This window comes from Dokdonella sp. (genome assembly GCF_017744955.1).
Lineage (GTDB): Bacteria > Pseudomonadota > Gammaproteobacteria > Xanthomonadales > Rhodanobacteraceae > Dokdonella_A.
The window spans coordinates 115,344-230,686 of the sequence record NZ_JAGIAG010000005.1 but is presented as its reverse complement, the minus strand read 5'-3'; the positions used below and the strand labels follow the sequence as shown (position 1 = coordinate 230,686).

The 115,343-nt window shown below is 68.8% G+C and carries 86 protein-coding genes (2 of these 86 cut by a window edge); 51 read left to right on the top strand and 35 right to left on the bottom strand.

What is annotated here, in order from left to right:
• The 3 genes from ubiH to J7520_RS12945 form a co-directional block, all read left to right on the top strand.
• Positions 1–898: the 3' portion of a 2-octaprenyl-6-methoxyphenyl hydroxylase gene (gene ubiH, locus J7520_RS12955; protein ID WP_291188889.1), read on the top strand. It extends 320 nt beyond the left edge of the window; only the last 898 of its 1,218 coding nucleotides appear in the window; its start codon lies off the left edge, out of view; its stop codon occupies positions 896–898.
• The gene (locus J7520_RS12950; protein ID WP_291188887.1) at positions 895–2,157 is read left to right on the top strand and encodes a UbiH/UbiF/VisC/COQ6 family ubiquinone biosynthesis hydroxylase; all 1,263 of its coding nucleotides are present in this window, start codon (positions 895–897) and stop codon (positions 2,155–2,157) included. The genes ubiH and J7520_RS12950 overlap by 4 nt, the downstream gene beginning before the upstream one ends.
• A 69-nt stretch (positions 2,158–2,226) precedes the next feature.
• Positions 2,227–3,531: a nucleotide disphospho-sugar-binding domain-containing protein gene (locus J7520_RS12945; RefSeq protein WP_291188885.1), complete on the top strand. Its 1,305-nt coding sequence runs from the start codon at positions 2,227–2,229 to the stop codon at positions 3,529–3,531.
• On the opposite strand, the gene J7520_RS12940 is transcribed toward J7520_RS12945, so the two are convergent.
• From J7520_RS12940 to J7520_RS12910, 7 genes are all read right to left on the bottom strand, one after another.
• Positions 3,512–3,871, bottom strand: a complete 360-nt coding sequence (locus J7520_RS12940; RefSeq protein WP_291188883.1) for a hypothetical protein — start codon at positions 3,869–3,871, stop codon at positions 3,512–3,514. The two genes, J7520_RS12945 and J7520_RS12940, sit on opposite strands and share 20 nt — an antisense overlap.
• Before the next feature lie 34 nt (positions 3,872–3,905).
• On the bottom strand, positions 3,906–4,601 hold the full coding sequence (locus J7520_RS12935; protein WP_291188882.1) for a class I SAM-dependent methyltransferase: 696 nt from the start codon (positions 4,599–4,601) through the stop codon (positions 3,906–3,908).
• Positions 4,601–5,287, bottom strand: coding sequence for a hypothetical protein (locus tag J7520_RS12930; protein WP_291188881.1), 687 nt, complete (start codon positions 5,285–5,287; stop codon positions 4,601–4,603). The genes J7520_RS12935 and J7520_RS12930 overlap by 1 nt, the downstream gene beginning before the upstream one ends.
• Positions 5,287–9,108 (bottom strand): translocation/assembly module TamB domain-containing protein, encoded by a 3,822-nt coding sequence (locus J7520_RS12925; protein WP_291188879.1) that lies wholly within the window; start codon positions 9,106–9,108, stop codon positions 5,287–5,289. The genes J7520_RS12930 and J7520_RS12925 overlap by 1 nt, the downstream gene beginning before the upstream one ends.
• 11 nt (positions 9,109–9,119) lie before the next feature.
• Positions 9,120–10,985: an autotransporter assembly complex family protein gene (locus J7520_RS12920; protein ID WP_291188877.1), complete on the bottom strand. Its 1,866-nt coding sequence runs from the start codon at positions 10,983–10,985 to the stop codon at positions 9,120–9,122.
• A 128-nt stretch (positions 10,986–11,113) separates the two neighbouring features.
• A complete protein-coding gene (locus J7520_RS12915) occupies positions 11,114–11,707 on the bottom strand; it encodes a hypothetical protein (protein ID WP_291188875.1) in 594 nt (197 codons plus the stop codon).
• A gap of 358 nt (positions 11,708–12,065) precedes the next feature.
• The gene (locus tag J7520_RS12910) at positions 12,066–13,199 is read right to left on the bottom strand and encodes an AraC family transcriptional regulator (protein WP_291188874.1); all 1,134 of its coding nucleotides are present in this window, start codon (positions 13,197–13,199) and stop codon (positions 12,066–12,068) included.
• Positions 13,200–13,477: 278 nt separating this feature from the next.
• Between J7520_RS12910 and J7520_RS12905 the strand changes: the two genes are divergently transcribed.
• Positions 13,478–16,795 (top strand): S41 family peptidase, encoded by a 3,318-nt coding sequence (locus tag J7520_RS12905; protein ID WP_291188873.1) that lies wholly within the window; start codon positions 13,478–13,480, stop codon positions 16,793–16,795.
• A gap of 52 nt (positions 16,796–16,847) precedes the next feature.
• Here J7520_RS12905 and J7520_RS12900 read toward each other — a convergent pair whose 3' ends face one another.
• The gene (locus J7520_RS12900) at positions 16,848–16,988 is read right to left on the bottom strand and encodes a DUF3096 domain-containing protein (RefSeq protein WP_291188871.1); all 141 of its coding nucleotides are present in this window, start codon (positions 16,986–16,988) and stop codon (positions 16,848–16,850) included.
• 75 nt (positions 16,989–17,063) lie between these two features.
• A complete protein-coding gene (fusA, locus tag J7520_RS12895; protein WP_291188869.1) occupies positions 17,064–19,124 on the bottom strand; it encodes an elongation factor G in 2,061 nt (686 codons plus the stop codon).
• Between the two features lie 483 nt (positions 19,125–19,607).
• Here fusA and J7520_RS12890 point away from each other — a divergent pair, with 483 nt between their 5' ends.
• Genes J7520_RS12890 through J7520_RS12880 form a run of 3 tightly spaced genes read left to right on the top strand, consistent with a single transcriptional unit; the run spans position 19,608 to position 21,974 of the window.
• Positions 19,608–20,351: an alpha/beta fold hydrolase gene (locus J7520_RS12890; protein WP_291188867.1), complete on the top strand. Its 744-nt coding sequence runs from the start codon at positions 19,608–19,610 to the stop codon at positions 20,349–20,351.
• A 55-nt stretch (positions 20,352–20,406) separates the two neighbouring features.
• Positions 20,407–21,168, top strand: a complete 762-nt coding sequence (locus J7520_RS12885; RefSeq protein ID WP_291188865.1) for a hypothetical protein — start codon at positions 20,407–20,409, stop codon at positions 21,166–21,168.
• Positions 21,165–21,974 carry a hypothetical protein gene (locus J7520_RS12880; RefSeq protein ID WP_291188863.1) on the top strand — a complete coding sequence of 270 codons (810 nt, stop codon included), beginning with the start codon at positions 21,165–21,167 and terminating at the stop codon, positions 21,972–21,974. Before J7520_RS12885 ends, J7520_RS12880 begins: the two co-directional genes overlap by 4 nt.
• Before the next feature lie 51 nt (positions 21,975–22,025).
• On the opposite strand, the gene J7520_RS12875 is transcribed toward J7520_RS12880, so the two are convergent.
• From J7520_RS12875 to J7520_RS12860, 4 genes are read right to left on the bottom strand one after another with little or no spacing between them, the layout of a single operon-like run.
• Positions 22,026–24,437: a glycosyltransferase family 2 protein gene (locus J7520_RS12875; RefSeq protein WP_291188861.1), complete on the bottom strand. Its 2,412-nt coding sequence runs from the start codon at positions 24,435–24,437 to the stop codon at positions 22,026–22,028.
• Positions 24,438–24,482: 45 nt separating this feature from the next.
• Positions 24,483–26,225, bottom strand: a complete 1,743-nt coding sequence (locus J7520_RS12870) for a class I SAM-dependent methyltransferase (RefSeq protein ID WP_291188859.1) — start codon at positions 26,223–26,225, stop codon at positions 24,483–24,485.
• Positions 26,215–27,555, bottom strand: coding sequence for an ABC transporter ATP-binding protein (locus tag J7520_RS12865; RefSeq protein WP_291188857.1), 1,341 nt, complete (start codon positions 27,553–27,555; stop codon positions 26,215–26,217). The genes J7520_RS12870 and J7520_RS12865 overlap by 11 nt, the downstream gene beginning before the upstream one ends.
• A gap of 25 nt (positions 27,556–27,580) precedes the next feature.
• Positions 27,581–28,381 (bottom strand): ABC transporter permease, encoded by an 801-nt coding sequence (locus tag J7520_RS12860; RefSeq protein ID WP_291188855.1) that lies wholly within the window; start codon positions 28,379–28,381, stop codon positions 27,581–27,583.
• A gap of 413 nt (positions 28,382–28,794) precedes the next feature.
• Between J7520_RS12860 and J7520_RS12855 the strand changes: the two genes are divergently transcribed.
• From J7520_RS12855 to J7520_RS12830, 6 genes are all read left to right on the top strand, one after another.
• Positions 28,795–30,219: a UbiA family prenyltransferase gene (locus tag J7520_RS12855; protein ID WP_291188853.1), complete on the top strand. Its 1,425-nt coding sequence runs from the start codon at positions 28,795–28,797 to the stop codon at positions 30,217–30,219.
• Positions 30,220–30,388: 169 nt separating this feature from the next.
• The gene (locus J7520_RS12850; protein WP_291188851.1) at positions 30,389–31,330 is read left to right on the top strand and encodes an NAD-dependent epimerase/dehydratase family protein; all 942 of its coding nucleotides are present in this window, start codon (positions 30,389–30,391) and stop codon (positions 31,328–31,330) included.
• 38 nt (positions 31,331–31,368) lie between these two features.
• Positions 31,369–32,577 carry a hypothetical protein gene (locus J7520_RS12845; protein ID WP_291188849.1) on the top strand — a complete coding sequence of 403 codons (1,209 nt, stop codon included), beginning with the start codon at positions 31,369–31,371 and terminating at the stop codon, positions 32,575–32,577.
• Between the two features lie 6 nt (positions 32,578–32,583).
• Complete coding sequence (locus tag J7520_RS12840) at positions 32,584–33,885, top strand: NAD(P)/FAD-dependent oxidoreductase (protein WP_291188847.1); 1,302 nt, start codon at positions 32,584–32,586, stop codon at positions 33,883–33,885.
• Positions 33,886–34,026: 141 nt separating this feature from the next.
• Positions 34,027–34,467 (top strand): GtrA family protein, encoded by a 441-nt coding sequence (locus J7520_RS12835; protein ID WP_291188845.1) that lies wholly within the window; start codon positions 34,027–34,029, stop codon positions 34,465–34,467.
• 68 nt (positions 34,468–34,535) lie between these two features.
• On the top strand, positions 34,536–36,311 hold the full coding sequence (locus J7520_RS12830; RefSeq protein ID WP_291188843.1) for a hypothetical protein: 1,776 nt from the start codon (positions 34,536–34,538) through the stop codon (positions 36,309–36,311).
• 236 nt (positions 36,312–36,547) lie between these two features.
• Here the strand turns inward: J7520_RS12830 and J7520_RS12825 are convergent, their stop codons facing one another.
• The 5 genes from J7520_RS12825 to J7520_RS12805 form a co-directional block, all read right to left on the bottom strand.
• Positions 36,548–38,806, bottom strand: a complete 2,259-nt coding sequence (locus tag J7520_RS12825; RefSeq protein ID WP_291188841.1) for a molybdopterin cofactor-binding domain-containing protein — start codon at positions 38,804–38,806, stop codon at positions 36,548–36,550.
• A complete protein-coding gene (locus J7520_RS12820; RefSeq protein WP_291188839.1) occupies positions 38,803–39,327 on the bottom strand; it encodes a (2Fe-2S)-binding protein in 525 nt (174 codons plus the stop codon). The genes J7520_RS12825 and J7520_RS12820 overlap by 4 nt, the downstream gene beginning before the upstream one ends.
• 300 nt (positions 39,328–39,627) lie before the next feature.
• Positions 39,628–40,467, bottom strand: a complete 840-nt coding sequence (locus J7520_RS12815) for a choice-of-anchor P family protein (protein ID WP_291188837.1) — start codon at positions 40,465–40,467, stop codon at positions 39,628–39,630.
• Positions 40,468–40,818: 351 nt separating this feature from the next.
• The gene (locus tag J7520_RS12810; RefSeq protein ID WP_291188835.1) at positions 40,819–42,150 is read right to left on the bottom strand and encodes an amino acid permease; all 1,332 of its coding nucleotides are present in this window, start codon (positions 42,148–42,150) and stop codon (positions 40,819–40,821) included.
• Between the two features lie 92 nt (positions 42,151–42,242).
• A complete protein-coding gene (locus J7520_RS12805; RefSeq protein ID WP_291188833.1) occupies positions 42,243–43,154 on the bottom strand; it encodes a PhzF family phenazine biosynthesis protein in 912 nt (303 codons plus the stop codon).
• A 161-nt stretch (positions 43,155–43,315) separates the two neighbouring features.
• On the opposite strand from J7520_RS12805, the gene J7520_RS12800 reads away from it, so the two are divergent.
• The 8 genes from J7520_RS12800 to J7520_RS12765 are packed head-to-tail and all read left to right on the top strand — an operon-like array spanning position 43,316 to position 51,425.
• Positions 43,316–45,937, top strand: a complete 2,622-nt coding sequence (locus J7520_RS12800; protein ID WP_291188831.1) for a bifunctional aspartate kinase/diaminopimelate decarboxylase — start codon at positions 43,316–43,318, stop codon at positions 45,935–45,937.
• Complete coding sequence (locus tag J7520_RS12795) at positions 45,934–46,401, top strand: hypothetical protein (RefSeq protein ID WP_291188829.1); 468 nt, start codon at positions 45,934–45,936, stop codon at positions 46,399–46,401. Before J7520_RS12800 ends, J7520_RS12795 begins: the two co-directional genes overlap by 4 nt.
• A complete protein-coding gene (gene murL / locus J7520_RS12790; protein WP_291188827.1) occupies positions 46,388–47,731 on the top strand; it encodes a UDP-N-acetyl-alpha-D-muramoyl-L-alanyl-L-glutamate epimerase in 1,344 nt (447 codons plus the stop codon). The genes J7520_RS12795 and murL overlap by 14 nt, the downstream gene beginning before the upstream one ends.
• Positions 47,718–49,163 carry a UDP-N-acetylmuramoyl-L-alanine--D-glutamate ligase gene (gene murD / locus J7520_RS12785; protein WP_291188825.1) on the top strand — a complete coding sequence of 482 codons (1,446 nt, stop codon included), beginning with the start codon at positions 47,718–47,720 and terminating at the stop codon, positions 49,161–49,163. The genes murL and murD overlap by 14 nt, the downstream gene beginning before the upstream one ends.
• Positions 49,164–49,182: 19 nt before the next feature.
• The gene (locus tag J7520_RS12780) at positions 49,183–49,437 is read left to right on the top strand and encodes a YciI family protein (protein WP_291188823.1); all 255 of its coding nucleotides are present in this window, start codon (positions 49,183–49,185) and stop codon (positions 49,435–49,437) included.
• 25 nt (positions 49,438–49,462) lie between these two features.
• On the top strand, positions 49,463–50,062 hold the full coding sequence (locus J7520_RS12775) for a short chain dehydrogenase (RefSeq protein ID WP_291188821.1): 600 nt from the start codon (positions 49,463–49,465) through the stop codon (positions 50,060–50,062).
• Positions 50,063–50,119: 57 nt separating this feature from the next.
• The gene (locus J7520_RS12770; RefSeq protein WP_291188819.1) at positions 50,120–50,905 is read left to right on the top strand and encodes a dienelactone hydrolase family protein; all 786 of its coding nucleotides are present in this window, start codon (positions 50,120–50,122) and stop codon (positions 50,903–50,905) included.
• A 10-nt stretch (positions 50,906–50,915) separates the two neighbouring features.
• Positions 50,916–51,425 (top strand): low affinity iron permease family protein, encoded by a 510-nt coding sequence (locus tag J7520_RS12765; protein WP_291188817.1) that lies wholly within the window; start codon positions 50,916–50,918, stop codon positions 51,423–51,425.
• Positions 51,426–51,431: 6 nt separating this feature from the next.
• Here J7520_RS12765 and J7520_RS12760 read toward each other — a convergent pair whose 3' ends face one another.
• The gene (locus J7520_RS12760; protein ID WP_291188815.1) at positions 51,432–52,361 is read right to left on the bottom strand and encodes a polyprenyl synthetase family protein; all 930 of its coding nucleotides are present in this window, start codon (positions 52,359–52,361) and stop codon (positions 51,432–51,434) included.
• A 244-nt stretch (positions 52,362–52,605) separates the two neighbouring features.
• On the opposite strand from J7520_RS12760, the gene J7520_RS12755 reads away from it, so the two are divergent.
• Together J7520_RS12755 and ssb are read left to right on the top strand one after the other, a co-directional pair.
• Positions 52,606–54,528 (top strand): CocE/NonD family hydrolase, encoded by a 1,923-nt coding sequence (locus tag J7520_RS12755; protein ID WP_291188813.1) that lies wholly within the window; start codon positions 52,606–52,608, stop codon positions 54,526–54,528.
• A gap of 109 nt (positions 54,529–54,637) precedes the next feature.
• Positions 54,638–55,210: a single-stranded DNA-binding protein gene (ssb, locus tag J7520_RS12750; RefSeq protein ID WP_291188811.1), complete on the top strand. Its 573-nt coding sequence runs from the start codon at positions 54,638–54,640 to the stop codon at positions 55,208–55,210.
• A 269-nt stretch (positions 55,211–55,479) separates the two neighbouring features.
• On the opposite strand, the gene J7520_RS12745 is transcribed toward ssb, so the two are convergent.
• The 6 genes from J7520_RS12745 to J7520_RS12720 all read right to left on the bottom strand — a co-directional run bounded on the left by J7520_RS12745 (position 55,480) and on the right by J7520_RS12720 (position 62,630).
• A complete protein-coding gene (locus tag J7520_RS12745; RefSeq protein WP_291188809.1) occupies positions 55,480–56,748 on the bottom strand; it encodes a cation:dicarboxylase symporter family transporter in 1,269 nt (422 codons plus the stop codon).
• A gap of 420 nt (positions 56,749–57,168) precedes the next feature.
• Positions 57,169–57,927 (bottom strand): L,D-transpeptidase family protein, encoded by a 759-nt coding sequence (locus J7520_RS12740; RefSeq protein ID WP_291188807.1) that lies wholly within the window; start codon positions 57,925–57,927, stop codon positions 57,169–57,171.
• Positions 57,928–57,930: 3 nt separating this feature from the next.
• Complete coding sequence (locus J7520_RS12735; RefSeq protein WP_291188805.1) at positions 57,931–58,770, bottom strand: MurR/RpiR family transcriptional regulator; 840 nt, start codon at positions 58,768–58,770, stop codon at positions 57,931–57,933.
• Positions 58,771–58,923: 153 nt separating this feature from the next.
• Positions 58,924–60,018, bottom strand: coding sequence for a dipeptide epimerase (locus tag J7520_RS12730; RefSeq protein WP_291188803.1), 1,095 nt, complete (start codon positions 60,016–60,018; stop codon positions 58,924–58,926).
• A 24-nt stretch (positions 60,019–60,042) separates the two neighbouring features.
• Positions 60,043–61,473 (bottom strand): SH3 domain-containing protein, encoded by a 1,431-nt coding sequence (locus J7520_RS12725; protein WP_291188801.1) that lies wholly within the window; start codon positions 61,471–61,473, stop codon positions 60,043–60,045.
• Between the two features lie 5 nt (positions 61,474–61,478).
• A complete protein-coding gene (locus tag J7520_RS12720; RefSeq protein WP_291188799.1) occupies positions 61,479–62,630 on the bottom strand; it encodes a DUF819 family protein in 1,152 nt (383 codons plus the stop codon).
• 160 nt (positions 62,631–62,790) lie between these two features.
• Here J7520_RS12720 and J7520_RS12715 point away from each other — a divergent pair, with 160 nt between their 5' ends.
• From J7520_RS12715 to J7520_RS12655, 13 genes are all read left to right on the top strand, one after another.
• Positions 62,791–64,266, top strand: a complete 1,476-nt coding sequence (locus J7520_RS12715) for a transglutaminase domain-containing protein (protein ID WP_291188797.1) — start codon at positions 62,791–62,793, stop codon at positions 64,264–64,266.
• A 35-nt stretch (positions 64,267–64,301) separates the two neighbouring features.
• Positions 64,302–67,286, top strand: a complete 2,985-nt coding sequence (locus J7520_RS12710; protein ID WP_291188795.1) for a TonB-dependent receptor — start codon at positions 64,302–64,304, stop codon at positions 67,284–67,286.
• A 519-nt stretch (positions 67,287–67,805) separates the two neighbouring features.
• Positions 67,806–69,104 (top strand): diaminopimelate decarboxylase, encoded by a 1,299-nt coding sequence (gene lysA / locus J7520_RS12705; RefSeq protein WP_291188793.1) that lies wholly within the window; start codon positions 67,806–67,808, stop codon positions 69,102–69,104.
• Positions 69,101–70,306 carry a dipeptidase gene (locus J7520_RS12700; protein ID WP_291188791.1) on the top strand — a complete coding sequence of 402 codons (1,206 nt, stop codon included), beginning with the start codon at positions 69,101–69,103 and terminating at the stop codon, positions 70,304–70,306. Before lysA ends, J7520_RS12700 begins: the two co-directional genes overlap by 4 nt.
• Positions 70,303–71,850 carry a serine hydrolase domain-containing protein gene (locus J7520_RS12695; protein ID WP_291188789.1) on the top strand — a complete coding sequence of 516 codons (1,548 nt, stop codon included), beginning with the start codon at positions 70,303–70,305 and terminating at the stop codon, positions 71,848–71,850. The genes J7520_RS12700 and J7520_RS12695 overlap by 4 nt, the downstream gene beginning before the upstream one ends.
• A gap of 301 nt (positions 71,851–72,151) precedes the next feature.
• The gene (locus tag J7520_RS12690; RefSeq protein WP_291189082.1) at positions 72,152–73,204 is read left to right on the top strand and encodes a serine hydrolase domain-containing protein; all 1,053 of its coding nucleotides are present in this window, start codon (positions 72,152–72,154) and stop codon (positions 73,202–73,204) included.
• An 84-nt stretch (positions 73,205–73,288) separates the two neighbouring features.
• Positions 73,289–74,347, top strand: a complete 1,059-nt coding sequence (gene rfbB / locus J7520_RS12685; RefSeq protein WP_291188787.1) for a dTDP-glucose 4,6-dehydratase — start codon at positions 73,289–73,291, stop codon at positions 74,345–74,347.
• A gap of 245 nt (positions 74,348–74,592) precedes the next feature.
• Positions 74,593–75,480, top strand: a complete 888-nt coding sequence (gene rfbA / locus J7520_RS12680) for a glucose-1-phosphate thymidylyltransferase RfbA (protein WP_291188785.1) — start codon at positions 74,593–74,595, stop codon at positions 75,478–75,480.
• A complete protein-coding gene (gene rfbC / locus J7520_RS12675) occupies positions 75,477–76,037 on the top strand; it encodes a dTDP-4-dehydrorhamnose 3,5-epimerase (RefSeq protein ID WP_291188784.1) in 561 nt (186 codons plus the stop codon). Before rfbA ends, rfbC begins: the two co-directional genes overlap by 4 nt.
• Positions 76,038–76,065: 28 nt before the next feature.
• On the top strand, positions 76,066–76,749 hold the full coding sequence (locus J7520_RS12670) for a phytanoyl-CoA dioxygenase family protein (protein WP_291188782.1): 684 nt from the start codon (positions 76,066–76,068) through the stop codon (positions 76,747–76,749).
• Between the two features lie 3 nt (positions 76,750–76,752).
• Positions 76,753–77,685 (top strand): dTDP-4-dehydrorhamnose reductase, encoded by a 933-nt coding sequence (rfbD, locus tag J7520_RS12665; protein ID WP_291188780.1) that lies wholly within the window; start codon positions 76,753–76,755, stop codon positions 77,683–77,685.
• A 348-nt stretch (positions 77,686–78,033) separates the two neighbouring features.
• Positions 78,034–79,470, top strand: a complete 1,437-nt coding sequence (locus J7520_RS12660; protein ID WP_291188778.1) for a mannose-1-phosphate guanylyltransferase/mannose-6-phosphate isomerase — start codon at positions 78,034–78,036, stop codon at positions 79,468–79,470.
• 68 nt (positions 79,471–79,538) lie between these two features.
• Positions 79,539–81,545 carry a S9 family peptidase gene (locus J7520_RS12655; protein WP_291188776.1) on the top strand — a complete coding sequence of 669 codons (2,007 nt, stop codon included), beginning with the start codon at positions 79,539–79,541 and terminating at the stop codon, positions 81,543–81,545.
• A 4-nt stretch (positions 81,546–81,549) separates the two neighbouring features.
• Here the strand turns inward: J7520_RS12655 and J7520_RS12650 are convergent, their stop codons facing one another.
• Positions 81,550–83,181 (bottom strand): oligopeptide:H+ symporter, encoded by a 1,632-nt coding sequence (locus J7520_RS12650; RefSeq protein ID WP_291188774.1) that lies wholly within the window; start codon positions 83,179–83,181, stop codon positions 81,550–81,552.
• A gap of 399 nt (positions 83,182–83,580) precedes the next feature.
• On the opposite strand from J7520_RS12650, the gene J7520_RS12645 reads away from it, so the two are divergent.
• The 6 genes from J7520_RS12645 to J7520_RS12620 all read left to right on the top strand — a co-directional run bounded on the left by J7520_RS12645 (position 83,581) and on the right by J7520_RS12620 (position 91,763).
• Positions 83,581–84,369, top strand: coding sequence for a TetR/AcrR family transcriptional regulator (locus tag J7520_RS12645; RefSeq protein WP_291188772.1), 789 nt, complete (start codon positions 83,581–83,583; stop codon positions 84,367–84,369).
• A gap of 179 nt (positions 84,370–84,548) precedes the next feature.
• Positions 84,549–85,151: a hypothetical protein gene (locus tag J7520_RS12640; RefSeq protein WP_291188770.1), complete on the top strand. Its 603-nt coding sequence runs from the start codon at positions 84,549–84,551 to the stop codon at positions 85,149–85,151.
• Between the two features lie 243 nt (positions 85,152–85,394).
• A complete protein-coding gene (locus tag J7520_RS12635; RefSeq protein WP_291188768.1) occupies positions 85,395–88,496 on the top strand; it encodes a TonB-dependent receptor in 3,102 nt (1,033 codons plus the stop codon).
• 200 nt (positions 88,497–88,696) lie between these two features.
• Entirely contained in the window at positions 88,697–89,608 is a 912-nt protein-coding gene (locus J7520_RS12630; protein WP_291188766.1) for a hypothetical protein, read from the top strand.
• A gap of 106 nt (positions 89,609–89,714) precedes the next feature.
• A complete protein-coding gene (locus J7520_RS12625) occupies positions 89,715–90,731 on the top strand; it encodes a hypothetical protein (RefSeq protein ID WP_291188764.1) in 1,017 nt (338 codons plus the stop codon).
• Positions 90,732–90,776: 45 nt separating this feature from the next.
• Entirely contained in the window at positions 90,777–91,763 is a 987-nt protein-coding gene (locus J7520_RS12620) for a hypothetical protein (RefSeq protein ID WP_291188762.1), read from the top strand.
• A gap of 188 nt (positions 91,764–91,951) precedes the next feature.
• On the opposite strand, the gene J7520_RS12615 is transcribed toward J7520_RS12620, so the two are convergent.
• On the bottom strand, positions 91,952–92,752 hold the full coding sequence (locus J7520_RS12615) for a TetR/AcrR family transcriptional regulator (RefSeq protein WP_291188760.1): 801 nt from the start codon (positions 92,750–92,752) through the stop codon (positions 91,952–91,954).
• 291 nt (positions 92,753–93,043) lie between these two features.
• On the opposite strand from J7520_RS12615, the gene J7520_RS12610 reads away from it, so the two are divergent.
• From J7520_RS12610 to J7520_RS12580, 7 genes are all read left to right on the top strand, one after another.
• Positions 93,044–95,029 (top strand): S9 family peptidase, encoded by a 1,986-nt coding sequence (locus J7520_RS12610; protein WP_291189080.1) that lies wholly within the window; start codon positions 93,044–93,046, stop codon positions 95,027–95,029.
• A gap of 229 nt (positions 95,030–95,258) precedes the next feature.
• Positions 95,259–95,837 (top strand): hypothetical protein, encoded by a 579-nt coding sequence (locus J7520_RS12605; protein WP_291188759.1) that lies wholly within the window; start codon positions 95,259–95,261, stop codon positions 95,835–95,837.
• Between the two features lie 380 nt (positions 95,838–96,217).
• Positions 96,218–97,408: a low temperature requirement protein A gene (locus J7520_RS12600; RefSeq protein WP_291188757.1), complete on the top strand. Its 1,191-nt coding sequence runs from the start codon at positions 96,218–96,220 to the stop codon at positions 97,406–97,408.
• Between the two features lie 68 nt (positions 97,409–97,476).
• Entirely contained in the window at positions 97,477–98,325 is an 849-nt protein-coding gene (locus J7520_RS12595) for a cyanophycinase (RefSeq protein WP_291188755.1), read from the top strand.
• 31 nt (positions 98,326–98,356) lie between these two features.
• Positions 98,357–98,734 (top strand): hypothetical protein, encoded by a 378-nt coding sequence (locus tag J7520_RS12590; protein WP_291188753.1) that lies wholly within the window; start codon positions 98,357–98,359, stop codon positions 98,732–98,734.
• 114 nt (positions 98,735–98,848) lie between these two features.
• On the top strand, positions 98,849–101,650 hold the full coding sequence (gene cphA / locus J7520_RS12585) for a cyanophycin synthetase (RefSeq protein WP_291188751.1): 2,802 nt from the start codon (positions 98,849–98,851) through the stop codon (positions 101,648–101,650).
• 80 nt (positions 101,651–101,730) lie between these two features.
• Complete coding sequence (locus tag J7520_RS12580; protein ID WP_291188749.1) at positions 101,731–103,443, top strand: Mur ligase family protein; 1,713 nt, start codon at positions 101,731–101,733, stop codon at positions 103,441–103,443.
• A gap of 34 nt (positions 103,444–103,477) precedes the next feature.
• Here J7520_RS12580 and J7520_RS12575 read toward each other — a convergent pair whose 3' ends face one another.
• Genes J7520_RS12575 through J7520_RS12565 form a run of 3 tightly spaced genes read right to left on the bottom strand, consistent with a single transcriptional unit; the run spans position 103,478 to position 104,705 of the window.
• The gene (locus tag J7520_RS12575; protein WP_291188747.1) at positions 103,478–103,894 is read right to left on the bottom strand and encodes a GFA family protein; all 417 of its coding nucleotides are present in this window, start codon (positions 103,892–103,894) and stop codon (positions 103,478–103,480) included.
• A gap of 14 nt (positions 103,895–103,908) precedes the next feature.
• Positions 103,909–104,373, bottom strand: coding sequence for an SRPBCC family protein (locus tag J7520_RS12570; protein ID WP_291188745.1), 465 nt, complete (start codon positions 104,371–104,373; stop codon positions 103,909–103,911).
• Positions 104,370–104,705: a helix-turn-helix transcriptional regulator gene (locus J7520_RS12565; RefSeq protein ID WP_291188743.1), complete on the bottom strand. Its 336-nt coding sequence runs from the start codon at positions 104,703–104,705 to the stop codon at positions 104,370–104,372. The genes J7520_RS12570 and J7520_RS12565 overlap by 4 nt, the downstream gene beginning before the upstream one ends.
• A 179-nt stretch (positions 104,706–104,884) precedes the next feature.
• On the opposite strand from J7520_RS12565, the gene J7520_RS12560 reads away from it, so the two are divergent.
• Complete coding sequence (locus J7520_RS12560; RefSeq protein WP_291188741.1) at positions 104,885–106,975, top strand: hypothetical protein; 2,091 nt, start codon at positions 104,885–104,887, stop codon at positions 106,973–106,975.
• Positions 106,976–107,030: 55 nt separating this feature from the next.
• Here the strand turns inward: J7520_RS12560 and J7520_RS12555 are convergent, their stop codons facing one another.
• The 3 genes from J7520_RS12555 to J7520_RS12545 all read right to left on the bottom strand — a co-directional run bounded on the left by J7520_RS12555 (position 107,031) and on the right by J7520_RS12545 (position 110,232).
• Complete coding sequence (locus J7520_RS12555) at positions 107,031–107,645, bottom strand: trimeric intracellular cation channel family protein (RefSeq protein WP_291188739.1); 615 nt, start codon at positions 107,643–107,645, stop codon at positions 107,031–107,033.
• A 329-nt stretch (positions 107,646–107,974) separates the two neighbouring features.
• Complete coding sequence (locus tag J7520_RS12550) at positions 107,975–108,163, bottom strand: YbdD/YjiX family protein (RefSeq protein ID WP_291189078.1); 189 nt, start codon at positions 108,161–108,163, stop codon at positions 107,975–107,977.
• Positions 108,164–108,168: 5 nt separating this feature from the next.
• Positions 108,169–110,232, bottom strand: coding sequence for a carbon starvation CstA family protein (locus tag J7520_RS12545; protein ID WP_291188737.1), 2,064 nt, complete (start codon positions 110,230–110,232; stop codon positions 108,169–108,171).
• Positions 110,233–110,587: 355 nt separating this feature from the next.
• Here J7520_RS12545 and J7520_RS12540 point away from each other — a divergent pair, with 355 nt between their 5' ends.
• Positions 110,588–111,961: a hypothetical protein gene (locus tag J7520_RS12540; RefSeq protein ID WP_291188735.1), complete on the top strand. Its 1,374-nt coding sequence runs from the start codon at positions 110,588–110,590 to the stop codon at positions 111,959–111,961.
• 160 nt (positions 111,962–112,121) lie between these two features.
• On the opposite strand, the gene J7520_RS12535 is transcribed toward J7520_RS12540, so the two are convergent.
• On the bottom strand, positions 112,122–113,759 hold the full coding sequence (locus J7520_RS12535; RefSeq protein ID WP_291188734.1) for a right-handed parallel beta-helix repeat-containing protein: 1,638 nt from the start codon (positions 113,757–113,759) through the stop codon (positions 112,122–112,124).
• Positions 113,760–113,924: 165 nt separating this feature from the next.
• A protein-coding gene (locus tag J7520_RS12530; RefSeq protein WP_291188732.1) for a hypothetical protein crosses the window boundary here: on the bottom strand, positions 113,925–115,343 show its 3' portion. It continues 57 nt past the right edge of the window; the window shows 1,419 of its 1,476 coding nt (coding positions 58–1,476); its start codon lies off the right edge, out of view — the gene reads right to left on this strand; it ends in the stop codon at positions 113,925–113,927.

The window sequence follows — 115,343 nt, the reverse complement described above, 5'->3', positions numbered from 1 at the left end:
GCTGCCCGCGCGCGAACTCGGCAACGCGCTGCTGCGGCGGCTCGAGGCATGCAGCGCGCTGGCACGCCTGGCGCCGGCGCAGGCGGTCGGCATCGAGGCCGGCGAGGAATTCGTCACGGTCGAGCTGCGCGTCGGCGAGACGACGCGGCGCCTGCGCACGCGCCTGCTGGTCGGGGCCGACGGCACCGAATCCTTCGTGCGTGGCCGGCTCGGCATCGAGGCCGAGCGCCACGACTACGCGCAGTCCGCCTTCGTGACCACCGTGACGACCGAGCGGCCGCTGGCCGGCACCGCCTACGAGCGCTTCACGGATTCCGGCCCGGTCGCGCTGCTGCCGCTCGGCGAGCGACGCGCCGGACTGGTGCTCAGCGTGCCGTCGGCCGACGCCACGCGCGTGGCCGCGCTCGACGACGACACCTTCCTCGATTTCGTGCACGAGCGCTTCGGCTGGCGCGTCGGCCGCTTCTCGCGGCCCGGCAGGCGCAAGCCGTATCCGCTCGCGCGCCTGCTCGCCGCGCGCACGACGGCGCCGCGCGCGGTGCTGGTCGGCAATGCCGCGCAGACCGTGCATCCGCTCGGCGCGCAGGGCTTCAACCTCGGCCTGCGCGACGCGCTGACCCTGGCCGAGCTGTTGCGCGAGGCGCAGGCAGCGCAGGCCGATCCAGGCAGCGCCGACCTGCTCGCGCGCCACGCCGCGCGGCGTGGCGAGGATCGCACCGCGACGACCTCGTTCAGCGACGATCTGGTGCGTCTGATGGGCAACGATTTCGCGCCGCTGCGCGTGCTGCGCTCGATCGGCTTCCACGCGCTCGACCGCATCGGTCCGCTGAAGCGCCGCTTCGCGCTGCGCGGCATGGGCTATCGCGGCGACACGCCGGCACTGAGTCTGCTGCGATGAGCCGCCGCCAGATCCTCGACGCCGTCGTGGTCGGCGCAGGTCCGGTCGGCGCCGCGCTCGCGCTCGCGCTGGCGCGCGACGGTTTCGAGGTCGCCCTGGTCGAGGCGCGCGCGCCGAAGCCGTGGCGCGCCGAGGACGAGGTCGATCCGCGCGTCGTCGCGCTGGCGCCGGACGCGCGCGACCTGCTCGACGACCTGGACGTCTGGACGTCCATCGCCGAGCGGCGCGCCGGCGCCTATCGGCACATGCGCGTGTGGGACGCGCTGGCACCCGGCGAACTGCACTTCGACGCCGCCGAGCGCGGCGCGGCGGCGCTCGGTTGGATCGTCGAGAATCGCCTGATCCAGGACGCGCTCTGGCGCGCCTGCGCGGCGGGAGCGTCGGCGGTGGCCCTCGATCGCGAAGACCGCGCGGCGACCTACAGCGGCCGCATCTTCGAGAGCCGTCGCGCTGCCGGCGACGTGCGCGTGCACTGCCCGGCCGAAGTGGTGGAGATCGAGAACGGCGACGAGGCCGTCGTCGCGACGCTCGACGACGGCACGCGGCTGCGTGCGGCATTGCTGGTCGCCGCGGAAGGCGCCGAGTCCTCGCTGCGCGGGCGCCTCGGCATCGCCTTCGGCGGGCGCGACTACGGCCAGCGTGCCGTGGTCGCGCACGTCGCCACCGAACGCCCGCACGAATCGACCGCCTGGCAGCGCTTTCAGCCCGGCGGCCCGCTCGCGTTCCTGCCGCTCGCCGACGGGCGCTGCTCGATCGTCTGGTCGCTGCCGGACGCCGAAGCCGCGCGCGTGCTCGCGCTCGACGACGCGGCGTTCCGCGCCGAACTCGGCTGCGCCTTCGATTTCCGCCTCGGTGCGATCACCGCCGCGACGCCGCGCCTCGCATTCCCACTGCGCCTGCGCCTGGCCGAGCGCTACGTCGACGGCCGCTGCGCGCTGGTCGGCGACGCGGCGCACGTCGTGCATCCGCTGGCCGGGCAGGGCATGAACCTCGGCTTCCGCGACGTCGCCTGCCTGCGCCGCGTGCTGCGCGAGGCGCGCGAGCGCGGCGATGACCACGGCGCCGCGCCGATCCTGCGCCGCTACGAGCGCGAGCGGCGCAGCGAGAACACGCTGGCCGCGCGCGGGCTCGATGCGATCGAGCGCGTGTTCGGCACCGACATCGGGCCAGTCGCCGCACTGCGCGGCGCCGCGTTGGCCGCCGTCGATCGCTTCGGCCCGATCAAGCATTGGTTCGCGAATCGCGCCGCCGGTCGCTGACCTCGCGCGCCGACAGCCGCTACACTGCCCCCGCGCCACAGGGGGCGCGTCCTCGCGACGAGAGGGTGCATGCGGATACTTTTCACGCCGTATTCCGGCGGGGCGATCGCGCACGTGGCGCGGCTGCTGCCGATCGCCGACGAACTCGCCGCGCGCGGGCACGCGACGCGGTTCACGACGTCGGTCTCGAAGAAGGCCTTCGTCGAAGCGGCCGGGCATGCGGTGCACGGCGACGGGCACGCCGACGTCAATCTCAACGACGAGCACGACCAGGGCATCACCTATTTCCGCAGCCACCGCGCCGGCTTCCTCGACTGGCTCGGCGACGAGCTGGCCGCGGCGGAGGCGTTCCGGCCGGACGTGATCGTCTCCTCGCCGAGCTTCTTCGGCCCGATCGCGAGCCTGAAGTTCGGCATCCCGCAGGTCTCCATCGTCAACGCGCAGTGGCTGCCGGAGTTCAAGGGGCTGCTCGGCCTCTCGCGCTCGCGCGACACGTTCGCCGACCGCCTGACGCGCACGCTGGCCAAGCCGCTGTTCGAGCGCAAGTTCAGCTCGACGTATCTTGAGGAGATCCGCTCGTTCTATCGCGAACTCGGCGTGCCGGGCGCGCCGATGAGCCGCGGCGAACTCAATCGCAGTACGCAGGTGCTGATTCCGAGCTGCGAGGAGTTCGAGCCGGTCGAGCGCGCCGGCCGGCAGGGCCTGCGCTACGTCGGACCGCTGTTCTGGTCCGGATTCGAGCGCGCCGAGCTGGAGCGCGAGCGCCTGTTCGCCGCCGATCCGTCCAAGCCGCTGATCTACGTCTCGCTCGGCGGCTCGGTCTACCGCCGGCAAAGCTACGAGGAACTGATCGCCGCGCTGGCGCTGCGCACCGACTGGAACGTGCTGCTGACGATCGGCCCGAACTTCCCGCGCGAGCAGTTCGCGCCGGACCACCCCGGCTTCGTCGTGCAGGCCTACACGCCGGGCATGAAGGCCAGCGCGCAGGCCGACGTCGTCATCACGGCCGGCGGCCACGGCACGGTGATGCAGGCGCTGTGGCACGGCAAGCCGGTCGTCGCGCTGCCGCACAACATCGACCAGGCGACGATCGCCTCGCGGCTCGAGGAGCTCGGCGTCGGCGTCAACCTGAATCCGGTCGGCCTGCGCGACTTCGCCGATCGCCAGCGCTATTTCGAGAAGGCGATCTCGACGCCGTGGAGCCACGTCGTCGCGCACACCGAGCGCGTGCTGGCCGACGAGCGCCTGCGCGCCAATGCGCGTGCGTTCGCGGCCATCCTGACGCGTCACGCGGAACCGGCGAAGGCGGCGGCGGACGCAGTCGAGCGGCACGCGAGTTCGCGCGCGGACGGAGTCAAAGAATCGCCCAGGTGATCACGCCGCAGACGGCGGTCATCAGCAGCAGTCCGGCGAGGAAGATCGCGTCGGCGACGCGCTCGATCCGGTGCATGCGGCGCGAGTTGCGCGAGCGCAGCGCCCAGTACGCGAGCAGGCACGAGAGCATGAACAGCGTCGCGTCGGCGGCGAGCAGGTCGTCGCCGATGGTGGCGGCCTTGGTCGCCGCGGTGACGACCTGCAGGAGGCCGATGACGGTCAGGCAGACGCCGACCAGGGCGGCCGAGGCGGTGAAGATGTGGATGCACAGGTCCGCTTCGAGCGTGCGCCGCGGATCGCGCGTGTCGGCGGTCGAGGGATTTTCGCGTGCGGCGGACATGACCGTGAAACGGACCGGCCGCGCCGGCCCGAGTTCACGCCGGCGACGTTCGTTTTTGTAAAGCCGCCTGCAGCAGCAGCGACAGCGGGCGGCCGCTCGCCGCGTCGACGGGCTCGACCACGCGTTCGACGAGGTAGCCGTTCGCGGCGACGGCGGCGAGCCAGGAGGCGAGCGTGCGGAAATACCACGGCATCGGCGCGTCGAATCCCTCGCCGAAACCGGCGAAGGTTTCCAGGCGCCAGCCGTCGATGTACGGCGCGTCGCCGCAGGCGATCCACGGATGCACGGTCTGCACCACGAGCCTGCCGCCGGGTTGCAAAACGCGGCCGAGCGCGCGCAGCGGCGCGCCCAGGTCCTCGCCGAGCAGGGCGAAGTTGCACACCGCCGCGTCGAATCGTCCGAGCCCGGCGGCGTGCGCGTCGAGGTCGGCGTAGGAAAGGGTTTCGAAGCGGGCGCCGCCGAGTTCGTTCGCCGCGGCGATCAACTCGGCGCTGGCGTCGATGCCGACGACCTCGCGCCCGTGCGCGGCCAGTGCGCGCGCCAGCCAGCCCTCGCCGCAGCCGACGTCGAGGATGCGCCGGGCGCCGGTCGCGAGCACGGCGTCGAGTACGGCGGCGTCGGTGCCGGCGCGGCGGCTCGGGATGCGCTGCTCGCGCACCGCGCGCGTCCAGGCGGCGGCGTTGGTGCGCCAGCTTCGTTGCAGGCGGCGTTCGGTTTCGTCGGCGGACATCAGCGCCAGCTCGCTTCGGCCGCGGGGCGGTCGAACACCTCGCCGATCGAATGCGCCTGCGGGCGATAGTGCTGCGCGGCGAAGGCGAACAGGACCAGCGCGAGCGCCGTCGCCGCGAACGGTCCGATCGTGCGGCGCACGGCGGTGTCGAGCCAATGGCGCGTGTCGATCCTGCGCAGGCGCCGGTACAGGCCGGCCGACAGGGCGCCGTCGATCGCCAGTTCGGCGAACAGCGTGGGCGCGGACACCACGACCCACAGCGAGGCGAACGCGACCGCGGCGACGGCGAGCACGAACAGCAGCGGCAGCACCAGTTCGTCGGCGGCGTCGAACGCGTCGAGCCAGCTCCCGCCGGAACCGCCGTGGGCGGAGTCGACGACGGCGGCATCGGACGTGTCGTCGCATGGCGAGTGGTTGCCGGAGGCCTGGACGTCGGGAAGATCCGGCTCCCCGTGCCGCACGAACCAGCGCACGAGCAGCAGGAAGACGCCGTACGCGACCAGCAGCGCGAGCGCGTAGCGCAGCGGCATCGACAGCAGGCCGGCGCGCAGCATCAGGTACGAGGCGAGCAGGCCGGCGCCGCCGGTCAGCAGGATCAGCACGAGCATGCGCAGGCGCGGGAAGCCGATGCGCAGCAGCCGCGCGCGGAGCCGGGAGACTTCCCGTTCGCGCATCGGCGTGGACATCAGCGCTCGTAGCGGTAGTTGATGCCGGCGCGGTTGCCGGTGGTCGCGTTCTGCGCTTCGAAGTTGAAGCGCTTGCTGATCAGGTAGCGCAGCGTGATGACCTGGCCGGGCGTGAACAGGCCGACGCCGTAGGAAAGATAGAGTTTCGGAGAGAGGTACTTGCCGACGGTGAACGCGCTGCCGCCGAGCGCGGTGCTGTCGGAGACGCCGGCGTCGACGCCGAGACGGGCGCCGACGCCCTTGGCGAGCAGGTCGCCGCCGGCCGAGCCGAGCGCGCGCGCGGCGGTGCCGACCATGTCGCCTTCGCCGCTCTTCAGGCCCGACAGCGGCTTGCCGGTCATGATGTAGGAGAGCGCGTCGGATTGTTCCATCGCCGGTTGCGAGAACACCGTCAGCACCGGCACCAGGGCGGTGCCGCGCACCATCAGGCCGGCCTTGATGTTGTCGTCGCCGAGGCCGGAGCTGCCGAGGATCGTGCGCACGGCACGGATGTCCAGGCCCGGATTGTCGAGCGCCGTGCCGGCGAACAGCAGGCGGCCGGACTCGATGTTGAGATCCTGGCCGTAGGCCTTGTAGGTGCCGCTGACGTTGAGCGTGCCGGTGCCGGTGGCGACCTTGCCGGGGCGCTGGTCGATCTTCAGCTGGCCGCCGATCTTGCCGTCGAGGCCGAAGCCGGCGAGCTTGACCTCGTCGCCGAGCTTGACGGTGACGGCGACGACGACCGGCAGCGGCTTGCCCGGCGCGGGCTGCTCCGCGTCGGTGACGACGACGTCCGGCGAGCCCTTGGCGACGCCGCCGCCGGGCAGCTTGGCCAGGTCCACGTCGGTCTTCGGAATCTCGATGCTGCCGCCGACGCTGAGGCGATCGGCGTCACGGTCGATGGTGAGGTCCGGCGAGATGAACACCTTCGCCGCGGGGATGTCGGCGGCGAGGAAGTTCTGTCCCTGGATCGTCGCGTGCAGCGGCGCGGTCGCGCCGACACCGCCGCTGCCGGAGAGCTTCAGCGTGCCGTCGCCCGACTTCAGCGTGCCGTCGAGCGCGAAGTGCTCGGTGTCGGTCGCCTTCACCGTGATGTCGCCGTCGTGCAGCTTGAGGCCGGCGGCCGGCACTTCGGCGGCGAATTCCTTCAAGCTCAGCGCGCCGCTCAGCTGCGGCGCGGCGGTGGTGCCGGCGATCGCGTAGTTCGCGGCGAGGCGGCCCTTGACGTTGGCGACCTCGGTGGTCAGCAGCTCGACGAAGGCGAGCGAGTTCAGCGCCAGGTCGACGCGGCCGGACAGGCCCTGCGCGGAGCCGGGCGCACCGCTCAGCGTGACTTCGCCGTCGAGCTTGCCGTCGTGGTCGAGCGCGGCGCGCACGGTGGCGTGCGTGGACTGCGGCGCCAGCTGTGCGTTGACGGCGAAGCCGGTGTAGGACAGCAGCGGCTGCGTCGCGTTGTCGGGATAGGCGACGCTGCCCTTGTCGGAGGTGATCGCGGCGGTGCCGTTCAGCGCGCCCTTGGCGTCGCGGCGGATGTCGCCGTTGCCGGCGATGATGCCGTCGGCCTTGAACGGCGCATCCGGCGCGGCGAGCTTGGTGATCAGCGCCAGCGGCAGCTGTTCGATGCGATAGCGCGCGGCGAGCGCGCCGTCGGCGCCGCCGTTGCCCGCCACGCACAGCCGCGGCCCGCCGCCGGCGAGGCAGATCTCGCTCGCGTTGAACTGCTTGCCGTCCCAGGCGAGTTGCGCGGGCTGTTCCAGAGCGAGCTTGGGCGCATCCTTGATGTCGAGGTCGAGCGTCTTCAGCGTGCCGTTCCAGCGGCCGTCGTCCTTCGCGCCGCCGGACAGCGCCAGCGTCGTCGACAGCGGCGTGCCGGCGGCGACGAGCTTGAGTTCGTGCGCCTGCTGGTTGCCGCCGGCGTCGAGATCGAGCGAATCGAAGGCGAGGCCGCCGGCCGCGATCTTCGACGCCTTGAGGTTCACCGTGCCGCGCGGCGGCTGGATTTCCGGCACGTCGAGGCGCAGCTGCAGCGAGCCGACCTGGGTGCCGCCGGAGGCGATGCCGCTGCCGTTCGCGCTGCCGCTGACGGCGAGCTTCGGCCACTTGCCCTGTACGCGGAAATCGCCGTCGAGGCGGCCGCCGGCGTCCGGCAGCCAGTCGCCGAGCGAGGCGATGGCGAGCTTGATGGTGGCGTCGGTCTGGTTCGCGCCGCCGCGGCCGGTCACGTCGACGCGGCTCTTGCCGGAGGCGAGGTCGAGCGTGCCGTCGACGACGAATTCCGGCTTGATCGTGAGATCCGCCGAACCGGACACCGGACGCTTGCGCAACGTGCCGCCGAGGCCGGCGAGCTTGATCGTCGCGTCGGGGCCCTTGTCCGTCATCGTGCCGTCGGTGGCGAGGTCGAAGTTCAGTGCGCCCGGCCAGTCGGCGGCGAACGCGCCGGGATCGAGCTGGTTCGCCTTCGCGGTGAGCTTCCAGCCGAGCGCCGGCTTCAGCGTGACCGTGCCCTGCGCGTCGAGGCCGCCCTTCGCACCGCTCTTGGTCGGCTGCACCAGCGCGAGCTGCTTCAGCGCGATCGCCTCGGGCGTGCCGTCGACGTTCAGCGCGAGGTCGGCGAGCTTGCCCGGCGGGCCGATCGACAGCGTGCCTTCGCTGTGGAATTTCTCCGCGCTGCCGGCGAAGTCGAGCTTGCCGTGCGTGGCCAGCGCCTGGCCGGCGAGATCGGCCGGCAGTTCGACGCCGTCCCAGTTCAGCGCGAGCGTCGCCGCGACCGGCTTGGCGTCGAGCTGGATCTCGCCGTTCGCGTTCAGCGTGCCGGCGGCTTCCGGCGACTTCAGCGTGAGCGCTTCGATCTTCAGCTTCTGCCCGTCGAGCGCGTAGCGCAGCGGCGCGAGCAGGACGCGATGTTCGTTGAGGTCGAGCGTGGCCTGCACGTCGCCGTGCTGCTTGTCGCCCGAGCCTTGCAGCGAGAGCGCCAGCGCGTTCAGCGTCATGTCCTTCTGTACGGTCTTCGGATCGAAACGCGGCACCTCGATCTTGGCCGTCCACGGCAAGTCACTGGACTGCGTCAGCACCGCCTCGATCGTCGCCGGCGTCGGCTCGGTCAGGACGAGATCGATGCGCGCCTGCTTGCCGTCGCCCTTGGCCTTCAGCGTGCCGGCCACGGTGACGTCGCCGGCCTTCCAGTGGAACGCCGATTCGCCTTCGCCCGGGTAGCCGTCGAGCACCGACACGGCCGCGGAGAGGTCGACCGTGCCTTCCGGCGCGCGCAGCGCGAGCTTGCGCACGGCGGCGTTGGTCTTGGTCCATTCGAGGCCGAGGTCGAGCGAGTCGAACGCGAATACCGGCTTGCCGTCCTGCGTGATCGCCGCGCGCTGGAACTTCACGCGGTCGACGAAGACGTCGATCGGCGCGACCAGCGAGAACGGCTGCGCCGGCTCCGGCTGCGGTTTCGGCGGCACCGTGGTCAGCGACAGCTCGACGTCGTCGGCCTCGAGGTCGGTGACGTGCACGACGCGCGACAGCAGGGTCAGCGGCTTCAGGTCGACGCGCGCGCGACCGAGCTTCGCGTCGATGCCGGTGTCCTTGTCAATGTAGTGCACGCCGTCGAGCGTGAGCGGGCCGATCAGCCGGCCGCTCGATCCGGCGATCGACAGGCGTCCCTCCATCGAGGCGACCGCGCGCGCCAGCGCGAAACGCGCGCCCGATTCGGTGCCGACCAGCCAGCCGACGAACACCGCCGCGAGCAGCAGCAGGCCGAGCAGGCCGAGGCCGAGCCACTTCAGCAGCCGGCGTGCCGCGAAGCCGCGCATCGGGCGCGGCGGCGGTTGGATTTTCGCGCGCATGGACGGTCGCATCACAAATCCGGTCCGATGACGATGTGCAGCTCGAACGCGCTGGTGTCCTTGTCCTTGTTCAGCGGTACGCCGACGTCCGCGCGGATCATGCCGACCGGCGAGCGCCAGCGGACGCCGACGCCGACGCCGGTCTTCTGCTTGTAGGAACTGAAGCTGGAGAATGCGTCGCCGGTGTCGACGAAGGTCGCCACGCCCCAGTTCGGCTTGAAGTAGTACTCGTATTCGGCGCTGGCGACGAGCAGATTCTTGCCGCCGACGACGAAGTTCTTGCAGCTCTTCTTCTTCTCGCGCAGTTTGTCGCAGCGCGCCTGCGCGATCGGCATCAGGTCGGCGCCGAGCGGCGGGCCGACAGTCTGGTAGGCGTAGCCGCGGATCGAGCGGTCGCCGCCAGCGAAGAAGCGCAGCTCCGGCGGCAGCTTGTCGAAGCCGTTGACGGGGACGCCGTTGCGGTCGCGCTCGCTGGAATCGCCGACGTAGGTCGCGCCGGCCGAGCCGCGCGCGATGAAGCGCGAGTTTTCGCCCAGGGCGCGAATCCACTTCGCGTCGGCGGTGACCTGCGCGAAGCTGACGTCCGACAGCAGCGCGTCGTGGCCGGCGCGCGCGGCGAACGTGAGCGAGTAGCCCTTGCGCACGAACATCGGATCGTCCGCGCGCTTGCGCGAGAGCGACACTTCCGGATAGAGCAGGGTGGTGTCGCCCTGCAGGTTGGCGACCTCGAAGTTGCCGGTCAGGAACTTCAGGCCCAGCGTGCGCGTCCAGCCGCGCCAGAGGCGCGAGTCGGTCGCGGCCAGACCCCAGGTGCGCGAGGTGCTGGTGTCGGTGTCCTCGTCGCGATAGGTCGCGCCGAACGCCAGGCTGTGGTTGTCGGGACCGGCGAGCGGGATCGTGTAGGTGGCGGAAGCCGTCTTCAGCTGCGTCGCGATCAGCGTCTCGACCTTCATCTTGTGGCCGCGCCGGTTGATCCAGCGCCGCTCGATGCCGCCGCGCACGCCGGGACCGGTGTCGGTGCCGAAGAACACGCCGGCGGTGTAGATCGTGCGCTTGGCAGGGCCGAGCATGACCTTGATCGGCACCACGCCGTCGTGCGCGTTGTCGGTGTCGGGCTGCACCTGCGCGACGGCGAAGTAGTCCGCGTCGATCAGCTTCTGCTGCAGCAGCAGGACCTGGTCCTGCGTGTAGAAGTCGCCTTCCTGCCACGGCACGTAGCGTTCGAGGAACTCGTCGGGAAACTGCGCGCCCTCGAAGCTCGTCTTGCCGAGGCGGTAGCGCTGGCCGACCTTCCAGGCGAGGTGGATCTCGGCGGTGTTGCTCGAGCGCTGCACCTCGACCTGGTGGGTGACCAGTTCGGCGTCGAGATAGCCGGTGCCGAACAGCGCGGCCTGCACGGTCGCCTTGCTCTTCTCGTAGGCGGCCTGGTCGAGCGCCTGACCCTTGTTCGGCGCGAACGCGGCGATCGCCTTCTGCACGCCGCGCTGGCCCTCGGCGTCGCCGTCGAGCTGGATGTCGAGCGCGGTGATGCGCACCGGCTCGCCCGGCGTCACGTGCAGCACCGCGGTGTAGTTGCCGCCGGCTTCCTTCAGCTCGCCCTGCACCTGCGCGGAGAAATAGCCGTACGGTTCCAGTGCCGAGCGCGCCTGATCCTGCGCGTTCTCGTACAGGCGCCGCACCTGCGCCGCGGTGACGTCGCGATCGCCGTACTGGTTGATCTCGATGCCAGCCAGCACGGCGCCGCGTAGCGGCTCCTCGACGCCGTCGACCTGGACCGAGACGCGGCCAGCCTGCGCCGTGCCCGCGATCAGCAGCAGGAGGACGAAGAATGGAAAAACGATGCGGCGGTGGCGGAATGGACCGTCGGGCGTGCGCATGCCGTAGTTATAGCAGGAACCGCGTCACGATCCGGTGATGCATCGTCGTCGCTTCGGACATCGGCACTTTTTTTCACGCCGGCGCGCGGCACGCGATCACCGCGCGGCGACTTCGACGGAGCGCCGATTCAGCGCGGCGGCGCGGCCAGAATTTCCGCGTAGCTCGCGGCGAGACCGTCGGCGAGCTGGACCAGCGTGCGCAACCGGGGCAGCAGCAGCGAAGCGACCTGCCGGCCGCTGTCGACCTCGCCGGGAGACAGCGCCGCCAACTGATCGACCGCGGCGTTCTGCACGCGCAGGAAGTTGTCCTGCAGCTCGTACAGCTTGGCGACGCGCGTGATCCAGGCGAAATCGATCCGCTGGCTGGTCTGCGTCGCCAGCGTCGTGCGCCAGGCGGCGGAGGAGAGCAGGGAGATGCCGAGGTTCACGTTGAGCTCGTGCGTCGCCGGCTTGCTGCCGTCGAGCGCGCCCTGCAACGTGGCGACGATGTCCTTCAGCGTGCCGCGCGCGGAGTCGATTTCCTGCTGGTTCGCGCGCAGCTCGGCCAGGATCGCGCTGCGCGCCGCCTCGGCGCGCTCGCTCTCCTGCCGGCGCTCGTTCCAGGCGTTGACCGCGAACGCGAGCAGCAGCGCGATCACGATCGAACCCGCTTCGATCAGGATCTCCGGCAGCTTCTCGCGCAGGCGTTCGCGCAGTGGTACGCGTGCGATCGCGTCGGTCATCGGACTCGTGTCCCAACGGGAGCGGCGAGTCTAGGGGAAATCGCGACGGACGGCGTCGCCGCTGCGCACGGTCCGGCTTTCGGCGCGGGTCTGCGCGAAGCCGGTCCGTCGCGCGGTTTCTCCAGTCCCGTCAGCGGGTTCGCCGCGGCGGCCTGCGCCGTCCGGCGAAAGGTCCGAGGTTCGAAACGTCCGATCCGATGCGCCCGGACGATTTTCGCGGGGCGATTTCCTCCACTGCGCAGGCGGCGCGCATCCGTTTCGGGTGCGTACGTCGATCCGCCGTACGGCGCAAACCCTTCCCGAGGACCTCGTGCATCGACCGACCTTCCCTTCGCCGAACGCCGCGCTCGGGTCCGTCTCAGCAGGACGAAGCGCTACGGCGAAATTCGCGCGGCGTCATTCCGGACATGCGCTTGAATACGGCGTTGAAGGTCGACTTGCTGCCGAAGCCGCAAGCCAGGGCGATGTCCAGGGTGGTCCTGCGATCGTCCGGATCGGCCAGGCATCGCTGCGCGGCGGCGATGCGGAAGCCGTTCACGAACTCGAAGAAGTTCTGCCGCAAGCCCTGGTTGAGCGCCTGCGAGATGTAGCTCGGTGGCCAGCCGCTGCGCCGGCTCAGTTCGCGCAAGTCGAAGCGGCTGTCGGCGTACAGGTGCTCGCTGCGCATCAGTCGCGCGAGTTCGTCGGCGATGCGCGCGCACTGCGCCGGGTCGAGGCCGGATCGCTCGTAGCGCGCGACCGGGCTCTCGTCGCCGATCGGCAGCGACTCGTTGACCTCGGGCGGGATCAGCACGCGCTGCCGCAGCGCGAACCAGGCCAGCAGGAACAGCGCGCCGAAGGTCAGCCAGGCGAGCGCGAGGTTGAACCCTTCGTATCCGGCCAGACCCGCCACGCGCGGAATGCGGTCGATCGCCTCGAGCAGCCACATCGCGCCGATCACGGCGACCAGCCGGCGCAGCCAGGCCAGGTGCAGCGCCGCTTCGTCGGCGTTGACCTGTTCCAGCAGCGGCCGCGCCGCATAGGTCCGGCGCGCGGCCAGCACGAGGTAGGGCACGCCTTGCAATACCCAGGCGTGAAGGGTGAATTGGACCAGCATCCGGCCAGTCGGCGAGCGGTCGAACGCGGCCAGCGCGTTGCCGAGCGAGAAGGCCAGCACGACGGCGCAGGGCAGCGCATGCCGGAGGTCGCGCCGGACGTCGACGCTCGGCGCCGCCGACGTCAGCGCCTTGGCGTAGCCGTACAACAGCGGGCCGAGCAGATAGGCGTTGGGCACCACCACGACGCGAAACCAGCGCAGGGCGTCTTCGGACAGCCACGCGCGCGCGGCGGACGGGATTCCGCCGAACAGGGCGTCCAGGGCCACGCAGGCGAAAAAACCCGCCAGGCAGCGCGACGCGCCGGTGCGCGAGTCGAGGGCGAGGGCGGCGGCCAGGACGGTCAGGCCCAGCGTCGCCCCGATCGACAGGCAGTTGAGAATGTCGACAGGAGTCATCCGAGTGGATCGCGGCGAGCATCGGCTCGCGCTCTCCGGCGCCGTTCAACAGGGTCGCGAAGGCCGATCGCACGCCGATCGGCCGACGGCGTAACCCTCCGTCCCGGCCTCTCGAGGAGGCCCTCGTCCATCCGTGTTTCCATCAACCGACCCGAGCGATGACTATTTCATTTTTTTCCAAACCACACCATACGGCCGGGACTTCCGGCATGCGCGCGCCGCAGGCGCCGAGCCGGACGATCGAATCGTCCTGCCATCGGACGACTCGGAGCACTGCCTTGCACAGCAGGATTTTCCTGGCGCTGTTCGCCGCGCTCGCCGGCGGCGCCGCGCGGGCCGCGCCCGCGCTGTTGCTGCAGACCCCGACGATCTCGCAGGACCGGCTCGTGTTCGCCTACGCGGACGACCTGTGGATCGCGCCGCGCGAGGGCGGCGAGGCGCGCCTGCTGGTGCGCACGCAAGGCCGCGCCAGCCGTCCGTACTTTTCGCCCGACGGCCGCAGCGTCGCCTACAGCGCGCGCGTCGGCGGCAACACCGACGTCTACCTCGTCGCCGCGGACGGCGGCGAGCCGCGGCGGCTGACGTGGCATCCGGGCGACGACCGGGTCGCCGGCTGGAGCCCCGACGGCGGCCGCGTGCTGTTCGCCTCGAGTCGCGCTGCGCCGAACGGAATGCGCCAACTCTACACGGTGCCGCTTGCCGGCGGCGCGCAGACGGCGTTGCCGCTGGAGCGCGCCGATGCCGGCGCCTATTCGCCGGACGCCGCCGCCGTCGCCTACACGCCGCATGCGCAGTCGCAGCCCGACTGGAACGCTTACCGCGGCGGCCAGACCTCGCCGATCTGGATCGCGCGCTTGTCCGATTCCTCGATCGTGCGCGTGCCGCACGAGAACGCGACCGACCGCAATCCGATGTGGATCGGCGACACCGTCTATTTCCTGTCCGACCGCGCCGGCCCCAGTACGCTGTACGCCTACGACACCAAGACCGCGCAAGTCGCGCAAGTGCTGAGGAACGACGGCTTTCCGATCGACTCGGCGACGGCCGGTGGCGGCGCAATCGTCTATTCGCAGATGGGCGCGCTGCACCTGTTCGACCCAGCGACGAAGACGCAGCGGCCGATCGAGGTGCATCTCGCCGCCGACGGCGCGCGTCTCGCGCCGCGCTACGAAAACGTCGGCGATCGCGTCGCCAGCGCGGCGCTGTCGCCGACCGGCGCGCGCGCCGTGTTCGAGGCGCGCGGCGAAATCCTCAGCGTGCCGGCCGAGAAGGGCGACGCGCGCAATCTCACGCGGACGCCGGGCGCGGCGGAACGCGATCCGGCCTGGTCGCCGGACGGCCGCTCGATCGCGTACTTCTCCGACGCCTCGGGCGAGTACGCCCTGCATGTGCGCGCGCAGAACGGGCTCGGCGAAGCGCGCGTGATCGCGCTCGGCGATCCGCCGTCGTTCTTCCACGCACCGCTGTGGTCGCCGGACGGCAAGCGCATCGCCTACAGCGACAAGCGCCTGAACCTGTGGCTGGTGGAGCTGGACCGGCCGACGCCGCGCAAGATCGATACCGATGCGTTCGACCAGCCGACCCAGAGCTTCGATCCGGCCTGGTCGCCGGACGGCCGCTGGCTCGCCTACACCAAGCAGCTGCCCAATCACCTGTACGCGGTGTTCGTCCATTCGCTCGACAGCGGCAAGACGACCCGGGTCAGCGACGGCATGAGCGATTGCCGCTACCCGGCCTTCGACAAGAGCGGCAAGTACCTCTACTTCACCGCCAGCACCGACATGGGGCTGACGCCGGGCTGGCTCGACCTCAGCAGCCAGGCGCACCCGGTCACCCGTTCGGTCTACGTCACCGTGCTGCGCAAGGACCTGCCGTCACCGCTGGCGCCGCAGAGCGACGAGGACGCCGGCACGCAGGCCGGCGTCGCCGGCAAGCAGGAAAAGCAGGCCGATGCCGCGCCGCCGCGCGTCGCGATCGACTTGGAGGGCTTGTCGCAGCGCACGCTGAGCTTGCCGGTCGAGAGCGCGAACTACATCGGCCTCCAGGCCGGCCGCAGCGGCGAACTGTTCCTGCTGCAGGCGCCGCAGATCGCCGAGGGCATCGAGGACGACATCAAGAACCAGCCGGTCGCGGTGCGCAAGTTCAGCCTCGACTCGCGCAAGACCGACAAGCTGCTCGACCAGGTAGTGCATTTCAGCGTGTCCCTCGACGGCCGCAAGATGCTCTATGCGCAAACCGCCGGCGCACGCATCGACGACGGCTTCGTGGGCTTGCCGCGTTGGGAGGGCGGGGTTCGCTGGCACATCGCCAAGACCGACGCCGCGCCGAAGGCGGACGAGGGCGCGCTCGCCACCGACGCGATGCAGGTGCGCGTCGACCCGCGCGCGGAATGGGCGCAGATCTACCGCGAGGTGTGGCGCAGCGAGCGCGACTTCTTCTACGACCCCCATCATCACGGCTACGATCTCGGCGCGGCGCAGAAGCGCTTCGAGCCCTACCTCGCCGGCATCGGTAGCCGCGAGGACCTCGACGTGCTGCTGCGCCGGATGCTGTCCTACCTGTCGGCCGGCCACGTCTTCGTGCTGTCGCCGCCGGCGGCGGACGAGCGCAAGATCGGCATCGGCCTGCTCGGCGCCGACTATGCCGTCGAGCACGGCCGCTACCGTTTCGCCAAGGTCTACGACGGCGAGAATTGGAATCCGGACCTGACTGCGCCGCTGACCCAGCCCGGCGTGAACGTCGAGGCCGGCGACTACCTGCTGGCGGTCAACGGGCGCGAACTCGGCGCGGGCGACGACGTCTACGCGCTGTTCGAGGAAACCGCCGGCAAGCAGACCGTGCTGCGCGTCGCGCGCGACGCCGGCGGCGCCGGCGCGCGCGAGGTGACGGTGGTGCCGATCGCGGACGAGCGCGGCCTGCGCCATCGCGCCTGGGTCGAGGCGAACCGGCGCACGGTCGACCGGCTCAGCGGCGGACGCCTGGCCTACGTGCATCTGCCCGACACCGCGACCGAGGGTCTGACCAGCTTCAACCGCTATTTCTTCGCGCAGACCGACAAGCAGGGTGTGCTGATCGACGATCGCTACAACCGCGGCGGCTCGCTGGCCGACTACGTCATCGACGTGCTGCGCCGGCAGCCGATGACGTTGGCGACGACGCGCGAAGGCGCCACGACGCTGTGGCCGTCGCAGGCGATCTTCGGACCGAAGGCGATGCTGATCAACGAGTTCGCCGGCTCCGGCGGCGACGCGCTGCCGTGGTACTTCAAGCGCACCGGCCTCGGCCCGCTGATCGGCAAGCGCACCTGGGGCGGCTTGATCGGCATCTACGGCGAACCGCGGCTGATCGACGGCGGCCGCGTGACCGCGCCGCGCCTGGCGCTATCCGGCCTGGTCGGCGAGTGGGAGGTCGAGAACCACGGCGTCGCGCCCGACATCGAGGTCGACGACGACCCGCAGGCGGAGCGCGCCGGGCGCGATCCCCAGCTCGAACGCGGCGTCGAACACCTTTTGAAGGCGCTGGCCGAGCATCCGCCGGCGACGTACGAGTCGCCGCCGTATCCGGACTTCAAGCCGGTGCTGCCGCCGTTGCCCTAGGGAGGTTCACCTCTCCCGCTCGCGGGAGAGGTGGCGGAGCGTTGCGCCCGGCTCAGCCCAGGCGCAGCAGGCCGATCACGCCGACCGCGATCAGGTACAGCGCGACCACGTAGTTGAGCAAGCGCGGCATCACCAGGATCAGGATGCCGGCGATCAGCGCGATCAGCGGTTGCAGCGAGATGTGAAGGTTCATGAGGGGAACTCCTGGCGGTGATGAGCGGTGAGCTTACGCGCCGCCAGGGTCGCGGTGCCATCGCAGTGCAGCGGTTCAGTCGTCTTCGACGTGCGGCTTGTAGGCGTCGGTGAGCTGCTTCTGCACCTGCGCCGGCACCGGTTCGTAATGGCTGAACTCGATCGCGTAGCGGCCCTGGCCGCCGGTCATCGCCTTCAGCTCGGTCTGGTAGTCGGCGACTTCGGCCAACGGCACCTGCGCCTTGATGATGATCTCGCCGCCGCGCAGCGAATCGGTGCCGTTGATACGCGCGCGCTTGGACGACAGTCCACCGGTGACGTCGCCCATGTGCGCGTCGGGCACGAACACGTCGAGATTGACGATCGGTTCCAGCACCTGCGGGCGGGCCTTGGCGATCGCGTCGAGGAAGGCTTTCTTGCCGGCTGCGACGAACGCGACTTCCTTCGAATCGACCGGATGGTACTTGCCGTCGTAGACGACCACGCGCACGTCCTGCAGCTGGTAGCCGGCGACCGCGCCGGTCTCGAGCACCTGGCGCACGCCTTTCTCGACCGCCGGAATGAACTGGCCCGGGATCGTGCCGCCCTTGACCTCGTCGGCGAACTCGAAGCCGGCGCCGCGCGGCAGAGGTTCGATGCGCAGGAACACCTCGCCGAACTGGCCGGCGCCGCCGGTCTGCTTCTTGTGCCGATGATGGCCTTCGGCCTTCGCGCCGATCGTCTCGCGATAGGCGATGCGCGGCGGCCGCGTGGTCACCTCGACGCCGTAGCGCTCCTTCATGCGTTCGAGCATCAGCTTCAGGTGCAGGTCGGACAGCCCGCGGATGATCGTCTCGTTGAGTTCCTTGCTGTGCTCGACGCGGAAGCACGGATCCTCTTCGCCGAGGCGCGTCAGCGCGGTCGCCAGTTTCTGCTCCTGGCCCTTGTGCGCCGGCGCGACGGCGAGGCCGAACATCGGCAGCGGGAAGTCGAGCGGCCGCAGGTGGATCTGGTCCTCGTCGTGCGAATCGTGCAGCACGGCGTCGAAGTGGATCTCCTCGACCTTGGCCACCGCGGCGATGTCGCCGGGAATCGCCTGCTCGATCTCGACGTGGTCCTTGCCCTTGAGCTTGAACAGGTGCCCGACCTTGAACGGCTTCTTGCCGTCGTCGACGAACAGCTGCGTGTCGCGCTTGACCGTGCCCTGGTAGACGCGGAACACGCTGAGCTTGCCGACGAACGGATCGTTGACGATCTTGAACACGTCGGCGATCACGTGCCTGGCCGGGTCCGGCACGGCTTCGATCGGCTGCGCGTTCGCGCCGGTGCCCTTGACGAAGACCGGCGGGTTGCCTTCCTTCGGGCTCGGCAGCAGCCGCGCGGCGAGGTTCAGGAGTTCCTTCACGCCGGTGCCGTTGCGCGCGGAAACGAAGCAGATCGGGATCAGATGGCCCTCGCGCAGGCACTGCTCGAACGCGTCGTGCAATTCCTGGCCGGACAGGCCGGACTCGCCGTCGTCGAGGTAATGGCCCATCACCGTCTCGTTGATCTCGACGACCTGGTCGATGATGTGCTGGTGTGCGGCGGCGACGGAGGAGAAGTCGACCTTCGCGGAGCCGGTGTCGCTCGGCTGGAAGAAGCAGTCGACGACCGCGCCGCCGCCGTTCGCCGGCAGGTTGATCGGCAGGCATTCGCTGCCGAACTCGTCGCGCAGCGATTCGACCACACCGGCGAGGTCGATGCCGGCCTGGTCGATCTTGTTGACGACGATCAGGCGGCACAGATCGCGCTGCTTGGCGCGATCCATCAGCCGTCGCGTCGAATGCGCGATGCCGGTGGCGGCGTCGACGACGATCGCGCAGGTCTCCACCGCGGCCAGCGCCGACAGCGTCGGGCCGCGGAATTCCTGGAAGCCGGGCGTGTCGATCAGGTTGACGTGCACGTCGCCGACGTCGATCGAGGCGACCGCGCTCGACATCGAGTGCTTGCGTTCCTTCTCCATCGGATCGTGGTCGGACACCGTCGTGCCGCGCTCGATCGAGCCTGCCGTCTGGATTGCGCCGCCGGCATGCAGCAGGGCTTCGAACAAGGTGGTTTTGCCGGCGCCCGCATGACCTGCGAGTGCGATGTTGCGGATGCCATCGGTGCTGTAAGGCATGTCGATCCTCCCGTGCTGCGTCGAATGGTCCGTCCGTGGAGGGACTCCGTCTGGTTCGCCAGGGCAGGGCGGCCCATCGCATGTGACCGCGGTGTGACCGTGGCGGCTAGCGTTGCGCGATCGCCGGGGAGGGTCAAGGCGCAGCGCGCAAGCGTGCGCAGCAGAACGTCGCGTATCGATGGGAGCGGTTTCACCGCGCACCGATAGCGTGACGGCCCTCTCACCGAGGCAAGCCCACGCACGGCGCCGGCTCGTGACCCGAATCTCTGCAACTCTCGCGCCGAGGTTTGTTTGGCTACACCATCGCCGGGCATGCTGGCGAGCGGCGGCCAGCTCATGGCCGGCGTCAACGCCGCCACGCGCCGGCCGCGCCTCGCGCCGTTCGCCGCACGAGAGATTCACGACCGCATCCCGCCGCAGAGGTACGCGGCTGCCGGCATAATCGAGCGTCGGTGCGCCGCGGCGGCGCGACGGAATCGAACGATGCCGGGAAATTCCAATCGCGACGCTTCGTGCAGCGCGGTCTGTGTGCACGGCGCCGGCGGCGGCAGCTGGGAATGGGCGATCTGGGCGCGCGTGTTCGCCGCACACGGTCACGCCGTGATCGCGCCGGACCTGCAGCCCTCGCCCCGCGGCGTCGCCGCGACGCGCTACGCAGACTACCGCGAGCAGGTGGTGCGATGGTGCCGCGGCGTCGGCGCGCCGGTGGTGCTGATCGGCGCCAGCCTCGGCGCGTCGCTGGCCCTCGCGGTGGCCGAGGAGGTCGGTGCGCGCGCCCTGTTGCTGATCAATCCGCTGGTGCCGCGCGCGACGCGCGGGCAGCCGCGCGCGGCGACGATTCCGTGGGCGCGGCAGCGCTCGCTCGCCGGCACGCGCCGCGCGATGGCCGACGCCGACGACGCGGCCTGCCTGCACGCGTTCCGGCGCTGGCGCGACGAATCGGGCGCCGTGCTCGACGAGGCCGAGGCGATCTCCGTCATCGCCTCGCCGTCGTGCCCGACGCTGGTGCTCGCCGGCGAGTTCGACCAGGACATTCCGCCGGCGATCAGCCGCGCGCTGGCGATCCGCCTCGACGCCGACTTCGAACGCATCGCCGAGGCCGGTCATCTCGGCCCGCTGCTCGGCCGCGTCGCGGCGGCGACCGCGGAACGCGCCCTGGGCTGGCTCGGCCAGCGCGGGGTAGTGCCGTCGCCGGCTTCGTGCGACGATCCGGCCGGCGCGGTTTAGCCGCGCTTTAGCGGGGTTTCACTATCCTCGCGCCTTTGCCGCAGCGCAGATCTTCGTGGTCCCGCCTCATTCGTCCCCGCCACCGCCGACAGCTTCCGCGCGGACATCGACCGATGCGCCGTCGCTGCTCCATCCGGCCGAGCTGCACTTCCGCACCGATCGCCTGCCGTGGCAGCGCAGCCTGCGCTGGGGCAGGCCGGTTCGCGATCGCCGCCTGCTGCTGCTCGGCGCGGTGTTCGCGCTGGCGATCACCTTGCTCGAACTGGTCGGCTTCGGCCTCGGCATGAAGCCGTACCGCCACCTGCCCAAGCGCGACACCGCGATCCACGTCCTGCTGATCGAACCGGAACCGCCACCGCCGCCCCCGCCGCCGGAACCCGAACCACCCGAGATCGTGCGCCGCGCCAGCCGCATCGCGATCGAGCCGCCGAAGGTGCGCACGACGCCGCCTCCGCCGCGCCAGGCCGAGCAAACCGACACGAACGCGCGCATCGGCAGCTCGGGCGTGGCGGCGCCGCAGCTGTTCAATCCGGACGGTTCGGTGCGCCTCGGCGACGGCGGCGCCGTCGTCGCGCCGCCGAGCAAGCCGGACAATCCGCGCGAGGCGGCGAAGGCGCGCTGGGCCGAGATCGAGAAGCGCGGCAATCCGCTCGACTGCAAGAAGACGCGCTTCGCCAACGCGTTCCGCAAGGACGAATCGGTCGGCGACCACGTCGCCGGCAAGTATCTCAAGTGGATCGGGCTCGCCGATCCCGAGGCGATCGCGCACCGCCGCCAGCAACGCGCCGAATCCGGCGGTTGCGAACCGGCGCAATGAAATCCCGCGACGCGAACGCCGACGCCGACGAACGCCTGCGCCGGCGTATCGCTGCCGCGGTCGCGCTGCTGCTCAATCTCGCGTTCCTCGTCGCGCTCGATCAGGTCATGCGGCCGCTCGCGCGCGAGCGCACGCCGTGGGTGCGCGTGGAGCCGGCCGACGTCCTGCAGGTGCGCCTGATCGAGGCGCCGCCGCCCGCCGCGTCGCCGCCCGAGGTTCCACCGGTCAGTGAACCCGCGGCGGTTCCCGCGCCGGCCGAAACACCGGTCGAGCGGTCCCGCCGCCTGCGATCGACCGCGCGGCCGGCGAGCGACGCGGGGACCGCGCCGCCGGCACCGCGTCGCGAACCGGCGCAAGCGACCGTGTCGACGGTATCGACGCCGTCGACGCGAGCCGATTCCTCGACCGCGCCGCAGTTCTACGAGCGCGACGGCCAGGTGCGCCTGCCGGACGCGAAGGCCGCCCAGGGCGAGACACCGTTTCCGCATCTGCCGATCGTGCCGACCCAGGGCAATCCGTTCGTGCACACCAATCCGGTGCCGTACGAGCCGACGCGTTTCGACAAGTACTTCCCGGACGTGCGCGAGACGCTCGGCGGCGAGTTGGTGCGCAAGGCGACCGTCAAGCGCAGCGGTCGCCTGCCGTGGGGAACCTACGTTGAATGCACCTGGGTGCTGTTCTTCGGCGGCTGCTTCTGGGGCACTCCGCCGAGCGCGACGATCGAGGAACTGAAGGCGATGCGTGCCGATCCGCCGATGCCGAAGTCGAAGTCGCCGCCCGCGGCCGTGGGTCCGCCGGCGCAGTGACGCCGAGGCACGCCGATGCGCGCTGCTGCGGGGCAGCGCGCATCGGCGGAATCATTCCTCGGTTTGCAGCACGAGCTCGATGGGATCGTCGCCGCTGGCGCGGCGCAGGCGCGAGGTCAGGCTCGCCTCGCGTTCGGTATTTGCATACCGTCCGGCGACGAGCGCCTTGCTCCTCGGCTCCGCCGGCGGAAACGCCAGCGTGAACGGCTCGCCGTAGAGCGTGAAGTTCGGGTTGTAGGCGGGGTCGGCCTCGAGCACGCCGGTCCAGCGCTCGCGCATGAAGCGGATCTCGTGAAAGAAGCGCGCCTGCTTCTCGGGCGTGTCCTCGAGCCCGCGCGAGGCGGATTCGTGGTGGTACAGCTCGGCGAACGGCGTCCACAGGTTGCGATAGCCGGCCGCGCCGAGGCGCAGGCAGAAGTCGATGTCGTTGAAGGCTACCGCGAGCTTCTCGTCGAGGCCGCCGACCTGCTCGTACAGCTTGCGCCGCACGACCAGACAGGCCGCGGTGACCGAACTCATCGACTGCACGATGCGCGCGCGGCCGAGGTGGCCGGGATACCCGCGCGGCATGCCGCTGTAGACGTGCGCGGCGACGCCGTGCACGCCGGTGACCACGCCGGCGTGCTGGATGGTGTCGTTGGGGTAGTAGAGCATCGCGCCGACCGCGCCGATGTCCGGCCGCAGCGCCTGGCTGGCCATCTCGTCGAGCCACTCGGGCGTGATGACTTCGATGTCGTTGTTGAGCAGGCAGATCACCGAGCCCTTCGCCGCGGCGACGGCGCGGTTGTTGAGGCGCGGATAGTTGAACGGGCCGTTGTCGCGGATCACCTTGATGAACAGGCGGTCGGCGAGGCCGGCCAGGTATTCGGCGGTGGCCGGCTCCACGGAACCGTTGTCGATGATGACGATTTCGTAGCGCGGGTAGGTGGTCTTGTCGACGATCGACTCGACGCACTGGCGCAGCAGCGACACGCGATCGCGCGTCGGAATGACGATGCTGACCAGCGGCGGCGGGCTCGGCAGCGTGTGGCGGACGCGGAAGGTGCCGCTCAGTCCCGGCAGCTCGAGCACCTGCGCATTCGACTCGGTGCGGGCGAGGTGCTCGCCGATCGCGCGCATCGCGCTGACGTGCGCGTAGCTCTTCTCGCCCGGCGCCAGCGCGGTCGAGCCGGGGATCGCGCGCCAGTGGTAGAGCACGCGCGGCACGTGGCCGATCGCGCCGGGTCCGACGCGCTCGGCGCAGCGGAAGATCAGGTCCCAGTCCTGGCTGCCTTCCAGGCCTTCGCGGAAGCCGCCGACCGAGCGCATCAGCTCCAGCGAATAGACGCCGAGATGACTGAAGCAGTTGTGGCCGCGCAGCAGGTCGAGGTTCCAATCCGCCTTGAAGTACGGCTCGAAACGCACGCCGTGCGCGTCGATCTTGTCCTCGTCGGAATACAGCAGTTTCAGGCGCGGGTTCTCGACGATCGCCTCGGCCATCGCCTGCAGCGCTTCGGGATGCAGCTCGTCGTCGTGGTCGAGCAGGGCGACGTAGTCGCCGCGCGCCAGCGTCAGCGCGCTGTTCGAGGTGGCGGAGATGTGCCCGCGCTCGGGGCGGACCACGTAGCGCACGCGCGAGTCGCGGGCGGCGTATTCCGCCAGCACCTTGCGCACGTGCGGGCGATCCGATGCGTCGTCGGCGATGCACAGTTCCCAGTGCGGGTAGGTCTGCGCGAGGACGCTGTCCAGGCAGCGGCGCAGCCAGCGCTCGGGCGTGTTGAAGGTCGGGATCAGCACCGAGAACCGCGGCAGCGGACGCTGGCTGCGGACGGCGAGCGCGGCGGCGTCGAACCGCTCGCTGCGCCGGTCGAACAGCTTGACCCAGCGCTCGTAGCTGAGCTGCTCGGCATTGCGCTCGAGGTAGGACTCGTACAGCCAGGTGGCGAACGAGCCGAGACCGCCGCGCCGCGCCAGGTTGCGCAGGCTGCGCGAGAAGAACAGCCGGCGTTCGTTCAATTGCGCGTAGCGCGCGTGCACGGCGCGCAGCATGCGCAGCGCCGCCGCGGTACGCGAGACGCGACGTATGCGCAGACGACGCACGCGGAATTCGCAGCTCGCGATCGCCGGATCGAAGCGCACCGAGATCGTGTTCTTCGCCAGCAGGACGATGCCGGTGTGGCGCACGGCGTTCGGCTTGACGAAGCTCAGAACGGCGGAGCGGGCCTCGCTGAGGCCTTCGCCGTAGTCGAAATACAGCTGCGGTGCCGAGATCTTGTCGTCGAGCGGTTCGAAATCCAGGTCGACGCGGTACCAGCCGCCCGAAAGGGGATAGCCGGAGGTTGCGCAGGCGAATTGCGGATCGTCCCCGGTCGCGCGCCAAGCTCCCTTGGCGGCGGGATTGGATTCAAGTTGCGAAACCGGCACCAGTCCTAGGCGTACCGTTCCGCGGCGACGGATCCTTGTAAGAAGTCGTCGAAAGCTCATTGCTTCCCTCCTGCCGACGCTCCCCCGATGCGCTGCACACTCCCCCTATGATTTGATCATCGACCAGAGACTGCGATTCTCCAGCCGACCCAGTTTTTCTTCGATTTGCCCCAATCGTTGGCGGTGCTGTTGCATCTCCTGCCGCGTGCGGTCCGCTTGTTCATCGAGATACGATTGAAGCGAACGCAGCGTAGTATCCAGATTTTCGTAATGCTTGTCTTGCCCTGAAACGAAATTGTCACGTAAAAAATCGTCGAACGTTCGAATATCGTTACGCAACTGTGCCAAAGCACGTTCGAATGAAGCGTGTCGACGTTCCCAATTCGCCTCCATTTCCTCGCCCGATCGTTCGATTCGCTCGCGAATCGTTTGGACGTCCGAATGCAACGTCTGCATCGCTTCGCGCAGGCGGCCTTCCAGACGTTCTTCCAATTGAGCGATCGATTCGGCGGTCATGGTCTCGCGCAAATGCGGCGCCGACGGCGGATTTGCGCGGGATTGTGCGCCGGTTGCGAGGTCGGCGGAAGAGAGCGGGTCGATCCGGTTCGTCGCGCTTTCGCGCAAATTCGCCAGCACGGCGGCCTGCGTGAGAAGCAGGCGCCGCGAGGGCGGATCGACCACGACGGCTTCATAGCGTATTCTCAAGCCGACATTAACCGGCTTATTCGCATCGCAGCTCGCGAGAAGGTCGTCGATTTTAATTTCCAAATTTGGATCATTGCCAAATGAGGACAGTCCCACGCCGGAGACGATCTCCGTCTGCAGGAGGTCTCCATTGGCCTGTCCAATTCGCTCGCGCAGATTATCGATCGCGCCGGGTTCGCCGCTATTGCCGCAGTCGAGCGTTACGCTGACGATCTCGAATACGCCGGGCAGGTCGACCGGATCGATGCGCAGGAAGTCGGCGTCGCCGGCGCGGGGCACGACCAGCTCCAGATCGAATACGCCTTCGGTCGACGGCAGCACCTGCGAGACGGCGCGCGACTCGTCGAAGGTCTCGCCGGCTTTTCGATAGTAGAGGCGGGCGGCTGCGGTGGTTCCGACGTCGACGCCGTTGGCCGGCAGTCCGTCCTCGGCGCTGACGAGCGTGCCGGCCAGCGCCTCGAAGAACGAGCGGTAGGTGTCCGGTTCGGCTTGCGCGGCGTGCACGAATTGCAGGAACGGCGCCGGCACCTCGCTGCCGACGACGACGATGCCGAGGCCGTTGCCGTGCCGGAATTCGAAGCTCGGATACCGCGTGTGCAGTTCGTCGAAGAATTTCCACACGCCGAACTCGCGTTCGTGCACGTTCGTGTCGTGCAGCAGGACGATCGCGCGCTCGCTGAGCTTGGGCAGCCACGATTCGAAGTCGTGCCTGACCGCTTCGTAGGTGTGCAGCCCGTCGATGTGGAGCAGGTCGATCGACGCGTCGGCGAACTCGGGCAGCGCGTCGTCGAAGCGCGTGCGCAGCAGGCGCGAGAACTCCCCGTAGAGCGGGTCGTGCACGGCGCGCAGCGTGACGTAGACGTCTTCGCCGTAGCGTCCGGTGTGCTCGTCGCCCTTCCACGAGTCGACCGCGGTGCAGCGCGTGGTCAGGCCGAGCGTGCGGACGGCCTTGCAGAACGCCAGGTACGAATTGCCCGAGTCGGTGCCCAGTTCGACGAAGCTGCGCGGCCGCAGCAGGTCGACGGCGAGATAGGCGAACGGGATGTGGCCGACCCACGAGTACGGCGGGCGCACGCTCGGCCGCATCAGCACGATCGGATGCTGCTCCAGGTGGAACTTGGGCGTGTACAGGTCAAGGTTCATGACCGATCCGCTCGAGCTGGATGTCGTGCATCGGCAGGCCGATCAGGCCGGTCACCATGTCGCCGCCGGTCGCGGTGAAGATCAAAGCTTCGTGAATCCAGTGCTGGACCACGTGTTCTTCCTGCGTGCCCTCGGACAGGCCGACGGTGATGAAGTATTCGCCGCTGGTCAGGCGTGGCATGTCGAAATGGAAGCGTGCGCGGAACAGTTCTCCTGCTTCGACAGGGAAGCCATCCGGATAGTTCAGGAACGTGTTGTCGCCGAACAGCAGCTGGCCGAGCCGGTCCTTCACGTAGAAGCCGAGGATGACGTTGCCGAGCGGCTCGTCGGCGACCATGCTGACTTCGAGGATCACGCTTTCCCCGCCGATCAGTTGCGCGAACGGGCGGCCGTCCTCGTCGCAGAGCGCCACGTCGGTCACGCGCGCGCGCAGGTCGCCGAACGAGGCGGACGCGGGGTCGAACGGCAGGACTTTGATGTCGTTGCGCAAGTGGGAGCGGTCCAGCAGCTCGTGGCGGGGATCGATACGACGGCGCGGCAGGCCGTTTCGTCGCACTGCGGCCTTCGGGCCGCCGTCGCCGCCGCCCTGGCGGTCCAGCATCGACGCTTCCAGGTAGGCGGTGACGATCTCGCGGGTGTCGCCGATCCCGCGCAGGCGGCCGCGCTCCAGCCACAGCGCGCGGTCGCACAGGCCGGCCACGGCGCCGGTGTCGTGGCTGACGAACAGCAGGGTTCCGCGCTGGCGGAACTCGCGCAGGAAGCGCATGCATTTCTGCGCGAAGAACGCGTCGCCGACCGCCAGCGCTTCGTCGATGATCAGGATTTCCGCGTCGACGTGGGCGGCGACGGCGAACGCCATGCGCATGACCATGCCGGTGGAATAGTTGCGCACGGGCTGGTCGACGAACTCGCCGATGTCGGCGAAGGCGAGGATGTCGTCGATGCGCGCGTCGGTCTGGGCGCGGCTGAGGCCGAGGATGGCGGCGTTGAGATAGACGTTCTCGCGCCCGCTGAATTCCGGATTGAAGCCGCTGCCGAGTTCGAGCAGGGCGGCCACCTTGCCGCGCACGTGGGCATCGCCCTCGGTCGGCTTCAGCGTGCCGGCGATCATCTGCAACAGGGTGGACTTGCCCGAGCCGTTGCGTCCGATGATGCCGAGCGTCTCGCCGCGGCGGACGTCGAAGCTGAGGTCGCGCAGCGCCCAGAATTCTCGATAGAAGCGCTTTCTGTCGCCGAGCAGGCTCTGCATCAGCCGGTGCGACGGCTTGGCGTAGAGCGGATAGCACTTGCCCAGGCCGCTCGCGTGGATGACGGTCTCGGCTCCGCCCACGAACGGAGCGCCTGTCGAGTCGGATTCAGAGGACATCTGCGAAACCGTCCCGCGTCCGTTGGAACCACCAGTATCCGAACATCATCGCGGCCAGCGCGGCGAGGGTGTAGACGCCGAGCGCCCGCCAGTCCGGGGATTGGCCAAACAGGGCCAGACTGCGCGTCTGCTCGATGATCAAGGTCAGCGGATTGTAGGCGATGATGCCGCGGTAGGACTCCTTCAGGCTGCTGGCCGGATAGAACACCGGGCTCAGGAACATCAGCATCGAGCCGATCACGCCGGAGATCTGCGCGACGTCGCGCACGAACACGCCGAGCGAGGCGAGGAACCAGCTGAGGCCGCAGAGGAACAGCGAATACGGCAGATAGACCAGCGGCAGGTAGAGCGTCGTCCAGTGCAGGGTGTGCTGCGTGGCGTAGACGAACAGGATCAGCACCAGCGTACTGAGCGCAGCGTGGAACAGCGCCGAGGCGACCGTCACCACTGGCAGGATGGCGAGCGGAAAGACCACCTTCTTGACCAGGTTCGTATTGTTGACGATGCAGGTCGGCGAGCCGGTCAGGCATTCCACCAGCAGCGAGTGGACGATCATTCCGCAGAAGATCATCAGCGAGAACTCGCCGCGCGTGTCCGCGTTCGGCCAGCGCATGCCGAGGAATTCGCGGAACGCGAGCGTGTAGACCGCCAGCATCAGCAGCGGATTGATGAACGACCAGACCACGCCGAGATGTGCGCCGCTGTAGCGCCCGGCGATCGTGCGCTTGGTGAACTCGAGAAAGAGTTCTCGCCGGTTCCAGGCGCGAGAGACGAGCAGCGTCGAAGTCATGGGGAATTGCTCGGGCGGATGACCGGAGGCGCGCAGGCGCGAATCTGGAGCGGATCGTGCGCCGGTTCACCGATGCCGCGAAGGCAGGTGGGATTTTCCGGAGCCGCAGACCGTCGTTTCGGCGCCGCCTGCATGTCTGGTCCGAGCGCAGATCTCTCCGAGATGGGGTGGCTCCGTTGCGAGTGCGAAATGCCGAGGATTCGCACGCCCGGATGGCGGTTGCGGAATGCGCGATTGCACAACTGCACGACGATCGGCACAACCAATCGCCAGCTCTGAAGTATGCTTTGCGCTTTGAGTCGCCGCAAGGCGGCATTCGTTAATTTCTTGCGAATGATTCGGGCGCGAGCGCGCCGTCCGTCGCGCATCGCAGCCGATGTGCGATATGCGGCGGTCATGGACAACGGGTGCTTATGCAGGATCGCGACATCCCACTGTGCGTGGACCTGGACGGAACGCTGCTGCGTTCGGATTTGCTGTTCGAATCGGCCCTGAGCCTGATTCGCGCCAATCCGCTGTCGGTGATCCACATGGCGATATGGCTGATCGCGGGCGGCAAGGCGAATCTGAAACGGCAGATCGCGCAGCGCACGACGCTCGACGTGAGCGTGCTGCCGTACGAGACGCGCGTGCTCGGCTGGCTGCGCGAGGAGAACGGCGGACGCAGGAAGATCCTCTGCTCGGCCTCGGACCAGACCCTGGTCGACGCGGTCGCCAGGCACGTCGGCGGGTTCGACGAAGCGCTCGGCAGCGACGGCGTCCGCAACCTCGCCGGCGTCAACAAGGGCGAGACGCTGTCGTCGCTGTACGGCGAAAAACGGTTCGACTACGCCGGCAACGCGGGCGTCGATCAGCACGTGTGGAATCGCGCGCGCCGCGCCGTGCTCGTCAACGCGCCGCCGTCGCTGCAGCGGCACGCGCAGACCGCCTACGAGGTCGAGCGCGTGTTCGAGCGCGAAAGCGTCGGGCCGCGCACGTGGCTGAAGGCGCTGCGTCTGCACCAATGGCTGAAGAATCTGCTGGTGTTCCTGCCGCTGCTGACGGCGCATCAGCTGTTCACGCCGGGATTCGCGCAGCGTGCCGCGGTCGCGTTCCTGAGTTTCGGCTTGTGCGCGTCGGCCACCTACATCATCAACGACCTGCTCGACCTCGACGCGGACCGAAGGCACCGGACCAAGCGCGCGCGGCCGTTCGCTTCCGGCGCGTTGCAGATCCGCGACGGCCTGATGGCGGCGCCGCTGCTGCTGCTGGCCGCCTTCGCGCTCGCCTTCGCCCTGTCGCCGCGGTTCGCGCTGGTGCTGCTCGGCTACTGCGTCCTCACGCTGGCCTATTCGCTGTCGATCAAGCGCGTCGCGGTGCTCGACGTCGTCGCCCTGGCCGCGCTGTACACCATCCGCATCATCGCCGGCACGGTGGCGATCGGCATCGACGCCTCGTTCTGGCTGCTCGCGTTCTCGATGTTCCTGTTCCTCAGCCTCGCGATGATCAAGCGCTACACGGAACTGCGCGGTCTGCTCGCCGACGGCCGTTCGCACGCGAGCGGACGCGGCTACAGCGTCGAGGACCTGCCGCTGGTGCAATCGCTCGGCGCCGCCAGCGGCTATCTCAGCGTGCTGGTCTGCGCGCTCTACATCAACAGCACCGCCAGCGAGCTGCTGTACGGCCGCCCGCAGGTGCTTTGGCTGCTGTGCCCGCTGCTGCTGTACTGGATCAGCCGCGCCTGGCTGATCGCCCATCGCGGCGAGATGCACGACGATCCGGTCGTGTTCGCGGTGACCGATCCGGTGAGTCGGATCGTCGTCGCGATCTGCGCCGTGGTCGTGCTGCTGGCGATATGAACGAATACGCAAAGCGAGGTTTGCGGTTCGCCAATGCCTCGTGTATTAAACGGGCCCTTTTGCGAATCCCGCCGAATATCATGAAAAAAGGTTTCGCATTCGCCGCGACGAGCGCGCGCAAAATCCGCGTCGCGCCGTGTCCCGGCGCGACGTGACGAGCGGCGAGACGATGGATCCGTCCGCGAAAATCGTCCTGACCGGCGCGGCCGGCCTGGTCGGCCAGAACCTGATCGTCGAGCTGAAGGAGCGCGGCTACACGCGCCTGGTCGCGATCGACAAGCATGCCCACAACCTGGGCATTCTGCGCCGCCTGCATCCGGACGTCGAAACCGTGCACGCGGACCTGGCCGAGCCGGGGCCGTGGCAGCGGACGTTCGACGGCGCGGCCTGTCTCGTCCAACTGCACGCGCAGATCACCGGCAAGCATCCGGAGTTGTTCGTGCGCAACAACGTCGAGGCGACCCGGCTCGTGCTGGATGCGGCGCGCGCGAGCGGCATTCCGTATCTCGTGCACATCAGTTCCTCGGTGGTCAATTCGGTCGCGCACGACGACTACACCGAGACGAAGAAGGCGCAGGAACGCCTGGTGGTCGACAGCGGCCTGCGTCACTGCATCCTGCGGCCGACGCTGATGTTCGGCTGGTTCGACCCGAAGCACCTGGGCTGGCTGTCGCGCTTCATGGCGAAGACGCCGGTGTTCCCGATTCCCGGCGACGGCCGCTACATGCGCCAGCCCTTGTACGAGCGCGATTTCTGCCGCTGCCTCGTCGCCTGCGTCGAGCGCCGGCCGGACGGCGCGGTCTACGACGTCTGCGGGGACACCCGCATCGACTACATCGATATCATCCGCACGATCAAGCGCGTCAAGCGGCTGCGCACGCTAATCGTGCGCATTCCGTACGGCATGTTCCGCGTGCTGCTGAAGACCTACGCGCTGTTCAGCGGCAAGCCGCCGTTTACGGCCGCGCAGCTCGACGCGTTGAGCGCCGGCGACGAGTTCCACGGCGTCGACACGGCCGCGGTCTTCGGCGTGCGGCAGACACCGTTCGAAGACGCGGTGCGCGAGAGCTACTGCGATCCCCGCTACAGCAGCGTCGTGCTGCAACGATGAACACGCTCGCGGCGGAAATCCGACGCCGAGTCGAGCGCGTGCCGTCCCGTCCGGCCGTCGCGGCGGCGTTTCTCGCCGGCGTGCTGGTGCTCGCGGCGAAGGCGCCGGACGCGCTGAGGACGCCGCAGTTCTGGGCGGAGGACGGCGTGGTGTTCTTCGTTCCGCAGCACGCCAGCTCCGTGCCGCTCCTGTTCGAGCCGCACGCCGGCTACCTGCATTTCCTCCCGCGATTGACCGCCTGGGCGGCCAGCGGCTTCTCCGCCGTCCACGCGCCGTTGATCTACAACCTCGCCGCGTTGCTGTTCGGCGCGGCGGCGCTGGCGTCGCTGCGCCAACTCGACCGGCTCGGGCTCGGATTCGCGCTGGCGCTGGCGCCGGTTCTGCTGGCTCCGACCAACGGCGAGGTGTGGGGCACGATCACCAACGTGCAGTGGTTGATGCAGTTCTATCTCGTCTCGATGCTGGCGCGTCTGTTCCAGGGCGGCGGCGAGGATTTCGCGCCGGTGCCGCGCGCCGCCGCGGCGTTCGCCGTGGGATTGACCGGGCCGTTCTCGATCTTCGCGGTGCTCTCCGCGTCGGTGGGCCTGCTCTGGCTTCGATGGCGCGCCGGCCCGCTGCAACGGGTGCGTTCCGCCGGCGTCTCGCTGGAATGGACGGTGCTCGGCCTTTGCGCGGCCTTGCAGGCTCTGCTGATCGTCACCACCGCGAACACGGACACTCCTCCCGTGGCGTTTTCCCTCGACGTCGCTCTCGGTCTCGTGAAGAGCGTCCAGGTGCACGTGTTCGGCGCCCAATGGATGCCGGTCCTGCTGTTCCCGATCGCCTTGCTCGCCTTGCTGGCGTTCGTGCTCCGCAGATCGACCGCCCCGCAGCAGGCCATCGTCGTGGCGACCGCGCTGTTCAGCGTGTCGCAGATGGTGGCGGTGGCGCACAGCCGCACCGATCAGTTCCAGCAGGTGGCCTCGTTCGGCTTCGGCGATCGCTACTATTTCCTGTTCAAGATGGCGTTCTGGTGGCTGGTGGCCGTCGCGATGGTCCGCGCGGCGCCGCCGAGGAGCCATCTCCCCGCGATAGTCCTGTTCGTCGCGCTCGGCTGCAATGCGCTCGCCATGCCGAACGCGTTCCAGCGCCAGCCGCTGCGCGACCTGCACTGGGCCGACTACGCCAGGCGGATCGACGCCGGCGAGGCGCTCGACGTTCCGATCAATCCCGTGTCGTGGCAGATCCATGTCCCCGCTGAGCACTAGTCCTCGATGAAGCAGTCCTACGCCATCGTCGGCGCCGGTCCGATGGGCCTGGTCGCCGCGCTCGAAGTCCTGCGTGCCGGTCACGAGGTCGACGTCTACGAACGCGACGACCGCATCGGCGGCATGTCCGCCAGCTTCGACTTCGACGGGCTGGCGATCGAGCGCTACTACCACTTCATCTGCAAGACCGATACGCCGCTGTTCGGCCTGCTCGACGAACTGGGTCTGCGCGACCGGCTGCGCTGGACCGACACCAAGATGGGCTTGTACTGCGACGGCCGCCTGTACCGCTGGGGCACGCCGGCCGCCTTGCTCGGCTTCGACAAGCTCGGCTGGATCGACAAGGCGCGCTACGCGCTGCACGTGATGCACACCAAGGGCATCGACGACTGGAGCGAGCTGGACAAGATCGGCGCGATTCCGTGGCTGCAGCGCTGGCTCGGCGTGCGCGGCTACGAGGTGCTCTGGCGGCGCCTGTTCGAGCTGAAGTTCTATGAGCACAGCGATCGCCTGTCCGCGTCCTGGCTCGGCACGCGCATCAAGCGCGTGGCGCTGTCGCGGCGCAGCCTGCTGCAGGAATCGCTCGGCTATCTCGACGGCGGTTCGGCCGTGCTGCTCGAGGCGATGGAGCGGCGCATCCGCGAACTCGGCGGCCGCATCCACCTGCGCTGCGGGATCGACCGCGTGACCACGCGCGACGGCGCGGTGAGCGGCATCGTGATCGGCGGCGTCGAGCGTGCCGTCGACCGCGTGCTCAGCACGGCGCCGATCCAGTACGTGCCGGCGCTGGTGCCCGATCTTCCGGCCGACTTCGCCGCCCGCGTGCGCGCGATCGAGAACATTCCGGTCGTCTGCGTGATCCTGAAGCTGAAGCAGCGGCTCAGCGAGAACTTCTGGATGAACATCTGCGACGCGGGAATCGAGATTCCCGGCGTCATCGAATATTCGAATCTGAATCCGGGCAGCGGACCGCACATCGTCTACGCGCCGTTCTACATGCCGAAGACGCACCCGAAGTTCGCGCGCGACAACCAGGCCTTCGTCGGGGAGACGCTCGGCTACCTGTCGCGCCTGAATCCGCAGTTCCGTCCGGACTGGGTGCTCGCCACGCACTGCCATCGCTACGACTTCGCGCAGACGATCTGTCCGCCGGGCTTCCAGGCGATGCTGCCGCCGATGCGCACGCCGGTGCGCGGCTTCTGCATGGCCGATACCTCGTACTATTACCCCGAGGACCGGTCGATTTCCGAAAGCGTGCAGACCGGCCGCGCGCTGGCGCAAGCGGCGCTCGTCGAGGAGGGCGCGTGACGCATTCCGCCGCCACATCGCGAACGTTCGCGGCGCTCCGTTTCCGCGCGAAACGCGCGCGCGCTTCCTCCGCACATCGGCCGTGCGGGCGCATGGACGCCCGCCGTCGGCGGACGTCGAGAGCAGGCTGAGGAGGCTCGCGTGCAGGACCCGCCATCCTCCGCGATCGAGTCGGCGTCTTCGCCGACGTCCTCGCGCTTCGTGCGCTTCGTGCTGGTGAGCGGTTTCGCCGCGCTGGTGAATTTCGGCGCGCGCGTCGTGCTCAGCACCTGGTTCTCGTATCCGGTCGCGGTCTCGTGGGCGTACGTGGCGGGAATCGCCACCGCGTTCTGCCTGAACCGGCGGCTGGTCTTCCGCGAGTCGAGCAATTCGCTGCGCACGCAGATGGCGTGGTTCGTCGTGGTGAACCTGGCCGGACTGGCGCAGACCCTGCTCGTCAGCCTGTTCCTGGCGAGGTGGCTGCTTCCGCGCCTAGGCGTGCACGCGCACGCGGAGGAAATCGCCCACGCGATCGGCATCGGCGTGCCCGCGATCACCAGCTACTACGGCCACAAGTGGCTTTCGTTCCGGGGCGCCGTTTGAGCGGCGCGGCCGCGGGAACGGGCGAGCAGGGCGCCGCGCGCGCGCCGCGGCGGTTCGCGGTGCTCGGGGTGTTCGTCCTGGCCCTGACGATGCGGCTCGCGTACGTGTGGCTGTTCGCCGAGAGCACGCCGTTCTGGGACCAATGGGACGCGGAAGCCGATTCCCTGCTGCGCGCGTGGGTCGAGGGAACGTGGCGCTTCGCCGATCTCTTCGCCCTGCACAACGAACACCGGATCGCGTTCAGCCGTCTGCTCTCGATCGCGCTGTTCGAGGCGAACGACCGCCAGTGGGACAACCTGGTCACGGCCAGCGCCAACGCGGTGCTGTTCGCCGCGATGATGGCCGCCCTGTTCGCGCTGCTCCGACGCGAACGGACCAGCCGCTGGTCGAGCGGCGCCGTCCTCGTCGCGATCGTCGCACTCGCCGCGCTTCCGTTCGAATGGGAGAACTTTCTGGTCGGCTTCCAGAGCCAGTTCTTCTTCATGGCCATCGCGGCGATCGCCCTGATCGCCCTGATGGCGTTCCGTCCGCTGAGCCGCACGAGCCTGCTGCTCGGGCTGGTGCTGGGCGTCGCGTCCTTGTTCACGATGGCGTCGGGGCTGCTGGCCAGCGCGGCGGCGATCGCGGTCCTGTGGATGCGCAACTGGCGCGACACGCTGCGCCCGGCCGTGATCCTGGCCTACGGCGTGGTGTTCCTCGCGATCCTCGCGGTCGGCATCGTGCTGGTGCCCGACTTGCCGTTGCACCGCCCGCTGCGCGCCGCCGGCGTGGTCGAGCATCTGGACGCGCTCAGCGTCGCCCTGATGTGGCCCGTGCAGGAAACGACCGCGTGGCCGCTGCTCCTGCGCCTGTCGCTGGCGTCGATCGTGTGGGCGCCGAGCCTGCTGTGGATGTGGCGCTTCGTGCGTCGCCGATCGGCGAGCGCCGTGGATCTGTTCGCCGCCGGCATGGCCGTCTGGATCGGCTTGCAGGCGCTGGCGATGGCGCATTCGCGCGGTCACGAGATGGCCGAGGTGTCCTCGCGGTACATGGGGCTGCTCTCGCTCGGGATTCCGGTCAACGTCTACTTCGCGTCGAGGCTGGTCGCGCAGGTCCGGTCGTCGCGCGCGGCGTCGCGGTGGGCGCATGCGGCGGCAGCGGTGTTCTTCGTCTTCCTCGCCGGTGCCTTGATCGATCGGACACCGGGCGACGTGCGCCTGTTGTCGGCGCGGCGCGGCCAGACGCAGGTGCAGACCGAGAACACGCGCGCCTACGTCGCGACGGGCGATTTCCGACACCTGCAGCAGCCGTTCCTGCACATTCCGTATCCGAGCGCCGATCGCCTGCGCAGCCTGCTGGACGAGCCGTCGATTCGCGCGATGCTGCCGCCGTCGATTCGCGCGCCGCTGCCGCTTGCGCCGTCCGCGCAGGATTTCTCGCCGGACGGAGTGCCGCCTTCGCCGCCGCCCCCGCAGCCGCGGCAGGCGCTGGGCTCGTTCGGCCGGCCGGGAGGCGCGCTGATGTATGCGAGCCCGGTTCTGCACACCTCGTTCCCGTACCTGCTGTTCCTGACGCTCGGCGAGGGAACTCTGGCGCTGGTCGGCGACGGTGCGCCGGCCGAAGCGAGAACGTCCGCTCCTCTGCACGGCACCGGTTGGTCCGGCCATCTCGTCGCGGCGCCGGCGCCGGCGTTCCGGGTCGAGGCAGCGGACGCCGGTGCGGAGCATCGCCTGGCATTCACCGATCCGGTGGAGATCGGACGCTTGTCGCGCTGGGCGCTCCGATCGCAGGCGGAGATGCGTCGCCTTGCCGATCGCCTCGACTTGCTTGCGAAGACCAAGGATCGCGCTGTGCAGAGTCCCTGAGCGGACCTCGTCCGGGCGAACGCGATACCGCGCCGGCGGAGCGCGGACGATGCGATTCTGGTCGGCGAATTCGATCCGCAGGCGAATGTGATCCCCGGCCGGGCCGGCAACGGGTGATCCGCGGCGCCGGCGTCAACCGCGAGCGCCGCTCGCCGATCCTCGGAGCGGACGCGGACCGGCACGATGCCTTGCGCATCGTGCCGGTGGAACGCGCCGCTGCCGCAGGCCCGGCAAGCTCACAGCCGCTTCAGCAGCTCCGGCATCAGCGGCAGCTTGCGCACGCGCACGGTCGTCGCGGCGTAGACCGCGTTCGCCAGCGCCGGCGCGGCGCTGGGTACGCCGATCTCGCCGGCGCCGCTGGGATCGGCGCTCGACTCGACCAGCACCACTTCGACGTCGCGCGGCGCCTGCGCCATGCGCAGCAGGGGATAGTCGGGGAAGTTCTTCTGCTGCACCTGGCCGTCCTTGACCGTGACGGAGAGGTTCAGCGCGGCGGAGACGGCGTCGAGCGTGCCGCCCATCATCTGCGCCTGCGCGCCGAGCGGATTGACGACGCGGCCGATGTCGGCGACGCAGACCGCGCGATGGATGCGCAGGTCGTCGCCCTCGACCGACACCTCGAACCCGTGCGCGGCGTAGCCGCCGAAGGTGTAGTGGCAGGCGATGCCGAGGCCGTGTCCGTCGGTGCGCTTGACGCCCCAGCCGATCTTCTCGGCGGCGAGCCGGAGCACGTGGGCGAGGCGGCCGGTGTCGATCATCGGCCCGCCGTGTCCCTGGTACGGAAGCTGGCGCGGCTCGCCGAGCAGGTCGAGCTGCAGCTTCAGCGCGTCCTGCTTGGTCGCCACCGCGATCTCGTCGATGAAGCTCTGGATCGCGAACGCCTGGAACGTGTGCACCGGCGCGCGCCAGGCGCCGCGCGGCATGCCCGACTCGAGCGCGAAGAAGCGCTTGTCGAGATTGTCGACCAGGCCGGCCGGAAAGTCGTCGGGCCCGAGGCAGCCGCTCCAGATCGGGCGCTTGGCGCCGTTGCGGTAGTCGCGCGTCGTCGCGGCGCAGCGATGCGACCAGCCGCTGACGCGCTTCTTGCGGTCGATCGCCGCCGCCATCGCGTGCACGCCGAACGGACGGTAGAAGTCGTGCTGCAGGTCGTCGTCGCGCGTCCACATCAGCTTGACCGGTCGACCGGCGGCCTTCGCGATCAGCACGGCCTCGGCGACGAAATCGTTCTGCAGGCGCCGGCCGAAGCCGCCGCCGGCGCGCGTCATGCGCACCTCGATGTCCTTGCGCGCGAGGCCGGTCAGGCGCGCGATCAGCTCCGAGGCGCCTTCCGGGTCCTGCAGCGAGGCGACCAGCCGCGCGCGGTCCTGCTTGATCTCGATCAGCGCGCCGGGCGGCTCCATCGTCGCGTGCGCCAGGAACGGCATCTCGTAGCGCGCCTCGACCACCTGGCGCGCCTGCTTGCGCGCCTTGGCGAAATCGCCGTCGACGCGCACTTCGGCGCCGTTCTCGTCCTTGTCGAGCAGCTCGTTCGCGCGTGCGGCGAGCGCGCCGGTGGATTCCTTCGCCCACGGGCCTTCCTTCCACGTGAGCTTGAGCGCCTCGCGCCCCTTCAGCGCGGCCCAGGTGTGGTCGGCGAGCACGGCGACGCCGGCCGCGAGCACGCCGTCGAGCGGCGCGTCCGGTTTCGGTCCGGGGATCGCGATCACGTCGCGCACGCCGGCGACCTTGCGCGTCTCGCCGTCGTCGAACGTGTCCAGCGTGCCGTCCAGGTGCGGGCAGCGCGCGATCACCGCGACCAGCGCGTTGGCGGCGTACTCGTCGATGCCGAAGCGGCTGCGGCCGGTGACGATCGCGCGCGCGTCGGCGGTGCGCGTCGGCTGGCCGATGATGCGGTACTGCTCGGGCGACTTCAGCGCCACCGGCTGGTCCGGCGGATTCAGCGCGGCGGCGCTGCGCGCGAGCGCGCCGTAGCTGAGCTTGCGCCCGTCCGGCGCGATCACCTGGCCGGCCTCGGTGCGCAGCGAATCGGCGGCGAGCTTCCATTCCGACGCGGCCGCCTGCACCAGCAGCCAGCGCGCCGTCGCGCCGGCCTGGCGCAGGTCTTTCCAGCCCTGCGGGATGCTGGTGCTGCCGCCGGCGCCTTGTTCGCCGTATTTGTTCGACGGTCCCTTGTCGGTGTCGACGTAGCCGTACGGCAGTTGCACGACGCGCACCTGCGACCAGTCGACGTCGAGTTCCTCGGCGATCAGCATCGGCAGCGACGTCATCACGCCCTGGCCGATCTCGCAGCCGCGCGCGCCGATCACGACGCGATTGTCGCGCTCGACGCGGATGAACGGCCCGAGCTGGGTGAGGTCGTCGCCGAGCAGTTCCGGCGGCAGGTCCTCGCCGCGTGCCGGGCGCAGGCCGATCAGCAGCGCGCCGCCGGCGGCCAGCGAGATGGTCAGGAAGCGGCGCCGGCCCGCATCGGGCCGCGACGGGTCGCGCAGACTCATTTCCCTTGGCCCTGGATCGACTCGGCCGCGCGCAGGATCGCCTTGCGGATGCGCGGGTAGGTGCCGCAGCGGCACAGGTTGCCGATGGCGGAGATGTCGTCCTCGCTCGGCTTGGGCTTGCGCTTGAGCAAGTCGACCGCGGCGAGGATCTGGCCGGCCTGGCAGTAGCCGCACTGCGCGACGTCCTCCTCGATCCAGGCTTGCTGCACCGGATGCAGCGCGTCGGTCTCCAGGCCCTCGATGGTGGTGATCCTGTGTTCGGCGACGGCCGCCATCGGCATCGTGCACGAGCGCACGGCCTTGCCGTCGAGCAGCACCGTACAGGCGCCGCAGGCGCCGACGCCGCAGCCGAACTTGGTGCCGGTCAGGCGCAGCGTGTCGCGCAGGAACCACAACAGCGGCATCTGCGGATCGCCTTCGTGGTAGTACGGCTTGTCGTTGACCGTCAGCGCCAGCGGCGCTCGCGGTTGCGCCGCGCTGCGCTTCGCCGAGGCTTCGGCGGCGGGTTCGGATTGGCTCATGCGACTCTCCACGAGATCCGCGGCGCAGGCGCGGCGGACGGATGCGGCGATTGTCGCATTCCGCGCCCGCATCGCACAGGCGGCGTCGAACGGCGGAGGAATCGGAGAGAAGGCGGGCGCTGCGTTGCGTCCGGTTTGCGCGGCGCCCAGGTTCCCGGCGAGATGGGGGGTCGCCGGGAGGGGTCCGGAATCTGGCGGGAACCGGACCCGACGGCGCGTCCTTGCGTCCGTGCAGGCCCCGGAGATGTGCGACGGTCCTTCCGGCAGCCGGGGCCCGCTGCCGGAGGGGAGGGTTCCGTGTCAGTGCGTACAGTCGATCCCGGCCGAGCTGTGCGCGACGATGACTTCGCCGCTGATCAGGTTGAGGATGTTCAGCGTGAGGCGCAGGCCATTGGAGGTCTTCGTCAGCTTGTTGATGCCGTCGCCTTCGACGGTCTGCTCGTTGAGGATCAGGGTCGCGCCGACAATGCCGGCCGGGATGTCCACGCCGGTGTTCGGCGGCGGATTGAGCGGCAGCGGCACGTCGATGCCGAGGATCGACAGGTGCACGTTGGCGAGGCCGACCGAGTCGTCCGGGCCGGTGCCGGGCGCGCCGTTGCCGCCGGCGCCGAGGTTGCCGGCGTCGAAGCCGTTGCCGTACAGGATGTCGTCGAGCAGGCCGTCCACCTGCTCTCCCTTGTTGGCCGTCGGCAGGCAGTAGCCGGCGACCAGCGATTTGGAACGGATCACGTCGGCGCTGAGCTGCAGCAGATTGACGCCGAGCAGGCCGACCGCGCTCAGGTTGAGGCCGGCGACCTGGCTCTGTCCGGCGGAGGCGCTGGTGGAGACGCCGGGCCGGTACTCCGCGGCGCTGGTCAACGCGCCGGTGGTCAGATGGACGAGGGCGGCGCTGCCGAACTCGAACGACGGCAGTACCTGCAGATCCGACAGCGGATCGACCGCCAGATCGATGTTCACCTCGGTTTGCGCATTGATGTTGACGGTGCTGCCGAGCAGCGTCAGCGTCACCGACACGTCGTAGGCGCTGGCGCTGCCGACTTCGGCCATCGCCGGCGTGGCGCCGCATGCGAGCGCCAGAACGGATGCGAGCGCCAGACGGCGACGCAGAGGAATCGAACGAATCGGGTTGGTGCGGAACATGATGACCTCCCAAGTGAGCTAGCCTGCCCGCTCATCATGTTCCCGCCGCATCTGCGCTCAACCTGTCATTTCTGACAGGCGCGAACCTGCGAATCTTCACGCCATCTGGACTTCCGGATGTCTAACGTATGCGCGCCTCGCAGATGAAGATCGCGTGAAAAGGGCGATGGCGCGGGGCCGGGGCCCACCGCAGTCGTCTCGGAAAAGCCCATCCGAAAAAGTCCCGATCCGCATCGACGCCGTCCGCACGTGCACGCGGACCTTCGCGAAGACCGCCGCGAGTCGCGGCTCCCGATTCGACGAACAGTCCGGCACCGGCATCGCCACGGGGCGGCTTTCCGCGAAAGTCCCTCAGCGCAGCAGACGCCGCCAGACGAAGTACACCGGCAGGCCGGCCACGGTGATCAGCGCGCCCATGCCGGCGTCGAAGGGATGGTTCCAGATCGTCACCGCGACCACGCACAGCACGACGGCGAGGAAGACCAGCGGCAGCAGCGGATACCACGGCGTGCGGAACGCGGTCGCCTCGGCCGCGTGTGCGCGGCGGTACCAGAACAGCGTGGCGATCACCGCCGCCATGCCGAGCCAGTCGCCGACGGTGGAGTAGTTCAGCAGCTGATCGAAGGTGCCGGTCAGGGCCAGCGCGCAGGCCCAGGCCGCGAGCAGCAGCAGGGCGACGTTGGGCGAGCGCCAGCGCGGATGCAGGCGGCCGGCGGAGCGGAAGAACACGCCGTCCGCGCCCATCACCTGGAACACGCGCGCCGCGCCGATCATCGAGATGTTGCAGAAGCCGAGCGTCGAGATCGCGATGCCGGCGGCGATCAGCCGCGCGCCGGTCTCGCCGAATGCGCGGCGCATCAGATCCGCGGCCGGCGCGCTGCTCGCGGCGAGGCCGTCGTGACCGAGCACGGCGAGGTAGGCGAGGTTGGTCAGCAAGTAGCACGCGGCGACCAGCAGCATGCCGAAGATCAGCGCGCGCGGCAGCGTGCGCTGCGGATCGCGCACCTCGCCGGCGATGTCGTTGACGTAGTACCAGCCGCCGTAGGAGAACAGCACCGGCATCAGCGCGCCGCCGAAGGCGAGCGGGCTGAACGTCGGCGTCGACGCGCTCGGCGCGGGCGCGCCGCCGAGGCTGAGTCCGATCGCGATCAGCGCGGCGATCGCGGCGAGCTTGAGCACGGTCAGGATGTTCTGCGCCAGCGAGCCGGCGCGGATGCCGAACCAGTTGATGCCGGCGAGGAACACGATCGTGGCGACCGCCCACGGCCCCGGATTGTCGATCGTCACGCCGAACGCTGCGCCGGCGTACTGCACGAACACCGTCGCCACCGCGGCGAGCGCGCCGGAATGGTTGACGATGAGCAGGTTCCAGCCGAACACGAACGCGACGATCAGCCCGAACGCCTCGCGCAGATAGACGTAGCCGCCGCCGGCCTGCGGCCGCCGCGCGCCGAGTTCGGCGTAGCACAGCGCGCCGATCAGCGCGATCACGCCGCCGACCGCCCACGCCGCCAGCAGCTCCGCCGCCGAACCGGTCTGCCGCGCGATCGCCGCCGGTGTCAGGAAGATGCCGGAGCCGATCACGCCGCCGACGACGATCATCGCGGCGTCCCAGGAGCCGAGGCGCCGGGCGTAGCTGACTGCGGGCGACGGGTTCGTCGCGGAGCCGTTGGGATCGGTCACGAGAGCTCCCGGCGCAAAGCGCGCATCATGCCGCACTCGCGCGACGGCGTCTGCGTCCGCACCGGCTCGGCGTCGACCGGAGTCCGCGTCGATCAGAACGTCAGCGTGCCGACGATGCAGGTGACGCACTCTCCGCCGATCTCGATAGGGCCGTCGCCAGCGTCGGCACGGACCTCGACATGGCCGTCGCGGCCGATCTCGCGTCCCTGGCTGACCCGGTAGCGCGGACAGATCGCGGCGAGCCCGCCGGATGCGCGCAGGAATGCCGCGATCGCGGCATTGGCGCTGCCGGTGACCGGGTCTTCCTCGATACCGTCGGCGGGGCAGAACGCGCGCACCGCCAGAGCGGCGTCGGCATCATCCTCGCGACCGAAGACGCACAGGCCGACGACGTCGACGTGCCGTTGCGTGAGCGCGGCGACCCGCGCGAAGTCGGGCCGCAGCGCGCGCACCTCGCGGGCGTCTCGCGCGGCGGCGACGAGCCAGCGCGCGCCGACGTCGACCAGGCGCGGCAGCGGCGCCTGCGCCAGCGCCGCGCCGAGCGCGTGCTCGCAATCGGCGAGCAGGATCGGCGAGGGCGGCTCCAGCCGCGCCGGCGGCGCTTGCACGAACAGGCGGCGTTCCCCGCCGGTGCGTTCGACGCGCAGCGGCAGCAGACCGGCGGCGCATTCGAGCACCAGCGCGTCGCGCTTGGCGAGGTCGGTGCGCGCGTCCAGCACGGCATGCGCGGTGCCGAGGGTCGGATGCCCGGCGAACGGCAGCTCCTGGCGCGGCGTGAAGATGCGCAGACGGAAGTCGGCCTGCGCGACGCTGGGCGCGAGCACGAAGGTCGTTTCCGACAGATTGGTCCAGTTCGCGAGCCGCTGCATCGCCGCGGTGTCCAGATCGTCGGCGTCGAAAACGACAGCCACCGGATTGCCGTAGCCGGCGCGGCGCGTGAACACGTCGATCTGCGCGTAGTGGCGCCGGCGAGGTGCGGCGTCGCCGATATGAGATTCGGTCATGAGCTCGGCGCGGGAGAAGGCGCGCCATTGTGCGCCATGCATGCACGCATGCGCGTTGCCGGCGCAAAGCCAGCGCTGCGCCCGCGTGCGGCCATGCCATTGCGTTCTGCTGCGCTGCACGAAAGAATGCCGCGGCTGCATTCAGCCCGAAGGACGTTCCCTTGAGTTCCGCCCCTGCGCCCGCTGCGGCGCCCTCCGTCATCGCCCGTCCGTGGGTCGTCATCAAGTTCGGCGGCACCTCGGTGTCGCGGCGCGAGCGCTGGGAGAACATCCGCCGCATCGCCGCGGCGCATCGCGCGCGCGATCGCCGCGTGGTGATCGTGGTGTCGGCGCTGTCCGGCATCACCGACCAGCTGAAGGCGATCGCCGAATCGCGCGGCGACGACGCGCGTTGCCGCGAGGTACAGGCGGCGATCGTCGAGCGTCACCAGGCGATGCGCGCGGAACTCGGTCTCGACGGCTGCGCGCGCATGGAGCAGCGGCTGGCCGATCTCGACCGGTTGATCGCCGATCCGCGCCGCGCGCAGGCCGCGGTCGCCTGGCAGGCCGAGGTGTTCGCGCTCGGCGAGCTGATGTCGAGTGCGCTCGGCGCCGATTTCCTCGACGCGAATGGACTGCCGACGCAATGGCTCGACGCGCGCGAGCACCTGCGCGCGACGCCGATCGCCAACCATAGCGCCTGGGCGCGCTATCTGTCCGCCAACGTGCCCGCGGCGCCGGATGCGCAATTCGCTTCCGCCTTGGCCGCGCGCGGCGACTGCTTCATCACGCAGGGTTTCATCGCGCGCAACGACCAGGCGGAGACGGTACTGCTCGGTCGCGGCGGTTCGGACACCTCGGCCGGCTACTTCGGCGCGTTGCTGAAAGCCGAACAGGTGGAAATCTGGACCGATGTGCCGGGTATGTTCAGCGCCAACCCGCGCGTGGTGCCGGAGGCGCGCCTGCTCGCGCGGCTCGACTACGAGGAAGCGCAGGAGATCGCCACCACCGGCGCCAAGGTGCTGCATCCGCGCTCGCTCGGGCCGCTGCGCCGCGCCGGTGTGCCGCTGGTCATCAAGGACACCCACCGGCCTCAGCTCGCCGGCACCGAGATCCGTGCCGTCGCCGCCGACGCGGCGCCGTGCGTGAAGGCGATCAGCGCGCGCAAGGGCGTCACCCTGATCTCGATGGAAACGGTCGGCATGTGGCAGCAGGTCGGCTTCCTCGCCGACGTGTTCGAGGCGTTCAAGCGCCACGGCCTGTCGGTCGACCTGATCGGTTCGGCCGAGACCAACGTCACCGTGTCGCTGGACCCGACCGAGAACCTGGTCAACTCCGACGTGCTCTCCGCGCTGGCGGCGGACCTCGCCAGGATCTGCCGCGTCAAGGTCATCGCGCCGTGCGCGGCGATCACCCTGGTCGGGCGCGGCATGCGCTCGCTGCTGCACAAGCTGTCCGGCGTGCTGGCCGAGTTCGGCGCGCTCGACGTGCACCTGATCAGCCAGTCTTCCAACAACCTCAACCTGACCTTCGTCGTCGACGAGGCGCTGGCCGACGATCTGATCCCGCGCCTGCACGCGCTGCTGATCCGCGCCGACGCGCTGCGCGCCGAGGACGGCGCCGTGTTCGGGCCGAGCTGGCGCGAACTCGGCGCCGACGCCGCCGCGCCGGTGCGCGAGACCTGGTGGATGCGCGAGCGGAGCGCCTTGCTCGAACTCGCCGCGGAACGCACGCCGCGCTACGTCTATTCGCTGGAGGCGGTGCGCGCGCAGGCGCGCGCGCTGCGTGCGCTCGGCGCGGTCGACCGCTGGCACTATGCGCTGAAGGCGAACCCGCATCCGGCGATCCTGCGCGCCCTGCACGAGGAGGGCTTCGCGTTCGAGTGCGTGTCGACGGCCGAGATCGACGCGGTGCGCTCGGCGCTGCCGCAGCTGGCGGTCGAGCGCATCCTGTTTACGCCGAACTTCGCGCCGCGCGAGGAGTACGCGCAGGCGCTCGCCGCCGGCGTGCGCACGACGCTCGACGCGCTGCATCCGCTGCAGCACTGGGGCGAGCTGTTCCGCGACCGCGAGATCCACCTGCGTCTCGACCTCGGCGTCGGCCGCGGCCATCACGACAAGGTCAAGACCGGCGGCGCGTCGTCGAAATTCGGCCTCGCGCTCGACCAGGTCGAGGAGTTCCGCACGCTGGCGCGGCGCCACGGCGCGCGCATCGTCGGCCTGCACGCGCACCTGGGTTCCGGCATCCTCGACGCCGGCCACTGGCGCGCGGTCTACGCGCAGCTCGCCAGTCTCGCCGAAGGCTTCAGCCGCATCGAGTCGATCGACGTCGGCGGCGGCCTCGGCGTGCCGTCGCGGCCGGACGAGACTCCGCTCGATCTCGCCGCGCTGGGCGCCGCGCTGGCCGAGGTGAAGAGCGCCTATCCGCAATTCCACCTGTGGCTGGAGCCGGGGCGCTTCCTCGTCGCCGATGCCGGCGTGCTGCTCGCGCGCGTGACTCAGGTCAAGCGCAAGGGCGCGGTCCACTACGTCGGCGTCGACGCCGGCATGAACTCGCTGATCCGTCCGGCGCTGTACGAGGCCTGGCACGAGATCGTCAACCTGACGCGCCTCGGCGAGCCGGCGCAGACGATGGTGCAGGTGGTCGGCCCGATCTGCGAGACCGGCGACGTGCTCGGCGCGAACCGGCGCCTGCCGGAGTGCCGCGAGGGCGACGTGATCCTGATCGCTCAGGCCGGCGCCTACGGCGCGGTGATGGCGTCGCGCTACAACCTGCGCGAACCGGCCACGGAGGACGTGCGGTGAGCCGCGCGCGCGTCTTGCTGCATCTCGCCGCGCTAGTGGTGCCGTTCGCGGTCGCCGCGGTGTGGTCGATCATCGCCAATCGCACCGACACCGGATTCGACCTGGAGCAGACCGTGATCTTCGGCGGCCTCGGCGCGCTGTCGGCGCAAGTCGCCGCGGCGCTGCGCTGGCGCGCGCTGGATCGTCGTGCGCACGCCGGGGAGGGCGCCTGGAAGGCCGGAATCGGCATGGCCGCGATCACCCACGTGCTGTTCGGCGTGTTGTTCGCCGCGGCGATGAACGCCTCGGTGCTGTGGCTGCAGCCGGAGGGCGCCAGCGGTGCCCGGGACGTGATGCTGCAGGTCGTGTTCTTCGTCGCGGTGTCGATGCTGGTCGTCGGCGTCGCGACATTTCCATTGACCGCGGCGCTGGCGCAGGGTATCGCCGCGCTGCGCCGCAAGGAGCTCGCCGATGGCGCTCGCTGATCCGCGCGCCGCCGGCGCGTTCCGCTTCGTCCGCCGCGACTACGCCGACGGCGTCGCTGCATTGGCATACGCCTTCGACGACGGCCCCGAGCTGGTCGAACGCATCGTCTTCCCCGACGCGCCGGCGCTGCCGCCGGAGCGCGCCGCTGCGTTCGAGGCGGCGCTCGATCTGCTGCACTGGATCGCCGGCGTCAGCTACTACAAGGCCGGCGTGCCGGGCCGGATCGAGGTCGAGTCGGCGACGCTCGACGCGTCGAGCGCGGCCTTCCTCGATGCCTTGTACCTGCACGGTCTCGGCGAGTTCGCGTATCACAACAAGCTCGACCTGCGCGGACGCATCCGTTTTCCGGGGCGGCGCGAGAGCGAAGAACGCACGGCGTCGCTGCGCCTGCCGCCGCGGACCCTGGTGCCGATCGGCGGCGGCAAGGACTCGCTGGTCAGCGTCGAGATCCTCAAGGCGGCCGGCGCGGACGCGACCGCGGTGTGGGTCGGCAACTCGCCGCTAATCGCCGCCTGCGCCGAGCGCACCGGGCTGCCGACATTGAACATCCGCCGCGAGCTGTCGCCGCTGCTGTTCGACTACAACAAGGCCGGCGCGTACAACGGGCACATCCCGGTCACCGCGATCAATTCGGCGATCCTGGTCGCCGCCGCGGTGCTGTACGGCTACGACGCGATCGCGTTCTCGAACGAGCGCTCGGCGTCGAGCGCGACGCTCGAGTACGACGGACAGCCGGTCAATCACCAGTGGAGCAAGGGCTGGGAGTTCGAACGCAGCTTCGGCGAACGGGTGCACGCGTGCGTCGCCGCCGATCTCCACTACTACTCGCTGCTGCGGCCGCTGTCGGAACTCGCCGTGGCCGAGCGGTTCGCGCGCAACACGCGCTACGACGAGTCGTTCTCCAGCTGCAACCGCAACTTCCGCATCCTCGGCGCCAAGCCGGCCGAGCGCTGGTGCGGGCAATGCCCGAAGTGCCATTTCGTCTTCCTCGCCCTTGCGCCGTTCATGCCCAAGCCGCGGCTGCTGGCGATCTTCGGACGCAACCTGCTCGACGACGCGGCGCTGGCGCCCGGCTTCGACGCGCTGATCGAATACCGCGACCACAAGCCGTTCGAATGCGTCGGCGAAGGCGTCGAATCGCGCGCCGCGTTCGCCGCCCTGGCGGCGCGCGCGGAATGGCGCGAGGACGCGCTGGTCGCGCGCTTCGTCGACGAGGTCGCGCCGCAGCTCGACGCGCACGGACTCGCGCTCGACGACTTGCTGGCGCCGTCCGGCGAACACCGCATCCCGGTACCGCTGCAGCCGTTCGTGTTCGATGCGCATCGCTGAGCTCGCCGATCGCCGCGTCGCCGTCTGGGGCTGCGGCCGGGAGGGCCGCGCGGCATTGGCGGCCTTGTACGCGCGGCTGCCGTCGTCGCGGCCGACGCTGTTCTGCAGCGAGGCGGAGGCGCGCGCGCTCGCCGCGGAGCGCGCGGAGGCCGCGCAGGCCATCGGGAGCGTCGACATCGTCACCACGCCTCCCGATGCCGCCGCGCTGTCCGCGTTCGACGTCGTGATCAAGTCGCCCGGCATCAGCGCCTACAAACCCGAGATTCTGGAGGCGCGGCGCAACGGCACGCGCTTCACTTCCGGCACCGCGTTGTGGTTCGCCGAGCACCCGCAGGCGCGCGTGATCGCGGTGACCGGCACCAAGGGCAAGAGCACGGTGACCGCGACGATCGCGCACCTGCTGCGCGCGTCCGGCCGGCGCGTCGCGCTGGCCGGCAACATCGGCCTGCCGCTGCTCGAACTGCTCGATCCGCCGCAGGCGCCGGACTGGTGGGTGGTGGAGCTGTCCAGTTTCCAGACGCGCGAAGCGACGCGCGTCGACGTCGCCGTGATCAACAATCTCTACGAGGAACATCTCGACTGGCACGGCACGCGCGAACGCTACGCCGAGGACAAGCTTGCGCTGGCCGCGGTGGCGCGGATCGTCGTCGCGAACGCCACGCAGACCTCGCTGCTCGCGCCGCTCGCCGCCCATCCGCAGGTGCTCGGCTTCGGCGGCGCCGACGGCTGGCACGTCGCCGGCGGTGCGATCCGGCACGGCGATCGCGTCGCGTTCGATCTCGCGCGCTCGCCGCTGCCGGGGCCGCACAATGCGTTGAACCTGTGCGCCGCGCTGGCAGCGCTGGAAGCGGCGGGGCTGGTCGAGGAATCCGGCCAAGAGGGACCGCTTCTCGATCGCGATCGGCAAGCGGCACAGGCGTTCGCGTCGGCCGCGGCGGCGTCGATCGCGACGTTCCGGCCGCTGCCGCATCGCCTGCAGACGCTCGGCGAGCACGACGGCCTGGTCTGGGTCGACGACAGCATCGCGACCACGCCGCAGGCGACGCTGGAAGCCTTGCTCAGCCTCGCCGGCCGCGCGGTGACGGTGCTGGTCGGCGGCTACGAGCGCGGCCTGGATTGGCGCGGCTTCGCCGAGCAGGTGCGCGCGCAGCCGCCGCAGGCGATCGTCGCGATGGGCGCGAATCGCGCGCGCATCGCAGCGCAGCTGCGCGACGTCGGCGGCGCGTACCGGCTGGAAGAGGCGGCCAGCGTGGAAGACGCCGTGCGCGCCGCGCGCGCGCTGACGCCGCCCGGCGGCGTGGTGCTGCTGTCGCCGGGTGCGCCGAGCTTCGACCAGTTCAAGGACTACGCCGAACGCGGCCGCCGCTTCGCCGAGCTGGCCGGCTTCGATCCGCTGGCGATCGGCGCGATCGAAGGACTCGGCATCGCCTGAGCCGCGCAAAGGACATCGGATGAACCGCTATCTCGTACTGGTGATGCGCAAGCCCGCGTTCGATCCGGCGCTGGGGCCGGCGCACAAGGCCTTTCTCGACACGCTGCGCGCGCAGGGGCGGCTCGAACTGTCCGGTCCGTTCGCCGACGCGAGCGGCGGCGCCTACCTGATGCGTGCTGCTACGCTGGAGGAGGCGCAGGCGACGGCGCTGCAGGATCCGCTGCATCTGCACGGTTCCTCGACCGTCACCGTGCATGAATGGCGCGCGGCGTGAGGCGAGGCCAGCGGAGGACGGACGCATGAAGATTCTGGTGATCGGCGCCGGCGGAGCCGTCGGCAAGGCCATCGTGGCGGAACTCGGCGCACGGCACGAGATCGTCGAGGCCGGCAGGAACAGCGGCGCATTCCGCGTCGACGTGCTCGACCCGGCCAGCGTGCACCGGCTGTTCGCCGACGTCGGTTCTCTCGACGCGGTGGTGATGGCGGTCGGACGCGTGCATTTCGGTCCGCTCGGCGAGATGACCGCGGAGCAGTTCCGCTCCGGCCTCGACGACAAGCTGATGGGGCAGGTCAACGTCGTGCTCGCCGGCCAGCATCGGCTGAACGACGGCGGTTCGTTCACTTTGACCAGCGGCATCCTCAGCGCCGAACCGATCCGCGACGGCGTGAACGCGACCGCCGTCAACGCGGCCGTCGACGGCTTCGTGCGCGCGGCCGCGATCGAGCTGCCGCGCGGCCTGCGCATCAACGCCGTCAGCCCGACCGTGCTGGCCGAGTCGATGGCGACGTACGGGCCGTATTTCCGCGGCTTCGAACCGGCGCCGGCGGCGCGCGTCGCGCTCGCCTACAGCCGCAGCGTCGAGGGCGCGCAGACCGGCCGCATTTACACGGTCTGGTAAGCGGGATCGCCGTTCCGGCGGCTTATGATGGCGCTCCCCTGATCAGGAGAGAGAGCCATGCGCACGATCACCTTCGTCCTCGCTTCGCTGTTCGCGCTGCCGCTGCACGCCGCGGTGGTGTCCAAGCCGCTCGACTACGAGGTCGGCGGCAAGAAGATGCAGAGCGTGCTGGTCTACGACGATGCGGTGAAGACGCCGCGCCCCGGCGTGGTGATGACGCCGGACTGGCTCGGCATCACGCCCGACAATCTCGCCCTGGCGAAACAGATCGCGGGCAAGGACTACGTGATCCTCGTCGCCGACGTGTACGGCGCCGACCAGCGCCCGAAGAACGCCGACGAGGCCGGCGCCGCGACCAAGGCGCTGTACCAGAATCGCGACGAGCTGCGCGCGCGCATCGGCGCCGCGCTGGCGCAGCTCAAGGCGCAGGCCGGCAAGGCGCCGCTGGACGGCAGGCACTACGGTGCGATCGGCTTCTGCTTCGGCGGCGCCACCACGCTGGAGCTCGCGCGCAGCGGTGCCGACGTCGCCGGTGTGGTCTCGTTCCACGGCAACCTGGAGACCGACGATCCGGCGCGGGCGAAGAACATCAAGGCGAAGGTGCTCGTGCTGCACGGCGCCGACGACAAGTACGAATCGCCCGAGCAGATCGCCGCCTTCCAGCAGGAAATGCGCGACGGCAAGGTCGATTGGCAGTTCCTGAGCTACGGCGGTGCCGTGCACTGCTTCGCGATCCCGACCGCCGACGGTTCGAACCGCGGCTGCAAGTACGACGAGCGCACGGCCAGGCGCGCGTTCGCGCAGATGCACGCGTTCTTCGACGAAGCGTTCGCGGCGAAGTAGGCGGCGTGCGATGAGAAGGAACGGCGGTTTCACCCGCTTCGCCAATTCCGCCTCGCGCCTGACCGGGCGCGCCGGTACCTTCGCGCTGGCCGCGCTGGTCGTCGTCGTGTGGGCGGTGACCGGTCCGCTGTTCGGCTTCAGCGACACCTGGCAGCTGGTCATCAACACCGGCACGACGATCGTCACCTTTCTGATGGTGTTCCTGATCCAGAACACGCAGAACCGCGATTCGGAGGCGATGCACGTCAAGCTGGACGAGATGATCCGCGCGATCGAAGGCGCGCACAACGCGCTGCTCGACCTGGAGGAACTGGACGAGGAGGCGCTGGATCGCGTGCGCCTGCGCTATCGCGCGCTGGCGAAGAAGGCGCGCGCGGACGTCGCCGCCGGCGGGCACGACATCGGCTGCGAGGAGGTCGAGGCCGAGGTCGAGCGCGACGAGATCGAAAGCGACGAGATCGAGAGCGGCAGGAGGGCAGGCGGCAAGATCGAGCCGGGCGACGCCGACCGGCGCGATTGACCCGCTTCAGCGCGTGCGGTCGACCGCGTAGTCGGCCAGCACGGCGAGCGCGTCGCGAGCGTCGGACGGCGGCAGCGCGTCGAGGGCTTCGCGCGCGGAACGCGCATACGCCTGCGCGCGTTCGCGCGAGCCGGCCAGCGCGTCGGTGGCGCGGATCGCGGCGAGCACGTCGTCGAGCGCGTCGAGGCCGCCGGCCTGGATCGCGCGCTTGAGCATCGCCGCCTGCGCCGGTTCGCTGCGCTCGATCGCCAGGATCAGCGGCAGGGTCGGCTTGCCTTCGGCGAGGTCGTCGCCGATGTTCTTGCCGAGCGTGCCGGCGTCGGACGCGTAGTCGAGCACGTCGTCGGCGATCTGGAACGCATAGCCGAGATCCAGGCCGTAGCGCGCCAGCGCGTGCTCCTGCTCGGCCGGTAGATCCGCCAGCACCGCGCCGAGCCGCGTCGCGGCGGCGAACAGCACGGCGGTCTTGCGCTCGATCACGTCGAGGTAGGCCTGTTCGCTCGTGTCCGGGTTGCCGATGTTCAGCAGCTGCAGCACTTCGCCTTCGGCGATGCGGTTGGTGGTGTCGGCGAGGATGCGCATGACGCGCAGGCTGTCCAGCTCGACCATCATCTGGAACGAGCGCGAATAGAGGAAATCGCCGACCAGCACGCTGGCCGCGTTGCCCCATACGGCGTTGGCGGTCTGGCGGCCGCGGCGCAGGTCCGATTCGTCGACCACGTCGTCGTGCAGCAGGGTCGAGGTGTGGATGAACTCGATCACCGCGGCGAGCTGCACGTGCAGGCGTCCGCCGTAGCCGGCCGCCTGCGCGGCGAGCAGGTGCAGCATCGGACGCAGGCGCTTGCCGCCGCCGCCGATGATGTGCTCGGCGACCTGGTTGATCAGCACGACGTCGGACGCCAGCCGCGCGCGGATCAGCGCGTCGACCTGGGCCATGTCTGCCGCGGCGAGCGTTTGCGCGTCGGCGAAACGAGTGATCGAAAACGACGGGAGCGGGCGAGCGGTGGACATTGTCGACGGGCTGATGCGGTGCGGCGATTGTAGCAGGCGGGGCCGGGGCGTCGTCCCGCGTTCGCCGCGCCGCCGCTGGCGCCGCAGGCCCGGAAATGTGACCTTTGGCGGTGCTGCGGTCGCCGCTTCCGCATTAGTGTCGCTAGGTTGCCCTCGAGCGAGGTGTCCGATGGAAACTCCGCGTTTCGCGCTGGCCTGTTGCGCCGCGCTGCTGGTCTTCTCCGCGATCGCGACCGCCGGCACGCCGCCGCTTTCGCCCGACATCCCGAAGACCTTCACCGTGCCGGTGCAGAACGACGACTACGTCCGGCGCGTCGAGAAGATACCGATGCGCGACGGCGTGAAGCTGTACACGGTCATCATGATCCCGAAGGGCGCGCACGACGCGCCGATCCTGCTGACCCGCACGCCCTACAACGCGGCCAAGCGCGCCGAGCGCGACGTCAGCGGCAGCCTGCTCGCCTCGCTGCCGCAGGGCGACGAGGTATTCGTCAAGGGTGGCTACATCCGCGTCTTCCAGGACGTGCGCGGCAAGCACGGCTCCGAAGGCGACTACGTGATGACGCGGCCGCTGCGCGGTCCGCTGAACGACAGCAAGGTCGACCACTCCACCGACGCCTGGGACACGATCGACTGGCTGGTGAAGCACGTGAAGGAATCCAACGGCCGCGTCGGCATGCTCGGTTCGTCCTACGAGGGCTTCACGGTGGTGATGGCGCTGGTGAATCCGCACCCGGCGCTCAAGGTCGCGGCGCCCGAGAGCCCGATGATCGACGGCTGGATGGGCGACGACTGGTTCCACTACGGCGCGTTCCGGCAGACCAATTTCGACTACATCGCCGGGCAGACCACCGCGCGCGGCGAAGGCAAGAAGATCGCGCGCCAGGGTTACGACGACTACGACAACTTCCTGCGCGCCGGCTCCGCCGGCGATTTCGCGCGCGCGGCCGGGCTGGACCAGCTCGGGTTCTGGAAGAAGATCTCCGAGCATCCGGCCTACGACGCGTTCTGGAGCGCGCAGGCGCTGGACAAGACGATGGCCGACACCCCGCTGGCGGTGCCGACGATGTGGGTGCAGGGCCTGTGGGACCAGGAAGACATGTGGGGCGCGATCCACAGCTATCCGATGCTGGAAGCCAAGGACGCGCGCAACGACAGGAACTTCCTCGTCATGGGGCCGTGGCGGCACAGCCAGGTCAACTACGACGGCACCTCGCTCGGCGCGCTGCAATGGGAGGGCGACACTGCGCTGCAGTTCCGCCGCGACGTGCTCAAGCCGTTCTTCGACCAGTACCTCGTCGCGGGCGCGGCCAAGGCCGACACGCCGCCGGTCTACATCTACAACACCGGCGAGAACCACTGGGATCGCTACACCGCCTGGCCGCTGAGCTGCGCCGACGGCTGCGCGGCGAAGCCCAGGCCGCTGTATCTGGCCGCGCAGCAGGGCCTGTCGTTCGACGCGCCTGCGGCGGACGCGAACGCGTACGACGAATACGTCTCCGATCCGGCCAAGCCGGTGCCGTACCAGCCGCGGCCGGTGCGCTTCGCCGACGGCGACGCGTGGAAGCGCTGGCTGGTCGTCGACCAGCGCTTCGTCGACGGCCGTCCCGACGTGCTGACCTACGTCAGCGAACCGTTGCGCGAACCGCTGCACATCGGCGGCGCGCCGCAGGTGCACCTGGTCGCCTCGACCAGCGGCACCGACAGCGACTGGGTGGTCAAGCTGATCGACGTCTATCCCGACACCGTGCCGTCGCATCCGGAGCTGGGCGGCTACGAACTCGGCGTGTCGATGGACATCTTCCGCGGACGCTACCGCACCAGCTTCGAGAAGCCCGAGGCGATCGCCGCGAACCAGCCGCTGGCCTACCGCTTCGGCCTGCCGACCGCGAACCACGTGTTCGAGCCGGGCCACCGCATCATGGTGCAGGTGCAGTCGAGCTGGTTCCCGCTCTACGACCGCAATCCGCAGACCTTCGTGCCGAACGTCTTCTTCGCCCAGCCGGGCGATTACCGCAAGGCGACGCAGCGCGTCTACCGCGGCGGCGAGAACGCGAGCTACGTCGAGCTGCCGGTGGTGCCGAAGACCTAGCGGGCGCTGCGTTTTCCTACGCTCCCGGGCCACCGTTTCGTACGGCCGGGGCGGACCTGCGTGGTACCATTTGCGCCACGCAATCGCCCCGGATCGGAGACAAAGGCATATGGCACGCGGCATCAACAAGGTCATCCTCGTAGGCAACCTTGGCGCCGATCCGGAGACGCGCTACACCGCCAACGGCGGCGCGATCACCAACATCCGCCTCGCCACCAGCGAGAGCTGGCGCGACAAGCAGACCGGCGAGAATCAGGAACGCACCGAATGGCACCGCGTGGTGCTGTTCGGCAAGCTCGGCGAGATCGCCGGCGAGTACCTGAAGAAGGGCCGGCAGGTCTACATCGAAGGCTCGCTGCGCACCAACAAGTACACCGACAAGGAAGGCGTCGAGCGCTACACCACCGACATCGTCGCCAACGAGATGCAGATGCTCGGCGGTCCCGGCGGCGGAGGCGGCGGCGAGGGCGGCTATTCGCGTGGTGGTGGCGGCGGCGGTTACTCGGAAGGCGGCGGTGGCGGCGGCTACAGCGGTGGTGGCGGCGGTGGCGGTGGCGGCTACAGCCGCGGCGAGCGCGGCGGCGAGCGCTCGGGCGGTTCGTCGCGACCGCAGCAGTCCCAGGGTCCGTCGCGCCAGGCCCCGCCGAGCGACAATTTCGAAGACGACGACATTCCGTTCTGAGTGCGATCGTCCGTGATCGCCGCAGTCGGGAGAGGGTCTGGCCGGCGACGGGTCGTGGCTTCGGCGAGTCCAACCGCGGCCATCCATGGCCGCACTTTTCAACGCGCTCCGCGCGAGTCGAATCATCCTGCGAATCGAATCGGCCCGATGTAGCTCGATCCGATATCCGGGCTACGGAGAGGTTGCGACTCGCGGCGGTTCGTTGCCTCAGCGAGTGCGACCAAGACCGTCCGTGGCCGCGCTCTCGGACGCGCTTCGCGCGAACGGCGTCAACGCGAATCGAATGGCTCTGACCGAGCCGGTTCCGCGTCCTTCGCGTCGAGCCGTGAGACCACGCTCGACGCGGTCACATCCGCGCTGACGTTGCCGACGGTGGCGAACACGTCGGGGATCGTGTCGACGGCGAGCAGCAGGGCCAGCGGTTCCAGCGGCAGGCCCATCGCCGAGGTCACCGGCATCGTCGTCGCCATGAAGCTGACCTGGCCGGGCAGGCCGACCGAACCGAGGCTGATCACGACGGCGAGCGCGGCCGCCGCGGCGAGCTGCGCCGGCGGCACGTCGATGCCGTAGATCCAGGCGACGAACACAGCCGAGCCGATGTACTGCATCGGACTGGTCAGGCGGAACAGCGACACCGCCATCGGCAGCACCAGCGCGGCGACCGGCCGCGGGTGGCCGAGGCGCGAGGTCGCGCTGTCGAGCATCGCCGGCAGCGAGGCGAGCGAAGACTGCGTGCTCGCGGCGACCACCTGCGCCGGCAGCAGTCCCGCGGCGAAGCGGCGCAGCGACTCGCCGCCGAACACCACGGCGACCGGATACAGCAACACAGTCGCGAGCAGGTACATCGTGCACTGCATCGCGATGTAGCCGCCGAGCGCGCCGAGCACGCCGTGGCCGGCGCGCGCGCAGACCGCGAGCACCAGCGCGAACACGCCGAGCGGCGCCGCCCACAGCACCCAGCGCACGATCACGATCATCGTGTCGGCGAGGCTCTGGAACAGCTCGATCATGCGCGCGCGTCGCGACGCCTCGATGCGCGTCAGCGCGAAGCCGAAGAACAGCGCGAACACGACCAGCGGCAGCATTGCGCTCTGCGCCGCGGCAGCTATCGCGTTGGTCGGCACCACGCCGGCGAGCCAGTCGGCGAAGCCGGGCGCCGCGACCGGCGCGCTGGCCGGGGGAATCGCCGCGCGCAGCGCGTCCATCGTGGCCGGATCGCGCGGCAGCAGCGACAGCAGCAGCGGTGCGACGGCGATCATCAGCGCGGCCCCGGCACTGAGCAGGATCGCGAACACGACCAGCGCGCGCCGCGCCGTGCGGCCGGACGCCGCCGCATCGCTGGCGGCGCCGACGCCGACGATCACCAGCGCCAGCACCAGCGGCACCACCGTCATCTGCAACGCGTTCAGCCACAGCCTGCCGATCGGCTGCACGAAGTCGGCCACGCGCACGCCGAGCGCCGCGTCGTGCCAGGCCAGCAGCAGGCCGAGGAGGGCGCCGGCGAGGAGGCCGAGCAGGATGCGGGTGGTCGTCGACATGAGAGCCAAGACTGGGGACTCAGTGGTAGCGCTTGCTGTCCCTTCCCCCGCTCGTGGGGGAAGGTGGCGCACAGCGCCGGATGAGGGAGGTCGGAGTGGAGCGTCGGAGGAGGCAAGCCGGAACGCGGCGCTGCACTCCGAATGCCCTCACCCGCCGCATTGCGGCGGCCTCTCCCGCGAGCGGGAGAGGCGAAAACTCGAAGCGCGCGGCTGGCATAGGCGCATTTGTATTGGACGGATTGGCGAGTCGGATCGTGCTCTTCTCCCTCTCCCGCTTGCGGGAGAGGGCCGGGGTAAGGGTGCTTTCGCGACACGCCATCCCGAAGGCACCGGCCGAACCTCCCGCAGGCGCGCGAGGAAGCGGCGCTCCCACCCGTGCGCGCATCAGCCCGGAAACGGCGGTGCTGCGCGCAAGCGTCCTCACGGCAACCGCCACGCTTCGCGCAAGCGCGCGTACTCGGCCTCGGGCAGCAGCACGAACACCGGATGCTCGTCCGGGCGCAGCCAGGCGAGCAGCGCCTGCATGTCGGCGCGCGCCATCGCGGTGCAGCCGGCGGTGGCTTCGCCGGGAGTGCGCCACAGGTGCGCGAAGATGCAGCTGCCGTCGCCGCGACGGTTGCGTGGATTGTGCTCGACGACCAGGCCGAGTTCGTAGCGCACGTCGCCGTCGGCGTGCAGGTCGCGGCGCATCGGTTCGGTCGAGCCGGCGACGGCGTCGGCGCCGACCTCGCGCGCGTCGACGATGCGGTTGTAGAGCGGCGAACCGTCGACGTCGACGCACCAGTGCTCGGCCGTCATCGCCGCATAAGGCCAGGCAGTGCGCGCCGAGCCGGCGTAACCGAAGGCAGTGCCGAGCGCGAACACGCCGGCGGGGCTGCGGCCGTCGCCTTCCTGCTTGCGCGGGCCGGCTTGCGCCTCGTGCAGGCCGACGCCCCAGGCCGCGCCGTTGCGGCCGATCGCGACGTCGAAGCCGTCGCCGGCCGCGTGCCAGCCGCGCGCGTCTCGTTCGTAGCGGCGCAGGCGGCCGTGGTTCGCGTCCCAGTCGGCGGTCGTGACGAGGATCATCTGTCGCGCGTCGGTCCACGTTGGCGGCGTGCGCAACGGCGCATGGCAGGCGGCGATCGCGGCGAGGCCGAGCAGGCCGAGAATGCGGCGGGTTTTCACCAGGCAGGCTCGCATGCGTCAGGGCTCGAGCATGCTCTGGATGCGCTCGAGGTTGGCCTCGAAGCGTGCGAGGCGATCGCCGCGCTCGGCCAGCAGCACGAACAGCATGTCGAGCAGGTGGCGCAGCGCCGACTGGTACAGCAGCGGCTCGACGTGCGCGCGTTCGTCGTGCGCCGACACCAGCAGCGAAAGATCGGCGTGCGCGCGCAGCGGATTGGCGCTGTGGCGCGTGATCGACACGACCTTGCCGCCGCGTTCGCGGAACTGGCGGCCGATCTGGCACAGCGCCGGTTGCTGGCCGTGTTCGGAGAACACCAGCAGCAGGTCGGCCTCGGTCGCGGCGGCGATGCTGGCGGTCATCAGCACGGCGTCGAAGTGGTGCACGGTCAGGATGCCGAGCAGGGACAGCCGCATCGCGAACGCGCGCGCCGGGATGCCGTCCTCGCCCAGCCCAATGATGAAGATCTTGCCGGCGCGGCCGATCGCCTCGGCGATCGCATCGACCTTCGCCGAGGGATTGATCACGCGTGTTTCCTGCTCGGCGCGCGATTTCGCCTGCCACAGCTCCTCGGCCAGCGCATCGTGTGGATCGGCGCGCGCGGGTTCGGCGTGGCCGTTGCTCTCGCCGCCGCGCGCGATCTCCTCGCCGATCGAGTACTTGAGGTCCGGATAGCCCTTGAAGCCGAGCTTCTGGCTGAACTTGACCACGCTGGACTGGCTGATCTTCAGCGCGTTGGCGAGCTGCTGCGAGGAGTAGTCGCGCAGCAGGTGCGCTTCCTCGAGGATGAAATCGGCGATGCGGCGCTCGATCGCCGACATCTGGTCGCGCTCGGCGCGGATCTTCAGCAGCGGAGACATGCGGGCGGTTCCGGGCGCTCCGGACGCTTGGTCATTCCCGCGTACACGGGAATCCGCGGCTTTCCGCTCCCGAGGCATGGAAAGCCGATGGAGTCCCGTGTACGCGGGAATGACGAGCGGAATTGCGGTTTTCGCGGGGTGCGCATGTGCGGATCAGGATAGCAACTCGAGCCCGCGGATCTCGCGGATGCCCAGGCCCGGCGCGTCGGTCACGCTGATCTCCGACTCGTTGAAGATCACCCCGCCGTCGACCGGATCGAACGCGCACAGCGAAGGCCCGTCGAGATCGATCTTGGTGATCGAATGCGCCTTGGCCACCGCCACGTGCACCGCCGCGGCGACGCTGATGCTGGCTTCCAGCATGCAGCCGATCATGCATTCGACCTGGTACATCGCGGCGATGTCGGCGATGCGGATCGCGTTGGAGATGCCGCCGGTCTTCATCAGCTTGATGTTGATGATGTCGGCCGCACGCATGCGGATCAGCTCGACCACCTCGGTCGGGCCGAACACGCTCTCGTCGGCCATCACCGGCGTGTGCACGCGTTCGGTGACGTACTTCATGCCGTCGAGGTCCTGCGCCTTGACCGGCTGCTCGACCAGCTCCAGCCGCACGCCGGCGTCCTCCAGCGTCTGCAGCGCGTAGACGGCCTGCTTGGCGGTCCAGCCCTGGTTCGCGTCCAGGCGCAGCAATGCGCGCCCCTCGACCGCGGCGTAGATCGCCTTGACGCGCTCGATGTCGACGCCGATGTCCTTGCCGACCTTGATCTTCAGCGATTCGAAGCCGCGTTCGATCGCCGACAGCGAGTCGGCCACCATCTTGTCGATGTAGTCCACGCTGATGGTGATGTCGGTGGTGATGACCGGATCGCCGCCGCCGAGCAGGCGGTACAGCGGCGCGTCGTAGAGCTGGCCCCAGAGGTCGTGCACGGCGATCTCGACCGCCGCCTTCGCGCTGGTGTTCTTCTCCATCGAACTCTGGATCAGGTGCGTGATGCGGTTGAGATCGGCGATCTCGGCGCCGATCAGGCGCGGCGCGATGTAGTGGCGGATCGCGTCGACGATCGAGCCGTGCGTGTCGCCGGTGATCACCGCCGTCGCCGGCGCCTCGCCGTAGCCGACGTGGCCGCTGTCGGTGTCGATCATGACGACGATGTCCTCGACCGCGTCGACGCTGCGCAGCGCGGTCTTGAACGGCGTCTTCAGCGGCACGCGCAGCTTGCCGAAGCGGATGTCCGTGATTCTCATCGGGCGATTCTCATGCAGTGACCTTCATGGGCTGTCCTTCGCAGGGTCGTGCGAGTCCGGGGCGATGCGCACGATGCTGGTCATGCGGTCGACGTAGGTGTCGCCGCGGCCGCCGAACAGCAGCGGCAGCAGCGGCGACACCGACACGGCGTTCAGGCGCACGCGCGTGGTGCGTCCGTCGCCGTCGCGGTAGCTGAGGCCGGTGGTGTCGTGGATGACGTAGGGTTCGCCGTCGCGATGGCCGATCGCCATCATCACGTGGCCGGGAATGTAGATCAGGTCGCCGACGCGTAGCGCGCGCGCGGCGGCCTGGCGCGCGGCGTGGTCGTCGCCTGCGGTGAACACGCGCTTGCGCAAGGCCGGACTGACGCCCTGGTCGCGCGTGTTGCGCGGCAGCTCCAGGCCGAAGCTGTGGTAGACGTCGGAGACGAAGCCGGAGCAGTCGCGCGCGTCGTAGGAGTGGCCCCAGCCGTAGCGCTCGCCGAGGAACTTGAAGGCCTGCCGCAGCAGGTTCGCCTCGCTCAGCGGCAGATAGTCGGCACGGGTGTCGGCGGTCTTCGGCAGCAGCGCCGGCGCGAGCGCGAGCGAGCCGTCTTCGCGGCGCAGCGGCAGCTCGATCACGTGCGCGGTGTAGGGGTGCTGGCCGTTGACCGGCCGATTCTCCGGCCAGCCGACGGCGAGCGGCAGGCGCAGGCCCATGTCGAGCTGCAGCTGCGACAGCGCCGGCTGTTCGGGCGAGTAGACGGTGCGCGCGGTGGCGCCGGTGACGACGCGATACGGCTTCGCTTCGTCGTAGCCGAGCACCGGGTCGCGCTCGCCGAGCGCGACGGCGGATTTCTCGATCCACGCCGCGTAGCGCTCGCTGATGACGAACCACCAGCGGCCGTCGCGGCTCTCGTGCGCGACCACCACCGGCATGCCGGGAAACAGCGCGCTCTCCTGGAAGCGGTCGATGTCGCGATCGCCGGGCTCGTCGAACACGCGCAGGTCGGTCGGGAACGCGCGCAGCGCGGCACGTCGCACGACCAGGCCGTAGCGCGCCGCGCGCTGCGGCGCGATCGCCTCCAGTGCGCGCCCGGCGAGGATCGCGTCGAGCCTCGCCTGCGGCACGCGCTGGCCGTCCTCGCCGTAGTAACCCTCCGGCGGCATCTCGGCGAGTTCCTCGATCCAGCGCGCCACGTCGGCACGCGCGAGCATCGACGGCAGCGCGCGCAAGTCGTGCATCGACGGATCGGAACGGAACAGCGCCGCGTTCTGCGCCGCGATCGCGGCGCGGTCGAGCAGCACGCGATCGGCATGGGGGAGTCTGGCGATCCAGTAGTCGGGCACGAGCTGGGCCTCCTCGACGCCGACGACGCCGTGCGCGGGAACCGGCGGCGTCTCGCGCGCCTGCAGCGGGGTGCCGGCGAGCGCGAGCGCGACGGTCAATGCGATGTTCGACAGGGTTGACGACATGGGGTTCACCTCACGGCCAGTGCCGACAGCACCGACGCCACGACCAGACCGACGCCGGTGCCCAGGATGTAGCCGAGCAGGGCGAGCAGGATGCCGACCGGCACCAGCGCGCGCGCGTAGCTCGCCGCCAGGATCGGCGTTGCCGCGACGCCGCCGACGTGCGCGAGCGAGGCGATGCCGCACAGGTACAGGTCGAAACGGAACACTCGCGCGGCGAGTGCGAGCAGCACCGCGTGCAGCGCGAGGATGGTGACGCCGCAGAGCAGATACAGCGGCGCGTCGGCGAAACCCTTGAAGTTGCTCTGCGAGGCGAGCACCGCGACGACCGCTGCGAGCAGCGCGCTCGACAGCGCGCCGGCGCCCGGGTAGCGCGCCAGCGGCGTGTGCGCGGCGACCAGGCCGGCGGCGGTCGCGAGCAGGATCGTCCAGGTCGATGCGGAGAGCATGCTCGAGGTGGGCAGGTATCCCGCAGCCCATGCCGACGCCGACGCGGCGGCGAGGGCGAGGCCGAGCCAGACCAGCACGCTGTCCGGTGTCGGCGGCGCGGTCGTGCGCGTCTCGGCGACGACGAGGTCGGCACTCGAACGCGCGCGCGTCCAGCGATTGAACGCCGGCGCCAGCCGCGCGATCGAGAACAGCACGGCGAACCACATTGAGTAGCACAGCGCATCGGTCAGCAGCGACATCGCCAGCAGCGAGTCGGGCATGCCGATCGCCTGCTTCACCGCGATCATGTTCGCGGTGCCGCCGACCCAGCTTCCGGACAATGCCGACAGCGGCTGCCACGCATCGGCCGGCAGCCAGGTGCGATAGAGCAGGAAGGTCGCCACGAAGGCGACGAACAGGCTGATCGTGGTGCAGAAGAACACGCCGAGCACGCGCGGCCCGAGCGCCCAGATCGCGCGCAGGTCGCAGTGGATCATCAGCAGGAACACCAGCGCCGGCACCAGGCGCGACACCAGCATCGACTGGGCCTGCGCGATCTCGCCGTCGACCAGCCACAGCCCGGCGACCGCCAGCGCGGTGACGGAGAGATACGTCCACACGATCGGCGGCAGCAGCGTGAACAGCTTCCAGCCGAAGCGCCGCTCCAGCGCCGGAAAAACGCCGGCGCACAGCAGCATCACGGCGAGATACGGCCATACCGTCCGGATCATGCGCCTTCCATCGGATGTGTCTTCATCGGCTCCCCTGCGGCACCGGATTGTGCACTTGCGGAATAGATGATTCCTTCCGAAGTTCGTCGAAGCATAAATTATTGACCGGCGTTTGCAAGCGTGTTACACAGCCGGCGAAACGTCGATGGGGGAGTTTCGAATGGAAAGCGCGCGGTCGCCGCATGCAGCCCTCGCGGGCCGCCGCCGATGGGCGACGGGGACGTGGGTGCTGATCTGCGCGCTCGCGGCGTCGACGGCGTCGGCCTCCGGCGACGTCGATCTCGCCGCCGCGCGCGTCGACGCCGGCCAGTTCGCGGCGGCCGAAAGCGGCATCGCCGCGGCGCTCGCCGTCGCCGATCTCGACGCCGACACGCGCCGCGCGCTCGAATTCCAGCGCGAGCGCATGCGCCGCATCCGGCTCGATTTCACGCTCGACGCCGAGGCTTTGAAAGCGCGCGTGCGCGAGTCGATCGCGGATCTGACCGAAGCCCAATTCGCCGACTGGGATGCGCGCGGCCTGTTCGAATCGCAGCTCATCGACGGCCGCATGCTCTACTTCAACCGTGCGCCGTCGAACCTGTTCCGCCTGAGCCGCGAAGCGCTCGCGCGGCGCAAGCCGCAAAAACCGCTCGTCGACGGACCGATGGAGCACGCCAACGCGCACCACGCGGAAGTGCGCGCCGCCGCGCTCGCCGGCGGCGTCGACAGCGTCGCGCCGCGGCGCGTGCGCGTGAAGCAGTCGTTGACCGTGCACGCCGACGCGGTGCCGGCCGGCGAACGGGTGCGCGCGTGGATTCCGTATCCGCGCGCGATCGCCGGCCAGCAGGACGGCATCCATTTCGTCGGCAGCGAGCCGGCGAAGCACCAGGTCGCGCCGGAATCGGCGCTGCAACGCACGGTATACTTGGAAAAGCGCGCCGTCGCCGGCCGGCCGACCGAGTTCGCGGTCCGCTACGAGGTGACGGTGCACGCGCGCTACCACGCGATCGACGCGGACAAGGTGCAGCGCGCGCCGGTCACGCCGGAACTCGCGCCGTTCGTGGCCGAGCAGCCGCCGCACATCGTCTTCACCGAGGCGATGCGCCTGTTCTCGCGGCAGGTCGTCGGCGAGGAGACCGACCCGTGGCGCATCGCGCGCAAGCTCTACGCGGCGGTGGACCAGGTGCCATGGGCCGGCGCGCGCGAGTATTCGACCATCGGCAACATCGGCGACTACGCGCTGCACGCAGGTCACGCCGACTGCGGCCAGCAGACCCTGCTGCTGATGACGCTGCTGCGCATGAACGGCATTCCTGCGCGCTGGCAGTCGGGCATGGTCTATTCCGACGGCGACTACGACAACCTGCACGACTGGGGACAACTCTACGTCGCGCCCTACGGCTGGATTCCGATGGACGTGACGTTCGGCCGCCTCGACGGCGCCGATCCCGCCGTCGCGGATTTCTACCTCGGCGGCCTCGACGCCTACCGCCTCGCGTTCAACGACGACTGGGGCCGCGACTTCGTGCCGCCGAAGACGCATTTCCGTTCCGACACCGTCGACTCGCAGCGGGGCGAGGCGGAGTGGCGCGGCGGAAATCTGTACTACGACCAGTGGGACTACCACTTCGAAGCGCGGGTCGAGCGCCCGCGATGAGCACCACGACGACGAGAACGGGGGGAGAAATCGCCATGACCACATCCATTCGCACGCCACGCCGCACGGCGCTCAGTCTCGCGCTGGGCCTGTACCTGTCCTTCGCCGCGCTGCCCGCGCTGGCCGGCAACAACGACGGCTCGATCGTCGGCCGCACCGAGGCGGGCGCCGTGGTGACGGTGTCCAGTCCCGCCACCGGCCTGACCCGCACGGTCACCGCCGACGACAAGGGCAACTATCGCTTCCCGTTCCTGCCGATCGGCGACTACACCTTGCAGGCATCCAAGGACGGCAGCGCGATCGGCTCGCCGACCGACGTCAAGGTCAGCCTCGGCAACGCCACCACGATCAACCTCGGTTCGGAGAACGCGGTCAATCTCGAAGGCATCACGGTGACCGCCTCGACGGTCGCCGCCGCCGTCGACGTCACCTCGGTCGAAAAGGCGACCAACGTCACGCGCGAGGAACTGCGGCGCCTGCCGGTCGACCAGAACATCACTTCGGTCGCCGTGCTCGCACCCGGCGTCAACAAGGGCAACGCCTCGTTCGGCGGCATCTCCTTCGGCGGTTCGTCGATCGCCGAGAACTCGATCTACGTCAACGGGCTCAACGTCACCGACTTCTACAACCGCAACGGCTTCTCCGAAGCGCCCTTTGCGTTCTACCAGGAGTTCCAGGTCAAGACCGGCGGCTACTCGGTCGAGTTCGGCCGCAGCACCGGCGGCGTCATCAACGCGGTCACGCGCTCGGGCACCAACGACTTCCACTACGGCGCCGAACTGACGTACGAGCCGGACGACTGGCGCTCGGCCGCCAAGGACCGCTACCGCGACGGCGAACGCTACCTCGCCGCCAGCCGCGACGAGGAGTCGCTGACCAAGCTGAACCTGTACGCCTCCGGTCCCCTGATCAAGGACAAGCTGTTCTTCTTCCTGATGTACGAAGGCCGCGACAACCGCCCGAAGAACACCAACAACGACGGCACCACGTTCACCTCGAACGCGTCCGACACCGGCTTCTGGGGCGCCAAGATCGACTGGCACATCAACGACCGCAACCTGCTCGAACTGATGGCGTTCTCGGACAAGAACAGCAACACCGGCGACGTCCACGACTACGACTTCGACGCGCACCGGCGCGGCCCGAAGACCGACGAGGTCTACACCGACGCCGGCGGCAGGAACTGGAACCTGACCTGGACGTCGTACCTCACCGACGACCTGTCGATGAAGCTGATGTACGGCAAGAACGAGCGCGACAACTTCAACCGCGCGCTCAGCGACCTGGAATGCAATCGCGTCGCGGCCGCCACCTCGATTCCGTCGCCGGGCGTGCCGCTCGGCTGCACGACGAGCAGCTCGATCGAGAAGCGCATGGACGAGCGCGAGGCGGCGCGCGCCGATTTCGAATGGACGCTCGGCGACCACCTGTTGCGCTTCGGCGTCGACCACGAGAAGAACACGTCCGACTACAAGCGCCGCTACCCGGGCCCCGGCTCGTTCTACTACAACGTCTACGCCGGCGACGCCGGCGACACGATCGAGAACGGCGGCGTCATCCCGGCCGGCTACCAGGGTTACGTGCGCGCGCGCCGCTACGAGATCGCCGGCAACTTCGAGTCCACCGCGCAGGCGTACTACCTCGAGGACAACTGGTCGCTCACGCCGAACCTGCTGCTCAACGCCGGCGTGCGCTTCGACGCGTTCGACAACAAGGACAGCGCCGGGCGCAGCTACATCAAGATGGACGACATGGTCGCGCCGCGCATCGGCTTCTCCTGGGACATGCGCGGCGACGGCACCACCAAGCTGTTCGGCAACCTCGGCCGCTACTTCCTGCCGGTCGCCAACGTCATCAACATCAAGCAGGCCGGCGGCCTGCTCGACGAACGCACCTTCTACGCCTTCGACGGTTACGAGATCGTCGAGCGCAACGGCTCGCGCTACGCGATGCCGCGCCTCGGTCCGCAGATCGGTCCGGTCGACACCTCGCAGGGCAACGGCACCGTCGGCGACCTGCGTTCGGAAGTCGACCGCAACATGGACCCGGTCTACCAGGACGAGATCATCCTCGGCTTCCAGCAGATGCTCGACGACAAGTGGTCGTGGGGCGTCAGCGGCACGCACCGGCGCCTGCACAACGCGATCGACGACATGGAGATCAGCGCGACCGGCCGCTGCGGCGGCGACGGCTATATCGGCTGGGTGATGGCCAACCCGGGCAAGAAGGTCACGGTCTGGGGCGACACCGACTGCGACGGCCAAGCCGACGGCTGGGTCAACGTCGACACCTCGCGCGAAGGCTGGGCGATGTACGACAGCGAAGGCAACTACATCGGCCAGCGCGGCTGGGTGAAGCCCAAGCGCCGCTACTCCGCGCTCGAATTCCAGATCGACCGCGCCTGGGACGGCCAATGGGCGTTGAACGCGTCGTACACGCTGTCGTGGAGCCGCGGCAACGCCGAGGGCCCGGTCAACTCCGATACCAACTTCGACGACACCGGCCGCACCGAGAACTTCGACAATCCGTGGGTCAACTTCGGCGGCGACGGCTATCTGCCCAACGATCATCGCCATCAGATCAAGGCGCGCGGCAGCTACGCGCTCGGCGAGCACTGGCGCCTGGGCGGCGACTTCGTGGCGCTGTCCGGCGGGCCGATCACCGGCTTCGGCGTCGGCAATCCGTTCGACGCGACCAACTACCACAGCTACTACGTCTGCGTGCAGAACTGCGACGGGCCTTCCGAAGGCCGCGTCTACGCGCGTTCGCCGCGCGGCAAGTACGGCCGCATGCCGTGGACCTACAACCTCGGCGCCAGCATCGCCTACACGCGCCCGGTCGGCGACGGCAAGCTGATGGTCAAGTTCGCGGTCTACAACCTGGTCAACCAGCAGCGCACGGTGGCGGTGGACCAGGATCTGCAGACGACGATCTCCAACTCGACCAATTCGGACTTCCGCTTGCCGCTGCGTTTCACCTCGCCGCGCTTCGCGCAGCTGACGGTTGCGGTCGATTTCTGATCCAGTGCGCGTAGCACCATGCTTCATACCCTTGCTTTCCCTTCCCCCGCTTGCGGGGAAAGGTGCCGAAGGCGGATGGGGGAAACCCGGAGTGAAGCGCTGCACTCCGATTGCCCTCACCCAACCCTCTCCCGCAAGCGGGAGAGGGGAAAGCAGGTACGACTTCCTTCCTCATCTCGCTCTCCCTTCCCCTGCTTGCGGGGGAAGGTGCCGAAGGCGGATGGGGGAAGGCCGGAGTGAGGCGCTCCACTCCGATTGCCCTCACCCAACCCTCTCCCGCAAGCGGGAGAGGGGAAGGCAGGCACGACTTCCTTCCTCATCTCGCTTTCCCTTCCCCTGCTTGCAGGGGAAGGTGCCGAAGGCGGATGGGGGAACCCGGAGTGAAGCGCTTCACTCCGATTGCCCTCACCCGGCTGCGCTTTCCGCGCTCCGCAACTCGCCAGCGCATCCCCGCGCTGGCTCTCAGCCACCGGAGGGTGGCTTCGACCTCTCCCGCAAGCGGGAGAGGGGAAAGCAGGCATGACCCTCTCGGAGTTCGAAACCGTGGCTGACGCCGCTGCCGTCGCCAGCCAAGATCCCGAGTCTCTCTTCGAAGGTGTCGACCCCGCCGCGCTCGCCGACCGCGTCGGCACGCCGTTCCACGCCTACTCGGCGGCCGCGATCCGGCGCCGCATCGCCGAGCTGCAGCAGGCGCTGCAAGGGCTCGACGCGCTGGTGTGCTTCGCGGTCAAGGCCAACCCGAACCGCGCGATCCTCACGCTCGTCGCCGACGCCGGACTCGGTGCCGACATCGTCTCGGGCGGCGAACTGCGGCGCAGCCTGGAGGCCGGCATCGCGCCGAAGCGCATCGTGTTCTCCGGTGTCGGCAAGAGCGAGCAGGAGATCGACGCGGCGCTGGCCGCCGGCATCGCGCGCTTCAACCTCGAATCGCGCGACGAGCTGGAATGCCTCGACCGGCTCGCGCGCGAACGCGGCGTGGAAGCATGCGCCGCCGTGCGCATCAATCCGGACGTCGACGCCGGCACGCACGAGAAGATCTCCACCGGGCGCGCCGAGAACAAGTTCGGCGTCCCGATCGACGAAGCGCGCTGCTGGTTCGCCGAGCGCATGCGCCATCCGAACGTGCGCCTCGACGGGCTGCACGTGCACATCGGCTCGCAGATCCTCGACCTGGAACCGTTCCGCCGCGCGTTCGCGCGCGTCGCCGCGTTCCGCCGCGAACTCGCCGCCGCGGGCCACGCGATCGCCAGCATCGACGTCGGCGGCGGCTTCGGTGTGCGCTACCGGAACGGCGAGAGCAGGCTCGACGCGCAGGCCTGGGCCGGTGTCCTGCGCGAGGCGTTCGCCGACTACGACGGCCGCTTCGTCGTCGAGCCGGGCCGCTGGCTCGTCGCCGAGGCCGGGCTGCTGCTGACGCGCGTGCTGCGCGTCAAGCGCGGCGTCGAGCGCGACTTCCTCGTGCTCGACGCGGCGATGAACGACCTCGCGCGGCCGAGCCTGTACGACGCCTGGCACGAGATCGTGCCGCTGCACGGCGCCGCGCGCGCGATGCGCCGCTACGATGTGGTCGGTCCGGTCTGCGAGACCGGCGACACCTTCGCGCGCGACCGCCTGCTGCCGGAATGCGCGGCGGGCGACCTGGTCGCGATCCTCGGCACCGGCGCCTACGGCGCGTCGATGGCTTCGACCTACAATTCACGGCCGCTGGCGGCCGAAGTGCTGCTCGACGACGGCCGCTACTCGATCGTGCGGCGACGCCAGAGCTACGAAGAAATGACCGCCGGCGAGAGTGCCGGCGAGGACTGGACCACGCCATGACGCCATCGATCCGCTTCTTCGCCGCCTGCGCGCTGGTCTGCCTGCTCGGCGCGTGCGCCGCGCCGGGCGCGAGGACGCCGCTGACGCTCGACACGCACGTCGACATCCCGCTCGCCTACATGCACGAGGCGCGCTTCGACGTCGGCACCGACACCGCGCTGAAGGTCGATCTCGGCAAGATGCGGCGCGGCGGGCTCGACGCGGCGTTCTTCGTGATCTTCGTCGAGCAGGGACCGCTGACCGCGGACGGCTACGCGAACGCGGTCGCCGAGGCGGAAAGCAAATATTCCGGCATCGAGGCGATGCTCGCGCGCTATCCCGAGCGCATCCGCCTGGCGACCACGCCGGACGAGGTGCTGCGCAACCGCGAACGCGGCCTGCTGTCGGCGATGATCGGCATCGAGAACGCGTATTCGCTCGGTCACGATCTCGCGCGCGTCGACGCCGCGTACCGGCGCGGCGTGCGCTATCTCGGCCTGGTCCACGTCGGCGATAACGACCTGTGCACGAGTTCGCTGCCGAACCTCGAACTCGGCGAACGTCCGGACAGCGGTGTCGGCCTCAGTGCGTTCGGGCGCGAGGTGGTGCGGCGCGCGAACGCGCTCGGCATGATGGTCGACGTCTCGCACGCCTCCGACGACTGCGTGCGCGACACGCTGGCGGCGTCGACGGCGCCGATCATCGCCTCGCATTCCTCGGCGCGCGCGCTGCTCGACCATCCGCGCAACCTGCCCGACGACCTGCTGCGCGCGATCGCCGCGAAGGGCGGCGTGATCCAGGCCGTCGCCTACAAGGAATTCCTGAAAAGCGATCCCGCGCGCAAGCAGGCGGAGAAGGATCTGGAAAAGACGGTCGCGCGCGCGGCCGGCGACGAGGAATTCGACGGCGAGAAGCACGAAGCGCGGCCGGAATGGATCGAAGGCATGCGCCGCATCGACGCGCAGTACCCGTTGGCCACGCTCGACACCTTCCTCGACCACGTCGCGCATATCGCCGAAGTGGCCGGCATCGACCACGTCGGCATCGCCTCCGACTTCGACGGCGGCGGCGAGGTGACCGGCTGGCGCGACGCCTCGCAGACGCGCAACGTGACGGAAGGCCTGCGCCGGTGCGGCTTCGGCGAGGCCGAGATCGCCAAGATCTGGAGCGGCAATCTGCTGCGCACCTGGCGCGCGGTCGAGGCCGCGGCGGCGGCGCCATGAAGCGCGCGGTCTGGATCCTCGCAGGATTCGCGCTGGGTGTCGCCACCGCGCATGCAAGGGACACGGCGTTCTACGATCGCGCCTTCGAACAGACGATGGCGCGCTACCACTTGCCCGGCCTCGCCGTCGGCGTGATCGAGGACGGCAAGGTCGTCTACCTGCGCACCGGCGGGGAAACCGTCGCCGGCTCGGGACGGAAGATCACGCCGCGCACCTTGTTCAAGATCGCCTCGAACAGCAAGGCGATGACGGCGGCCACGCTCGCGCGCCTGGTCGAGGCCGGCAAGCTCGCCTGGGACGATCCGGTCGTCAAGCATCTGCCGACGTTCCGCATGCACGACGAGTGGGTCGGGCGGAACATGACCGTGCGCGATCTCCTGATCCACAACAGCGGCCTGCCGGAAGGCGCCGGCGACCTGATGCTGTGGCCGGAACCGAACGCGTTCACGCGCGCCGACATCGTCGCGGGACTGTCGCATCTGAAGCCGAAGTACGGCTTCCGCGCCGGCTACGCCTACGACAACCTGCTCTACGTCGTCGCCGGCGAAGTCGCGGCCGCGGCGGGCGGTGCGAGCTACGAGGAACTGGTGCGACGTGAGGTGTTCGCGCCGCTCGGCCTCGGCTGTCGCGTCGGCGAATGGAAGCGCGAGGCGGCCGACGATCTCGCGCAGCCGCACATGCGCAAGGACGGCCGCAACGTCGTGCTGAACGGCGACGACGCGATGGTGCCGGCGATTACCTCGGCGGCGGCCGGCGGCATCCGCTGCAGCCTCGAGGACATGCTCGCCTGGGCGCGCAACTGGCTCGTGCCCGACGAGAAGCAGAGGCAGTGGCTGCCCGACGCGCAGCGCCGCGCGCTGTGGACGGCCTACACGCCGATGCCGATTTCCGAACGCCGCCGCACGCGCGACCGCACGCACTTCTTCGCCTACGGCCTCGGCTTCCGGCTCGCCGACGTCGACGGCGAATGGAGCGTGTCGCACACCGGCACGCTGTCGGGCATGTACTCGATGATGAGCCTGCTGCCGGACCGGCGTTCCGGTTTCGTGCTGATGATCAACGGCGACGGCGGCGCGGCGCGCGGGGTGCTCGGCGAGGTGCTGCTGAAGCACTTCACGGCGCCGCAGCGCAAGCTCGGCGTCGCCGCGCTGGCCGACGAGCAGGCACGCGAAGCCGCGGCGAAACCGGCGGCGCGGCGCCTGCCCGATACGAGCGCGCGTGTCGCGGCGACGCCCGATTCGATGCGCGCACGCCTCGGCGTCTGGCGTGACGCGTGGTTCGGTCGCGTCTCGCTGTGCGCCGCGGACGGTGGCGTGCGCTTCGCGGCGGAGAAGTCGCCGCGGATGACCGGCAAGGTGATGCGCGTCGGCGCGCGCGAGCTGGTGCAGTGGGACGACGCCGGCGTCGATCCCGAAGCTTGGCTCGATTTCCCCTACGCGCAGTCGATGACGATGGCGAAGGTCGATCCCGACGGCGACTTCAGTTCGGACTACGAGGATCTCGCCTTCGTGCGCGAGGGCGATTGCGCGGGAGAAGGGCGATGAGGTGCTTCCGTCGCGAAGGAATCGAGCAACGACTGCATGGCCGGGAGGGCCGAACCGTCATTCCGACGTCATGCCCCGCGAACGCGGGCATCCATGCAAGAGGACGTCGATGGCGATGGTTCGCTTCAGCGCGGTGGCTAGTCCTTCGATGGTCGAGGAGCGTATGGATATGACGGTCGAGGCGGAAGTCTCCTGCGGAAGGTCGTCGCGGCTTTGCCTTCTGCTCGTCGCCTTCGCGGCATTGGCTGGCTGCGCCGGGGGAGGAAACGCCGTGCGCGCACCGGACGCGATCGACGATCTCATGCGTGCCTACCAGGGCCGGGTTCCGGGCGCCTCGGTGCTCGTGCTGCGCGACGGCGAGACCGTCGTCCGCCGTAGCTACGGCTATGCCGATCTCGAGCACGGCGTCGCCGCAACGCCGGCGACGGACTACCGCCTCGCTTCAGTCAGCAAGCAGTTCACGGCCGCGGCGATCCTGCTGCTGGCCGAGGACGGCAAGCTCGGTCTCGACGATCGCGCGCGCCGCTGGCTGCCGACGCTGCCCGCCGCCGCGGAGCCGATCACGATCCGCCACCTGCTGACGCATACCGGCGGCCTGATCGACTACGAGGACCTGCTGCCGCAGGCGCCGTCGGCGCCGCCGCCGCCGAGCACCGGCGCGCTGCCGCCGGCCAGCGCCGAAGTGGTCGAGGAGTCTGACCGGCAGCTGCGCGACGCCGACGTGCTGCATCTGCTCGAACGCACTGATCGGCTGTACTTCGCGCCGGGGACGGCGTACCGCTACAGCAACGGCGGCTACGCGATGCTGGCGCTGATCGTCGAGAAGGCGGGCGGCGTTCCGTACCAGGACTTCCTGCGCGAGCGCATCTTCGCGCCGCTCGGCATGCGCGGCACGCTCGCGCGCGTGCACGGCGGCGCGCCGGTGCCGCACCGCGCATACGGCTACGCCGAGGAGGGCGGACGCTGGCTGCGCACGGACCAGAGTTCGACCTCGGCCGTGCTCGGCGACGGCGGCGTCTATTCGTCGATCGACGATCTCGCGCGCTGGGACGCGGCATGGTACGACGACCGCCTGCTGAAGGACGCCTCGCGCCGCGCCGCGCTCACGCCGTGGACCAGGACCGACGAGGCGGACGTCGAGTACGGCTACGGCTGGCGCATCACCGGCGAGACCGTATGGCATTCCGGCGAGACGATCGGCTTCCGCAACGTCGTCGTGCGCTGGCCGCAGCGTCGCGTGACCGTCGTCGTGCTGACCAATCGCAACGATCCGGAGCCCTACCGCGTCGCATTGGCGATCGGGCAGCGTTTCCTGAACGAACCGGCCGTGCGAGCGCGGCCGGATTCGCCTTGAACGCATGCTCCGGGTAGGATTGACTAGCTGAGGGCCGGTTTACCGGCCTTTTTTGTGGGCGGCTTTCGGAGTGCGACCAATCTCGTGAAGACCCTACTCGTCACCGGCGGCGCCGGTTTCATCGGCGGCAATTTCGTCCTCGACACGCTCGCCGCCGGCGGCTGGCGCATCGTCAATCTCGACGCGCTGACCTACGCCGGCAATCGGGATACGTTGGCCGCGGTCGAGGATCGCACCGACTACGCGTTCGTGCACGGCGACATCGGCGACGCCGACCTCGTGCGTCGCGTCCTGGCCGAGCACCGACCCGACGCGGTGGTGAATTTCGCCGCCGAATCGCACGTCGACCGTTCGATCGACGGGCCGGCCGCCTTCGTGCAGACCAACGTGGTCGGCACCTTGAGCCTGCTCGAATGCGTGCTGGCGTACTGGCGCGCGCTGCCGGAGGAGCACCGCGGCGCGTTCCGCTTCCTGCACGTGTCGACCGACGAGGTGTACGGCTCGCTCGGCGCGGAAGGGCGCTTCACCGAGGAATCGCCGTACCAGCCGAACTCGCCGTACTCGGCGTCGAAGGCGTCCTCCGATCATCTGGTGCGCGCGTTCCACCACACCTACGGCCTGCCGACGCTGACGACGAACTGCTCGAACAACTACGGGCCGTTCCAGTTTCCGGAAAAGCTCATTCCGCTGATGATCCAGAAGGCGCTCGCCGGCGAGGCGCTGCCGGTGTACGGCGACGGACGCAACGTGCGCGACTGGCTCTACGTCGGCGATCACGTCACCGCGATCCGGCGCGTGCTCGAAGCCGGCCGCGTCGGCGAGGTCTACAACGTCGGCGGCGACGCCGAGCGCGAGAACATCCACGTCGTGAAGACGATCTGCGCGCTGCTCGACGAGCGCCGGCCGCTCGACGGCGGACGTCGTCGCGAATCGCTGATCCGCTACGTGAAGGACCGTCCGGGCCACGACCGCCGCTACGCGATCGACGCTTCCAAGCTGAAGCGCGAGCTCGGCTGGAGCCAGCGCGAATCGTTCGAGACCGGCATCGCGCGGACCGTCGACTGGTATCTGGCCCATCAGGACTGGGTCGGGCGCGTGCTCGACGGCAGCTATCGCATGGAGCGTCTCGGGGCGACGAATTGAAAAGCGTTTGACGCGGATCGACGCCGATGGACACGGATGAAAAATAAGCGCTCTATCCGTGTTCATCGGCGTCGATCCGCGTCCAAGCCTCTGGCTGTCGCACGGGCGTTTCGGCGCGACGAATCGAAGAGCGTTCGACACGGCGCGATGCGAATGAACACGGATGGAGTTTTCAATTTGCCTCTTCCTATCTGCGTCCATCCGCGTCGATCCGCGTCCCAATCCTTCCCGCAAAGGACCCTGCCATGACGCAACGACGCGGCATCATTCTCGCCGGCGGTTCCGGCACGCGGCTCTACCCGCTGACGCAGGCGGTCAGCAAGCAGCTGCTGCCGGTGTACGACAAGCCGATGATCTACTACCCGCTGTCGGCGCTGATGCTGGCTGGCGTGCGTGAGGTGCTGGTGATCAACACGCCGCACGAGCAGGCCTTGTTCGAGCGCCTGCTCGGCGACGGGTCGCAATGGGGCATGTCGATCCGCTACGCGGTACAGCCTTCTCCGGACGGTCTGGCTCAGGCGTTCCTGATCGGGCGCGACTTCGTCGCCGGCCAGCCGAGCTGCCTGATCCTCGGCGACAACATCTTCTACGGCCACGGCCTGACCGAGCAGCTCGCCGCGGCCGACGCGCGCGCGCGCGGCGCGACCGTGTTCGGCTACTGGGTACGCGATCCGGAGCGCTACGGCGTGGCCGAGTTCGACGCGCGCGGCAAGGTCGTCGGCCTGGAGGAAAAACCCGCTGCGCCGCGTTCGCACTGGGCGGTCACCGGACTGTATTTCTACGACGGCCGCGTCTGCGATTTCGCCGCGTCGTTGAAGCCTTCGCCGCGCGGCGAACTGGAGATCACCGATCTGAACCGCTGCTACCTCGACGATGGTTCCCTGATGCTGGAAAAGCTCGGCCGCGGCTATGCCTGGCTCGACACCGGCACGCACGAGTCGTTGACCGAGGCGTCGAACTTCATCGAGACGATCGAGAACCGGCAGGGACTGAAGGTCTGCTGCCCGGAGGAAATCGCCTGGGAGAACGGCTGGATCGATTCCGAGCAGGTGCTGCGCCTGGCCGAGCCGCTGGCCAAGAACGGCTACGGACGTTATCTGATGCAGATGGTCAAGCAGGGCAGGGTCTCGTGAAGATCATCGAAACCGATCTGCCGGGCGTGGTCGTGATCGAACCGGCCGTGTTCGGCGACGCGCGCGGGTATTTCTACGAAAGCTTCAACGCGCGCAAGTTCGCCGACGCCGGCCTCGACCTGCGCTTCGTGCAGTCGAACGTGTCGCGTTCGGCGCACGGCGTGCTGCGCGGCCTGCACTACCAGTGGCCCAATCCGCAGGGCAAGTTCGTCAGCGTGCTGGAAGGCGAGGTCTACGACGTCGCCGTCGACATCCGCGCCGGCTCGCCGACGTTCGGCCGCTGGGCCGCGGCGATCCTGTCGGCGGAGAACAAGCGCCATTTCTGGATTCCGGAAGGCTTCGCGCACGGCTTCGCCGTGCTGTCCGACCATGCGACCTTCGCGTACCAGTGCACCGCGCTGTACGACGCCGCGGCCGACGCCGGCGTGCGCTGGGACGACGCGGCGATCGGCATCGACTGGCCGATCGCCAAGCCGACGCTGTCGGACAAGGACGCCAAGGCACCGTTTCTCGCCGATGTGCCGCGCGCGAAGTTGCCGACGTATCCCGCAACGTGATGGGACGGTGTCGGTGCGGGCGCCCTTCGTGATCGACGCTCGCCGGTCATTCGACGCGGACGGTTACGTCGTGCTGGCGCCGATGGTTTCCGACCTGGTTTGCGACGATCTTCTGAGGATCGTCGAGGCGAGTGCGCAGCTGCGGCGGGCGGGATCGCGGCGCCTGCTCGACATAGCGGAGGTCGCCGACGTCGCGCGAGCCTTGCGTGACGATCCCGTACTCGCCGATCTACTTCCACCTGCTGCCGTCGCGGTGCAATGCACCTTGTTTTCGAAGGATGCGCGGTCGAACTGGTCGGTCGCTCCGCATCAGGATTTGAGCGTTCCGGTGTCCGCTCGCATGGATGCCGTCGGCTGGACGGGATGGTCGCGAAAGCAGCAAGTATGGTTCGTGCAGCCGCCCGCAACGATCCTCGAAACGCTGATCGCTGTGCGCCTGCAGCTCGATCCGGTGGATGCTTCCGGCGGACCTCTTCGCGTAGTGCCCGGTTCGCATCGCCGTGGCCGCCTCACTATGGAAGCACTCGCGCGCATGGCCTCCACGCGGATGGCTCCGTGCCTCGTCGAGCGTGGCGGCACGCTCGTAATGAAGCCTCTGCTGGTACATGCTTCGGGTAGGGCGACCGCCGTGTCGGCACGGCGCGTGTTGCACTTTCTGTACGGTCCGGCGCAGTTGCCCGACGGCCTGCGCTGGGCCAATGCGATTCATTGAGCCATGAAACGAATCCTGATTCTCGGCGCCAACGGCCAGGTCGGCCATGAACTGCTCGATGCCTTGAAGCCGTTGGGCGAAGTCCTTGCAGCGACTCGCGACGGTACGTTGGCCGACGGCGCACCTTGCTTGCGTGCGGATCTCGCCGATGCGGCGTCGCTGCGCGAAGCGCTCGAAGCGGCGCGCGCCGACGTCATCGTCAACGCGGCAGCCTATACCGCCGTCGATCGCGCGGAAGACGAGCCGGAACCGGCCGATCGCGTCAATCACCGCGCGCTCGGCGAGATCGGCGACTGGGCGAGAGCGCACGGCGCGCTGGTCGTGCATTACTCGACCGACTACGTGTTCGACGGCAGCGGCACGCGCCCGTATCGCGAGGACGATGCGACCGCGCCGCTCGGCGTCTACGGTCGCAGCAAGCTGGCCGGCGAGGTCGCCTTGCGCGCGAGCGGTGCCGAGCATCTGATTTTCCGCACCGCCTGGGTCTACGCCGCGCACGGACACAACTTCCTGCGCACGATGCTGCGTCTGGGCGCCGAGCGCGAGGAGTTGTGCGTGGTCGCCGACCAGGTCGGCGCACCGACGCCGGCGCGCTGGATCGCGCGCACCACCGCCGCGGCGATCGAGCGGCGGCAGTCGGCGGCACCTGAAGCGCGGGGCGCGCTGAGCGGCGTCTTCAACCTCGTCGCCGGCGGCCACTGCAGCTGGTTCGAATTCGCCGCGGCGATCCTGGGCGAGGCGGCCGCGCGCGGCTTGATCGCGCGGGCGCCGCGCGTGCTGCCGATCGCCACGGCCGACTATCCGACGCGCGCGCGGCGGCCGGCCTACTCGGTGCTCGACTGCGCCAGGCTGAAATCCGCATTCGGGCTAGAATTGGCGGATTGGCGCGTGGGTGTGGACGACGTTCTCGGCGAAATCGCCGCGAGTTCCGGTTAGGACTCCCGCTCTTTTTTCCTTCTCCCGCTCGCGGGAGAAGGTGGCCCGAAGGGCCGGATGAGGGGAATCGAAGCGGAGCGCTTCACGCCGATCTCCCTCACCCGCGCCTATGGCGCGACCTCTCCCGCAAGCGGGTGAGGTGACGAGGGGCCTGGACATGAGATTTCCCTTCTCCCGCTCGCGGGAGAAGGTGGCCCGAAGGGCCGGATGAGGGGAATCGAAGCGGAGCGCTCCACTCCGATCTCTCTCACCCGCCCCTATGGCGCGACCTCTCTCGCGAGCGGGAGAGGAAAGGCCATGCGCGCATCTGACGAAAATGCCCTAGCGATGGGGAACGGAGAGTTGGCAATGTTGGTACCCGTAATCCTTTCCGGCGGCGCCGGCACCCGTCTGTGGCCGGTGTCGCGCAGCGCCTATCCGAAGCCGTTCATGCGCATGGGCGACGGCGAGTCGCTGCTGCGCAAGACGCTGGATCGCGCCCTGCGCCTCGCCGAAGGCGGTCCGGTGCTGACCGTGACCGGTCGCGACTACTACTTCCTGACGCGCGACGAGTACGCGCAGCACGCGCAGGCGGATCTGGATCGCCTGCCGTTCCTGCTCGAACCGGCCGGGCGCAACACCGCGCCGGCGGTGGTGCTGGCGGCGCTGTACGCGCGCGAGCACGTCGGCGCCGACGCGACCTTGCTGATCCTGCCGGCCGATCATCTGATCCGCGATCTCGACGCCTTCGTCGCCGACGCGAAACGCGCCGCTGCGCTGGCGCAGGACGGCTGGCTGGTGACGTTCGGCATCCGGCCGACGCATCCGGAGACCGGTTTCGGCTACGTGCGCATGGGCGAGGCGATCGCCGGTCGCGAAGGCCGCCAGGTCGGCGCCTTCGTCGAGAAGCCGACCCGCGAAGTGGCCGAGAGCTACGTCGCCTCGGGCGACTACGTCTGGAATTCCGGCATGTTCTGCTTCCGCGCCGACGCGCTGCTGCAGGTCGCCGCCGAGGTCTGTCCAGACGTGTTCGCCGCCGCGCAGGCGTGCCACGCGCAGGCGACCAGCCACGAGAGCCCGGTCGAGTACGCGCGCGAAGCATTCCTGGCGCAGCCGGACATCTCGATCGACTACGCGATCATGGAGCGCGCGCCGAAGGTGGCGGTGGTGCCGGCCGCGTTCGACTGGAGCGACATCGGCTCGTGGAAGGCGATCAGCGACCTCGAAGCGGAGGCCGACGGCGACGGCAACCGCGTGCGCGGCCAGGCGATCGTGGTCGAGAGCGAGAACTGCTACATCCAGTCCGACGCGCGCATGGTCGCGGCGGTCGGCGTCAAGGACCTGGTCATCGTCGACACCGGCGACGCGGTGCTGGTCTCGCATCGCGAGCGCGCGCAGCAGGTCAAGCTGGTGGTCGAGCGCCTGCGCGCGGTCAACCACGCCGCCGCCAGCGTGCACCAGACGGTGCATCGTCCTTGGGGCAGCTACACCGTGCTGGAGGACGCCGACGACTGCAAGGTGAAGCGCCTGACCGTGAAGCCGGGCCAGGTGCTGTCGCTGCAGCTGCATCACCGCCGCAGCGAACACTGGACCGTCGTGGAAGGCACGGCGAAGGTGCGCGTCGGCGAGAAGGAATTCCTGCTTCATCGCAACGAGTCGACCTACATCCCGATGAACACCGTGCACCGGCTGGAGAATCCGACCGACACGGATATTCACCTGATCGAGGTGCAGTGCGGCGATTACTTCGGCGAGGATGACATCGTGCGTCTGGAAGACCGCTACGGACGCGTCAAGACGACCTGAAGCGCGCGAGGTACCCGCGAGGAAGCGGGCTTCGTGCGCATGGAAGCGGTCGACGAGGGGAGGGTGAAATGAAACGGATGCTTTTCGTAGCGCTGGCGTTCGCGCCGGCTTTCGCGTGGGCCGAGGAAAAGACCGGGGCGCCGGCTGCGTCGCCGGCGCAGGTCTCGATCGAGGATTTCGTCAAGAAGCCGGACTTCGAGGAGATGGCGATCTCGCCCGGCGGGCAGTACCTCGCGGTGAAGGTGCCGTTCGAGGACACGACGGTGCTGTTCGTCATCGACCGCACCAAGAACCAGCGCACGGCGAGCATCCGCGCGGCGGCGAACAACGTCGTCGACCAGTTCTGGTGGGTCAACGAGACGCGGCTGGTGGCCTCCGTGGCCGAGCAGCTCGGCGGCATCGACGCGCCGCGGCCGAACGGCGAGCTGTACGCGATCAACGCCGACGGCAGCGGCTCGATGCAGCTGTTCGGCTACCGCGGCGCCGAGGATGTCGGTTCGCACATCAAGCGCGGCGGCGAGAAGCGCTACGCCAGCGCGTTCTTCATCGACCGCATCCCGGGCGACGACAAGAACATCCTGGTGCAGACCTTCGACTGGCAGAACAGCGAAGGCGCGCCGCCGAGCGTCGAGATGCTCGACGTCTACACCGGCAAGACGCGCCGCGTCGGCGTCGGCCCGAAGGCGGGCGCGGAGTTCGTCGCCGATCATCGCGGGCGGGTCCGCGTCGCGGTCGCGCCGGACGAGAACCTCAATTCCGTGCTCTACGTGCGCGGCGAGGAAGGCGGCGAATGGCAGGTCTTCAACGATCCGAAGACCAGCAAGATCTACATGACGCCGCGCATGTTCGCGCGCGACAACCGGCATCTGTACGCGACCGTGTCGCGGCCGAACAAGCCCGACGCGCTGTACCGCGTCGACCTGGACGGCGAAACGAAGGAGCTGCTGTACGAAGGCGGCGCGAATCCCGGCCGGCTGCTGCTGACGCCGGACGAGCAGGACGCCTACGGCGTGGTGACGTACGACGGCAAGACGGCCTTCCACGTGTTCGACGCGAATTCGCCGCATGCGCGCCTCGCGCTGGCGACGCAGAAGGCGTTCCCGGGCCAGGCCGCGCTGTTCGGCAGCTTCGCCGAGGACGGCAAGTTCGGCCTCGTGCACGTCTTCAGCGATCGCAATCCGGGCGATTTCTACCTGTTCGACACCACCAAGAAGAATGCCGAATACATCGGCAGCGCGCGCAAATGGATCGACCCCGAGCGGATGGCGGCGATGCAGCCGATCCAGCTGAAGGCCAGCGACGGACTCGAACTCGCCGGCTATCTGACCCTGCCGCACGGCAGCGACGGCAAGAACCTGCCGCTGATCGTGAACCCGCACGGCGGCCCGCACGGGCCGCGCGACGTGTGGGGCTTCAATCCGGAGGTGCAGCTGCTCGCCAGCCGCGGCTACGCCGTGCTGCAGCTCAATTTCCGCGGCTCCGGCGGCTACGGCGCCGACTTCGAGCGCGCCGGCTACAAGCAATGGGGCCTGCGCATGCAGGACGACCTGACCGACGCGACGCGCTGGGCGGTGCAGCAGGGCTACGCCGATCCGAAGCGGCTGTGCCTCTACGGCGCCAGCTACGGTGGCTACGCCGCGCTCGAAGGCGTCGTGCGCGAGCCGAAGCTGTATCGATGCGCGATCGGCTACGTCGGCGTCTACGACCTCGGTCTGATGTATCGCGACGGCGACATTCCGCGCAGCCTGTACGGCAAGCGCTACCTGCAGAAGGTGCTCGGCACCGACGCGGCCGACATGCGCAATCGTTCGCCGGCCGGCAACGTCGATCGCATCGAGGCGGCGCTGATGCTGGTCGCCGGCGGCCGGGACGAGCGCGTGCCGATCGCGCAGGCGGATGCGCTCAAGGAGGCGCTGGATCGCCGCAAGTATCCCTACGAGTGGCTGCTGAAGGACAAGGAAGGGCACGGCTTCTACCGCACCGACAACAACGTCGAGCTGTACACGAAGATGCTCGCCTTCCTGGATCGCAGCCTCGGCAAGGGCGGCCGGGACGCCGCGGGCGTCGCGCCGTAGTCGGCTAGACCGAGGGCTCTTCGATCGCCACGGGACGACGCGGCGCCGATCCGGCGCCGCGCATCCAGCGCTTGATCAGCGGCGTCAACGCGAGCGTGACGAGGCCGCAGGCGATGCCGATCTCGGCGGAGAACACGAACAGCTCGTCGTACTTGGCCAGCGCGTCGGCGACGTTCAGCACCTCGCCCTCGGGGATCTCGATCGCCGACAGCTTGCCGAGCTGCGCCGCCAGCACCTCCGAATACGAGGTGCCGAGAAACCAGCCACCCATCATGAGTCCGACCACGCTGGGCACTGACAGCTCGGTGACCGCGGACAGGCCGATCGGCGACAGCAGCATCTCGCCGACCTCGAGTACGAAATAGGCGAGCACGAACCACCAGATGCCGGTCAGCCCATTCGCTTCGGGATGACGCGCGCTCCACACCAGCACGAGGAACGACACGCCGGCGAGGATCAGGCCGTAGGCGGATTTCGCCGGCTTGCTCGGATTCCAGCCGCGCGCCTCCAGCCGCGGCCACAGCCACGCGAAGATCGGTGCCAGCACGAGGATGAACACTGCGCCGAGCGAGGTCAGTTCGCTCGCGTTCCATTCGACGCCGAGCGCGCGATGGTTCATCACCCGGTCGGAGAACAGCACCCAGGAGCCGTAGGTCTGCTCGTACAGCGTGAAGAAGATCAGGCACAGCACGATGAAGACGAGCACCGCCGTCATCTGCGCGCGCTGCGCCTTCGTGCAGCGCGCGAACATGAACCAGAGGATGCCGCCGAGCAGGCAGGCGGTGACGAAGTGCATGGCGAGCAGCACCGGACTCGGCTCGAACCAGCCGGGCACGATGACCAGGAACAGCGAGTGCGCCTGGATCAGGCCCCAGATGACGAACAGGCCGGCCAGCGCGCCGAGGTAGATCGCCTGCTCGCGCGTGAGGAAGCCGAACACGCGCCGGCGCAACGCGGCGGGGTCGGGCGGCTCGGCGTGTCCGTGCAGATGCTTCTGGCCGTAGAGGAAGTTCGCCAGGCCCGCGAGCATGCCGACGCCGGCGGCGCCGAAACCCCAGCCCCAGCCGTAGGTTTCGCCGAGCCAGCCGCAGAGCACGCCGGAGATCGTCGCGCCGATGTTGATGCCGGCATAGAACAGGCTGAAGCCCGAATCGCGGCGCGGATCGTTTTCCGCGTAGAGCTTGCCGACGATGGTCGAGATGTTCGGCTTCAGGAAGCCGACGCCGAGGATGATCAGCGCCAGCGAGAAGTAGAAGACCTGCAAGGCGCCGGCGTCGCGCGTCACGATGCCGTTCGCGCTGGTCGCCGGGTGGCCTTCGATCGCCATGCCGAGGTGCCCGAGCACGAGCAGCAGGCCGCCGAACACGACCGCCTTGCGCATGCCGAGCCAGCGATCGGCGATCAACCCGCCGATCACCGGCATCGCGTAGACCAGGCCGCCGTAGGCGCCGACGAGGTTGTAGCCGTGCTCGTCGGTGAACAGGTGGTACTTGGTCAGATAGAGCAGCAGCAGCGCTTTCATTCCGTAGAACGAGAAGCGCTCCCACATCTCGGTGAAGAAGCAGACGTAGAGTCCTTTCGGGTGGCCGAGGAATTCGTCTCGACCTGTCGAAGCGACCTCTACGGAGATGGACATGCCGGTTCCTGACGACGAAGCGGCCGGAGTATAGCGAGGCTGCGCCGGCACTCGCGGGCGGAGTGTCCTCGTCCCGCCTGTTCGTGGCGATCAGAGCTGAAGACAGGGCGATACGTGGAACGGGTGGGTTGCGGCGCAGCAAATTGCACCGATTCCGCGTCCATGCGGGTGGCGTGCTTCGCGTGCTTCTCTCGCTGAAAACGAGGCCTCGCGACACGAAAACGAGCGGCGACCGTCTCGTTTTTGCGTTGCAGCTTGCGCCTCTTCACGACCTCCCTACAATCGCCAAGCGGTCGTTTGAAGTGGTCTCATCAATCGACTCATTGAAGTGAACGTCTGGCCGATCTCCCCCGGAGGCGGCCTCCGCATCTGCACGCTGCGCCCAGGGGGCCTTCGTCGATGATCGGCAAGCACGTCAACGCGAACGGGACCAAGACGCGCCTGCTGCAGGCGGCGGAGGCGTTGTTCGTCGAGCACGGCTACGACGCCATGTCGCTGCGTCAAATCACGATGCAGGCCGGCGCCAACATCGCCGCGGTGAACTATCACTTCGGCAGCAAGGAAGCGCTGATGCGCGAGCTGCTGTCGCAGCGCCTGGACCGGCTCAGCCGCGAGCGCGAGCAACTGCTGGCCGCGTGCGAGCGCGCCGGCGGCGAGCAGGCGCCCGACCTCAACACCGTGCTCGGCGTGCTGTTCGTGCCGGCGCTGCGCCTCGCCCGCGCCGGCGGACCGGCATCGATGCGTCTGCTCGGTCGCGTCTACAGCGATCCGTCGCCGTTCATCCGCGACTTCCTGCAGGAGCACTACCGCTCGGTCTTCGAAGGCTTCTTCGCGGCGTTCGCGCGTGCGCTGCCGCAGGTGCCGCGGCATGAGCTGGGGGTGCGGTTGCAGTTCAGCCTGAAGGCGCTGTCCGGTGTGCTCGCTAGCGAGAACCTCGACGAATTGATCGCGGCAATGTGCGTGGGCGGGCCGGTCGACGACAAGCGGCTGTTGTCGCGTCTGGTCGCGTTCATCGCGCCGATGCTGACCGCTCCGTTCGATCAGGTGGCGCATGACGATGCGATACGGCGGGTAACGGGCTTGGCCGACTCCGTCGAGCAGGAGATCGAACGCGGGCAGCGCTCCCTGAAGGCGGATGCGGAGCCGACGATTTGGTTGTCTTGGCCCGTGGAGACGGTTCGCATATGAGCGCGTACGTATTCGAAAGCACAGTTGCGGAGCGGCGTTCTTTGCGTCGCTCGCGCATTTTCCGAACTTTGGCAGCGTCGTACCGGGCGGCGATGTCATCGTGCCGTATCGCTTCCGATACCGGGAGCGATAAATATCGGGTGCACAAGCACCTTCCTCCCACCATGAGGGCTATACCGATGAAATTCGCAAAGGCAGTGATTGCAAGTTCTCTCGTAGCCGCCTGCTCGCTGGCGGCGTCTTCGGTATTCGCAGCAAGCTATACCGTCGGCGGTAGCGCGAACGGTACGACGACGCTTCAAGGGCCGACCATCGCAGTCTTCGCAGGCATGTCGGTACCGTGCACGTCCAAGTTCAAAGTTCAGGTAACCGGAGGTGTCGGTACGGTCATCGACGCGCAATTCGTCGGCTCCCCCCAGTGCACGGCGATCAAGGCGAATGGTTTGCCGACCAGCTCGCCGGCGGGAACGGGTTGGCCGATTGCTGCGCCGACGAGCGCAGGCTATGCGGGCCCGACGGGCGCTCCGACCTATTCCGGCGGCGTAATCGGAAACGTCATCAGTCCGACCGATCCGAACAACAACGTGACCATCACGGGCGTCAGCGTCACGATTCCGGCGCTCAGCAACGTGACCTGCACCGGCTCGATCAGCAAGGGCGATGCAAATGCAGGGAAGTTCTGGTTCCGGCAGGATTTGAACCCGAGCGGTCTGTGCAAAGTGGCCGGCAACGGACTCACCAATGTTTCGCCCGATCCGGCCTTCGGAGTGGTGTATCCGTGAACCAAGGCGAATGCGGCCGTGAGTCGCATTCGCGGCGTGGAAACGAAAGGGAGTTCGAGTTGCGCAAGGGCGGGATGCTCTTGCGCAACCTTATCGTTCGGAGTGGGAGGCAGGGTGTGATGTGAGCCAGAGGGGACCGGCATAACGGAGAAAACTCTATAACGGTCGACCGTCCAAACGTCCGCGGCTCGAGGGAAGTCGTGACCGGGGAATCACAGCCATTTCAATTCTTAGGGTAGAGCGATGCGCGATGTGAAATGCCGTACGTCGGCGATTGGCCGGCGCAGTCTCTTGTGGCTGGCCTTGTTGCAGGCCGTAGCCGCACACGCACAGGAGCGGGCCGCTACGCAGCCGGCTGATGCGCCGGAGCAATCCGAGTCGCCGTCCCCGCAAGCGGATGCACGGCAGCAGCAAGACGCCAAGGCCGCGGGGAGCGCGACCGCGCCGGCGGGAAGGAATTCCCCGAAGGACCAGTCCGATACGGCCAAGCTCGAAACGATCACGGTCACCGCGCAAAAAAAAGTCGAGAACATCCAGAAAGTGCCGATCGCGATCACCGCTTTCGGCGGTGAGGACCTGAGCGACCGCAAGATCGAAACGGGCGGCGACTTGGTGACGGCGACACCGAACGTCAGCTTCACCAAGACGAATTTCGCCAGCTACAACTTCCAGATTCGCGGCATTGGTACGCAAGCCTTGTCGGTAACGACCGACCCAGCCGTCGCGGTCAGCTTCAACTCGACGCCGATGATCCGCAATCGCCTTTTCGAGCAGGAATATTTCGACGTGGATCGGGTCGAAGTGCTGCGCGGCCCGCAGGGCACGCTGTACGGCCGCAACGCGACCGCCGGTGTGGTCAACATGATCCCGAATCTGCCGAGCTTCGACGGCTTCGAGTCTTGGGTGAAGGGCGAGCTCGGCAACTACGACAGCCGGCGTTTCAGCGGCATGGTCAACGTGCCGCTCAGCGACAGTCTGGCGTTCCGCGCCGCCGGTGCTTGGACCGACCGCTCGGGCTACGACTACAACAGCGTGACGCGCAAGGACGTCAATGGTCGCGAATTGTGGTCCGGACGAGTCTCGTTGGCGTGGAGACCGACGGAAGGCATCAATGCGAGCATCGTCTGGGAACACTTCGACGAGGACGACGATCGATCGCGTACCGGTAAGCAGCTCTGTCATACCGACCAGGGGCCGGAAACGATTGGCAATACCGCCGTACCTGACGTGACCAGTCGCAACTTCATGAGTCAGGGCTGCAAGGACGGCTCGCTCTACGGTGACGGTGCATTCGGCGTACCCAACGGCGGGAGTCTGCCGCAGGTCCTCGCCGCCGGAGGAGTGCCCGGCGTCATAGGCTTGCTGGCCGACGGTAGCGATACCGCACAAGCGATTCCGCGCGGCTTGAATCCGTTTGCCGGTGTCGTGCAGTCGAAGGATCTGCGCCGGATCGCGACGACCTACGATCCTATTTTTCGCGCCAAGAATGATGTGGTGCAATTCAATTTCGACGCCGAGTTGCGCGACGACTTGAAGTTCGTATCGCAAACACTCTATACGCGCGATCGCTACTACTCGTCGCAGGACTACGGCCGGTTCCAGTCCAATCCGATCTTTTCCAATACATCTGATGGGAGCGTTGTCTCGATCCAGCCGGACGGATCCTTCGGTCCCCCATACAACCTGTTGCCTAACGGAAAGTACTGCGACCCTCAGCTCGGTTGCTCGGACCGGTTCCTCGAAGTGGATCTGAGCCGCTCCTACAGCACGCAGTGGTCGCAGGAGTTTCGCCTGCAGTCCTCCAGCGATGGGCCTTTCAACTTCAATCTCGGTGCGAACTATCTCTACTACAAAGTGGACGAGGACTACTTCGTCTTCAACAACGTGTTCACGTTGCTCGCCGAGAACTATTTCAATCGCACCAGCTCCGCCATATTCCCCGAAGGACCGTCGTACTGTGCGCCGGGGCAGACCGTTGAGGTCTCGCCGGGTGTTCCGAATTGCGTCTACATCGATCCGAATCCGCTCAGCAGAATCAGCGGGGACGGCCACAACTATTTCCGCAGCCGTAACATTGCCGACACGCGCTCCGCGGCGCTGTTCGGGGAGGCGTATTGGCAGCTCAGCGATACGCTGAAGCTGACCACTGGTCTTCGTTACACGGACGACCGCAAGAGCACCACGCCGGTGCCGAGCCAACTCCTGCTCGCACCGGGCCTGACCGCAGGCGGCACCATCAACAGCGGCTACCCGGAACTGTCGAAGATTCATCAAAAGTGGGACGAACTGACTGGGCGCGTCGTCCTGGACTGGACTCCGCAGCTCTCGTTCACCGACAGCACGTTGATCTACACGTCCTTTTCGCGCGGCTACAAGGCGGGCGGCACTAATTCACCAGGAATCGGCGCGAACCCCGATCTCGGCTTCATGCAGCGCGACCCGCGCTTCAAGCCGGAGTTCGTCAACGCGTTCGAAGTCGGCATGAAGAACGTGATGGCCGACGGCAAGCTGACGTTCAACGCGACGCTGTTCTACAACGACTACAAGAACTATCAGATCTCGCAAATCCAGGACCGCGCGACGCTGAACGAGAATTTCGACGCCAAGACCTGGGGCCTCGAATTGGAAGCCGCTTGGAAGCCGACACCTGCATTTCAGCTCAGCGGCAATGTCGGCTTGCTCGGTACGCGCCTAGCGGGCGGTCAGTACTCGCTCGATGTGATGAATCGCACTCAAGGCAACCCCGACTGGGTGCTGGTGCGGCCGTGGGTGCAGCAGGCTTCCAATTGCATTGCGCCGCGTTCCATCGTGGAGCAGGTGTTGGCAGCCGGTGGCGGCTTCTACTTGACCGGCCTGTGTCCGGGTCTGAACTCGGTCTACGGCGACGGATTCCGCGAAGGCAGCGCGCTGTCGCAACTGACCGGCATCGTCTACAACCCCGACACCGACGCGCCGAACGGCGGACAAGGCATTCTCGCGAAGGTAGGCGGACACAGCTTGCCGAACGCGCCGCACGTCACTGTCAGCCTCAGTCCCTCGTACACGTTCTTCACCGCTCGCGGCAATCTCATCCTGCGCGCGGACCTCTATTACCAGGGAGAAAGCTGGGCGCGCATCTATCAGGACAAGATCGACCGTCTGCACGACTGGGGCAACGTCAATTTGTCGTTGACCTACGAGGAGCTGAAAACCGACCTCACCGTCCAACTCTACGTGAAGAACGTGTTGAACGGGTCGGCTATCACGGGCACTTTCGTCAACAGCGACGATACGGGCCTGACAGCGAACGTATTTACTCAGGATCCTCGCATCATCGGTCTCAGTATCCGCAAGGGATTTTATTGATGCGCGGTTCGATTGGATCGAATTGATCGGGAGCGCCCCTGCGGAACGACCCGCGCTCCCGGTGCCGGCGATGGAGATCGTCCAGTAAGAGGACATTGCCATCCATAGTTCCAGGGTTGTTCCTGTTACCGAATGGCGCATCGTGCCGAGCTACCGCTCGACGCAGATCGCCCAACCTAGCCTTATGTCAGGAGTCCGCTATGCCAAGGTCGCTCTATACACTCGCTGCCGCTTTGCTCGTTGCTGCCGGCGCCTCGACAGCCGTGGCCGGTACGCCATCCGGTCCATACGCCGTATTTCAGCACTGCCCTTACGCGACGAACCCGGATGCGCAGGCGTGCGTCTATTCAAAAGTCACTTCAGGTTCGTTCAAGATGGGGAACGCGTCCGTGCCCATCAGCGCGCCGATCATTCTGCAGGGCGGCGTCCAAAACGCATTCTTCCAGTCGCCGTTCTATGAGGCCGTAGGAGCACCGACGATGTCGCCGACTCCGCTTCCCGTGCCGGGCGGCTTGCTCGGTCTGGTCAATCCGGCGCCGGATTGGCCGTTTCCGTTGTGGGTGGCGTTCTGGGACATCGTGAACTCGGTCAATGGCGTCACTGCGATTTCGGAACCGGCCGGTCCGGCATGGGCGAATTTCTTCAACGCCGCTTCGCCGCCGGAAACCGGAGACGCTACGGTGGTGCATCTGCCCATCCGCGTTCGTTTGAACAATCCTTTCCTCGGCAGCACCTGCTACATCGGTTCGTACGCGAATCCGATCGTTCTGAACCTGGTCACCAATACGACCAATCCGCCGCCGCCGAACCTGCCGATCTCCGGCAGCGCGGGCGAGTTCACGTTCGAAATCACCGACTTCCCCCCGGATGGCGTGATCCTGCATTTCGCAGACGTGAAGCTTGTCGACAACTCTTTTGCCGTTCCGGCGGCGAAGGGGTGCGGCAACATAGCGCTCGGCCTGCCGATCATCACGCAAGTGCTCGACGCACTCGTTTCCGGTGCGGTCAACCTCAAGGAGGGGCTGCCGGCTGCGGCAGGCAAGAACACGGCGATCATGGTCGGCAATACGGACATCGCCGCCTCGATCTACGTGCAGGGAAGCGAGCTGTAGCGTTACCGATGTGAGCGATTGGGCAGCCGCCGCTCCTTGCGTCGCGCTAAGGGGGCGGCGGCTGCCGTTCTTGCGGATGGATTGTTTCTGAATACGTATATCGCGCATGCTTGCGCGAAGCGAAAGCAAACCGGATTACGGCGTGCGGCCCGGACGTTTCCTTTCAATTGCTGTTGTCTCGCTGGCTTGCGTGGGGGCGTACTGGCTGGGGCGCGTCGATTCGCCTGCGCGTCAAGTCGCCGCTTCCGAATCGGCACCCGAGGATGTCACCGTGCCTGCACCGGTGCAGCTGGCGCGAGCGCAGAAGAGTTCCCGGATTCTCGCCGTGTCTGACGTGTCTCTGCCGCCGCCCGGTACTCGCCTCAAGGACATGTATGCGCAACTGCAAGCGCGGGCGAACAGCGGCGATTCCGCAGCCGCGACGCAGCTCTATCGCGAACTCAATCGATGCGAGTTGGTTTCGGCCATCGAGTCGACCAACGCGCAAAATGTCGATGGCTTGATGGATGAGAACGTCGGGTCGATGGATCAAGCGCAACTGCTCACCTACCAAGCCCAGCTCGACGCGATCGAGAACAATCGCCAAGTGATGCAGCGCATGCGCGAGTTCTGCGGCGGCTTGAGCGGCGACATGAGAAACAGTCTCGTCGAGAACCTGCAGCGCGCCGCGCAGCTCGGCGACGAGGAGGCACGTGCATGCTATCTACAGCGCGGGCCGAACTTTGACATGCGCAGCTTCGCGAACCATCCGGCATTGCTCGACGAATACCGAGGAAGTGTCTCGTCCATGGTTCGATCCGGTCTCGAGGCCGGCGATTGGAAGGTGGTCGACGTCGTGCGAGGTGCTTTGCAACCGGGCTCTAAGAGCCTGCTCGAAGGCGTGCTCGGTTCGGATCTCAGTCAGTACTACCGGTTTCTGAAGCTCTATCGCCTTGGCGCGGAGCCTTACCGCACGGAATCTCTGGACCGACAGCTCACCGCTGCGGCGCAAGGACTGACCTCCGCGGAAATTGCGGAAGCGGATTCGTGGGCGCAGAAGATCTTCGAAGAAAATTTCAAGGGCAGCACTTCGACCGAGTCGACCATTCTCGGGTGGGATCCGTGCTCATTCGCGTATGAGTGAAATCGACGGTCAGCCGTGTACATCTCGACATGAATCCTTACTTCCATGAAGCAGCGTGACGTGCTCGTCATTGCAGCGATTTTCGTCGCGGGCATCGCTTTTCTCGTCGGTCGTTCCAGCGCACCGTCGCAGCGAGACGGCATGTCGATTGAGGTGACGAGCGGGCATGACCTCCGATCTGCCGTCGAGCCCGTGAACCCGCCATCGGAGAAGAGCGTCAAGCCGGCTGTGCTCGCTCCCAAAAGAGGCGACCCGCTTCCACCTTCCAATGCCCCGTTGCGGGATACGTTCGCCGGACTGCAGGCTCGCGCGAACGCCGGCGATGCGGCTGCGGCTTCGCGGCTGTTTCGTGATGTGAACCGCTGCAGCCGCCTGCGTGGATCGGAGTGGAAGAACAGCGGCGCCTCGGATGACCTGACCAGCAAGAAAACAGAAGGCATGACTCCGGAGCAACTGCGCACCTATCAAATCCTGCTCGACGCCATGGAGTTGCGCCAGCAAGGCGTGCGAGAAAGCCAGAACTTCTGCGACGACGCCAGCCAGGCGATGCTCGACAGCCTCGTCCCGAACATCGCCCAAGCCGCACGACTCGGCGACGAGGACGCACGAGCCTGCTACCTCGGCCGCGGGCCGCTGTACGACTCGCGCAGCCTGATCGACCATCCGGACGCGCTGCAGACCTATCGCAGCGACGCGAAGTCGATGATCGACGCGGGTCTCGCCGCGGGCGACTGGCGTGTGGTCGACCTGCTGCAGCAAGCCTACGAGCCGGGAGCGCAAGGGCTGCTCGCCGGGGTCGTCGGTACCGATCCGGTGCAGCACTACCGCTATCTCAAGCTCTACCGCCTCGGCGCGGAGCAGCATCGCGTCGCCCAGCTCGATCGACAGATCGCCGCGGCGGCGGCGAATCTGACGCCGGCGCAAGTCGCCGAAGCCGACGAGTGGGCGCAATCCAATCTGCAGAATTTCCGCGGTCCGTCGACGGCCGGAACGCCGCAGGGGTGGGAGGCGTGCGCATTCGCGGGGAATTGAGACGCGTTCGACGGTCTCGATTCCAGCCTGACTTCCGCGACAGCATTTCCGCGACAGCGGGAATGCTCCACGAAAATCGCACCTCGATCATTCCTGAGGAAGCAACGGACACCGGCATCGGCGAACAGGACGCCGTGAAGATCGATCGGACCTTCCCGATTCGGCGAGCGGCGTGACGCAGGCGGGGCTCAGGTTCCCGTGCGCGACGTCCAGGACGACGATCCGGTTTTCGTCTTGCGTGTCCTCCCGCGCTGTTCCTCTCTCTCTCTGGTGTCGACCGCGACCGCGGCCACGTCGGCAAGATCCAGCACCCGCCCGACCGCACTGGCCTGCTCGGTCTGCCCGAACGGCGTCGTCAGCACCGGCGAGATGAACGCGATCAGGCGCGCGATCATCAGCGTGTCCTTGACCTCCTCGCCGATGCAGATCGCCGCGGCCAGCTCGTCGGTGTTCTCGCTGGCGAGCATGCCCGACAGCGCCTTGAGGCTGAACTGCAGGCGCATGCCGAGTTCGTGGCGCGGCATCTGCGGCAGCGCGCGCGAGAAGGCTTCGAAGAAACGGCCCGAAATCGATTCGTAGTGTTCGCGCAGGTATTCGCGGATGAACGGCGAGGGGTCGCTGTAGACGCGGCCGAGCAGGCGCAGGAAGTTGGGGCCGCCGGCGGCGCTGCGCGTGAGGCGAAGTCCCGGCGCGAACAGCACGCTGAGCACCGTGGACACGTCCATCGTCTGTTCGCCGTACTCCTGCTCGCAGGTCGACAGGAGCTGCAGGCGCTCTTCGTTCAAGCGATCGAACCGCTGGCTCAACAGCTCCTGGATCAACGCTTCCTTGCTGCCGAAATGGTAGTTCACCGCAGCGAGGTTCGCGCCGGCCTGCGTGGTGATCTGGCGCAGCGACATCGCCTCGTAGCCGTGCTCGATGAACAACTCCTCCGTCGCTTCGAGCAGGCGCGCCTTGGTGCTGCCGGAACGGATGGATGATCTGGCCATCGAGGAGTGCACCCTAGGGAAAGTACGTAGGTATAAGAGTACCGCAGCGCGACCGCAGCGGCCCTGCCGCACTGCGGCAGGGCGGCCGGATTCGTGCGCTGCCGCGTCCCGCCGCGTCCGCGCCCTTCCGCCGATCCCGCGCCGCGCTTACTATTTCGGGTTCTCGAACCAGGGAGTCAGCCGATGAAGTCGTTCCGCGCCGTTGTCGCGCAAGCGTCGCTCGTGCTCGCCGGGGCCGCGCCGGCGGTCGCATTCGCCGAAGCGCACCCGTTCAACGTGCAGGATCTGGTGATGATGGAGCGCGTTAGCGATCCCTCGCTGTCGCCGGACGGCCGCCAGATCGCCTTCTCGCTGCGCCAGACCGACTACGAGGCAAACAAGGGCCGCAATAGCGTCTGGCTCGCCGGAGTCGGCGGCGGCGCGCCGAAGCGTTTGACCGAGCAGGCGCTCAACGCGTCCAGCCCGCGCTGGTCGGCCGACGGCGCAGGCGTGTACTTCCTCGCCGCCAAGGACGGCGTCAGCCAGCTCTGGCAGGCCGACGCGAAGGGCGGCGCGGCGCGCCAGATCACCTGGTCCCCGCTCGACGTCAACAATTTCAAGTTCTCGCCGGACGGCAAGCGCGTGCTGCTGTCCTTCGACGTCTTCACCGACTGCGACACGCTGGCCTGCACCCAGCAGCGTCTCGACGCGCGCAAGGCCGACAAGGCCAGCGGCACGGTCTACGACAAGCTCTTCGTGCGCCACTGGGATACGTGGTCCGACGGCCGCCGCTCGCAGCTGTTCATCGCCGAGGTCGGCGCCGACGGCCGCGTGCAGGGCGAGCCGCACCGGCTCAGCAAGGGCATCGACGGCGACGTGCCGTCCAAGCCGTTCGGCGACGACAGCGAATACGCCTTCTCGCCGGACGGCGCGACGGTCTACTTCGACGCGCGCATCGCGGGTACGACCGAACCCTGGTCGACCAATTTCGACATCTACGCGGTGCCGGCCGACGGCTCCGCCGCGCCGAAGAACCTGACCGCCGACAACCCTGCCTGGGACGGCTACCCGCTGCCGTCGGCCGACGGCAAGAAGCTGTACTGGCTGGCGATGAAGCGCCCGGGCTTCGAGGCCGACCGCTTCGGCATCTGGGCGCTGGACCTGGCCACCGGCGCGAAGAAGGAAATCGCGCCGAACTGGGACCGCTCCGCCTCGGCGCTGAAGGAATCCGCCGACGGCAAGACGCTGTACACGACCACCGACGACAAGGGCGAGCATCCGCTGTTCGCGATCGACGTCGCCAGTGGCAAGGCCGCGCGCATCGTCGACGGCGGCGGCGTGGTCGGCTTCGACGTCGGCAAGAAGGGCATGGTCGTCGCGCGCCAGGACTTCCGCCACCCGACCGACCTCTACACCGCCGACCTGCGCGGCAAGGGCCTGAAGCAGGTCACGCGCTTCAACGCCGGGCGCCTGAAGGACATCCGCTTCGGCGAGCCGACCTTCTTCACCTTCCAGGGCGCCAACGGCGACTCGGTGCAGGGCTACGTGGTCAAGCCGGCCAACTACCGCGCGGGCAAGAAGTATCCGGTCGCCTTCATCATCCACGGCGGCCCGCAGGGCGCGATGACCAGCGACTTCCACTACCGCTGGAATCCGCAGACCTACGCCGGCCAGGGCTTCGCGGTGGTGGCGATCAATTTCCACGGCTCGACCGGCTACGGCCAGAAGTTCACCGATGCGATCTCCGGCGACTGGGGCGGCGCGCCGCTCGAGGATCTCAAGCTCGGCTGGGCCGCCGCACTGGAGAATTTCCGCTTCCTCGATCGCGACCGTGCCTGCGCGCTCGGCGCCTCCTACGGCGGCTTCATGGCGTACTGGATCGCCGGCGTGTGGAACGAGCCGTGGAAGTGCATCGTCGCGCACGACGGCGTGTTCGACGCGCGCATGATGGGCTACTCGACCGAGGAGCTGTGGTTCGACGAATGGGAGCACGGCGGCAAGACGCCGTACGAGGATCCGGCCGCCTACGAGAAATTCAATCCGGTCAACCACGTCAAGAACTGGCGCGCGCCGATCCTTGTGGTGCACGGCGAGCAGGACTTCCGCATTCCGCTGGAGCAGGGCATCGCCGCGTTCACCGCCGCGCAGCGGCGCGGCATCCCGAGCCAGTTCCTGCATTTCCCGGACGAGAACCACTGGGTGCTGAAGCCGCACAACAGCGTGCTGTGGCACGACACCGTCAATGCGTGGCTGAAGCAGTGGACGGCAGTCGAGGACAAGAAGGAAAAGAAGAAGTAGGTAATCGCGGCGGTTCGCGCAGCAGCCCTTCTCCGCAGCGGGAAGGGCTGTCGAACGGGCGGAGGCCTCTCCGGGCGCGTCGACGGCCGTGGCTCCCGCGACAGCGGGAGACGCCTTTCGACGACGCAGGGCCGGTCATCCGCGGCATCGCAACCAGGGGGCAATCATGCGTGTTTCGGAGCGGATCGGATCGGGGAGGGCGGTCGGCCTTGCGCTGGCGATCGCTTCCATGGGGCTGCCGGCGGTTGCCGCGGCGGTCGACTTTCCCCTGAGCGGCACGATTTCGGTCGGCGGCCAGAGCGGCGCGCTGCCGAACGGCGGCGCGTTCACCGGCTCGGGCTACGACCAGGCGAGCGGGGTGATCGCGCCCGGTACCTTCACCTTTCCGCAGAGCTCGACGACCTACACCTCGCCGCTGGGGCCGGTCGTCGTGGCCTACCAGCTCAGCCAGACCGGGCAGTCGAGCGGCCAGGTCGCCGCCGACGGTGTCGCCGCGCTGACGGCGGCGACCTTGCGCCTGCAGGTGATCTCGGCGTCGAGCCCGCTGGGGCCGATCAACGTCGGCACCTGCGTGCTCGAACCGATCATCGTCGCGCTGGCCGGAACCGGCTCGTCGTCGGGGCTGCAACTGTCCGATCCGGGCTTCACGATTCCGCCGGTCGGCGCGACCGACTGCGGCGGCTTCGGCAGCCAGATCAACCAGGCCATCGCCGGCGACGACAACTCGATCGACCTGCTGATGGCGGGCGATTTCGCGCCGCCGTCGGATCAGGACACGATCTTCGTCGACGGGTTCGAGGTTCCGTAGGGCGCTTCCGCGCACTTCGGCGGCCCTCGTTTCCGCGGCGGCGAACGCGGCGGGCGAGTGGCGATGCCGGTCGAACAGCGAATACGTGCTGCCAGCCATGCAGGCCGTTTCCGCAGCCGAGGGCCAGTCATCTACTGCGCGCTCGGCCGAGAAGTGAGCGGGCATTCCCGCGTTCGCCGGGGTGACGAAATCGTTTGAGGAGACGCCGCCGCCGCTCGAGCGCGACGACGACAGCACTGTCCGAACGCGTCGATGACGAGCGGGCGGCGCAAGCACGACGCGGCCCATCGGGGATCCCGTAAACGTCCGTGTCCGACCGCTCCGACGCACGGCGGGTCGGCTAGGATGGCGGGCGGGACGTCCGCCAGGGTGGGGAAATCATGAGTGAAGCGAGCAGCCTGCTGCGCCGGCGCGGCGGGCACGAGGATGGCAAGGTCACGATGGTCGAGCTGTTCTTCGACCTCGTGTTCGTCTTCGCGGTGACGCAGCTTTCGCACCGCCTGCTCGCGCACCTCGACCTGGTCGGCGCGCTGCAGACCGCGCTGCTGCTGTTCGGCGTCTGGTGGGTGTGGATCTACACGGCCTGGGTCACCAACTGGCTCGATCCGGAGCGCATGTCGGTGCGCCTGTGCCTGTTCGCGCTGATGCTCGCCGGGCTGGTGCTGTCGGCGTCGATTCCGCAGGCGTTCGCCGAACGCACGTTCCCGTTCATCGCTGCCTACGTCGGCATGCAGGTCGGGCGCACGCTGTTCTTCCTGTGGGCGGTGCGCGGCGAGAGCCTGTCGCGGCGGCGCAATTTCCAGCGCATCCTGGTGTGGCTGTGCGTTTCCGGCCTGCTGTGGATCGTCGGTGCCTTCCTCGACGGCACGGTGCGGTTCGCGTGCTGGGCAGTGGCGCTGCTGATCGAGATCTCCGGTCCCGCGATGTACTTCCGCGTACCCGGCCTCGGCCGTTCGAGCACGGCGGACTGGGACGTCCACGGCGGCCATTTCGCCGAGCGCTGCGCCCTGTTCGTGATCATCGCGCTCGGCGAATCGCTGCTGGTCACCGGTGCGACCTTCGCCGAGCAGACCTGGAACACGACGACGATCGTCGCGTTCGTGGTCGATTTCCTCGGCAGCATCGCGATGTGGCTGGTGTACTTCAATACCGGCGCCGGGCGCGCTTCCCACCGCATCGAGCATTCCGACGACCCCGGCCGCATCGCGCGCATCGCCTACACCTACATCCACGTGCTGATCATCGCCGGCATCATCGTCTGCGCGGTCGCCGACGAACTGGTGCTGGTGCATCCCGGCCATGCCGACGGCGCCGGCATCGCGGTGATCCTCGGCGGACCGGCGCTGTACCTGGCCGGCAACGCCCTGTTCAAGTGGGTCACCAACGACCGCCGCACTCCTCCGCTGTCGCATCTGCTCGGCCTGGCGCTGCTGCTCGCGCTGCTGCCGCTGGCGCTGTCGCACGCGTTCTCGGCGCTCGCGCTCGGCATGGCGACGACGCTGGTGATGATGTTCGTGGTGGCCTGGGAGACCGTTGCCTTGCGCCGTCCGTCGGCGCGGCGCGCACCGTGACCGTTGCGGCCGGCGCCGCGTCCGTGTAGAGATAACGTCACATTTCCGCAGGCGAGGCAGTCCGCAGCATGAGTCCCAGCAAGGTCCGCGACGGCGCAGAGCGCGGCTGGATCGTCCCGATCGGCGGCGCCGAGGAGAAGCACAACGACCCGCGCATCCTCGAACGCTTCGTCGACCTGTGCGGCGGCGCCGACGCCGACATCGTGGTGATCCCGACCGCCAGCCAGCTCGCCGACACCGGCGAGCGCTACGAGAAGATCTTCTCCGAACTCGGCGCCGGCCGCGTCAGCGCACTCGACTTCGACACGCGCCGCGATGCGCAGGAGGAAAACCGCTGGGAACGCATCGAGCAGGCCAGCGGCATCTTCTTCACCGGCGGCAACCAGCTGCGCATCTCGACCCTGCTCGGCGGCACGCCGATCGCGCAGCTGATCCGCGCGCGCAACGCGCAGGGCGTGCACGTCGGCGGCACCAGTGCCGGCGCCAGCATCTTGAGCGAGCACATGATCGCGTTCGGCAAGGAAGGCGGATCGCCGACCGCGGCCAGCGTGCGCCTGGCGCCCGGCCTCGGCCTGACCAATCGCTTCGTCATCGACCAGCACTTCCGCCAGCGCGACCGCCTCGGCCGCCTGCTCGCCGCGCTGGCCTACAACCCGTTCGCGGTCGGCATCGGCCTCGACGAGGACACCGCCGCGTTCATCCGTCCGGACAACACGCTCGAAGTCGAAGGCAGCGGCGCGGTCACCGTGGTCGACGCCGGCGAGCTGCAGTTCTCGTCGATGGACCAGGCCAGCGAGGAAGAACCGGTCTGCCTGCTCGGCCTGAAGGTGCACGTGCTGGTCGCCGGCGCGACGTTCAACTTGCAGACGCGGCGCGCGTCGTCCGGTTCGCTCGGTGTCTCCAAGCGCAACCACTGAAGACGGCAGCAAGGCGGATCGGAGAATCGGAATGGACTGCTTCACGCACGCGTCGACCGCCGCCGTCGGCATCTGCAAGAACTGCGGCCGCGGCGTGTGCCGGAGCTGCGCGCGCGATCTTCCGGAAGGGTTGGCCTGCAGCGACGGCTGCCAGACCGAGATCGGCGAGCTGCGCGAGATCAACCAGCGCGCCAAGCAGATCTACGGCGTCGGCAAGAACGCGAAGCGGCGCCTGCCGCTGGCGTCGCTGATGTGGGGCGCGTTCGCGCTGCTGTTCGGCGGGCTCGGCGTCTACCAATACGTCGACGTCGGCCGCGTCGACTGGTTCTTGCTGCTGTTCGGATCGCTGTGCGCCGTGCTCTGCGTGGTGACGTATCGGCGCATGAAGGAGTTGAAGCTGAATTGTTGAGTCGCGGCACGGACTCTTCTCTCGCGCGAGAAGGCGAAATGTGGAATTTCCGCCCCTTCCGCGACACCGACATCGAAATCGCTCTCGCGTTGTACTGACTTGGAGAGATGTGGCATGCGCATACTCGATCGTTCCGTCTTCGTCGGCCCCTCGCTGTACGCGCACTTCCCGGTGATCCGGCTCGAGCTCGATCTCGGCGAGCTCGAACAGTGGCCGACGGCGAAGCTCGGCGCCGGCTTCATCGACGGTCTGGTCGCGGCGCTGCCCGGGCTCGCCGAGCACGGGTGCTCCTACCGCGAGCCCGGCGGCTTCGTCCGGCGCATGCGCGAAGGCGAGGGCACCTGGCTCGGCCACGTGCTCGAACACGTCGCGATCGAACTGCAGAACGTCGCCGGCGAGGACGTCACCTTCGGCAAGACGCGCAGCGTCAGCGACGCGCGCCCCGGCGTGTACACCGTCGTCTACGAATACGCGCAGCGCGAGGAGGGCATCGCCGCCGGAGAACTCGCGCTGCGCCTGCTCAATTCCCTGCTGCCGGAAAACCTGCGCACGCGCGGCAGCGTGCCGGACGACTGGGACTGGCCGACCGCGCGCGACGAGTTCATCCGCTACGCGCAGCGCCGCGCGCTCGGACCCTCGACCGCCTCGCTGGTGCGCGCGGCCGAGCAGCGCGGCATCCCGTGGCTGCGCATGAACGAGCAGTCGCTGGTGCAGCTCGGCCACGGCAAGTACCAGCAGCGCATCCAGGCGACGGTCACCGGGCGCACGCCGCACATCGCCGTCGAGCTGGCCAGCGACAAGGAGGAGACCAACAAGATCCTCGCCTCGCTCGGCCTGCCGGTGCCCAAGCAGGAACTGGTGCAGAGCGAGGACGCCGCCGTGCGCGCCGCGCGCCGCCTCGGCTATCCGGTCGTGACCAAGCCGTACAACGGCAACCACGGCCGCGGCATCTCGATCCGCCTGATGAGTGACGAGGAGGTGCGCACCGGCTTCGCCGCCGCGCGCGAGCATTCGCGCTCGGTCATCGTCGAGAACTTCCTCGAAGGCGACGACCATCGCCTGCTGGTGGTCAACGGCGAACTCGTCGCCGCGACCAAGCGCACCCCGGGCCACGTAGTCGGCGACGGCACGCGCACGATCGCCGAGCTGGTCGAGATCGTGAACCAGGATCCGCGCCGCGGCGTCGGCCACGAGAAGGTGCTGACGCGCCTCGAACTCGACCGCGAGGCCGGCATGATGATGGAGCGCGTCGGCTACACCGCGGCCTCGGTGCCGAAGGCCGACGAGATCGTCTATCTCCGCTCGACCGCGAACCTGTCCACCGGCGGCACCGCCACCGACGTCACCGACGTCATCCATCCGGACAACCGCGACATGGCGGTGCGCGCGATTCGCGCGATCGGCCTCGACGTCGGCGGCGTCGACTTCCTCTCGCCGAACATCGCCGAGAGCTACAAGTCCATCGGCGGCGGCATCTGCGAAGTCAACGCCGCGCCCGGCTTCCGCATGCACGTGAGCCCGAGCGAGGGCACGCCGCGCGACGTCGCCGGTCCCGTGGTCGACATGCTGTTCCCGCCCGGCACGCCCGCGCGCGTGCCGATCGCGGCGGTCACCGGCACCAACGGCAAGACCACCACCGCGCGCATGCTCGCGCACATCACCAAGATGGCCGGCTACACGCCGGGCCTGACCACCACCGACGGCGTCTACATCGACGGCCAGCGCACGGTCGAAGGCGACATGACCGGCCCGGTCTCGGCGCGCATGGTGCTGGCCGATCCGCACATCGACATCGCCGTGCTGGAAACCGCGCGCGGCGGCCTGCTGCGCGCCGGCATGGGCGTGCGCGAGGTCAACGTCGGCGCGGTGCTGAACATCCAGTCCGACCATCTCGGCATGAAGGGCATCGACACGCTCGACCAGCTCGCCGAGGTCAAGCGCATCGTCGTCGAGATCGCGCAGGACTGCGCGGTGCTCAACGCCGACGATCCGAACGTGCTGAAGATGTCCGGCTATACCGACGCCAAGGTCATCTGCTACGTGACGATGAATCCCTCGCACGCGCTGGTGCGCGAGCACGTGCGCGCCGGCGGGCGCGCCTGTGCGCTCGAGGCCGGCGTCAACGGCTCGATGATCACGCTGTACGACAAGGGCAGCCACATCCCGCTGCTGTGGACGCACCTGATCCCGGCCACGCTCGAAGGGCGCGCGCTGCACAACGTGCAGAACGCGATGTTCGCCGCCTGCGTCGCTTACGCGCTCGGCATCAAGCTCGACGCGATCCGCCAGGGCCTGCGCACGTTCGACACGACGTTCTTCCAGGCGCCCGGCCGCATGAACGTGTTCAACGAGCATCCGTTCAAGGTGCTGTTCGACTACGGCCACAACGCGCACGCGGTCGGCGTGATGGCCGACCTCGCGCAGCGGCTCGACGTCACCGGCCGCCGCGTCGTCGTGCTGGCCGGTCCCGGCGATCGCCGCGACGAGGACCTGGTCGCGATCGCCGAGGCGGTGGCGAACCGCTTCGACCACTACATCTGCCGGCGCGACGATTCGCTGCGCGGCCGCGACGGCGACGAAGTGCCGCGCATCATGGCCAAGGCGCTGATCGCCGCCGGCGTGGCGAAGGACGCGATCTCGATCATCCCGGACGAACAGGAAGCGATCGACGCCGCCCTGCGCATGGGCCAGCCCGGCGACCTGCTGCTGGTGTTCGCCGACGCGCTGGTGCGCTCGTGGAAGCAGATCATCAAGTTCCGCCCCGAAGGCGCACCGGAAGCGCCGCCCGTAGTGGCGGCGGCGCCGAGCGCGCCGGCCGCGGCCGAGCCGGTGTTCGACGAAGCCAGCTTCGCCGCCCTCGGCGGCGTCGTGCGCGACGAGCGCGGCATCCATCTGTCGCGGGAGGGCGAAGACTGAGCGCCGCGCCTGCCTCACTGCCGTTCGACGATTCGCGCCGCCTCACCGGTTACACCCTGTACTTCGCCGATGTCGGCGCGGTGCTGGAAACCGTCGGCGTCGCGGTCGACGATGCGCTGCTCGCCGACTGGGAAGCACGCGTGCGCCGCGTGCGCGCTGCGCTCGGCTGGCCCGACGGCGCGCTGGTCGCGCGTGCGCATCGCAGCGGCGCTTCGCTCGCGCTGGCCGCGCCGCTCGACCAGTTGCTGACGGCGACCGAGGTCGACGAGTGGGCGCTGTCGTCGGCGCTGGTCGCGCGCGGCGGCGCGGACGCCTTCGGCGTGCTGCACGCGCCCGGCCATGCGGCGGCGTGGGACGAGGATTCCGCGTTGCACACGTTGCGCGCGTTCGCCGCGGCGGAACGCAATCCGGACCTGATCGACTTCGTGCTCGCCGCCGAAGCGCACGGACTGACCGTGCTGATCGACGAGGAGGTCGTCTCGCTCGGCGTCGGCGCCGGCTCGCGCCGGTGGCCGCTGGCGCAGCTGCCGAAGCCGGCCGGGATCGACTGGAGCGTGCTGCACGACGCACCGATCGCGCTGGTCACCGGCTCGAACGGCAAGACCACCACCACGCGCCTGATCGCCGCCGCGCTGCGCGCGCACGGGCGCAGCGTCGCCTACACCTGCACCGACGGCGTCTTCGTCGGCGCCGCCGCGCTCGCCGCCGGCGACTACTCGGGGCCGGCCGGCGCGCGCACCGCGCTGCGCGCGGAGGGCGTCGACGCAGCGGTGCTCGAGACCGCGCGCGGCGGGCTGCTGCGCCGGGGTCTCGCCGTGCGGCACGCCGACGTCGCCGTCGTCACCAACGTCAGCGACGATCACTTCGGCGAATACGGCGTGCACGATCTCGACGACCTCGCCGCGGTCAAGCTCAGCGTCGCGCGCGCGCTCGACGAGGACGGCGTGCTCGTGCTGAACGCCGGCGACGCGCAGCTGGTGCGCACGGCTGCGCGCGCGAGCGGACGCCTGGCCTGGTTCGCGCTCGATCTCGATCGCGCGCTCGCGCAGGCGCGCGCCGGCGAGCCGAGCTGCGGCGCGCGCGACGGGCGCCTGATCCTGCGCGTCGACGAGGCCGAGCACGATCTCGGCGCGATCGCCGCGATGCCGCTGAGCTTCGGCGGCGTCGCCCGCTACAACGTCGCCAACCTCGCCGCCGCGGCGCTGGCCGCGCACGCGCTCGGCGTCGCGCCGCGGACCTTGCGCGAGCTGTTCGCGCGCTTCGGCGCAGCGCGCGAGGACAATCCGGGGCGCCTGCAGCACTGGTCGGTCGGCGGCATCGAGGTGTTCGTCGACTACGCGCACAACCCGGACGGCCTGCGCGGCCTGCTCGAACTCGCCACGCACGGCCGTCGCGGTCGCCTCGGCCTCCTGCTCGGTCAGGCCGGCAACCGCGAAGACGCCGAGATTCGCGAACTCGCCGCGGTCGCCGCGGCATTCGCGCCGGAACAGGTGGTGCTGAAGGACATTCCCGGCTTCCTGCGCGGACGCGCCGACGGCGAGGTGCCGGCGATCCTGCGCCGCGAACTGGTCGAGCGCGGCGTCGCCGCCGAACGCATCGTGCTGGAACTCGACGAGTTCGAAGCCGTGCGCCGCGCGTTCGGCTGGGCGCGCGCCGGCGATCTGCTGGTCCTGCCCGTGCACGGCAACGCGATCAAGCCGCGTGTGGCCGCCTTGCTCGACACCTTGCAGGCCGGCGGCTGGCAGGCGGGCGAGCCGTTGCCGATCGCCGAGGCCACGGCGCCCGCCGGATGACGTCGGCGGACGCGCGTGGGATCGCGGATGCGATCTAGCGCGGCGGCATCCGCTCGAACTTCGGCAACGCGGGATCCAGCGCGTCCCAGTCGTGGCCGCGGACGCCGAACAGGACCTGCTCCGGCTCGAACAAGCCGGGATCGTCGAGGCTGGTGGCGTGGAACACGATCAGCTCCGGTGCGTAGGACAGGGTCAGATAGACCGGCGTGCCGCAGGTCGGACAGAACGCGTGGCTCTTCACGTTGCCGTTGTCGCCGGCGACCTGCCAGGTCGCCGCGGTGCCGGTGACGTCGACCTCGGCGCGCTGCGCAAAGGTCAGGTACGAGCCGTGCCCGGTGCCGCTGCGCCGCTGGCAGTCGCGGCACTGGCAATGGTTCTGCGCGATCGGTCGGCTGTTGGTGGCGTAGCGGATCGCGCCGCAGGCGCATCCGCCGGCATAGGGTCGGTTCACGTGAGGACTCCGGTTCAGGCCGCTTTCGGCTTGGAGAAGACGTCCATGCCGCGGCCGGTTTCGAGCAGCGACTTGAGGCTGGAGAGGACGATCGGCCAGCCCTGGCGGATGCCCTTGTCCATGCCGCTGCCGGCTTCGAGTTCGTCGTGACTGACGGTCAGCCGCACCATCTCCTCGTAGGCCTCGATCTCGAACGTGACCCGGCTGTAGGCGGCCGGATCGTCGGCGCGCGAAGGGTCGGCCCAGGTGATCACCAGGCGCCGCGGCGGCGAGGCCTCGACCACCTTGCCGATCAGGTTGACCGTGCGCTCGTCGTTGTCGCGCACGTGCTGCCAGGTCGAGCCGGGCTTCCAGTCGGAGACGTTCTCGTGGCCCCAGTAGCGGCGCGTGACGTCCGGCCGGGTGATGGCCTCGAACACCTTTTCCGGCGTCGAGAAGATGTAGGTGACGTAGACGAAACGGGTGGTCTCTTCGCTCATGATCGTTCTCCTTCGAGTTCTTGCTTCAGGTCGTGCAGCAGGCCGAGCCGCTGGCGTTCGAATTTCCGCACCCACCGTTCGTAGATCTCGTGCAGCGGGACGGGGTTGATGAAGTGCCGCTTTTCGCGGCCACGCCAGACCGTGCTCACCAGGTTCGCGTCCTCCAGGATCCCGAGGTGCTGCGTGGCGGACTGTCGGGCCATGGCCAGGTGTTCGCACAGCTGGCCGAGGGTCTGTCCGTTGTTCTCGCAGAGGAGATCGAGCAGCTTCCGGCGCGTGGGGTCGCCCAGCGCCTTGAAGACCTTGTCGGCTTGTGTCGGATCGGTCGGCATGTGCGGACACTATATGCAGGCAAATACCTGCATGTCAATGCGCAGGCGACAGGCTTCCTGCGCCCGGGTGTGAAGGCGGTTGCGATTTATCAATGGCTTACTAGGGTTGTCCCCAATGTCCTCGCCGGCGCCGGCCGGCTACGGTGGGTCATTGAGCGGCAATATCCGGAGCGAAGAAGATGATGGAGATCAGTGGCGTCCGCGCGCAGAGTCCGCGCACCCTGCCGGCCGAGGAGCCGCGCGTCCCCGCGCAGGCCGAAACGCCCGATTCGACCCCGGCGGCCGCCCCCGCGGCGGCGAAACCGGCGACGAAGACGCCCGCGGAAGCCACCACGCCGCAGGAGGCCGTGCAGGCGATCCACGCGCTGCCGCTGCCGCGCAGCGACGATCTCACCGGCATGCCGAGCCAGGCCGCCGCGTCGGTGTACACGCCGCGCGTCGAGGCGTTCAACACGACGCGCGCGGAACAGGCGCAGGCCGCGCTGGACCGCTTCGCGCCGCAGCGCAGCGACTTCGCCGGCCTGAACGGCGCGACGGCGAGCTACGAATACGACAACGCGCTCACCGCGTACAAGAGCAATCCCTATACGCAGGAGCTGCAGCGCGTCGTCGACGAGGCGAAGGCGCAGCCGACGCAGGTGCCGGCCTACCTGACCGCCGGTCAGCCGACGACGAACGTGTCCTCGCTGCCGCTCGAGCAGGTCAGCAGCGCGCTCGGCGCGCTCGGCGTGCAGATGCCGGCCAACCCGTCGCCGGAACAGGTGCAGTCCGCCTACGAGCTGCTCGGCAAGCTGCCCAACGAGGCGCTCGGTTGGGCGATGAATCCGGGTTCGCAGGTGAACTTCTCCACGCCGGTGATCGGCGCCGGCACGCCGTCGCTGGTTCCCGCGCGCGTCGGCGGCGACGTCCGCGTCGAAGGCGAGGTCAAGCTGTCGCAAGTGCAGACCGACGTGAACTTCCAGCAGACGCAGCAGTTCGAGATGTCGGCGCAGATGCAGTTCACCGGCAGCGCCAGCTTCGGCAAGACGCCGCTGAACCGCATCTACGGCTGGGCCGACAAGCTCGGCGTGCTGTCGCCGGGCGCGAAGAGCCTGGTGGAGAGTTCGCCGCTGCTGCGCAACGTCGTCAAGGGACTGCCGATTCCGGTGTCGGCCTCGGCCGAGACGTTCTCCGGCACGCGCCTGACCTATCAGGCGACGGTGACGCCGCAGCAGGGCACGCAGCTCGGCAAGGGCGACCTGTCCGTCGCGCCCAATCCGCTCGATCCGATGAAGATGCCGGTCGGCACCTCGGTGATGATGCGCGGGCAGACGCTGGAGGGAACCTCGTTCGCGGCGAGCTACAAGCTCCTCAACGGCGAGACCACGCACACCGAACTGTCCGGCCAGGGCTTCGGCGTGCGCCGCGTCGACGCGAACACGTTCGAGGTCTATTCCGGCCCGGTCAAGACGGTCGAGAACGAGATGTTCCTCGGCCTCGGCCGCCGCGGCCTGATCAGCGCCGGCATCGGCGTGGACAAGAGCGCGGAGACGCAGGGAATGTCGGTCGCGCGCCTGGATCTGCGCACCGAGGAAGGACGCGCCGCGTACCAGAACTTCATGAGCTCCGGCCAGATCCCGAACTGGTCGCCGCCGGGCGTGAGCCAGTCCGGCAAGTCGGAGATCTTCAATTCGGATCACGTCGCCTCGGTCGGCGCCAACATCGGCGGCCTGTCGTGGATGCAGGAGATCAACAGCAGCCACCTGACGATCAACCGCACCACCTGGCAGGACGGCACGATCGAGCAGACCAACAGCTACACCATCAACAACGACCACTCCGCCGAAGTCAGCTTCAAGCTCGGCGCCGACGGCAAGCCGATCGAGGGCGCGACGACGTACCGCGTCATGCTCGCCAACTACAACGAGAGCCTGACCTCGTACATGCGCAACGCGTTCGACGGGCAGGACGCCAAGCCGAAGAGCTTCGACGGCAACCAGCACGTGCAGCTCACCTTCAACGATTCGCAGCTGATGCAGCTGCGCGACGTCGCACAGAATTACCTGGACAAGACCGGCCGCGGCGACCTGCCGGACATGATCCGTGCCGGCAGCGCGGCGTCGAACGATTTCGAGGTGCAGCTGGCGATGGCGAAGACGCCGGGCGAGGTGTTCGCCGTCGTCTCGAACGATTTCTCGAGGAACTTCATGGCCGAGAACTTCCTCGCCATGACCGGCATGACCGGCCAGTCGATTCCGGGCCAGATGGTGGTCCGCGACGCCGGCAACTGACCCTTCTCGTCGGGAAGGTTCGCGACCGGCACGCCCGCGTGCCGGTCGCGTGCGTTCATCCGCGCAGGTCGAAGGTCGGCAGCTGCAGGCTCCAGGCGACCGAGGCGAGGCGCAGCCCGACCACGGCCAGGAAGCCGGCCGTGAACGCGAGCATGCGCGGCACTCCGAGCTTGTGCAGCACCAGGTACAGCGTGATGCCGACGATCGCCGCGCTGGCGTAGATGTCGCCGCGCAGGATCAGCGGCAGCTGCGCGGTCAGCACGTCGCGCACGACACCACCGGCGACGCCGGTCATCGTGCCGGTCAGCACGACGATGACCGCCGGGTGCTTCGCCTCCTCGGCGAGTTCGGCGCCGGTCAGCGCGAACAGCGCCAGGCCGAGCGCGTCGGCGACCACCAGCGCGTCGTGGTACGGCAGCGAACCCCAGCGCGCGCAGGCCACCGTCAGCAGGGCAGTCGCGCCGATCACGTACAGGTAGCGCGGGTCGCGCACCCAGAAGATCGGGTGCCGGTTGAGCAGCAGGTCGCGCAGGGTTCCGCCGCCGATCGCGGTGACCGCGGCGATGACGAGTACGCCGAGAAGGTCCAGGCCGGCGCGTCCGGCCGCGAGCGTGCCGCTGATCGCGAACACGGCGACGCCGATCAGATCGAGCAGGTAAAGGATTCTCATCGCGCGAGCATAGAGGGCGCTGCCACGGCGGAGAAGCGGACGTGTGAGGTGGCCGCGCTGCGTGCGCGAACGAGGACGTCCGTTCGTGCCTCGCACGACTGCGGCCTGCGCCGAGGACGAGCGATCGTATTCGCCTGCAGCCGCGGCGAGCGCCGGGCTAGCCCGGCCGACTCGCGTGGCGTGATGCCCGCGAAAGCGGCATCCACTGCGTCCCGGCGCAGGAAGCAGATTCCCGCTTCATTGCGGCGGCGCATCCGCTCCTCGGATCGGCTTCGCCGCGGTGCCGTTGCGCGCGCCGTCGCGGGAACGACGGCTTCCGCGAAGGTTCCTTAGCAGCAGCGCCCGCCACCGCCCTTGTAGCGCGCCATCTGTCGCTCGTTGAAAAACTCCGCGTAGCTCGGAATCGCGCGCTCGGGATGATGCGCGCGCAGGTGCGCAATGTAGACCTCGTAGTCCGGCACGCCGATGATCTGGCGCGCGATGCGTACGCACCGGCGCCAGAATCGCGCGAGCCGCACCGTATTCACCGCGCGGCTCCGGCGAGCGCGACGTACGGCGTTTCCTGCGCCGTCGGCGCGGCGTTGCGGCGCGCGGCGAACGCGGCGCGCAGGCCGAACACGACCATCGCCACGACCAGCAGCATGAAGATCATCGACAGCGTGGCGTCGACGTAGTCGTTGGTCAGGATGCGGTGCATGTCGTCGATCGATTTCGCGGGCGCCAGCACCTGGCCCGCGTCGAGCGCGGCCGAGTACTTCTGCGCGTGCGCGAGGAAGCTGACCTTGACGTCGCTGGAGAACACCTTCTGCCAGCCGGCGGCCAGCGTGCAGATCACCAGCCAGACGGTCGGCAGCAGAGGAATCCACAGGTACTTGTCGCGCTTCATCTTGATCAGGCAGACCGAGGCCAGGGTCAGCGCGATCGCCGCGAGCATCTGGTTGGCGATGCCGAACAGCGGCCACAGCGTGTTGATGCCGCCGAGCGGATCGACCACGCCCTGGTAGAGGAAGTAGCCCCAGCAGCCGACGCAGAGCGCGGTGGCGATCAGGTTCGCCGCCCAGGATTCGGTCTTCTTCAGCGCCGGCACGGCGAGCCCGGCGAGTTCCTGGATCATGAAGCGGCCGACGCGCGTTCCCGCATCGACGGTGGTCAGGATGAACAGCGCCTCGAACAGGATCGCGTAGTGGTACCAGAACGCCATCATGCCTTCGCCGGCGATGACCTGGTGGATGATGTGCGCCATGCCGACGGCGAGCGTCGGCGCGCCGCCGGCGCGCGACAGGATCGAGTTCTCGCCGATGTCCTTGGCGGTCTGCGCCAGCACGTCGGGCGTGATGACGAAGCCCCAGGAGCTGATCGCCTGCGCCGCCGATTCGACCGTGGTGCCGATCAGCGCGCCGGGCGAGTTCATCGCGAAGTAGATGCCCGGATCGAGCACGCAGGCGGCGATCAGCGCCATGATCGCGACGAAGGCCTCCATCAGCATCGAGCCGTAGCCGACCAGGCGCGCCTCCTTCTCGTTGGCGAGCAGCTTGGGCGTGGTGCCGGAGGAGATCAGCGAGTGCCAGCCGGACACCGCGCCGCAAGCGATCGTGATGAACAGGAATGGGAACAGGTTGCCGGCGAACACCGGGCCGCTGCCGTCGATGAACTTGGTCAGCGCCGGCATGCGCAGTTCCGGCGCGGCGATCAGGATGCCGAGCGCGAGCAGCACGACGGTGCCGATCTTGAGGAAGGTCGACAGGTAATCGCGCGGCGCCAGCAGCAGCCACACCGGCAGCACCGAGGCGACGAAGCCGTAGCCGATCAGCATCCAGGCCAGCTGGCGGCCGTTGAAGTGGAACATCGCCGCCCATTGCGGATCGTGCGCGACCACGCCGCCGAGCCAGATCGAGAGCAGCAGGAGCACCAGGCCGATGATCGACACCTCCAGTACGCGGCCCGGGCGCAGGTAGCGCAGGTACACGCCCATGAACACCGCGATCGGCATCGTCATCGCCACGGTGAACGTGCCCCACGGGCTTTCCGCCAGCGCCTTCACCACCACCAGGGCGAGCACGGCGAGGATGATGAACATGATCATCAGCACGCCGATCATCGCGATCACGCCGGCGGTCGGTCCGAGTTCCGCGCGCACCATCTCGCCGAGCGAGCGGCCGTCGCGGCGCACCGACAGGAACAGGATCATGAAGTCCTGCACCGCGCCGGCGAGGATCACGCCGAACAGGATCCACAAGGTGCCGGGCAGGTACCCCATCTGCGCGGCGAGCACCGGGCCGACCAGCGGTCCCGCGCCGGCGATCGCGGCGAAGTGGTGGCCGAACACGACCCACTTGTCGGTCGGCACGTAGTCCAGGCCGTCGTTGCGGCGCACCGCCGGCGTCGCGCGCGTGGGATCGAGCCCGAGCGCCTTGTCGGCGATGTAGCGGCTATAGAAGCGGTAGCCGATGAAGAAGATCGAGGTCGACGCGGCGACCAGCCACACCGCGTTGATCGTCTCGCCGCGATGCAGCGCGATCGTGCCGAGGCAGAACGCGCCGATCAGCGCGACGACGAGCCAGCCGAGTTTCCCAGCCACCGAATTCATGCGACCCCCGCCAATACCGGACCTGGATCGGAGCCTGTGCCGTCGTCGCGGACGGGTCAAGACGCGGCGCATTAGCCTTTCGTCGAATACGGCGCTCGGGCGCGCGCGAGGGCTCGTCGTGGAGGGTGAGCGGGGCGCTCCACGGACCGACTGCTGCGTCGGCGGCCAGGCACCCGGCCCGCGCACGAGGGCGAGCCACGAACGGCTCGCGGGAAGCGCTCCGAGGATGGATACTGCGGTGGGAGATCGAATGCCATCGCGCGGCGGTTTCCGCCGACGTTCGGCGTAGCTGGGGGAGCCTCGCGCCGTGATGCGCGGAGGTCGATGCCAGCCGAAGTCCGCCAGGGGAATCCGCATGCCTTGCTCGACCGTCCTACGCCCGTTGTTCGTCCTGACGATCGCGTCCAGTGCCGCCGCCGCGTTCGCGCAGGATCCGCCGACGAACGTCGACGGCTGGTTCGACCCGAGCTTCAGCGGCGACGGCCGCCTGCAGATCACGCATGCGCCGGCGAGCGTCTTCACCGATCCGCAGCTGATGATCCAGCCCGGCGGCCGGATCCTCATCGGCGGCGCGTGCAAGGTCGGCAGCGACACCTATCCCTGCGCCGCGCGACTGCTGCCGGACGGCACGCCGGATTTCAGTTTCGGGCCGAATGCGACCGCCGCCTTCGTCTTCGACGAATTCGCCGGATTTCCGCGCGGATCGACGTTCGCCTTCGCGCAGCAGCCGGATGCGCGCTTCCTCGTCTTCGGCGACAACGACTACGCGAGCGAAGCCAGCATGGGCGCGCGGCTCACGCGCGACGGCCAGCTCGAGCGCTGGCCGGGCGGCGCGGCGGTGCGTTCGATTCCGCTGTCGGCGCATCCGACCAGTCCGAACTCGCGCATCAACTGCGCGACCGTGCTGGCGAACGGCAAGATCATCGTCGCCGGCGTGGCAAACCGTCTCTCGAACGCCGACAACGAGGATTTCGCGATCGCGCGCCTGAATGCCGATCTCACCCTCGACACGACGTTCAACTCCGCCGGCGCGCGACCCGGCGTGCAGCTCGTCGCGTTCGATCAGGGCGGCGACAATCGCGACCAGGTGGCCGCCGTGGCGGTGCAGCGCGACGGCAAGATCGTCGCCGTCGGCGTGGTCGGCATACCGATCGGCTACAACGGCGGCGTGGTGCGCCTGAACGCCGACGGCAGCCTGGACACCGGCTTCGGCAGCAACGGCCGCATCCTGTTCAACCCGGGCCAGATCGCCGCCCTCGGCGCCGTCGCGATCGACCGCCAGCAGCGCATCGTGGTGGCCGGCGCCGTCGGCGATTTCAACGATTCGGACATGTACGTCGCGCGCCTGCGCGGCGCCGACGGCGCCCTCGACGTGTCCTTCGGCGGCACCGGTGCGGTGCGTTACGGCGGCGCCGACCTCGACAGCGCACGCGCCGTGGCGATCCAGTCGGACGGCAGGGTCGTGGCGGCAGGAACCTACGGCTACAACGATTTCGGCGTGGTGCGCTGGCGCGAGAACGGCGTCGTCGATTCCACCTTCGGCGTCGGCGGGCGCAGCACCGGCTCCTTCGCGGCGAGCGGCCCGACCTGGACCGACGGCGTCACCGCGATGACGCTCGACGGCGGCCGCGCGCTGGTCGCGGGCATGAACTCGATCACCACTGATACTTCCTACATCGGCGTCGCGCGCCTGACCGCCGATCGCATTTTCATTGGCGGTTTCGAGTAGCGCCGCGACGGCGACGAATGCTGCACCTCGATCGCAGCGTTTGCGTGCGCGATTGGACGAAAAGCGGTCCGCGACGAAGTGGCGGCGGCGCGCGCGCGTGATGCTCGCCGGACGCGGCCGTCGCGCACGGCGCAGACGGCGCTACCCCGTCGCTCGCCGACTACGGATCGAAGCCATTCCTGAAGATGAGGTCGGCGGCCGGCACGCGCAGGCAGTTCGACAGCTCGGACGTGATCAGGTCCTGCGTGAAGCCGTTGGTCGTGGTGAAGCGCTCGGTGCTGGCCGCGATGAAGGAACCGGCCGATACGGAACCGGCCGACACCGTGAATTGCGTCGTGAACGCGAAATCGCCGTTGGCGTCCGTCGTGCCGTGCGCTCTCCACTGGGTCGGCGATGCCTCCGCTTCGCCGTGTCCCGAGGAATCGCAGGCGGTGTTGGCGTGGAAATACACGTCGACATCCTTTTGCGCGACGGTGTGTACCGAGCCGGACACGGTGACCGGCACGTTGGCCCCGTTCGGAACGCCGGCGGCGATGGAGGCCAGCACCGGCGCGTTGAGGTTTTCGTTCGGGCCGAGCAGGTCGCCGTCGGTGCGGATCGGATTGACGCCGACCGGCGCGATGTCGATGCCGAGGCCGCCGTTGTCGCGGATGCTGTTGCCGCGCACTTGCACGTGCGGCCAGGAGGTTCCGGCGGTGTCGGCGGAGGCGGCGACGAACACGCCGGCGCCGCCGTTGTTGGCCACGCGCGAGGCGAAGCCGCCGTTCGCCGGGTCGCCGGTGACCGAAACGATCATGTGCCCGTCGACGTGCACGCCGTCGCCGTCGTTGCCGAACGCTTCGTCGTGGATGCCGATACCGATCTTGTTGGCGTAGACGCCGGCAGCCCCGGCGCCGTACCAGGCGTTGGTGCTGGCCAGGTTCACGCCGTCGCCGCCGTTGGCCGCGATGAAGTTCTGTTGCACGAGCAGGCCGGCCGGATCGGCGCGGATGCCGTGGCCGCTGTTGCCGAGCGCGTGCACGCCGCCGGCGTCGAGGCCGATGTAGTTGTTGCGCACGAGGATGCCGGTGGCCGCGTTGATGTCGGGCACGTGAGCGATCCAGATGCCGTCGCCGTGGTTGCCGGAAATGAGGTTGCTCATGAACGCGCTGGCCGGCGGGGAGTCGGTGCCGATCGTGAGGTCCTTCACGTTGATGCCGATCTCGATGCCGAGGCCGTTGCCGAGCGCCTGCGTGCCGCTCGCATCGGTGCCGATGTAGTTGTCCCGGATGTCGACGTCGCTCATCGTGCAGAGCGTGTAGTTGCTGTCGTTGAAGGCGCAGCCGTCCAGCTTGATGCCCGCCTGCGAGAAGCGGTTGATGACCAGACCGCTGATCGAGGACTGTCGAGCGCTGCAGTAGTCGGTCGCATTGAAGCGGGTGATCGCGAGTGCGATGCCGGGACTGTCGCCGGCGAGGCTGCCGTCCAGTTCGATCCGCAGCGCCGCGTTGCTGCCCTCCGCCAGGGTGTTCATCTGGCTGCCCGGCTGCGTGTAGCCGTCGATCGCGACCCAGCTGAGGAGCGCCGGCAGCGGCGTCAGCGGACGGATCGTGTGCACGCCGGTTCCGGGAATGGCGAAGCTGATCGTATGCATGCCGCCGCTGCGACAGATGGCGTTCGCATCGGCAATGGCCTGGCGCAGGCTGCCGGCGCCGTCGTCGTCGGTATTGGTCACCACGAAGTCGTTCGCCGCGGCGGCGGCCGACCAGATGAGCGCCAGGATCAGCGCATGCGTGCGCAGCAGTGCGAAGGGGGTCATGCTGGGTTTCCTGCATGAAAATGGATGGGGCACGCATCCCGTCGGCCCGCGCGCCGCGCAGGCGGGGACGATCGAAGCGCAGCGTTCGTCGCCGTCGCGGCGCTGCGCTGCGTGGAACCTCTGCAGCGATCGCGCGCGATATGGCGATCGACGCCGATTCGCGACTCACCGGCTCGCCTCCGCGTCGAAGCCATTCGCGAAGATGCGGTCATAGCCCAGCTTGCCGACGGCGAACCTCGGGAAAAAGCTGTCGCTGGGATTGTCCTGGCCGGCGACGAACAGGAAACCGCCCACGATCGCGATGCAGCAGCCGTTGGCAGCGCCGCCCGGCGAGAACGTACCGAAAGCCGTGCCGCGGCCGCTGAAATCGGCCGCGAGGCTGCCGTCCGTGCGCAGGTGGGCCAGCGCGAACCGGTAGTCGCCGTAGCCGCCGATCGGGTTGTAGAAGCTGGTCGCCGATCCGATCGCGAAGACATCGTCGCCGCGCAGCGCCAGCCCGCCCGCCCCATCCCGCGCCGGGGAGCTCAGGCCGAAATGCACGACGACGACGCCGGGGCCATCCGTGGACGCCGTGCCGAAGCCGGCGTCGGCCTGCCCGTTCGCGCCGAGGCGGGCGACGAAGAAGTCCGCCGGCTGCGCGGCGACCGCCGACCGCGAGATCGAGCCGGCAAAGACGATGCGCCCCTGCGAGTCGATCGCCAGCGCGTAGACCGACCAGGCGTCCGTGGCCGCGCCGAGGAACACGCGCCCGCCGCTGCCGAAGCCGCTGTCGAGGCTGCCGTCGGCATTCAGCCGGATCAGCGCGGCCTTGCGTGCACCGCCGTCGATCGTCACGTGGCCGGCGACGACGATCTTGCGGTCGGCCTGCACGGCGACGGCCATCGCCTGGTCGGAGAAGTTGCCGCCGAGGTCGAACGAAACCAGCTTGCGGCCGCTGGCGTTGAAGCTCGTGTCGACGCCGAGGTCGGCGTTGAACCGCGCGATGCCCCAGTCGGTGTTGATGTACGGCTGGCCGGCGCGCGAGGCGTTGCCGGCGACGACGATCTTGCCGTCCGGCGCGATCGCGACCGCCTGCGGCGCGTTGTTCGCGCTGGCGGCAGGCACGTTGTCGGCGAACACCACCGGCGCGTAGATGGCGCCGCCGGCCAACGCCTGCGGCACGCCGTCGGCGGACAGGCGGATCAGGCGTCCTTCGTAGCTCACCGCGCTGCTGTCGCTGCCGAGATGACCGAAGGTCGCCATCACCAGGCGGTTGTCCGCTTGTAGGGCGAGACCGTTGTAGCCGAGGTCGCTGTCGCCCGGGAAGCGCGGGTCGCCGGCGAACAGTTCGCGGCCGTTGCCGACTTCGCCGAAATTCACGTCGAAGCTGCCATCCGGCAGCAGGCGCGTGGCGCACAGCCCTTTCTCGAGGTTCGCGGTGTAGCAGGCGCCGGCCAGCACGAGCTTGCCGCCCGGCTGCACGGCGAGTCTGCTGAGCGTGTCCCAGTCGCCCGCGCCCATTGCCGGCGTCACGAAGCCGCCGTTGCCCCAGAAAGTATCGGGATCGCCGTTCTGCGGCGGCGAGGTCTGGGCGTGCGCGACGGC

Coding starts and splice junctions, on each gene's coding strand:
- J7520_RS12950 (WP_291188887.1), top strand. CDS start 895: ATGAGCCGCCGCCAGATCCTCGACGCCGTCGTGGTCGGCGCAGGTCCG.
- J7520_RS12945 (WP_291188885.1), top strand. CDS start 2,227: ATGCGGATACTTTTCACGCCGTATTCCGGCGGGGCGATCGCGCACGTG.
- J7520_RS12940 (WP_291188883.1), bottom strand. CDS start 3,871: ATGTCCGCCGCACGCGAAAATCCCTCGACCGCCGACACGCGCGATCCG.
- J7520_RS12935 (WP_291188882.1), bottom strand. CDS start 4,601: ATGTCCGCCGACGAAACCGAACGCCGCCTGCAACGAAGCTGGCGCACC.
- J7520_RS12930 (WP_291188881.1), bottom strand. CDS start 5,287: ATGTCCACGCCGATGCGCGAACGGGAAGTCTCCCGGCTCCGCGCGCGG.
- J7520_RS12925 (WP_291188879.1), bottom strand. CDS start 9,108: ATGCGCGCGAAAATCCAACCGCCGCCGCGCCCGATGCGCGGCTTCGCG.
- J7520_RS12920 (WP_291188877.1), bottom strand. CDS start 10,985: ATGCGCACGCCCGACGGTCCATTCCGCCACCGCCGCATCGTTTTTCCA.
- J7520_RS12915 (WP_291188875.1), bottom strand. CDS start 11,707: ATGACCGACGCGATCGCACGCGTACCACTGCGCGAACGCCTGCGCGAG.
- J7520_RS12910 (WP_291188874.1), bottom strand. CDS start 13,199: ATGACTCCTGTCGACATTCTCAACTGCCTGTCGATCGGGGCGACGCTG.
- J7520_RS12900 (WP_291188871.1), bottom strand. CDS start 16,988: ATGAACCTTCACATCTCGCTGCAACCGCTGATCGCGCTGATCGCCGGC.
- fusA (WP_291188869.1), bottom strand. CDS start 19,124: ATGCCTTACAGCACCGATGGCATCCGCAACATCGCACTCGCAGGTCAT.
- J7520_RS12890 (WP_291188867.1), top strand. CDS start 19,608: ATGCCGGGAAATTCCAATCGCGACGCTTCGTGCAGCGCGGTCTGTGTG.
- J7520_RS12880 (WP_291188863.1), top strand. CDS start 21,165: ATGAAATCCCGCGACGCGAACGCCGACGCCGACGAACGCCTGCGCCGG.
- J7520_RS12875 (WP_291188861.1), bottom strand. CDS start 24,437: ATGAGCTTTCGACGACTTCTTACAAGGATCCGTCGCCGCGGAACGGTA.
- J7520_RS12870 (WP_291188859.1), bottom strand. CDS start 26,225: ATGAACCTTGACCTGTACACGCCCAAGTTCCACCTGGAGCAGCATCCG.
- J7520_RS12860 (WP_291188855.1), bottom strand. CDS start 28,381: ATGACTTCGACGCTGCTCGTCTCTCGCGCCTGGAACCGGCGAGAACTC.
- J7520_RS12855 (WP_291188853.1), top strand. CDS start 28,795: ATGCAGGATCGCGACATCCCACTGTGCGTGGACCTGGACGGAACGCTG.
- J7520_RS12850 (WP_291188851.1), top strand. CDS start 30,389: ATGGATCCGTCCGCGAAAATCGTCCTGACCGGCGCGGCCGGCCTGGTC.
- J7520_RS12840 (WP_291188847.1), top strand. CDS start 32,584: ATGAAGCAGTCCTACGCCATCGTCGGCGCCGGTCCGATGGGCCTGGTC.
- J7520_RS12825 (WP_291188841.1), bottom strand. CDS start 38,806: ATGAGTCTGCGCGACCCGTCGCGGCCCGATGCGGGCCGGCGCCGCTTC.
- J7520_RS12820 (WP_291188839.1), bottom strand. CDS start 39,327: ATGAGCCAATCCGAACCCGCCGCCGAAGCCTCGGCGAAGCGCAGCGCG.
- J7520_RS12815 (WP_291188837.1), bottom strand. CDS start 40,467: ATGTTCCGCACCAACCCGATTCGTTCGATTCCTCTGCGTCGCCGTCTG.
- J7520_RS12805 (WP_291188833.1), bottom strand. CDS start 43,154: ATGACCGAATCTCATATCGGCGACGCCGCACCTCGCCGGCGCCACTAC.
- murL (WP_291188827.1), top strand. CDS start 46,388: ATGGCGCTCGCTGATCCGCGCGCCGCCGGCGCGTTCCGCTTCGTCCGC.
- murD (WP_291188825.1), top strand. CDS start 47,718: ATGCGCATCGCTGAGCTCGCCGATCGCCGCGTCGCCGTCTGGGGCTGC.
- J7520_RS12780 (WP_291188823.1), top strand. CDS start 49,183: ATGAACCGCTATCTCGTACTGGTGATGCGCAAGCCCGCGTTCGATCCG.
- J7520_RS12775 (WP_291188821.1), top strand. CDS start 49,463: ATGAAGATTCTGGTGATCGGCGCCGGCGGAGCCGTCGGCAAGGCCATC.
- J7520_RS12770 (WP_291188819.1), top strand. CDS start 50,120: ATGCGCACGATCACCTTCGTCCTCGCTTCGCTGTTCGCGCTGCCGCTG.
- J7520_RS12765 (WP_291188817.1), top strand. CDS start 50,916: ATGAGAAGGAACGGCGGTTTCACCCGCTTCGCCAATTCCGCCTCGCGC.
- J7520_RS12760 (WP_291188815.1), bottom strand. CDS start 52,361: ATGGCCCAGGTCGACGCGCTGATCCGCGCGCGGCTGGCGTCCGACGTC.
- J7520_RS12755 (WP_291188813.1), top strand. CDS start 52,606: ATGGAAACTCCGCGTTTCGCGCTGGCCTGTTGCGCCGCGCTGCTGGTC.
- ssb (WP_291188811.1), top strand. CDS start 54,638: ATGGCACGCGGCATCAACAAGGTCATCCTCGTAGGCAACCTTGGCGCC.
- J7520_RS12745 (WP_291188809.1), bottom strand. CDS start 56,748: ATGTCGACGACCACCCGCATCCTGCTCGGCCTCCTCGCCGGCGCCCTC.
- J7520_RS12740 (WP_291188807.1), bottom strand. CDS start 57,927: ATGCGAGCCTGCCTGGTGAAAACCCGCCGCATTCTCGGCCTGCTCGGC.
- J7520_RS12735 (WP_291188805.1), bottom strand. CDS start 58,770: ATGTCTCCGCTGCTGAAGATCCGCGCCGAGCGCGACCAGATGTCGGCG.
- J7520_RS12730 (WP_291188803.1), bottom strand. CDS start 60,018: ATGAGAATCACGGACATCCGCTTCGGCAAGCTGCGCGTGCCGCTGAAG.
- J7520_RS12725 (WP_291188801.1), bottom strand. CDS start 61,473: ATGTCGTCAACCCTGTCGAACATCGCATTGACCGTCGCGCTCGCGCTC.
- J7520_RS12720 (WP_291188799.1), bottom strand. CDS start 62,630: ATGATCCGGACGGTATGGCCGTATCTCGCCGTGATGCTGCTGTGCGCC.
- J7520_RS12715 (WP_291188797.1), top strand. CDS start 62,791: ATGGAAAGCGCGCGGTCGCCGCATGCAGCCCTCGCGGGCCGCCGCCGA.
- J7520_RS12710 (WP_291188795.1), top strand. CDS start 64,302: ATGACCACATCCATTCGCACGCCACGCCGCACGGCGCTCAGTCTCGCG.
- lysA (WP_291188793.1), top strand. CDS start 67,806: ATGACCCTCTCGGAGTTCGAAACCGTGGCTGACGCCGCTGCCGTCGCC.
- J7520_RS12700 (WP_291188791.1), top strand. CDS start 69,101: ATGACGCCATCGATCCGCTTCTTCGCCGCCTGCGCGCTGGTCTGCCTG.
- J7520_RS12695 (WP_291188789.1), top strand. CDS start 70,303: ATGAAGCGCGCGGTCTGGATCCTCGCAGGATTCGCGCTGGGTGTCGCC.
- J7520_RS12690 (WP_291189082.1), top strand. CDS start 72,152: ATGCGTGCCTACCAGGGCCGGGTTCCGGGCGCCTCGGTGCTCGTGCTG.
- rfbA (WP_291188785.1), top strand. CDS start 74,593: ATGACGCAACGACGCGGCATCATTCTCGCCGGCGGTTCCGGCACGCGG.
- rfbD (WP_291188780.1), top strand. CDS start 76,753: ATGAAACGAATCCTGATTCTCGGCGCCAACGGCCAGGTCGGCCATGAA.
- J7520_RS12660 (WP_291188778.1), top strand. CDS start 78,034: ATGTTGGTACCCGTAATCCTTTCCGGCGGCGCCGGCACCCGTCTGTGG.
- J7520_RS12655 (WP_291188776.1), top strand. CDS start 79,539: ATGAAACGGATGCTTTTCGTAGCGCTGGCGTTCGCGCCGGCTTTCGCG.
- J7520_RS12650 (WP_291188774.1), bottom strand. CDS start 83,181: ATGTCCATCTCCGTAGAGGTCGCTTCGACAGGTCGAGACGAATTCCTC.
- J7520_RS12645 (WP_291188772.1), top strand. CDS start 83,581: ATGATCGGCAAGCACGTCAACGCGAACGGGACCAAGACGCGCCTGCTG.
- J7520_RS12640 (WP_291188770.1), top strand. CDS start 84,549: ATGAAATTCGCAAAGGCAGTGATTGCAAGTTCTCTCGTAGCCGCCTGC.
- J7520_RS12635 (WP_291188768.1), top strand. CDS start 85,395: ATGCGCGATGTGAAATGCCGTACGTCGGCGATTGGCCGGCGCAGTCTC.
- J7520_RS12630 (WP_291188766.1), top strand. CDS start 88,697: ATGCCAAGGTCGCTCTATACACTCGCTGCCGCTTTGCTCGTTGCTGCC.
- J7520_RS12625 (WP_291188764.1), top strand. CDS start 89,715: ATGCTTGCGCGAAGCGAAAGCAAACCGGATTACGGCGTGCGGCCCGGA.
- J7520_RS12620 (WP_291188762.1), top strand. CDS start 90,777: ATGAAGCAGCGTGACGTGCTCGTCATTGCAGCGATTTTCGTCGCGGGC.
- J7520_RS12615 (WP_291188760.1), bottom strand. CDS start 92,752: ATGGCCAGATCATCCATCCGTTCCGGCAGCACCAAGGCGCGCCTGCTC.
- J7520_RS12610 (WP_291189080.1), top strand. CDS start 93,044: ATGATGGAGCGCGTTAGCGATCCCTCGCTGTCGCCGGACGGCCGCCAG.
- J7520_RS12605 (WP_291188759.1), top strand. CDS start 95,259: ATGGGGCTGCCGGCGGTTGCCGCGGCGGTCGACTTTCCCCTGAGCGGC.
- J7520_RS12600 (WP_291188757.1), top strand. CDS start 96,218: ATGAGTGAAGCGAGCAGCCTGCTGCGCCGGCGCGGCGGGCACGAGGAT.
- J7520_RS12595 (WP_291188755.1), top strand. CDS start 97,477: ATGAGTCCCAGCAAGGTCCGCGACGGCGCAGAGCGCGGCTGGATCGTC.
- J7520_RS12590 (WP_291188753.1), top strand. CDS start 98,357: ATGGACTGCTTCACGCACGCGTCGACCGCCGCCGTCGGCATCTGCAAG.
- cphA (WP_291188751.1), top strand. CDS start 98,849: ATGCGCATACTCGATCGTTCCGTCTTCGTCGGCCCCTCGCTGTACGCG.
- J7520_RS12570 (WP_291188745.1), bottom strand. CDS start 104,373: ATGAGCGAAGAGACCACCCGTTTCGTCTACGTCACCTACATCTTCTCG.
- J7520_RS12565 (WP_291188743.1), bottom strand. CDS start 104,705: ATGCCGACCGATCCGACACAAGCCGACAAGGTCTTCAAGGCGCTGGGC.
- J7520_RS12560 (WP_291188741.1), top strand. CDS start 104,885: ATGATGGAGATCAGTGGCGTCCGCGCGCAGAGTCCGCGCACCCTGCCG.
- J7520_RS12555 (WP_291188739.1), bottom strand. CDS start 107,645: ATGAGAATCCTTTACCTGCTCGATCTGATCGGCGTCGCCGTGTTCGCG.
- J7520_RS12545 (WP_291188737.1), bottom strand. CDS start 110,232: ATGAATTCGGTGGCTGGGAAACTCGGCTGGCTCGTCGTCGCGCTGATC.
- J7520_RS12540 (WP_291188735.1), top strand. CDS start 110,588: ATGCCTTGCTCGACCGTCCTACGCCCGTTGTTCGTCCTGACGATCGCG.
- J7520_RS12535 (WP_291188734.1), bottom strand. CDS start 113,759: ATGACCCCCTTCGCACTGCTGCGCACGCATGCGCTGATCCTGGCGCTC.